Genomic DNA, 115343 nt, shown 5'->3' with positions numbered 1-115343 from the left:
GACAATATTCATACACAAGGCAATCGCCAAACGACGAACCGTCCACTCGATATGGCGATTGAAGGAGATGGAATGTTTGTTGTTGCGGAAGGAACGGAGGCAAACGGAATCGATCCTGACACACAAACTGTTGATATGGAGGCAAACCGCATCAGTTTCACCCGTGCCGGTAATTTTTATTTGGATAACGATGGATCGATTGTAAACGGTAATGGACAGTACCTAGTCGGTGAGTCGCCGGGTGTAAATGGACCATCTACCATTCAAATCCCGGAAGACGCTGAAAGTTTCAGCATCGAGAATAACGGAACCGTTAACTATGTTGATGCAGCAGGGGAAACGCAGGTAGCCGGAGAAATTAGATTAGCTAAATTTTCCAACCCTGGTGGTCTGCAAAAATCAGGGAGCAATATGTATCAAATGACTGATAATGCCGGCGCAGCCGTAGATGGAGCCGGAAACTTGAATCTTCTCGCTCCAGGTGAAGAAGGAACAGGGCAGACCGTGTCCGGGGCACTGGAAATGTCGAATGTGGATTTATCTGAAGCATTTACGGAAATGATCACGGCTCAACGCGGATTCCAGGCTAATACGCGTATCATTACGACGTCTGATGAAATCATGCAAGAGCTCGTCAATCTGAAACGATAAGGAGGTGGAGGGTTGAGGGCTCTGCCCTGAGCCCTCCCCATAAAATTTATGATTGAATTGACACGCTTAAATGGACAAAGATTCATCTTTAACGGGCTTTACATAGAACAAATAGAATCACTGCCCGATACGACCATAACGACGTGGAAAGGAAAGAAATTCGTCGTCAAAGAATCAAAAGAGACAGTGATAAGCCAACTTTACGCATTTTACAAGGAAATAGGGCTGGTTGGGTCGCTGCATAAAGCGGGTGATACAGATGAGCAGGAATAAATTCAAACCCATTTTGGTCATAACGGGGACCTTAGTTACCATCGGAGTCGTAGGGTTAGTCGTGTTATTCAATTTTACCGGTCAAGCAGAAGAGAGCGGGGAGCGTTCCATAGAAGAAATCAGGGAAACGTCAATTGAAACGCAAGAGCTCACGACTGATTTGCAGGACGATATGTATGTGAAAGTGCAATTTCGTATTGTTGCAAAAAGTGATAAAGGAAAAAAAGAATTGCAACAGCGAGACTTCCAACTGCAGAACCTGCTTTTGAAAGAACTTGCGGGAATGGAGTCGCAGGATTTCAAATCAGATTTAAGTGAACTGGAAAGCACCATCAAAATGAGGTTGAATGAATTGATGACCAAAGGTGAGATAACGGATGTTTACACGATTCAAAAAGTACTTCAATGAACAAAGTAACCGTGCTCGTGAGGAGGTGACGTTGATTGTCGGAAGATGTGCTGTCACAAAATGAAATAGACTCGTTACTGTCAGCGTTGTCGACTGGGGAAATGAACGCAGATGAGTTGAAGAGCGAGGAAAAAGAAAAAAAAGTGAAAGCTTATGACTTTAAACGGGCGTTACGTTTTTCAAAAGATCAAATTCGCAGTCTGTCCCGTATTCATGAAAATTTTTCCCGTTTATTAACAACGTACTTTTCTGCTCAGCTTAGGACATACGTGCAGATTTCGGTTGCTTCTGTGGATCAATTGCCCTACGAGGAATTCATCCGATCTATCCCGAGCATGACGATTTTGAATATATACAGTGTGGAGCCGTTAGATGGCCGGATGCTGTTGGAAGCGAACCCGAATATTGCTTATGCCATGCTGGACCGTGTACTGGGTGGCAAAGGTTCAAGCTATAACAAAGTAGAGAATCTGACGGAAATAGAAACGACGATTATGTCTCAGTTATTTGAAAATGCCTTGGATAACCTTCAGGAAGCCTGGGGTTCGATCGTTGACATTGATCCGATGCTGGAAGAATTCGAAGTTAACCCGCAATTCCTGCAAATGGTCTCACCTAACGAGACGGTGGTTGTGGTTTCATTGAATACAACCATAGGTGAAACGAGCGGCATGATCAATATATGTATTCCGCATGTCGTATTAGAGCCGATTATTCCGAAACTATCCGTTCATTACTGGATGCAGAACAAACAAAGTAATGAGAGCAACCCGGAGGACTATGAGGCGCTGACTAAGACGGTGAAGCGAACAGAGGTCGATGTTAAAGCGATTTTAGGTGAATCGAGTATTTCCATCGAAAATTTCCTTAGTTTACATGAGAATGATGTGTTGCAGCTCGATAAAATGATTGATGATCCGCTGGAAATGCGGGTGGACGATGAACCTAAATTTTACATCCAGCCAGGAAAATCAAGAAATAAGCTGGCTGTTCAAGTGTTAGATGAATTCCGAGGGGGGGACGAAGAAGATGAGCGATGATATGCTTTCGCAAGATGAAATAGATGCATTGCTAAAAGGAAACAACGATGAAGCCGAGAACGAAGCGCCGTCATCAGTGAGTGAATTAACCAACCAGGAAGAAGACGCCTTGGGGGAGATTGGCAATATCTCCTTTGGCAGCTCGGCTACAGCTCTCTCTTCATTACTTAATCAAAAGGTAGAGATTACAACACCGGAAATATCCGTCATCCAACGGTCGCGGTTACCAGAGGAATTCCCGAAACCACATGTGTCAGTTCAAGTAACATATACAGCCGGTTTTTCAGGGGAAAACCTGTTGGTCATCCGTACGGAAGATGCGGCTATCATTGCCGACTTAATGCTGGGAGGAGATGGCACAAGCCCTGCAGAGGAATTAAATGATATTCATCTAAGCGCTGTGCAGGAAGCGATGAACCAAATGATGGGGTCAGCTGCAACAAGTATGTCCACCATATTTGATAAAAAAGTGGATATATCACCTCCAACCATCAATATTCTGGATTTAGAGGAAGAAGAGAGCCCGGAGCAGGTGCCTGATGAAGCGCAACTTGTCAATATAGCGTTTCAATTAAAAGTAGGTGAACTCATTGATTCCAGAATCATGCAGTTAGTTCCCAAGGACTTTGCCAAAGATTTAGTCGAAAGCTTGATGAATCCTGCCCAGGATAAGTCCGAACAATCAACAATAGCCAATCAAACCGAAGAAGAAGTTAAGCAGCCAGTAACCGCGTCCTCGAGTGTTTCCCCGCAGGCTTCACGCCATTCCGCAAATGAACCTGCAAGTGAGGCTCACTCCAAAGACCCTGAACTGCTCGGTGCTCAGCAAGGTAAGCAGCTGAGTGGTTCGGCTGTGCAAAATGCGGAGTTTTCAGAGTTCGACCAGGTTCAGTTAACCGACTCAGAACAACGGAACCTGGACATGTTGATGGATATTCCATTAAAAGTCACCGTGGAACTGGGGAGAACGAAGCGGACGATTAAAGAAATTTTAGAGCTTACCTCAGGCTCCGTGGTGGAGTTGGATAAATTGGCAGGCGAACCTGTTGATATTCATGTTAATGATAAGGTCATGGCCAAAGGGGAAGTCGTGGTCATTGATGAAAACTTCGGTGTACGGGTGACCGACATTTTGAGTCAAAAAGACCGTTTGAAAAAATTACGTTAAATCTAGGAGGAATAAAGATGGCAGAACGAATTTTAATTGTGGATGATGCAGCATTCATGCGTATGATGATCAAAGATATTTTGACCAAAAATGGTTACGAAATTGCCGGGGAAGCAGAAGACGGTCAAAAAGCGGTCGAACTGTATAAGGAAGAAACGCCGGATCTCGTTACAATGGATATTACCATGCCGGAAATGGATGGCATTGCAGCGCTTAAAGAGATAAAAGAGTTGAACCCTAATGCGACCGTCATCATGTGTTCAGCCATGGGCCAGCAGGCAATGGTGGTGGATGCTATCCAGGCCGGTGCGAAAGATTTCATCGTCAAACCGTTTCAAGCTGATCGCGTAATCGAGGCGATTCAGAAAGCACTTTCATAAAAGGAAGTCTATCAATCATGAAAAACGTTTTTCTCACCTTAGGCATGCTTATCATCGTTTGTTCACCCTGGTTTTATCTTCCTCAACATGTTCAGGCTTCTCCGTCTGTAACCGAATGTGCAGAGAATCCTGAACAGGAAGGGTGTTCGGAGTTTCAACAAGGGCCAACGCAAGATGAAAACGAAGAGAGTAATCAAGCTGCTCCTGACGATAACGGATCTTTAGGATGGAACTTAATTAAATTGCTTATTGCGCTTGTGTTAATTTTAGGGCTCATTTATGGGTTGTTGAAGTTTTTTAATAATCGCCATAAATTATTCAGTAAAGTCAAGACGTTAGAGAACCTCGGGGGACTTTCCCTTGGACCCAACCGATCGTTACAAGTGGTGCGAATCGGCGAACAGGTTTTTGTAATCGGTGTGGGCGACTCGGTGGAGATGATGACTGAAATTACAGATGAAAAAACGAAGAACGATTTGTTATCCGAACAGCATGATGACAGAATGTCCACGAGTGCTTTGCAGCAGCTCATCAAGAAAAAAGCAGATTCTCGCAAGAAACAAAACCAGTCTTCTGCTGTGCAATTTCAACATCTGTTCAATAAAGAATTGTCTCAGCTTAAGAAAAATAGAAAACACTCGGTACATAACGATGACACAGCGGATAGGGGGGATCGCGAGTGAATGAGTTTGTCGATATTTTTTCGAGCTCAGATCCCGAGAATATTTCCACTTCTGTTCAGCTGTTAATACTTTTAACCGTACTATCGTTGGCTCCCGGTATCTTAATTTTAATGACGTGTTTCACAAGGATCATCATTGTACTTTCCTTTGTACGGACGTCTCTAGCTACGCAATCGATGCCGCCGAATCAAGTGTTGATCGGCATTGCTTTATTCCTCACTTTTTTCATTATGGCGCCTACCTTGCAAGAGGTGAACGACCAGGCGCTCACGCCTTTATTCAATGAAGAGATTTCATTGGATGAAGCTTATGAGGAAGCGAGTGCACCGTTCAAGGAATTCATGTCCAAGCATACACGGCAAAAAGATCTAGCTTTATTTATGAATTACTCGGAAATGGAACGTCCAGAAAATATTCAGGATATTCCGTTAACGACGTTGGTGCCGGCATTTGCCATCAGCGAATTGAAGACGGCCTTTCAAATGGGATTTATGATATTCGTTCCTTTTCTAGTTATTGATATGGCTGTGGCGAGTGTTCTAATGTCCATGGGGATGATGATGCTTCCGCCAGTGATGATTTCGCTGCCTTTTAAAATATTACTCTTTGTATTAGTCGATGGCTGGTACTTGATTACACAATCCTTGTTGGAAGGCTTTTAGTGTGGAAAGGGACGATCTAAGATGAATAGCGAGATGGTAATTGGTCTTGCCGAGAAAGGGATTTATACAACCCTCCTCGTCACCGGCCCTTTGTTGATTCTGGCCCTTGCAGTAGGACTGCTCGTCAGTATTTTTCAAGCAACAACACAAATACAGGAACAAACATTAGCGTTTATTCCAAAGATTGTTGCGGTTTTAATCGGTTTGGTGTTTTTTGGCCCCTGGATGCTGACCCAAATGATGCAGTTTGCTACTGAGGTATTTAATAACTTGAATATGCTGGTCGGTTAGTGATGATCGAATACATTAATTTTTCAATGGTACCGGCCTTTTTATTAGTGTTTGTCAGGGTGATTGCGTTCTTTGTGGCGCTGCCGATTTTTTCTTATCGTAATTTGCCGACTCAGCATAAATTGGGGCTAAGCTTTTTTTTAGCTCTGATCATGGTGACAACGCTGGATATTCCTGATCTCGCAATTGATGGTACGTATCTCTTACTGATTTTAAAAGAAGCGGCTGTCGGTCTTGCCGTCGGGTTGTTGGCCTACATTATTCTGGCTGCTGTTCAAATTGCAGGTGGATTTATCGATTTTCAGATGGGGTTTGCGATAGCGAATGTCATCGATCCTCAGACCGGCGCCCAGAGCCCACTCATCGGACAATATTTATATACGATTACACTTTTGTTCATCCTTGCTGTGAATGGGCATCACCTTATGATCGATGGGATCTTTTACAGCTATGAACTTATCCCGATTGAAAGATGGATCCCTCTCCAGGAACAAGGGTTGATCAATTTTGTCATTGAAACCTTCAACTACATGTTTGTCATTGCATTCTTAATGGCGATTCCGGTTGTAGGGTGCCTCTTCCTGGTGGATGTAGCATTGGGGATCATTGCCAGGACAGTTCCACAATTAAATGTGTTTGTCGTCGGGCTGCCGTTAAAGATTTTTGTTTCGTTTGTCATGCTGTTAATTGCGATGAGTTTCTATATCATGTTGATTCAAAACTTATTCGAGACCATGCTTAACACGATGAGAGAACTTATGCGTATCATTGGAGGCGCCTAGCGATGGAGCTGAAACTGAACCTGCAATTTTTTGCAGCTGAGGAAAAAACTGAAGAAGCGACCCCGAAAAAAAGGGAAGATAGCAAGAAAAAAGGCCAGGTTGCCAAAAGTCAGGATGTCAATACAGCTATTCTTATGCTGTTTGTGTTCGGGTTGTTATACATAATTGGTGGTTTTTTGAAAGATATTTTCACCGGCTTATATCAAAATGCCTTTCAAGAGTATATGCATTGGGATCTTACCGAGCAAAATGTGTATCAGGTATTTATAGAATCGATAATCGAAATAAGTAAAGCGCTGGCGCCGATCATGGGAGTGGCGATTGTTGCGGGCATCGCATCCAATTTGCTTCAGGTTGGGGTCATGTTTACAGGTGAACCGTTGAAATTCGACTTGAAAAAGATTGACCCCATTAAAGGATCCAAAAAGATTTTTTCTGCTCGGGCTCTAGTGGAGCTGGTGAAATCGTTGTTAAAAATCACATTGATCGGAACAATCACATTTTCGATCATTTGGATAAACAAAAATGAAATATTGATGATGTCACAAAAATCGGTCGACGTGGCGTTGGCGTTCTTTGGAGAAACGACGGTCATCATGGGGCTTGCTTCTGCTTTAGGATTACTGCTGTTGTCTGTACTGGATTACACGTATCAAAAATATGACCATGAGAAAAACATTCGGATGTCCAAGAAAGATATTAAGGATGAAACAAAGAACATGGAAGGCGATCCCCAAGTCAATTCGAAGATTAAAGAAAAGCAAAGGCAAATGTCTATGCAGCGCATGATGAGTGAAGTGCCGGAGGCGGATGTCGTCATCACCAACCCGACCCATTACGCCATAGCGATAAAATATGATGAAGATAAAGCGTCTGCTCCCATTGTGGTGGCCAAAGGCGTGGATTTCATCGCCCAGAAAATCAAGGAAGTGGCCAGAGCAAATGATGTCGTCACGATTGAAAACCGTGCTTTAGCCCGGTCTCTATATCAGGAATCAGACATTGATGAACCGATTGATGAGCAATTTTATAAGGCTGTAGCAGAAGTTCTCGCTTATGTCTATCAGCTGCAGCGAACCGTTTAGAGGGAAGGAGGAATCATTATGGCACCCAGGGATCTTTCTGTATTATTAGGCGTTATTTTAATTATTATCATGTTGGTCATCCCGTTACCGGGCTGGCTGCTCAGTTTTTTGATTCTCGTTAATATCACGCTTGCTCTTATTGTCATCTTAGTGTCTATGAATATGGAAGAACCACTCCAATTCGCCATTTTTCCTTCTTTACTGCTTTTGCTTACCTTGTTCCGACTCGGGTTGAACGTTTCAACGACCAGGTCGATTCTTTCTGAGGCGAATGCCGGGGGTGTTATCGATACTTTTGGTTCCTTCGTTATCGGCGGCAACCCCCTCGTCGGATTTGTTGTATTCGTTATTCTTGTCATTATTCAGTTTCTCGTCATCACGAAAGGTGCTGAACGGGTTTCTGAAGTGGCAGCCCGGTTTACGCTTGATGCGATGCCCGGGAAACAGATGAGCATAGATGCAGATTTGAATGCTGGCATGATCAACGAGCAGCAGGCTAAAGAACGAAGAGAAAAAATTGAACAGGAAGCTGATTTTTATGGCGCTATGGATGGTGGCAGTAAATTTGTGAAAGGTGACGCCATTGCCGGGATCATCATCGTGCTGATGAATATCATTTTCGGGTTGATCATCGGGATGGTGCAAATGGACATGAGCTTCACAGAAGCAATGGATACATACATGCGTCTCACGGTGGGAGATGGACTGGTCAGTCAAATCCCTGCTTTATTGATTTCCACTGCGACCGGCATTGTCGTTACGCGCGTCGCCTCTCAGGGGAATCTGGGAACCGATGTCTCCAACCAGCTCCTGCGCTATCCGAAACTCTTGTATATTGCAGGAGGGACCATCTTCTTCCTGGGATTGACCCCGATCAACTTCTTTTTGACAACGATGATTGCCGGCGTATTGATCTTTGGAGGTTACTGGTTATCACGCACGGATGATGAGCCAGAGTTCGCCGAGCCGGAAGAAACCGATGAACAGGAAAGCGATCAGATGAAATCACCAGATAATGTAGTGAACTTGATCAGCATGGATCCGATAGAATTTGAATTTGGTTACGCGCTTATCCCGCTTGCAGACACCAACCAGGGGGGTGACCTTCTTGATCGTATTGTCATGATCAGAAGGCAATTGGCCATCGAACTGGGGATTGTCATACCCGTGGTTCGCATTAGAGATAATATCCAGTTGAACCCGAATGAATATCGTCTGAAGGTGAAAGGGGACCAGGTTGCGAGTGGAGAACTGCTGTTGGACCATTTCTTAGCGATGAGTCCAGGGGGAGAAGATGATGAAATCGAAGGCATTCAAACAGAAGAGCCGGCCTTTGGTCTCCCAGCCAAGTGGATAACGGAAGACATGAAAGACGAAGCGGAATTGTCAGGCTATACGGTCGTGGATCCTCCGTCGGTCGTTTCGACCCACATAACAGAAGTCATTAAACAACACGCCCATCAATTACTGGGCAGACAAGAAACACAGAGCTTGATTGACCACTTGAAAGCGTCTTACCCGATTTTGGTAGATGAAGTCACACCGGACCCTTTATCGATTGGTGATGTACAAAAAGTATTAGCCAAGCTATTGCGTGAAAATCTTTCTGTGAAAAACTTACCGGTCATTTTTGAAACACTTGCCGATTTCGGCAAAATGACCAATGACACGGAATTATTAGCTGAATATGTTAGACAATCGTTATCGGCTCAAATTACGCAGCAATATGCTAAAGATGACAAATCCATGAAAGTCATAACAGTGGCAGGTGGTGTTGAAAAACTGCTTGCAGAACATATCCAACAAACCGAGCATGGCAGTTATTTGGCGTTGGACCCTGATTCGCAGCAAACGATTATTGAATCGGTGGCAAAGCAAGTTGAGCAATTGTCATTACAGGAGGAAACAGTCATTTTACTGTGCTCACCAGCGGTTCGCATGTACATGAAACAATTGCTGGACCGTTTCCTTCCTCAGGTGGTTGTTTTATCCTATAACGAACTCGAACCACAAGTAGAAGTCCAAAGTGTAGGGGTGGTGAATGTCGCATGAAGGTAAAGAAATTTGAAGCTGATACGATGCCGGAAGTGATGCAGAAGGTGAGAAAGGATTTAGGAACTGACGCTGTTATTTTAAACTCAAAAGAAGTGAAAAAAGGACATTTTCTTGGATTATTCAAGAAAAAAAGCATTGAAGTGATCGCTGCATTAGACCCTGATGAGCTTAAACAGGGATCAGCGTCATTCAATCAATCCAAACCTGTCCCTTCACCTACCCCTTCGTCTTCAACTCCTTTGAACCTGGGGGATAATGACGGGCACAATGAAGCGTATGAAACATCTCGAGATGCCGATTTGATGAAAGAAATCAAAGAATTGAAAAGTTTAATCGGAGAGCAAAGCGCCCCCTCCCGTTACGGAGAAGAGCTCGATACGTGGCGTAAATACCTGGTGGAACAAGGGATCGCTCAGGATATCGCTACTCGAATCATCGAGGCTGTAAATGATAACAGAGCACATTTTGATTATGAAGACATTCCTTCTTTGCTCAAGAGCGCAATGAAAAACGAAATGCCGGACGCCTCTTTTGGGCCGCTTGATTTTCAAAAAAAATATGTCCATTTAGTAGGACCGACAGGGGTTGGGAAAACAACGACTTTGGCGAAGATCGCCGGGGAAGCCGTTTTGAATCATAGAAAAAAGGTCGCTTTGATTACGACAGATACGTACCGGATTGCTGCGATAGACCAATTACAGACGTACGCCAAGATATTGGATATCCCTTTGAAAGTTGCCTATAACCTTGAGGACTATCGCAAAGCAAAAGAGGCTTTTAACAGTTATGACCTCGTTTTAGTAGATACAGCGGGGCGAAACTTTCGAGATGCTCACTACATTCAGGAACTTAAGGATGCAATTGAATTCTCACATGATACAGAAACGTACCTCGTTATGGCTTTAACGGCTAAATCACAAGATATGACGGCGATCTTTCAGCAGTTCAACGAGGTCCCGATTGAGCGCTTTATCTTTACTAAAGCTGATGAGACAGCCAGCTATGGAGCCGCTTTTAATCTTGTGGTAACCCACTCTAAAGGAATAGCTTATATGACAAGTGGTCAAAATGTCCCGGATGATATCGAACCAGGCAGTAAAGTCCAGCTCGTGAAGCAGATTGTTGGTGAAGATGATGGCCGCTGATCAAGCTGAGCAACTTCGGAATAAATTCAAGTTTTCACAGGCTGGCTTGAAACGGGCGAAAACGATTGCCATTACGAGCGGAAAGGGCGGCGTAGGAAAATCGAACTTTTCTCTTAATTTCGCTTTAAGCTTAATTGAAAAGGGGAAGCGTGTGCTGTTATTTGATTTGGATATCGGTATGGGAAACATTGATGTGCTTTTGGGTTTGGCAGCTAACCATCATTTTACCGATATGTTTTATGAAAATCTCGCCATTCATGATATTATAGAATCAGGACCAAATACCCTGTCTTACATATCGGGCGGTTCTGGTTTAAGTGGTATCTTCAACCTGGATTCTCAGCGTTATAAGCAGTTTATCGAGCAATTCGAGCTTTTGGTTTCACACTATGATTATATTTTATTTGATATGGGTGCCGGGGCGACAGATGATAGTCTCGCTTTTATTTCGGCTGCCGATGAAACGATTGTTGTGACTACACCTGAGCCGACTTCCATTACAGATGCTTACGCCATGATTAAACATATCAATCTAAGAAACAAACATGCTTTGATCCATCTGCTTATCAATCGTGTTGATAGTGAAAAAGAAGGAAGAAGGGCTTTTACGAGATTGCAGTCGGTGGTGAGCCGATTTTTAGAATGTGATGTCATATTGCTTGGTATTCTACCCGATGATAAGCATGTTAAACAAGCTGTATCAGAACAAACACCCTTCATCTTACGCTACCAGAAGTGTCAGGTAAGCAAAAGCTTGCACCGTCTCACTCGTACATTTGTAGATGACCGGAAGGCACCTCCTTCGCCAACATCATCATCTTTTTTAACGAAACTAAAACGGTTAGTGACAGAGGGGTAGTAGGATGACGATAATCAAAGTGTTGGTCGTTGATGACTCAGCATTCATGAGAAAGATGATTACAGAGATCCTTGATCGTGATCCCAGGCCGAGCATAGTCGGCATAGCGCGTAACGGACAAGACGGTTTGCTAAAAGCGAAGGAGTTGCAGCCAGATGTCATCACACTTGATATAGAAATGCCGATAATGGACGGGCTGACAGCATTAAAAGCGTTGATGGTTACACAATCTGCTGCTGTGGTGATGCTATCAAGTCTCACACAGCAAGGGGCGCACAGTACAATTCAGGCATTGGCGCTTGGAGCAGTAGACTTTGTAGGCAAACCTTCTGGTGCTATTTCTCTGGATATACAAGCGATCAGTCACGATTTGAAACGTAAAGTGACAGCTGCCGGCCAGGCAAATATTAGGCAGCCCGAGGGATTACCAGCTGGTAATGCGTCAGAAATTACATATGTGAAGGATTTCCCGGCTGGGTCAGGAAAAGCTCCGCGTCTACTGGTAATCGGTGCTTCGACCGGCGGGCCAAGGGCTCTTCTTCATTTGCTCCAAAGCTTACCTTCATCTTTTCCGATTCCGATCGTCATTGTGCAGCATATGCCGGCTGGCTTTACACAATCTCTTGCCCATCGATTAAACAACCATTCACATCTTCATGTTAAAGAAGCTGAAGAGGGAGAACAGCTTGAGAAAGGGGTTGTGTATGTCGCGCCTGGAAACAAGCACGTCGCGATTTCTAAGGTAAAAGAAGGATACGGTGTTGAGTTAAGTGATGATGAGCCGGTTATCGGACATCGTCCGTCCATGACATTTTTATTGCAATCACTAGTTAATCATCCAGAACTCCATATCATAACCGTCATTTTGACAGGCATGGGGGCAGATGGAACCGAAGGACTGCTACAGTTGCACAAACATGAAGCGAAGGTTTATGTTTTGGCAGAATCTCAGGAAACGGCTGTTATATATGGCATGCCGAAAGCGGTCGTAAAAGCAAAGCTTGCAAATGAAATCGTCCCACTATACGAAATGGGGCAGCGTATTGTAAGCATGGTCAATCGCGAGGGGAGAGTATAGAATGGATAATCAATATCTTGAAGTATTCATTGAAGAGAGTAAAGATCATCTGCAATCCATTAACGATCATTTACTGGAATTAGAGAAAAAGCCGGATGACTTAGTCATCGTTGGCGAAATCTTCAGGTCTGCCCATACACTAAAAGGTATGTCGGCCACGATGGGCTACGAGGATCTCGCTAACTTGACGCACAAAATGGAAAATGTGCTGGATGCTGTACGTCATGAACAGCTATCAGTCGGGTCGGATATGCTTGATATTGTCTTTGACTCTGTCGATGATTTAGAAGCAATGGTCGTTGATATTGCCAGTGGTGGGAAAGGGACGAGAAACGTTGAAACTGTCGTCTCTAAACTGCACGCCCTTGAGACAGGTGAAGCTGTTGCAGATACAGCCTCACCTATCGCCACGGCAGTTCCTGACGACCGTGAGGAGCTCCAGTTAGACGAATTCGAGTTGACAGTGTTACAGCAATCAGAAGAAAGCGATCAGAGCAATTTGCGCGTTACCGTCAAGCTTCGTGAGGATTGTCTGTTAAAAGCAGCCCGTGTCTACATGGTGTTTGAAGTGTTCGAACAAATAGGGGAAGTCATCAAATCGGTACCTAATGTGGAACAGTTGGAGAATGAAGAATTTGAACACCAATTTACAGTGCTGCTCGTGACGGGTGACAGTGCCAAGGACGTCCAAGCTAAAGTGATGAAGGTGTCGGAAATTGAGCACGTTGAGGTGTCAGAATTTTCGGTTCAATCTTATTTAACAGAGGGCTCGGAGCAAAAAGACATATCTCGCGATAAAGAAGATGACGTAAAGGATGCAGCCAATCAGCCGACACCATCGTCCTCCTCAGAACCATCTAAACAACAGGTGGGGAATAAAACGATCCGCGTGAACATTGACCGTTTGGATGTACTGATGAATTTATTCGAGGAACTTGTGATCGATCGCGGTCGTCTCGAGCAAATCTCGGATGAGTTACAACACGCTGAACTACAAGAAACTGTTGAGCGCATGAGCAGAGTGTCGGGCGACTTGCAAAGTATTATTTTGAATATGCGCATGGTCCCGGTCGAACACGTATTTAATCGGTTCCCGCGTATGGTCCGGCAGCTGTCTCGTGATTTGAACAAATCCATTAACCTCACTATTGAAGGGGCTGAGACCGAACTCGATCGCACGGTTATTGATGAAATTGGCGATCCGCTCGTTCATTTAATCCGCAATGCAATCGATCATGGCATAGAGGAACCTGACGTCAGGGTGCAACATGGTAAGCCAGAGGAAGGTTCATTGAATCTCAAAGCCTATCATAGTGGAAATCACGTCTTTATTGAAATCTCTGATGACGGTGCTGGTATCAACCGGACGAAAGTTGCAGAAAAAGCAGTAGCAAACGATGTTGTGACAAACAGTCAAGCTGCTAATATGTCAGATAAGCAAATCTATGAGTTGATTATGGCCAGTGGATTTTCAACAGCGGATCACATATCAGATGTCTCAGGCCGAGGCGTAGGACTTGATGTTGTGAAAAGTACGATTGAATCATTGGGCGGCCACATCGGCATTGATTCCGAATGGGGCCACGGCAGTGTGTTTTCCATTCAACTGCCGCTCACTTTATCAATTATCTCCGTCATGCTTGTTGAAGTACAAGCTGAAAAATATGCGATCCCCCTCTCTTCCATCATTGAGACAGCTATTATAAAAGAGGATGAGATCATGTATGCCCATAATAAAGAGGTTATTGATTTCCGAGGTAAAGTCGTGCCATTAGTATTTCTTGAAGAAGTATTTGAAGTTCCTCGAACACGTGAGAAGGACGCTTATTACTCGTTAGTCATGGTGCGTAAAGGAGATAAAATGGCCGGATTAGTCGTCGACTCCTTTATTGGACAGCAAGAAGTGGTATTGAAAACCCTGGGCCATTATCTCTCAGATGCTTTTGCTATCTCAGGTGCTACGATTTTGGGCGATGGTGAGGTTGCGTTGATTCTTGATAGCAATGCTTTAATAAAATGATAGACTTTGTTAACTTTCGGAAGACTTAATTTCGATATAAGAACATAGGCTTCCTTCTTAACAATAGTTAATATCCCATTATGCAATTTACATTTCTAAGCTATCTAGATACATGAACAGATTTATGCAGCACCTTTATGAATGAGGGGCCTTCCACCCATATGAAGATGGGTTGGCTGGGAAATGACGAGACTCCCGCGGGAGAAGGAGCTCGGCGAGACCCCACAGGGAGCCAAGCGACCGAGGAGGCTTGCCGGTTCCCCCGCAGGAAAGCGAGTTATTTCCCAGCCAACCCAAGCTCTTATCGTATAGGACCCATATTATCTAGTAAGTGGAGAGGTGGCACAGTCACATCATAAGGAGGAGATAAAATGGAAAATGAGACGAGCCAACATCTGAAGGTGATCGTTTTTCAACTGCAGGATGAAGAATACGCGGTTCCGGTCGAGCAAGTAGGGTCGATCGAACGTGTGCAAAACATCACGAGGGTGCCGCGTACAGAAGCGTTTGTAAAGGGAGTAATCAATTTAAGAGGAGTCGTTACGCCAATTATCGATTTGCGCTCACGGTTTGACCTGCCTGCTGCAGAATACACGAATGCGACCCGGATTATTATCGTGTCTATCGGAGAAACAAACGTCGGGCTCATTGTCGATTCGGCCAACGACGTTATTGACATACCGGAATCGAGCATAGAACCCCCTCCGGAAATTGTCGGTGATCTGGAAGTGGAGTATCTTCAAGGGGTTGCTAAGCTGGAAAAGCGTTTATTGATTCTCTTAAACTTACACAACGTGCTGACAAAAGAGGAAGTCGATGAATTGCAAGCGATAGAAGGATAGTTATGAACGCATTTAAGCCATTGACTGATAACCAATTAGACGTTGTGAAGGAAATTGGTAATATCGGGGCTGGCCATGCAGCCACAGCCATGTCCCAATTGTTAAATCGTAAAGTAGACATGTTTGTGCCTTCGGTTCGTCAGGTTTCATTGGAGGAGATGACGGAAATAGCAGGTGATAAAGAAACAGAAATAGCCTCGGTGTTTTTACGCATCACCGGCGAGCTTCCGGGAAGTATGTTCTACATTCTCCCTCCTCAACAAGCAAGTCACTATTTAACATTATTGACAGGAGCAGAGATGGGCACGCTCGAGGAATTGGCAGGTTCTGAGATGGCTGTTTCGACGTTATTGGAATTAGGTAATATCCTATCTGGCTCTTATCTGTCGGCATTAGCTGATTTCACTGGACTGACGATCCAGCCCACCGTCCCCTCCCTGGCCATTGATATGGCAGGAGCGATTATTGGAGACGGATTGCTGGAAATTTCACAATTTAGTGATTATGCCATTGTTATTGATACCTTGTTCAGTGAAGGAAGTACAGCGATGAACACTCCTGTCAAAGGTCATGTTCTGCTTTTACCGGATCCTGTATCCTACGATACACTGTTCAATGTTCTGGGAGTTTCTCACAATGACTGAATTAGCCACTATCATCAAGGTAGGCATAGCAGAATGGGATATTGTAAAGGCGCCTAATTTGATCAGAACATCTGGTCTGGGATCGTGTGTAGGGGTAGTTTTATATGACGATCGTCAAGGAATGGCAGGTTTGGCCCACATCATGCTGCCTGACTCAGCAATGGCAAAGCACGACCCTTTTCCAGTAGGCAAATATGCCGATACAGCAGTAATGGAACTTTACCGCCAAATGGTTCAGCAAGGAGCCGGTAAATATAATGTGAAAGCAAAACTTGCTGGAGGCGCTCAAATGTTCCAGTTTCAAGCAGCAAATGATATGATGAGAATCGGGTCCCGTAACATTAATGCTATAAGGGAACAGTTACAGACGCTTCGCATTCCTATCGTCGCCGAAGATATCGGCGGTACAAAAGGCCGTACAATTGAATTTGATCCTGGTACGATGAGGTTGAACATCAGAACTGTACATAAAGGAGTCATTGACATCTAATGGCGGGAACATGGAAATGGAATATGTCGTTCGGGTTGCTTGGAATGGGATTGACGTTTTGGCTTTCCATCTTGAATAATATGCTGCAAACAACTTTAATACGGGCGACGGTCATATTTGTCGTGTTTTTCTTGTTGGCTTATCTGTTCAGATTAGCCTTCGGATACGTGAACCCCCGTTCTGACAACGACAGCACACTAAGTTATCGCCGCGAGCCGACTTCGAATCAGGATGGTAAAGCGCAGTCGTCTACACCGAACGCTGTACCATCAGCAAAAGAGGCATCCAATGTGATTCGTGAAATGTTAAATGAAGATGAATCTTCCCAAAAGAGAGAACACAAGGAATAGTTTAGCTAACAGTTGCGGAGGAGGAATTACATGTCCAACTCTTTATCTCCTCAAGAACATAAATTATGGCATCAGTGGTTACACGAGAGAGATCAAGATGCTGCAAATGAGCTGGTGAAAACATACTTTCATCTCGTTAATTTTCACGTTCAGCGGATTTCAGCCCATCTTCCTAAAAATGTAAACAAAGATGATGTGAAAAGTTTAGGGCTGATGGGCTTGTATGATGCATTAAAAAAGTTCGATTTGGAACGTGACTTAAAATTCGATACGTATGCTTCATTTCGTATCCGGGGGGCCATCATGGACGGTCTGAGAAAAGAGGATTGGCTCCCTCGTTCTGTCAGAGATAAGGCGAAGAGAATAGAACAGGCATCTGAACGGTTAGAACAACGTTATAAGCGCCCGCCAACTTCGTATGAAATCAGTTCTGAGACAGGTATTTCTGCTGAAGATATCGAGGCGACCGTCAAAGATTCTTTATTTGCAAATGTCCTATCGATGGAAGAAAAGCCAAAAGATACAAATGAAGAACATAAAGAAGGAGTAGGGTATTCGTTGGCTGATCAGACAACCTTGACTCCCGTACAAAACGTCATTCAACAAGAAAATTTCAAAGAACTTGCTGAGCAAATTAAGCAATTGAATGAAAAGGAACAAATGGTGATCAGTTTATTTTACCATGAGGAACTGACCTTGACAGAAATTGGACACGTCTTGGAGTTGACGACTTCCCGCATCTCGCAAATTCACGCTAAGGCGATATTCAAACTGAAAGAGGCGCTATCGGAAGTTGTGGAATCCTAACCACTTATCACACAAGGTAACGGAAGAAAGTATTAATTAAATTTCTAGGCGGGAATGATCGAAATGACTGGGATGTTAATCGTGATCGGTTTTATTATGGATGGGTTGATTATATTTGCCCTCCTGACGCTGTCAACGCGCATTAAAAAAGCTGAAGAACTGGAATCAAGGCAGGAACAGGTCGCCAACGAAATAGAAGATTTGTTCACATCCTATCTAACTGAGATTAAAGAAGAGAATGAGAAGTTCAGGCAATTCCAAGCCTCTTCCTCAGGTGCGTCACCTCCGGTCCAGACTGAAGCCCCCCACTCTGGACTAGAGCCTGGTAATCCAACGGACTCATTTCGTAATGGAGAAGAGCAAGGAACTGCATACGAGCCACCCGATATATCATACCGTCCTCCGGCACCGGATGAAGACGAGGATGTTTACATACCATCGGAGCAATCAAAAGTTGCTGCTATGAACGCGCAAGGGTACAGTGTGGAGGCGATTGCCAAAGAATTGAATTTAGGGAAAACGGAGACGGAATTGATCCTCAAATTCCAAAAAGGAAAATAGTCGAATGAGACTTGATATAGCCTATGGCATATGATATATTTACTTTTGGTGTTACTACACACGGTTGTGGATTCATCCAGGAGGTGCTTTTAACATGAAGTCCCTGGAGGAAGATGAAGGAACCGGAGGAAACTACAAAAACCTATTAGGAGGAAACACACATGTCTGTTATTTCTATGAAACAGTTACTAGAAGCAGGTGTTCATTTTGGGCACCAAACTCGTCGTTGGAATCCGAAGATGAAGAAGTATATCTTCACAGAGCGTAATGGCATTTACATCATCGACTTGCAAAAAACCGTTAAAAAGGTTGATGAAGCTTACAATTACGTTAAAAGCATTGCCGAAGAAGGCGGCAGCATCCTGTTCGTTGGTACGAAGAAACAAGCTCAGGATACCGTACGGGATGAAGCGACACGTTGCGGTATGTTCTATATCAACCAGCGTTGGTTGGGTGGAACCTTGACCAATTTCCAAACGATCCGTAAACGTATCAACCGTCTGAAGGATATCGAGCGCATGGAAGTCGACGGCACTGCCGAAGTTCTTCCGAAAAAAGAAGTCGTTGATCTTCTTAAAGAAAAAGATCGTCTCGTTAAATTCCTAGGCGGCATCAAAGAAATGAAAGCTCTACCTGATGCAATGTTCGTGATCGACCCTCGTAAAGAACGTATCGCCATTGCAGAAGCTCATAAACTGAACATTCCGATTGTCGGAATTGTTGATACCAACTGCGATCCTGATGAAATTGATTACGTTATTCCGGCAAACGATGATGCGATTCGCGCAGTGAAATTGCTAACCTCTAAAATGGCTGATGCTATTCTTGAAGTCAATCAAGGTGAAGAAACTGAAGTTGCGACTGAAGAAGCAGAAGCTGATATAGAAGCTGGAACTGTACAAGAGTAAGAAAGGTTTCAATGGTGATAAGAGGGAAACCCTTTTATCACCTTTTTTAAAGAACGTAAGGTGACCAATTTTAAGGAGGACATTACAATGGCTGTAAACGCAAAAATGGTAAAAGAATTACGTGAAAAAACCGGTGCAGGGATGATGGACTGTAAAAAAGCGCTGACAGAAACTGAAGGCGACATGGAGAAAGCAGTAGAATGGTTGCGCGAAAAAGGCATTTCCAAGGCCCAAAAGAAAGCGGACCGTGTAGCAGCTGAAGGCTCCACTTATATCGAAGTGGATGGGAATTCGGCTGTGCTTCTCGAAGTCAACTGCGAAACGGACTTTGTCACAAAAAACGATCAATTCAAGCAGCTTCTCCAGGAACTCGGTAAACACTTAGTTGCAAACCAGCCGGCAACGGTTGAGGAAGCACTCGAGCAAAAGCTGCATGGTGAAGGCGCGAAACTGAATGACTATATCACAGACATCATTGCTAAAATTGGAGAAAAGATCTCTCTTCGTCGTTTTACTATTTTGACTAAAACAGATAACGATGCGTTTGGTGCTTACCTTCATGCGGGCGGCCGCATTGGTGTACTTAACGTTATTGAAGGTACGACAGACCAACAGGTTGCCAAAGACGTAGCGATGCACGTAGCTGCTGTGAGCCCGCGTTACATTTCTCGTGAAGACGTACCGGAAGAAGAGGTTAACAGCGAGCGTGAGATGCTTAAAACACAAGCAATGAGCGAAGGCAAGCCAGAGAACATTGTTGAAAAAATGGTAGAAGGCCGTCTCGGTAAATTCTTTGAAGAGATTTGTTTGCTAGAGCAAAATTTCGTAAAAGATCCAGATCAAAAAGTGAAGCAATATCTTGAGTCCAGCAATGGATCGATCCAAACGTATATCCGTTATGAAGTAGGCGAAGGAATGGAAAAGCGTGAGGATAACTTTGCTGAAGAAGTTATGAGTCAAATCAAGGAATAATAGCGAGGGAGAAATAGGGGACACATGGTGTTCCCTATTTTCAAACCCTTACATAGGCGAATGATGCTCTAACAAAATGTACGTCTATTTCAACAGTGAATATATGGAGGTAACTATGGCACATGCTCGATATCGTCGCATCGTATTAAAATTAAGTGGTGAAGCTTTATGTGGACAAGATGGGTTCGGTATAGAACCCGGTGTTATTCAATCCATTGCCCGCCAGGTAAAAGAAGTAGCAGAATTAGGTGTGGAAGTTGCTGTTGTAGTAGGCGGCGGTAATATATGGCGTGGAAAGGTCGGCAGCCAAATGGGAATGGACCGAGCTAATGCCGATTATATGGGAATGCTTGCAACAGTCATGAATTCCCTGGCGCTTCAGGACAGCTTGGAAAACATGGGCATACCTACGCGCGTGCAAACCTCAATTGAAATGAGACAAGTGGCTGAGCCTTATATAAGGCGTAAAGCGATTCGCCATTTGGAGAAAAAACGCGTCGTCATATTTGCTGCAGGCACTGGAAATCCCTATTTTTCAACGGATACAACAGCGGCCTTGCGCGCTGCGGAAGTGGAAGCCGATGTTATTTTAATGGCTAAAAATAACGTGGATGGGGTCTACACGGATGACCCGAAATTGAACGAGGATGCCCAAAAATATGACCAGCTTTCATATCTTGATGTTTTAAATGAAGGTTTAGGGGTTATGGATTCAACAGCTTCTTCTTTATGTATGGACAATGATATTGATTTATTGGTATTCTCTATAGGTGAAGAAGGTAATATTAAAAAAGCAGTCATGGGTGAAAATATTGGAACGATTGTTAGGGGGAAATGATAGTGTCTGACGCGATAATCAAAGAAACGAAACAGAAAATGAATGAAGCGCTCCAGGCTTTTTCAAAGCAGATAGCTACAGTAAGGGCAGGTCGTGCTAATCCGAACATTTTAGACAATATATATGTGGATTATTACGGTGCATCTACTCCGTTGAACCAACTGGCTCAAGTATCTGCTCCGGAACCGCGGATGCTCGTGGTCACACCGTACGATAAGTCAGCTATTTCTGAAATAGAAAAAGCGATCCAGAAAGCTGACATCGGCGTAGCGCCTTCTAGTGACGGCAACATCATCCGTATCAATATTCCGGCTCTGACTGAAGAGCGACGCAAGGATTTGACGAAGGTCGTCAATAAATATGCTGAAGAATATAAAGTCCAGATCCGAAACATCCGTCGTGATAGCAATGACCGTCTCAAGAAGTTGGAAAAAGACAGCGATCTCACGAAGGATGATCTCCGTTCTTACCAGGATGACGTCCAAAAAGAGACTGATAAGTTCGTAGATGAAGTTGATAAGCTCGCCAAAAATAAAGAGTCGGAAATTATGGAAGTATAAGTTAACGTTTAGCTGGAAGACTACATTCAGAAAAGCCGCGCGGCATCGTTCTGCCAGCGCGGCTTTTCTACGTGAACTGAGAACATATGCTTCCAAACGGATACTTTAAGTGAATAACAGCATGATGTACGATAATAGTATATAATAATATATGATTATCCCTATTGGAGGATTGAACCATGCCAATCAAGTTTCCATTTCGTAACGCTAAATTGAATAAAACAGAGCAACCAATCGGACTTGAGGGTGATCATTTACCTAAACATGTTGCGATCATCATGGATGGGAATGGCCGTTGGGCCAAAAATCGCGGCATGCCCAGAATTGCAGGGCACAAAGAAGGCATGAACGTGGTAAAAAAGGTGGTACGGCATGCCTCAGATTTAGGTGTGAACGTGTTGACCTTGTATGCTTTCTCTACTGAGAATTGGAAGCGGCCGAAAAAAGAGGTCGAATTCCTGATGAAGCTGCCTGTCGACTTTCTTAATACATATCTTCCCGAACTGTTGGAGAAAAATGTCCAAGTCCAAACAATCGGTGAGGTTGATGCTTTGCCTGAACATACGCGCCATGCTGTAAATGAAGCAATTGAACGTACGAAGCATAATGATGGGCTTATTCTGAATTTCGCCTTGAATTATGGGAGCAGGTACGAAATGGTCGAGGCAGTAAAGCAGATTTCAGTGAAAGTGAAGAGTGGTCAATTGACAGCCGATCAAATTGACGAAACGCTGTTTGAAAATCATATGTTCACGTCAGACTTGATCGAACCCGATTTATTGATTCGAACAAGCGGTGAACAGCGCTTAAGCAATTTTTTGCTATGGCAGCTCGCTTATGCGGAGTTTTGGTTCACAGACGTGTTTTGGCCTGACTTCGATGAGACGCTGTTTGAAAGAGCGCTGTACGATTACCAAAATCGCAAACGTCGGTACGGCGGGGTATAAGGTGTGAACGCTTATGAAACAAAGAACGATATCATCTGTATTTTATGTCCTCATCATCCTATCAATGGTGTTACTTGGAGGCACGCCATTTCAAGTATTTGTGTATACACTTGCAACGATAGGCTTATATGAATTAATGCGCATGAAAAAGATTGCGCGTTATTCCGTGTCCTCCATCATCGCAATGGTACTGATGTGGTGTTTAATGCTCCCTGAACAACAATTGATTACAGGGCTGGAAATAGCCATATCAAAAGCAGAGCTCACCCTGCTGGCCGTTTTATTACTGCTGAGTTATACCGTGTTAGTGAAAAATAAATTCACATTTGATGATGCAGGCTTTCTGCTTATATCCGTCATTTATGTCGGGATGGGTTTCAATTATTTGATCGAAACCGAAATGGCAGGGATTCATTATGTGTTTTATGCCCTCTTCGTCGTTTGGGCGACTGACACAGGCGCCTACTTGTTCGGCCGGGCGTTTGGTAAAACTAAATTATGGCCGAAAATCAGCCCAAAGAAAACAGTCGAAGGAGCCATAGGAGGAATCGTCCTGGCATGTGTGGTTGCCTTGATATTTCAATGGGTGGAACCTGTCCATGCTTCGACCTTCCTGACCCTTCTCGTCACTGTATTCGTCTCAATTTTTGGGCAGATTGGCGACTTAGTGGAGTCAGCGTTTAAGCGTCATTACGCAGTCAAAGATTCAGGAAATATTCTGCCGGGGCACGGGGGCGTTTTAGATCGTTTTGATAGTTTGATCTTTATCTTGCCCCTGTTGCATTTAATTAATTTTATAACATAGCTTGTCATAGGAGCGGATTTCATGAAGCATATCAGTTTACTCGGGGCTACCGGCTCAATCGGGATGCAAACCCTTGAAGTCATTAGGCTGCACCCTGATAAATTTTCGTTACATGCTCTTGCGTTTGGGCAAAATGTGGATAAAGCCCTTCCGATCATTCAAGAATTTCAACCTGACATTATCGTCGTGCAGAGCCCTCAAACGAAAAAAGAATTGGAACGGCTCATCTCCCACAAGCGGATATTGACCGGTTCCGAGGGGATGATCGAAGCAAGCACGGATCCAGATGTTGATATTTTAGTCAATGCTGTTATGGGAAGTATCGGGCTGCGGTCAACCTTGCAGGCCATTGAAGCAGGTAAAACAATTGCCATTGCAAATAAGGAAACGCTTGTGACAGCAGGCCATCTTGTTATGGAAGCTGCTCGAAAACATAATGTCTCTCTGCTTCCGGTAGACAGCGAGCATTCTGCTATTCATCAAGCATTGAATGGGGAAATGCATCATCATATTGATCAGCTGATGATCACCGCCTCTGGCGGAAGCTTTCGTGACAAGACAAGAGACCAACTTGCTGATGTGACGGTTGAAGATGCCTTGAATCATCCAAACTGGAGCATGGGGGCTAAAATTACGGTGGATTCGGCTTCGATGATGAACAAAGGATTAGAAGTCATTGAAGCACATTGGCTTTTTGGCGTGCCTTATGAGAAAATACATGTTATTCTTCATAGAGAAAGTGTCATCCATTCTATGGTCGAGTATGTTGACGGAAATGTAATTGCCCAACTGGGGACCCCGGATATGAAAGTGCCGATCCAGTATGCTTTGACATATCCTGGTCGTTTTGAACTTCCGACGACAAAAAGACTTCAATTAGAGGAAATTGCGACCTTGAACTTTGAAAAAATGGATTTTGCCCGTTTCCCTTGCTTACGTATGGCATTCGAGGCTGGCAGGGAAGGAGGCTCGATGCCGACTGTCCTTAATGCCGCGAATGAGGAAGCGGTGCAGCTGTTTTTGCAGGGTAAAATTACGTTTCTGCAAATCGAAGACTTTATCGAAGACGCATTATCGAATCACAATCGCATCGAACAACCAGATCTTGAGACCATCCTGCATATCGATCAAGTTACTAGGCAGCAGATAAAGTCCTATATAAATTAAAAGGAAGGTGCTTCATTTGACAACAGTGATCGCATTTATACTCATGTTTGGACTGCTCGTCTTTGTTCATGAGTGGGGGCATCTCATATTTGCTAAGCGAGCCGGCATGCTTGCGCGTGAATTTGCTATAGGTTTTGGTCCTAAAATCTTTTCATTTATGAAAAACGAAACGCTTTATACCATCAGGCTGCTCCCGATCGGGGGGTATGTCAGAGTCGCAGGGGAAGATCCGGAAATCATTGAGCTTAAGCCTGGCCATCATGTGGGGCTGGAATTCAATGAAAGCGGCAAAGTGAATCGTATTATCGTCAATAACAAATCAAAACATCCCCAGGCAAGAGTGATTGAAGTGGAACATGCTGATTTGGATCACCGCCTCGTCATTGAAGGATATGAAGTTGATGAGGATGAAAAGCTCGGTTTTGAAGTGGACCCTAAAGCATTGTTCGTCATGGACGAAAAAGAAACACAAATTGCGCCATTCAACCGACAGTTTGCTTCTAAATCAGTTCCGCAGCGGGCCATGCAGCTTTTTGCAGGGCCTCTCATGAACTTTGTTCTTGCCGTGGTGCTTTTCTTCATCTTAGGACTTATTCAAGGTGTTCCTGTGGAAGAAGCGAAGATGGGGGATATCGTGGAAAACTCTCCTGCTGAAGCGGCAGGTTTCCAAGCAGGCGATGAAGTCGTGTCCATAGAAGGTGAAAGTGTTGCCAGCTGGGAAGAGTTTACCACTATAATCAGAGACCATCCTGATGAACAATTAAGTGTGGTTGTATTGAGGGACGGTGCTGAGCAATCGCTGAGTGTTACGCCCGAATCGGTGGAGGCACAGGATGTGACGACGGTGAGGATCGGCGTCGAACGAGCTTTTGAAGAATCGTTCTTAAAGACGACGCAATACGGTTTTACCCAAACGTATGAATGGGGGCAGCTCATCTTAGTCAATCTGGGTAAACTTGTGACCGGGCAGTTCTCGCTAGATATGCTCTCGGGCCCTGTCGGGATTTATGATACGACGGATCGCATCGTGCAGACAGGCTTCACGAACTTTATGATGTGGACAGCCATATTGAGTGTGAATCTTGGTATCATCAATCTACTCCCACTACCGGCACTAGATGGCGGCCGACTGTTATTCGTCGGACTTGAAGGGATAAGAGGCAAACCCATTGATCCGCAAAAAGAAGGCATCGTACACTTTATCGGGTTTGCGCTATTGATGTTACTGATGCTCGTTGTAACCTGGAATGATATACAACGCTTGTTTTTATGAGCTTACATCTGGAAGTAAAGAATGGTGCATTACTTTACTTCCAGTTTTTAATTAAGGGGGCTTACAATATGTGTAATAGCTCTCCCTATAGTACATGAATTGAGGTGTAAGGAATGAAGCAAAGTGAAATGCTGTTACCGACTTTAAAAGAAAATCCGACTGATGCAGAAATTAAAAGTCATCAGCTGTTAGTCCGGGCGGGTTACATACGTCAGATCGCGTCCGGTATTTACAGTTTCTTGCCTTTGGGAAATCGTGTATTAAAAAAAGTGGAAGCGATTGTGAGAGAAGAAATGGATCGGGCCGGGGCGCAAGAAATGCTCATGGCTGCCATGCAGCCTTCCGAACTTTGGAAAGAGACAGGTCGGTGGGACACGTTCGGACCTGAACTGATGCGGCTGCACGATCGCCATGAAAGAGAATTTGCGTTAGGCGCTACGCATGAAGAAGTGGTGACGAGCATTGTCCGAGATGAGATCAAGAGCTATAAAAAACTCCCCTTGACCGTATTTCAGATCCAAAATAAATTCCGTGATGAAAAACGGCCCCGTTTTGGGCTATTGCGTGGTCGTGAATTTTTGATGAAGGATGCCTATTCCTTTCACGAGTCTTACGAAAGTCTGGACGAAAGTTACCAGCGGATGTATGACGCCTACTCGAACATATTCCGTCGGTGCGGGCTGAATTTCCGTGCTGTTATTGCAGACTCGGGCGCCATGGGAGGCAAGGATACCCACGAGTTTATGGTGTTGTCTGAGGTCGGAGAAGATGTCATCGCTTATTCGGACTCATCGTCTTATGCAGCAAACGTGGAAATGGCCCCGGTCATCACACAACACGAGGCGACTCAGGAAACATCCCGCCCGATGGAAAAGGTGGCGACCCCTGAGCAAAAAACCATGCAGGAGGTAGCGGATTACTTAGGCCATGATCTGCACAAAGGGTTAAAGTCTATCATGTTCAACATTGACGGTTCATTTGTCATGGTCATTACGCGAGGGGATCATGAAGTGAATGATGTGAAATTGAAGAATTATTATGATGCCAGTTTGATTGATCTAGCATCTGAAGAAGATACACGGCGCGTCATAGGTTCAGGATTTGGTTCGCTTGGCCCTGTCGATGTAAACGAGGACGTGGAAGTAATAGCCGATATGGCCGTAGAGTCCTTAGTTAATGTCTCGTGCGGTGCAAATGAAGAAGGGTATCATTATATCAATGTAACACCTGGACGCGATTTTAAAGTGTCGGCATACGCAGACTTGCGGTTCATAAAAGAAGGTGATCCGTCTCCTGATGGGGAAGGCATCATTCAGTTTGCAAGAGGGATAGAAGTCGGGCATGTATTTAAATTGGGGTCGTTCTATGCTGAACGGATGAATGCCTCTTATTTAGATGCTCAAGGTAAATCGAATACCATGCTCATGGGCTGCTATGGTATTGGTATCTCCCGCACCCTGGCATCCATTGTTGAGCAGTATCATGATGATAACGGCATAACGTGGCCGATGAATCTGGCGCCTTATCAGGTTCATCTCTTGTCGATGAACCCTAAAAAAGAGGAGCAGAAGTTGCTTGCAGATGATTTGTATCAATCGTTACAAGCATCAGGAATAGATGTATTGTATGATGACCGTAAAGAACGAGCAGGTGTCAAATTTGCCGACAGTGACTTAATCGGTATTCCGCTTCGTATCACAGTCGGTAAAAGAGCCGGTGATGGACTTGTGGAATTCAAAGTGCGGGCGACGGGGGATCAATCAGAACACGAGCAACACGACATCATCGACCATGTACAGACATTGCTTTCAACCTGATATAAGAAAAAGGTATCTTGCGGTAAACGAATACCCTTGCTAAAGTAAGAAGCAAGGGTATTCGTTTGTCGAAAAAAGACCAACTGAACGCGAGAGGAATTGGGGAGGAATCACAGTGGGTGTGACGAACCATGAAAAAATGGAATTATTATTGGAGCAAATTCAGCTCCCAGAAGAATTGAAGACAGCTCATTTTCAAGACAGTTCACTGCAGCAATTGGACATCTATAAATTAGAAAAGAAGTGGCATTTTCACTTTAACATTCAAAAAGCCTTGCCACCCTCTGTCTATCAACTCTTTACTGCGAACTTACAAGAAGCATTTAAAGATATAGCAACGGTGGATTGGACCTTTTATACGGACAGCAAAAAGCTGGCAGAAGATGACGTTTGCGATTACTGGGGGTTATTTATTCAAACACTGGAACAATTGTCCCCAGCGTATAAAGATCTATTGCATGAACAAAAACCGGAAATTGACGGTAATCGCATTATGTTAACCTGTCGGAATGAAGCAGAAAGCGTTGCGGTCAAAAAACGCCTATTGGATCCGTTTTCGCATTACTGTCACAAGCTCGGCCTGCCTGCTTATACCCTTGTGACCCGCGTCAAAGAAGAAAAAGAACAATTACAAAAATTCCAGGAGCAAAGGCAAAAAGAAGATCAGCAGTTTGTTCAGCAGGCTGTAAAAGAACAGGAAGAAAAAGCGAAGCAGAAAGAGGAGCAATCTCATCAGGGACCAATCGAAATAGGGTATCGTATCCAAGAAGACCCTGTTGCGATGGAGGCGATCGAAGAAGAAGAGCGCAGAATGATCATTCAAGGCTACATATTTGAAGTGGACGTAAAAGAGCTCCGTTCCGGAAGGCATTTGCTGTTGATTAAAGCAACGGATTATACGGACTCCTTTTCCATCAAAATGTTTTCCCGAGGTGATGATCACGCTCCGCAGTTCCAGGCCGTCTCTGAGGGGATGTGGATTAAAGCAAGAGGAAGCATCCAAACCGATAACTTCACGAGTGAACTGACGATGATGGCTAATGATATCAATGAAGTGAAGCCCAGAATGCGTATGGATGATGCCAAGGAAGGTGCTAAACGGATTGAGCTTCATGCTCATACGACGATGAGTCAGATGGATGCACCTGTATCTCCTGAGCGTTTAATTGAACGTGCCGGAAAATGGGGGCATGAAGCGATCGCTATTACCGATCATGCCGTCGTTCAGGCTTACCCAGACGCACATGCTGCAGGAGAGAAGCATGGTGTGAAAGTCATATACGGAGTGGAAGCTAATCTCGTCGATGACGGTGTTCCCATTGCGTACGAAGAGCAGGATCGCAACCTCGAGGATGCCGAGTATATTGTATATGACGTTGAAACGACGGGCCTTTCAGCCGTCTATGATAAAATCATCGAATTGGCCGCTGTCAAAATTAAACAGGGAGAAATCATCGACCGCTTCGAGTCGTTTGCCAATCCCCATCATCCGCTATCTCAAACGACGATTGAACTGACCGGGATTACGGATGACATGGTAAAAGATGCACCTGAGATTGGTGATGTCCTGGAGGATTTTAACACGTGGATGGAAGATGGCATTCTTGTTGCCCATAACGCCAGTTTCGATATGGGATTTTTGAATGCAGGTTTTAAACAGATTGGCATCGGAAAAGCGACAAATCCGGTTATTGATACGTTGGAATTAGCCCGTTTTCTCGTACCAGAGTTAAAAAACCATCGCCTCAATACGCTGTGTAAGCACTTTGATATTGAATTGACACAGCACCACCGCGCTATCTATGATGCTGAAGCGACAGGGTATTTACTATGGAAATTGGTTAAGCGTGCGATGGAGCGTGGAATTGATAACCACTTACGCCTCAATGACTACATGGGAGAAGGAAAAGCTTATCAGCGCTCACGTCCTTCTCACTGCACGTTGTTGGCCACAAGTGAACAAGGGTTAAAAAATATTTATAAACTTGTGTCCGAAGCACATGTCAATTATTTTTACCGCGTGCCGAGAATACCGCGATCGAAACTCTCCAAATTAAGAGAAGGCATTCTGATCGGTTCAGGATGTGACAAAGGGGAATTGTTTGAAACCATGATGCAAAAGTCGGCAGAAGAAGCTGAAAAAGTGGCTGGATTCTACGACTACATTGAAATTCAACCCCCGGGGAATTATGCTCATTTATTGGAAAAAGAACTGGTCCAGAGTGAAGCGCAAATCTATGACATTCTGAAAAAATTAGTTCAGCTTGCTGAGAAACTCAATAAGAAAGTCGTGGCTACAGGGAACACCCATTATCTGGATCCTCATGAAAAAAAATATCGGGAAATACTGATTGCTTCCCAGAGCGGCAATCCGTTGAACCGTCAAACCCTGCCTGAGGTCCACTTTAAAACGACCAACGACATGCTGAGCGCTTTCAGCTTTCTGGGTGAGGATACGGCCTACCAAGTGGTGGTGGCGAATCCACATGCTTTAAACGAGAGCATCGACAAAGTCGTTCCTGTCAGTGATGAGCTTTATACGCCAAATATTGAAGGCGCGGATGAAGAAATCCGTAATATGTCTTATCGGAAAGCAGAGTCGCTCTATGGCTCCCCGGTACCCGAACTTGTTTCAGACCGCCTCGAGAAGGAACTGGAGAGTATTATCGGGCATGGGTTTGCTGTCATCTATTTGATTTCTCAAAAGCTGGTAACCAAGTCGCTTGAAGATGGTTATCTGGTAGGATCGCGTGGTTCGGTCGGTTCATCATTTGTGGCCACAATGACCAACATTACAGAGGTTAACCCTCTTCCGCCGCATTATGTTTGTCCATCATGCAAGTATCATGAATTTTTCAATGATGGCTCTGTCGGCAGTGGGTTCGATCTTCCCGAAAAGGATTGTCCGAAATGTGGGGAAGCATTCAATAAAGATGGCCAGGATATTCCGTTTGAAACCTTCCTCGGGTTCAAAGGTGATAAAGTTCCCGATATCGATTTGAACTTTTCCGGCGAATATCAGCCAATCGCGCACAATTATACAAAAGAGTTATTTGGCGAAGAAAAAGTGTTCCGTGCAGGAACGATCGGCACAGTCGCTGAAAAAACGGCATACGGATTTGTGAAAGGATATGCTGGGGATCATCAACTTCAGTACAAAAACGCAGAGGTCGATCGGCTGGTTCAAGGCTGCACCGGAGTAAAACGCACCACTGGACAGCACCCCGGCGGGATTATCGTTGTACCTGATGATAAGGAAATATATGATTTTTCTCCGATTCAATTTCCGGCTGATGATACGAAATCGGATTGGAAAACGACGCACTTTGACTTTCATTCTATCCATGATAACTTATTAAAACTTGATATTCTCGGTCATGATGATCCAACGGTGATCAGAATGTTGCAAGATTTAAGTGGCATTGATCAAAAAGAAATTCCGGTGGATGACCCCGAAGTCATGAAAATATTCAGCGGTCCCGAGGCGCTCGGCGTCACACCTGAGCAAATCATGTGTAAAACCGGTACGCTCGGTGTCCCTGAATTCGGCACGCGTTTCGTTAGACAGATGCTCGAAGACACCAAACCTAAAACATTTGCAGAACTTGTGATCATCTCTGGATTGTCCCACGGCACAGATGTCTGGCTTGGTAACGCGGAACAGCTGATCAATGATGGTATATGCACATTACCGGAAGTGATTGGTTGCCGGGATGACATCATGGTGTACTTACTCCATCGAGGTTTGGAACCGGCTTTGGCGTTTAAAATCATGGAATTTGTCCGAAAAGGGCGCGGCCTTCAGGATGATTGGATTGCAGAGATGAAAAATCACGGCGTGCCGGATTGGTATATTGAATCGTGTAAAAAGATTAAGTACATGTTCCCTAAGGCCCACGCTGCTGCCTATGTCTTAATGGCTGTACGGATTGCCTATTTCAAAGTGCATTACCCGATTTATTTTTACGCGGCATACTTTACAGTAAGAGCCAGTGATTTTGAACTAGAGACCATGGTCGAGGGATCTGATGCCATTCGAAACCGCATCGTTGAGATTCAAGGGAAAGGTTTGGATGCACCTCCGAAAGAAAAAAGCCTGCTTACTGTACTCGAATTAAGTTTGGAAATGTGTGAACGTGGGTATGCTTTTCAACGAGTTGATTTGTACCGTTCGACGGCATCTGAATTTGTAGTGGATGGAAATTCCCTTATTCCGCCGTTTAACGCTGTGGATGGACTTGGCACTAACGCTGCTATTAACATTGAGAATGTGCGGCAAGACGGAGAATTTCTCTCCAAGCAGGATTTAAGAGAACGCAGTCGGATTTCCAAAACCGTGTTAGAGTATTTGGATCATCATGGCTGCCTCGAAGGGATGCCTGATGAGAACCAGCTTTCCTTGTTCTAGTGCCAGATTGAAGCTTTGTTGCAATAATAAGGCAACTATGGTATATTCTCTATGGTGAGATAATTGATACGTGACGTGCGAAAGAGTGGGGCAACCCACTCTTTCGTCTTATCTCTAGCATTAATTCTACATGTTTCAACCACGATTACGCGGGGAATTTTTGACCAGTCACGCACTACATTCATTGTAGTGCGGTATTTATGTCCGTTACTTATTTTCGTCTTGTGCGATGAATGATAGAATATGCCAATTTATGAAATACTATGGAAAAAGGAGGGATGGATATGAGCCAAGAAGTCATTAAAGTCACGGAAGATCTGGCACGGCCAATACTAGAAGATATGAATCTCGAACTTGTAGAGGTCGAGTACAAACATGAAGGGAAAAATTGGTATCTTCGTGTTTACGTTGACAAACCCGGCGGAGTAGATATCGAAGAATGCGGCCGTGTTTCTGAACAATTAAGTGAGAAGTTAGACGAACACGACCCGATCAACTTCCCTTACTTTCTTGAAGTATCCTCTCCTGGAGCTGAGAGACCATTGAAAAAACCAGAAGATTTCTTAAGCCATATTGGAGAACATGTGTATATCAAACTGTATGAGCACATTGATGGAGAAAAAGAATTTGAAGGTGACCTCGTATCATTTGAAAATAATACGGCTACCATTGAATTTAAAATCAAAACAAAAACGAAGCAAATCGAAGTGCCCTATGATAAAATTGCCAAAGCCCGATTGGCCGTTACGTTTAACTAAAGGGGGAAAAAACGGTGAGCAGTGAACTATTTGATGCCATGAATTATCTTGAAAAAGAAAAAGGCATTGACAAAGGCTTATTATTGGAAGCATTAGAAGCAGCCTTGATTTCAGCATACAAAAAGAATTTCAACTCTGCGACGAATGTGCGCGTAGATATCAACGAAGATTCAGGCAGTATGCATGTGTATGCTAGAAAAGTGATTGTTGAAGAAGTGATGGATGAAAACCAAGAGATTTCGTTGGAGGAAGCAAAGCAAATCAATCCGAATTACGAGCTTGAAGATGTAATTGAAGTTGAAGTGACGCCGATGGATTTTGGGCGTATCGCTGCACAAGCTGCTAAACAGGTCGTGACCCAGCGTGTTCGTGAAGCTGAACGAGGTGTGATTTACGGCGAATATGTGGATCGTGAAGAAGATGTCATGACGGGAATCATCCAACGTATGGATCCACGGTTCATCTATGTTAATCTCGGTAAAATTGAAGCTAGACTGCCAGAGGGCGAACAGATGCCGACAGAAACGTATAATGTCCATGATCGGTTGAAAGTATTTGTCACGAAGGTGGAAAATACGAATAAAGGTCCTCATATTTACGTCTCCAGAACCCATCCCGGCTTATTGAAACGCTTGTTTGAAATGGAAGTACCGGAAATCTTTGATGGAACAGTTGAAATCAGATCTGTCGCACGTGAAGCTGGTGACCGTTCTAAAATCTCTGTGCACGCACCTGATCCGGAAATCGATCCGGTCGGCTCTTGCGTTGGACAGCGCGGACAGAGGGTCCAGGCCATCGTGGATGAGTTGAAAGGTGAAAAGATTGATATCGTTCAATGGTCAGAAGACCCTGTGGTGTACGTATCGAATGCCCTTAGCCCGTCCAAAGTCGTTGAAGTACTCGTGGATGAAGAAGATAAGGCAACAACAGTGGTCGTACCTGACTATCAGTTGTCCCTTGCGATTGGCAAGCGTGGGCAAAATGCCAGATTAGCAGCAAAATTGACTGGCTGGAAAATTGATATTAAGAGTGAATCAGAGGCAAGAGAAGAAGGATTATTATCTGAAGATGACGATGAAGAAGTAGCTTATTCTGATCTCGAAGAAGATTGATTTGAATAAGGAGGGTTACAGATGGCACGCACCAAAAAGACACCGTTGCGTAAATGTGTCGCCACGAGGGAAATGAAGCCGAAGCAGCAATTGATTCGAATCGTAAAGAATCAAGACGGTGACGTATTTGTCGATGAAACCGGGAAAAAGAATGGCAGGGGGGCTTATCTCTCCAAGGATCGGAGTGTCATCGATATGGCAGAAGATCAAGACATTTTGAGTCGCCATTTGAATACGAAAGTTGGTTCTGAGATTTATGACCAGCTGAAACAGATAGTTGAAGAATAACCATGACATCTTCCTATTTGAGTTTAATAGGACTTGCTTTTCGTGCAGGCAAGTGTTCCCTGGGTGAAGACGCAATCCTAAATGATATCAAGAATAAACGCGCGAAACTGGTAGTCATTGCGAATGATACTGGTTTCCGCACTGCTAAAAAGCTGAAAGATAAATGCAGCTTTTATGCCATACCCTGTTACGAAGTGGCGGATCGCGAGACGCTATCAGCTTCTATCGGAAAAACAGGGAGAGTCGCGATCGCAATTCTGGATAAAGGATTTGCGACAAAATTGCAATCGTTGCTCGATGAATAAATTCGGGGGTGACAATATGAGTAAGATGCGCGTATATGAATATGCCAAACAAAATAGCTTGTCCAGTAAACAAGTTCTCAATAAACTGAATGAAATGAACGTGTCGGTCTCCAACCACATGGCGACCATCTCAGAGGACACGAAAGGGAAGCTTGACGGAGCGTTTAAACCGTCAGCTGAACAAAAAGGAAACAATACGCAGCAAAATGGGGCAGCTCAACAAAACTCAAACCAATCAGGCGCCCAATCCCAGCAGAAAAATAGCAAGAAACCACAAGGAAACGCCAATAAATCTAATCCGCAAAAGAAAAATCAAAACCGCAATCAAAATCAAAAGAATCAACCGAACAAAAAGGGTGGAAAAGGTGGCAAAAACCAGCAGAAATCCGCTCAAACTCCGGAGAAAATCACGTATACTGACAGCCTTACAGTGGCTCAACTTGCTGAAAAGCTGAATAAGGAGCCGGCTGAAATTATTAAAAAGCTGATGTTCCTAGGTGTTATGGCGACCAAAAATCAGGATTTGGATAAAGAATCCATCGAATTGATTGCTGAGGAATTCAACGTAAAAGTTGAAGAAGAAGAGATCGTCGATGAAACGGATCTTGCAAATATGGCGGCTGAAGATGATCCGGCTAAACTGAAAGAACGTCCGGCTGTTGTCACCATTATGGGGCACGTGGACCACGGTAAGACAACGTTGCTTGATTCCATCCGTGATACAAAGGTGACAGAGGGAGAAGCAGGTGGCATCACGCAGCATATTGGCGCTTATCAAGTGGAAGAAAACGGTAAAAAAGTGACTTTCCTTGACACACCGGGTCACGCAGCGTTCACAAGCATGAGATCCCGCGGGGCACAAGTAACCGATATTGCTATTTTAGTTGTTGCTGCTGATGACGGTGTCATGCCGCAAACACAGGAAGCAATCAGCCATGCTAAAGCCGCAGGCGTACCGATTATTGTTGCCGTCAATAAAATGGATAAAGAGGGTGCAAATCCTGATCGCGTCATGCAAGAGTTGATGGAGTATGAATTGGTACCGGAGGCATACGGGGGCGATACGATATTTGTCCATATGTCAGCCGTAAAGCACGAGGGTATCGATGAATTGATTGAGATGATTCTGCTTGTTTCTGAAATGGAAGAATTACAAGCTAACCCTGATCGAAAAGCCTACGGCACGGTAATTGAGGCTCAATTGGATAAAGGCCGCGGCCCAGTCGCAACGCTGCTGGTCCAAAATGGTACCCTGAATGTAGGGGATCCGATTGTCGTTGGGAGTGCGTTTGGGCGCGTGCGTGCTATGGTTAACGAATTAGGAAAGCGTGTTAAATCGGCTGCACCTTCAATGCCTGTTGAGATTACCGGCTTGAACAATGTGCCTCAGGCAGGGGATCGTTTCCTTGCGTTCGAAGATGAAAAGAAAGCCAGATCGATTGGTGAAGCACGTCAGCAGAAGCATATTGAAGCTAGACGCAGTGACAATTCAAAAGTTAGCCTGGATGATTTATTCGATCAAATTAAACAAGGCGATATCAAAGAAATCAATCTGATCGTGAAAGCTGATGTCCAAGGTTCAGTAGAAGCATTAGCCTCATCCTTGCAGAAAATTGAGGTAGAGGGCGCTAAAGTTAAGATTATTCATACCGGCGTCGGTGGCATCACTGAATCGGATGTTTCTCTAGCTTCAGCTTCGAATGCCATCATTATCGGGTTCAATGTACGTCCGGATGGGAATGCTAAAAAAGCAGCAGAATCTGAAAAAGTAGAAATTCGCCTTCATCGGATCATTTATAAAGTGATGGAAGAAATTGAAGCAGCGATGAAGGGTATGCTGGATCCGGAATACGAAGAAAAGACAATCGGGCAAGCTGAAGTACGCGAAATATTCAAGGTTTCCAAAATCGGTACAATTGCCGGATCATATGTCACAGATGGCAAAATTACACGTAATTCCAGTATCAGAGTGATCAGGGATGGTGTCGTCTTATTCGAAGGGGAACTGGATTCCTTGAAGCGTTATAAAGATGATACGAAAGAGGTTCAGCAAGGATATGAATGTGGTATTACCGTGAAGAATTTCAATGATATCAAGGAAGGCGACATCATTGAAGCATTTGTCATGGAGGAAATTGAACGGACATGATTTTTGCTGCGGAAGTTGAGGCCATCATTTATGAGGCTCAATCCTTAAAGGATAAACGGTCTGTTGTAAAACGAATCAAGGCCAGGATTCAAAATGACCATAACGTAGCCGTAAGCGAATTGGATTTTCAAAACTTATGGCAGCGGACCCTTTTGGGGATCGTGACCATTTCAAATGATAGCGTCCGTGCCGAGCAAGCGATCATGCAAACACTTGAATTGATTGATTCGTTTCCGGAAATCGAGCGGACACGGACCGATTTTGAATGGTATTAACGGTAGGGTTATATAAAGAGGTGAATCATAATGAATGATATGCGTGCCAATAGAGTTGGCGAACAAATGAAAAAAGAGCTCAGCGATATCATCAGCAAAAAAATTAAAGATCCCCGTATTGGATTTGTGACGGTCACGGATGTAAAGGTGACGGGCGACCTCCAACAAGCTAAAGTCTTTATATCGGTCTTAGGCGATGATAAGCAAAAGCAGGATACACTCGTAGGCCTTGCCAAGGCAAAAGGGTTTATCCGATCTGAAATAGGGCAGCGAATTCGCTTGCGTAAAACACCTGAGATTACGTTTGAATTTGATGAAGCCATTGAACATGGGAATCGTATTGAAACCATTATCAAGGATTTGAATGAGTCCGATAACGAATAATGTAAATCCGTGCAGCCTTCGTAACTGCACGGATTCCTCATGTTCATGTTTTTAAGTTGAGGAAACAGAGGTGAACAACGTGAATGGAATTTTGCCGTTATGGAAGCCAAGAGGAATGACGTCACATGATTGTGTGGCAAAAGCCCGGAGGCTGTTGCATACTAAAAAGATAGGGCATACCGGGACTTTGGATCCGGAAGTCGAAGGTGTTCTGCCTTTGTGCATTGGCCGGGCAACGAAAATTGTTCCTTATTTGACCGAAACAAAAAAGACGTATGAGGCAGAAGTGACCCTGGGCCAATCGACCGAAACTGAAGATAGCTATGGCCAAGTTGTTGAGGAAGTGACGATCGACAGCATCCCTTCACGTGATCAACTATTAGAAAGTTTAAGAACATTTACAGGTCATATCGAACAAGTACCGCCGATGTATTCTGCTGTGAAAGTAAAGGGCAGAAAACTTTATGAATACGCGCGGGCTGGTGAAACAGTAGAGCGGCCTGTTCGACAAGCAAGCATATATGCAATTGACTTGTTGAGTGATCCTGTCAGGAAATCAGACGGACAAATCACATTCTCCTTTCGAGTTATATGCTCAAAGGGTACATATATTCGAACACTATGTGTAGCAATTGGGCAAGATATTGGATTTCCGGCCCATATGTCTGATTTAGTTCGAACCCAAACAGGGAATATAGCGAAAGAAGACTGCTATCATTTTGATCAGTTAGCCGAGATGATTGATAATCAATCACCCAGTCAATTTCTTCTCCCTTTAATGAGGGGGATTGGACACCTTGACACATGGGAAGTCGATGCGGCTACCAAAGAGATGGTCGCACATGGACGGGTGCTTTCAGCTCCTGATCGGCCATTCAGAACGGAAGAATTCGTCATATGTTATCGCCAGGAAGCCGTAGCTATTTATATGCCCCATCCCGAAAAGGCAGGAAAAATTAAGCCCGTGCGTGTTTTTTGAGGTCTTCTCCTCTTGGTTTGATTAATGGTTATAAAAGTAGGTGAACAAGTTGAAAGTAATTGAATTATCCTATCCTCATAACTTTGATAAGCTACAGTTTGAAGAGAATGTCACGGCTGTCGGTTTTTTTGATGGTGTTCACAAAGGCCACCAGCATGTGATTCAATCCGCGATTTCTATAGCTAAGGAGAGGGGAATGAAGAGTGCTGTCATGACATTTTCGCCCCATCCTTCTGTTGTGCTAAGTAAAGATGAAGGCCACGTACACTACATCACCCCGATAGAAGAAAAGCGACAGATTCTTGCTGAGATGGGGGTTGATTATCTGTGGGTTGTCAAATTTGATGAAGCGTTGGCCCAACTTAGTCCTCAACACTTTGTTGATCATTTCTTTCTGGACTTAAATATGAAGCATGTGGTGGCGGGATTTGATTTTAGTTTTGGTCATAAAGGGAAAGGGCGCATGGACGATTTACCAGAGTATGCCAGTGGCGCTATTAGCCACACCGTGATATCGCAAGTGTCTGAGGATGATGAGAAGATCAGTTCAACGCGAATCAGGGCGTTGCTCGATAACGGTGACGTCCAGAAAGCCTCCGAACTTTTGGGACGCTTGTATACAGTAACCGGCCAAGTAATTGAGGGTGAGAAACGGGGGAGGACCATCGGTTTTCCTACCGCTAATATCAAAATTGCAGAGCATTACTATTTACCTAAAGTCGGCGTTTATGCGGTTGAGGTAAATGTAAATGGACGATGGTTGAAAGGCATGGCGAACTTCGGCTATAAGCCTACATTTCATGATGATATGGAAAAGCCGCTTTTAGAAGTCCATATCTTTGACTTTGACCAGACGGTATATGGAAAAACAATGGCGGTCAGATGGCACAGGTTTATTCGCGAAGAACGAAAATTTGCGGGAATCGATGACCTACTCAGCCATTTGTATCAAGATGAAAAAGACGTCAGAGAATTTTTTGTTCAGCAAGAAAGCTGACTCTTGCATTTTGCGTGCAAAAATTGTACCCTTAATTACGGAACCTTCGCTTGGCTGCTCGTAACTCCGACGTCAGCTAGGGGAATGGGAATTCAATAAGTTATAGGAGGTGTAGACGGATGGCTATCACACAAGATCGCAAGAACGAAATCATTAATGAGTATAAAACTCATGAAAATGATACAGGTTCTGCAGAAGTGCAAATTGCTGTCCTGACGGAACAGATTGTGAAATTGAATGAGCATTTACGTGTTCATAAACAAGATCACCATTCCCGTCGCGGATTGTTAAAAATGGTAGGTAAGCGCCGTAATTTACTGAGCTACCTGCGTAATAAAGACATTACGCGTTACCGTGAGCTTATTAAAAGTCTTGGCTTGCGTCGATAATGCATTGACAAAAAAGCGGGAGTATTCCCGCTTTTTCTGTATGCATAAATACATAAGAGTGTAAACTGACAATTACATTCTTGGTGTTTATTAACATGATTTTGAGAGGAGTCCTAGTCAGTATGACAGAGGAAAAACAAGTATTTTCAATAGAAATCGGGGGGCGTGAGCTTTCTGTCGAGGTAGGCGAATTTGCGAAGCAGGCGAATGGTGCTTGTATGATTCGTTATGGTGATACATCTGTATTGTCGACGGCAACCGGCTCAAAAGAACCGAAAGATTTGCCGTTCTTCCCGTTAACTGTCAATTACGAAGAACGCCTATACGCGGTTGGTAAAATCCCTGGCGGGTTCATTAAGCGTGAGGGGCGTCCTAGTGAAAAAGCCACGCTTGCTTCCCGTTTAATCGACCGGCCCATTCGTCCTATGTTTCCGGATGGCTATCGAAACGACGTGCAAGTAATTGGAACCGTGATGAGTGTGGATCAGGATTGTTCTTCAGAGATGGCGGCTATGCTCGGCTCATCGCTGGCTTTAAGTATCTCTGATATACCATTTGCAGGTCCGATTGCCGGGGTAGTTGTGGGCCGTGTTGATGGAGAATTCATCATTAACCCGACTATTGAGCAACAGGAAAAAAGCGATATTGAATTAACGGTGGCGGGAACTAAAGATGCAGTCAATATGGTCGAAGCTGGAGCAGAAGAGGTGCCAGAAGAGGACATGCTTGAAGGCATCATGTTTGGCCATGAAGAAATCAAACGACTCGTTTCGTTCCAGGAAGAGATCGCAGCAGCTGTCGGAAAAGAAAAAATGCATGTAGAGCTTTTCACGTTAGAGCAGGAATTGAAGGAAAAGGTAGAAGCTGAAGCAACAACCTCTTTAGTAGCGGCCATCCAAACCGAAGACAAAAAGTTGCGTGAGGAAGCCATCGACAATGCCAAAAATGTCATAGTCGAATCCTATGAAGAGATGGAAGCTGATGATGAAACCATCAAGCAAGTAAAATCTATATTGGATGACATCGTCAAAACAGAAGTAAGGCGGTTGATTACTAAAGAAAAAGTCCGTCCTGATGGCAGGAAACCAGATGAAATTCGTCACTTGTCCTCAAGAGTCGGAGTTTTGCCTCGCACGCATGGTTCTGGTCTATTCACCAGAGGTCAAACGCAAGCTTTAAGCATCTGTACCTTAGGTGCATTGGGCGACGTACAAATTCTGGATGGGCTTGACTTAGAAGAATCGAAACGCTTTATGCACCATTACAATTTCCCGCATTTCTCAGTGGGTGAAACAGGACCTATTCGGGGACCAGGACGCAGAGAAATCGGTCATGGAGCATTAGGGGAACGCGCTTTGGAACAAGTCATTCCTTCTGAAAATGATTTCCCTTACACGATTCGTCTTGTGTCTGAAGTATTAGAATCTAATGGCTCGACTTCCCAGGCAAGTATTTGTGCCAGTACCTTGGCGATGATGGATGCAGGGGTGCCGATTAAAGCACCGGTCGCTGGAATTGCCATGGGTCTTGTGAAATCTGGTGACGACTATACGGTTTTATCCGACATTCAAGGCATGGAAGATTTTCTAGGCGATATGGATTTCAAAGTAGCTGGTACAGCCCAGGGCGTAACGGCACTGCAAATGGATATCAAAATCGAAGGCTTATCCCGAAATATTCTGGAAGACGCTTTATCACAAGCGAAAAAAGGCCGCATGCATATTCTTGACCATATGCTTTCGACAATGCCGGAAACACGTTCTCGATTATCTCAGCATGCTCCAAAAATCATGAAGATGAAAATAAGTGCAGATAAAATCAGAGATGTGATCGGGCCGAGCGGAAAACAAATCAATCAAATCATCGAGGATACGGGTGTGAAAATTGATATTGAGCAGGACGGAACCGTGTTTATTTCTTCCACGAATGAAGAGATGAACTTATCCGCCAAGAAGATTATTGAGGATATTGTCCGTGAAGTAGAAGTCGGCGAAGTTTATGAAGGAAAAGTGAAACGGATAGAGAAATTCGGTGCCTTCGTAGAATTGTTTAAAGGTAAAGAAGGGCTTGTTCATATTTCTGAAATGGCCGAGGAACGCATCGGAAAAGTTGAGGATATCGTTTCAATCGGAGATGCCATTAAAGTTAAAGTGAAAGAAATCGATAATCAAGGTCGTGTCAACTTATCACGTAAAGCAATCTTGGTTGAAGAAAAGCAAGAAAAAGCAAAACAAGAACAAGAGCATCAATAATTGAGGAAGAAGCTGGTTTGCCAGTTTCTTTTTTTATGGCCTTATACAGGCTTAATGGATGTAGGGTTGTGTGAGCTTCATGCTCAGTGATAAGGGTTAATAAGCGGTTCCCGGTACTTTTTAGCCCCGGCTAAACCTGCTCTCCTGGACAGCGCGGTTCTGAAATACGTGTTGCAATCATATAATGGACAAGAGAGAGGGGGGCTTTAATGAACCTTAATCTATCGCGCGTCATGATTGGTGTGATCTGTCTTGTAGTGCTTGGGACAGGCTTGTGGGTGACATTTATCGCCCGAGAAGCCGTGACAGCCAGTGACACGGAGGATCCGCTCTATCTAACCATCAAATCAAAGAGCAAAACGTATAATCGAGCTCCTGAGAATGCATACATTGACCCTGTATGGAAAAAAACCCCCGGACGTTACGGTAGAAAAGTGGATATCAACAAGTCATTTCGCAATATGGAAGACAAAGGAAAGTTCCAAAAGAACCTACTCGTTTATGACTGGGTCAAACCAGATGTAACATTGAAAGATCTTGCAGCTGCTCCGATTTATCGCGGGCATCCGGAAAAAGAAATGGTCTCGTTGTTGATTAACGTAACGTGGGGCCAGGAATTTGTGCCAGATCTATTAAAAATTTTAAAAGCCAAAAATGTCTCGGCAACTTTTTTTGTCGATGGGAAGTTTGCTGAAGAACAAGCTGAACTTGTCCAAATTATGGCAGAAGAAGGACATGTGGTTGGCAGCCATGGCTATAACCATCAAGATATGTCTGATCTCTCCGCGTCTGAGGCGAAAAGACTGCTTTTGAAAACCAATGATATCCTGTACGCTTTAACAGATGAAAAAATCACCTGGTTCGCCCCACCGTCAGGCAGCTATGACCAACAAACAGTTGAAATTGCAGACGAGATACAGATGGAAACAATATTATGGACAGTGGACACGGTAGATTGGAAAAAACCGACACGCGATGTCCTGATCAAACGGGTAATGGATAACATCCATCCTGGCGCCACTATATTAATGCATCCCACACAGGTTATCGTTGATAGCCTTGAAGCATTAATTGACCAGCTGCAGGACGATTACCAAATTGGCAACATCGAAACGTTATTGCAAGAGAATCATTAAGAGAGGATGTTGTTTATGCGTTTTAAACAATTAGCTGAAAAGGAAGTCGTGGATGTAACAAGTGGCAGCAAACTTGGGATGTTAGGGCAAGCTGATTTAGAAATCAACCCTGAAACAGGCGAAGTGGAAACCTTGATCATCCCGGCCTACAAGTGGATGGGGATGAAAGCGACACAAGAAGGCTATCACATTAGGTGGCAAGACATTGTCACCATCGGATCGGATATGATTCTCATTCAACATACCAGCACAGAATCCAATGGTTAAAGCAGCCTAACCCCACACAAAGGGTTAGGCTGCTTTTTTTTTAATGCTTTTCAACTCACTAACTGTTGTGAGCGTCATATGATACATAGAGATTGTAAGTATATCGTGGCAAAGGAGTAATCAAGGATGCTGACTGGTTACCACATAGCAGTACTTGGAGGAGATGCTAGACAGATTGAAATCATACGCAAGCTGAATGAGTGGGATGCCACAGTTTATTTGGCAGGGTTTGATCAATTGAATTACAGCTTTACTGAAACCGTTCATTTTGAAATGGATGAGGAAATAGTGCAGAACCTTGACGCCGTCTTATTGCCAGTTTCTGGTACAGATGATCAAGGTTATATTGATGGCGTTTTCGCAAAAGAGAAGATCTTAATTGATGCAGATTGGCTAAAACGGACCCCTGAACATTGCAGAGTGTTCACAGGGATTTCGAACGACTATCTCAATGGCATATGTAAAGAGGCTGGTCGGGAACTGATCCCCTTAATGGATCGGGATGATATCGCCATTTATAATTCTGTACCAACGGTTGAAGGGGCCTTGATGATGGTCATTCAACATACGGACTTTACGATTCACGCATCAAACATCATTATTTTAGGGTTAGGCCGTGTCGGAATGACCGCGGCACGTACGTTTAGTGCTATGGGAGCGACTATTTTTGTCGGGGTTAGGAAATCAGCTGACTATGCAAGAATTTCAGAAATGGGACTGTCACCTTTTTACTTAACAGAATTAGCCGACCATACAGGAACATGTGATGTGTTAATCAATACAATTCCAGTCAGAGTGGTCACTGCAGAAGTGATTCAGCAGATGCCATCCCATGCTTTTATATTGGATTTAGCTTCCAAGCCGGGCGGTACGGATTTCCGTTACGCAGAAAAACGGGGGATCAAGGCGTTATTGGCACCAGGTTTACCGGGTATCGTTGCGCCAAAATCAGCAGGACGCATTTTGGCTTCAGTCGTATTGCAATTACTATTGGAAAGTAAAAGAAAGGATGATGAGCAATGAAGAGATTAGAGGGAAAAACAATTGGATTTGGATTTACCGGCTCTCATTGTACGTATCATGAGGTGTTTCCTGAACTTCAAAAACTGGTGGATATGGGAGCGGATGTCATTCCTGTCATTTCAAGCACCGTAAAATCGACGGATACACGATTCGGCGAAGCCATTGCCCATGTGAATAAAATTGAAGAAATTACAGGAAAGAAAGTAATTTCCACGATTCCTGACGCAGAACCATTAGGTCCAAAGACCCCAGTCGATTGTATGGTCATCGCTCCGATGACAGGGAATTCTACCAGCAAACTGGCTAACGCATTAACGGATTCGCCTGTATTAATGGCAGCCAAAGCAACACTGCGAAACCGCAAACCTGTCGTCTTAGCGATTTCCACCAATGATGCACTCGGTTTGAATGGTGTAAACATTATGAAGCTTATGACGGCTAAGCACATTTACTTTGTGCCATACGGTCAGGATAATCCTTATAAGAAGCCGACTTCACTCGTTTCCGATATGAGTCTGATTTCTGAGACCGTCCTTGCTGCCTTAAAGGGAGAACAGAAACAACCTGTATTAATTGAACGTTATTCGGAATAAATAGACATTTTCATACCAGATGTGTCAGCATATATGATAAACTAGTAAAATAGTGAAATTTGCAAAAAAAATAGAAAGGGGAATTTCCGTATGAGTGAAACAAACCAATTTAATGTAGCCATCGTTGGAGCAACAGGAGCGGTCGGTCAGAAAATGATCGAAACACTTGAAGACCGCAATTTTCCAATTAATGAATTAAAACTACTTTCTTCCAGTCGTTCAGCTGGGAAAAAGGTGACGTATAAAAATAAAACGTATACCCTTGAAGAAGCAAAACCTGAAAGTTTTGATGGAGTAGACATCACGCTCTTCTCTGCCGGGGGTTCCATTTCCAAACAATTAGCACCTGAAGCCGTTAAACGTGGAGCCGTTGTGATCGACAATACAAGTGCGTACCGTATGGATGAACAGGTGCCGCTTGTGGTGCCTGAAGTCAATGAAGCAGCCATTGAACATCATAATGGAATTATCGCAAATCCTAACTGTTCGACCATTCAAATGGTGGCCGCCCTTGAGCCGATCAAACAAGCTTTTGGCTTGAAGCGTGTGATTGTCTCTACGTATCAGGCTGTATCCGGTGCCGGTACGATTGCCAATGATGAACTACGTGAACAGTCACAAGCGTTCCTGGACGGAGAGGACATGAAAGCTGAAATTTTACCTGTTAAAGGCGATGAGCATCACTACCCCATCGCATTTAATGCGCTGCCACAAATTGACGTATTCCAGGAAAACGGGTATACATTCGAAGAAATGAAAATGATTAACGAAACGAAGAAAATAATGAGTGCTCCTGAATTACCGGTAGCGGCAACATGTGTACGCCTGCCGATTTTCACGTCCCATGCTGAAAGTGTGTACGTGGAAATTGAAAAAGATGGCACGTCAGTAGAAGAACTTAAACAAGCTCTATCATCAGCACCTGGGATTGTTTTGGAAGATGATCCATCAAACCAAGCCTATCCCACACCTCTTAATGCGGCTGGAAAACGGGATGTTTTTGTCGGTCGTATACGTAAAGACTTGGACGATAACCTTGGCTTTCATCTATGGGTGGTCTCTGATAACCTATTAAAGGGAGCTGCATGGAACTCTGTGCAGATTGCTGAACGATTGATTGCCAACAAATGGATATAATTTCAATTAAGAGGTGTCTTTATAATGAACGTATTGGTACAGAAATTCGGTGGAACATCAGTCAGAGATGCTGACAGCCGAAGCAAAGCAATTGAGCATATTAAATCAGCATTACAAGAAGGCTATAAAGTGGTGGTGACGGTATCAGCAATGGGACGTGAGGGGGATGCGTACGCAACGGATACCCTTCTCAGTCTCATCGATTTTCCATCATCCCATAACTCAAAACGCGAGCAGGATTTGTTGATGTCTTGCGGTGAAACGATATCCTCTGTTGTATTTTCAAATGAACTTAAACAATCAGGGGTCTCTGCCCTAAGTTTGACCGGGGCTCAAGCAGGATTTGTGACCACAGATGATTTTACAAAAGCGAAAATACTGCGCATGGACCCATCCCGCATACTCGAGGAATTTAAAACCCATGATGTTGTCGTGGTCGCAGGTTTTCAGGGCCGTTCTGAATCCGGGGAAATCACCACGATTGGCCGCGGGGGAAGTGACACCACGGCTGCTGCGCTTGGTGCCGCACTTCAAGCGGAGTATATTGATATATTTACGGATGTCGATGGCATTATGACAGCGGATCCGAGGTTAGTGGAATCAGCGAGAGCTTTAAAAGTTGTGACCTATAATGAAATTTGCAATCTTGCTTACCAGGGAGCGAAAGTGATTCATCCTCGTGCTGTTGAAATCGCCATGCATGCTAAAGTGCCCATTCGTGTGCGTTCAACTTATTCTCCTGAGTTGGGTACGTTGGTTGCAGCTTCGCGTGAAGGTGAAGCCGGAAAGGATATTTCTGATCGCAACGTAACGGGAATCGCTCACATGGCGGATATCACGCAAATCCGGGTGCAATCTAAAGAAGACCCATCGATTCTGCAGTCAGAAGTGTTCAAATCAATGGCAGAAGCCGGCATCTCAGTCGACTTCATTAACATTTCGCCGAGCGGTGTCATTTATACGATCGAAGAAGTGTATACAGAACAGGCTATCGAAATATTAAAGGAACGCGGGTACGAACCGGAAGTCACAACAAATTGTGCGAAAGTTTCGACAGTAGGTGCAGGAATAACTGGGGTTCCAGGTGTTACGTCCAAAATTGTGCAGACGTTAACAGAAGAAGGCGTTCAAATCCTGCAATCTGCCGACTCGCATACAACCATTTGGGTTTTGGTTCGTGAACAGGATCTTGTGACGGCTGTCAATGCCTTGCATAATATATTCCATCTGAATCTTGAATCGTGAAGAAGGAGTGAAGCATCGTGAATTTTGGGAAAGTCTTGACCGCCATGGCTACGCCGTTCGATTCCCATGGAGAGATTGATTACGACATGACTACACAACTGGTTAACTACTTAATTGATAATGGATCAGATGGACTCGTTGTCGCGGGAACGACCGGAGAGTCACCGACGTTGACAGCTGAAGAGAAAGTATCCTTACTTCAACATGTGGTGAAAGCAGCCAACAAGCGGGTACCTGTTGTCGCAGGTACCGGAAGTAATCATACAAAGTCCTCGATTGAATTATCACAGAAAGCAGAGTCGGTTGGTGTCGATGCGCTCATGTTAGTAACACCTTATTACAACAAGCCGAATCAAAAAGGCATGTACCACCATTTTAAGACGATTGCTGATACGACATCATTGCCTGTGATGCTCTACAATGTACCTGGGCGTTCAGCAGCTGGACTTGAACCTGAGACTGTTATCGAACTGTCGAAAGTGGATAATATCGTTTCTGTGAAAGAAGCCAGCGCTAGTCTGGATGGCATTGCTAAAATCATAGAAGGAACGGATGACACGTTCTCCCTTTACAGCGGGGATGACAATTTGACCCTTCCTATTTACGCCGTAGGAGGAGACGGAGTCGTGTCAGTCTCTTCACATATCATTGGAGCTGAGATGCAGCAAATGCTCGCTTATTTTGATGAAGGTAAAGTTAAGGAAGCGTCGGCTCTTCACCGGAAATTGCTTCCCTTTATGAAAGTCATGTTCAGCGCGCCGTCGCCTACGCCTGTGAAAGCTGCGTTGAATATGAAAGGGGTGAATGTCGGCGGTGTCAGAATGCCGTTGATGCCGTTGGATCAGGCAGAAGAGGAAGCGATCAAGCAGTTAATGCCTGTATGACGCTTCTTTAAGCCTTTATCCGTAAAACGTTGACTCGAAACAATTTAACCCTTTAACGTGCAAAATATTATGAGTAATCTTTTAAGCAGTTCAATTATCGAATTAATTGGACTGCTTATTTATGTTGTGAAGACATATATGGTCGGTTCAGTTATAAGCGAGGCGCAGAACTCGGTAAAATAGCCATCGGCAGCATTATTCCAGTCTATATAGGTGTTGAAGTATGGTTATGAGGTTCGTGGTTTATACTAAGCTCAGATAATGGAAAGGAGCATAGCCATGAATGATTCATTCCAGCAAAATAGTCAAGAAGACAAAGGCCAGGACAAATCTGCTTTAGTGGAAAAAATACAACAGCTCGGGACGTCCTCCGTTCCTCAGCCGGCTGATTCTAATATCCATGTATTGTCAATCATTGGTCAAGTAGAAGGCCATATGCAGCTGCCGCCTCAAAATAAAACGACCAAGTATGAACACCTTATCCCTCAATTAATTGCGATCGAACAAAATCCAAAAATTGAAGGGCTAGTCGTCCTGTTGAACACAGTTGGAGGGGATGTTGAGGCTGGTTTAGCCATTTCGGAAATGATTGCATCATTGTCTAAACCTACGGTGTCCATCGTATTGGGCGGAGGGCATTCAATCGGTGTCCCTATTGCTGTAGCTGCGGACCATTCTTATGTCGTTGAAACAGCTACGATGACGATCCACCCCATCAGATTGAATGGGCTGGTTATCGGCGTACCTCAAACCTTTGAGTATATGGATAAAATGCAGGATCGTGTCATCAACTTTGTCACAAGGCACTCTAATATTACCGAAGACAAATTCAAGGAACTTATGTTTGCGAAAGGTAACTTGACGAGGGACATCGGTACGAATGTAGTGGGGGATAAGGCGGTTGAATATGGCATCATTGATGCAGTAGGCGGCGTAAAAGAAGCGATGGAAAAATTAAACGAAATGATCGAACAAAATAAACCAGAAGAAGATCAGGTGGTCCAATGATTTTATATACGCCTTTAAGTGAACACGATATTTTTCCTGCTCGTGACGAAGACTATCAAAACGTATTATATGGATCATTGAGAAATTGTCCTGTCAAGGTGATGGACAGTGGGGATGGGCATGTGGAAGTCGTCCAGCTTTTATCCACTGATCCCCAGGATTTTCTCGATGATCAGCTCCAGCCGGGGCGCAAAATTAAACGTTAAGTCATAGCCAAACATACGCTTGCCTGTGATATAATGAAAGATGGTACAGGATGATTTTTCACGTTCTGTCGGGAACAGCCCCAGAATAGAAAGACATCCTGATTCATTTTTTCAGGAGGTGATGTCATGGCCAGGAAAAGAAAAAAACGGCAGAACAAGAAAACGAAGCTGAAACAACAGGTGAAATTTGAACTATTCGGGCTTCTGTTTGTGTTTGTGGCCGTTTTTGGGAGCGGTGCCTCAGCAATTAGTGATGGTGCGATCCCTGGGGGGCTTGAACATGTTCTGCAATTTTTCTTTGGTGTCTGGTATTTTATTGCGTCCTTGTTCTTTTTCGCATTAGGTCTGTTTATGATGATCACTCGAAGGTGGCCACGCTTTTTACATAAACGCATGATCGGCTTTTATATTTTATTTAGCGCTGTTCTTCTGTTCACCCATATCCAGTCTTTTGAAGCGTTGCTGACGAATGACCCGGAAGCGTCTGTATTAGGCTTGACGTGGAATCAATTTTTTGACTATGTCAGTGATGAAGTGAGTTACTCAACGATTGGGGCTGGCATGACAGGCGGATTCCTTTTTGCTGTGAATTATTTCTTATTTTCAGCTACAGGAGCCAAAATCGTTTCGTTCTTTATCTTTCTTGTCGGGCTTGTGTTTATGACGGAATGGTCTATCGGCGATATTTTGAAAGGACTTTCCCAAAAGGTGAAACCGGTGGGGATGCGTCTATGGGAAAATATCAGGCAGGTCAGCTTTAATCGTAAAGATGGCTCAGCGAAACAGACCTCTGATACTGCTACGGATCAAAAAGAGGTGGAGAGCCGTTCGGTTTCCGAGGAAAGTCTTGATGAGAGTGGATACGAAGAACCGATCATACAGGATTTTACCGAATCTGCTACTTATACAGAGCCCGGAACTCCGTTAGAAGAGTCTGCTGATGAAGATAGTAAAGAAGATACATCACTTGACCAATCATTACCTTTAACCGAAGTGGAAAACATGGATTATAATCTGCCAGGTCTTGATTTATTAGATGAGCCTACTCATAATCCCCAGGCTCAGGAACGATCTCATATTCAGGCTACAGTAAGGAAGCTTGAAAAAACGTTCCAAAGTTTCGGCGTGAAAGCTAAAGTTACAAAAGTCCATGTCGGCCCCTCAGTCACGAAATACGAAGTGTACCCTGACGTGGGGGTTAAGGTCAGTAAAATCGTGAATCTGAATGATGATTTAGCCCTGGCCCTAGCCGCTAAAGACATTAGAATTGAAGCACCGATTCCGGGAAAATCAGCTGTTGGAATCGAGGTGCCCAATCAGGAAATCGCGATGGTATCGTTACGGGAAGTCTTTGATGCCAATCCAAATCCGAAAGGCTCGAAACTAAGCTTTGCCTTAGGGCGTGACATCTCCGGTGAAGCGATCATGGCTGAATTAAATAAAATGCCTCATCTATTGGTAGCAGGCGCGACCGGAAGCGGGAAGAGCGTATGTATCAATGGGATTATTACGAGCATTTTAATGCGTGCTAAACCGCATGAAGTGAAAATGATGATGATCGATCCGAAAAAAGTGGAACTGAATGTCTATAACGGTATCCCGCACCTCCTTGCACCTGTCGTGACCGACCCTAAAAAGGCTTCACGGGCATTGAAAAAAGTAGTGGATGAAATGGAAAGACGATATGAATTGTTTTCAGAAACGGGAACGAGAAATATCGAAGGTTATAATGAATATATTAAGAAACACAATCAGGAAGAAGAGAATAGTCAGCCGCAGCTTCCGTATATTGTCGTGTTAGTCGATGAGCTGGCCGACCTCATGATGGTCGCTTCGAATGATGTTGAGGACGCCATTACACGCTTAGCACAGATGGCAAGGGCGGCTGGCATCCATTTGATCATCGCTACCCAACGGCCGTCAGTCGATGTCATCACAGGCGTTATCAAAGCAAACATTCCGTCACGGATCGCCTTTAGTGTCTCATCGCAAACGGATTCCAGAACCATTCTCGATTCTGGTGGAGCGGAAAAATTGCTCGGAAAAGGCGACATGTTGTTCACGCCCGTTGGCAACAATAAACCAACGCGTGTCCAGGGGGCTTTTCTCTCTGATAATGAAGTGGAGCGGATAGTCGATTATTGTGTTGAGCAGCAAAAGGCCCAATATCAAGATGAGATGATTCCGGAAGAAGAAAACGAAGTAAAACAAGAAGTCGACGATGATTTGTATCCTGAGGCTGTCCAAATGATCATCGACATGCAAAGCGCTAGCGTATCCATGCTTCAACGCAGATTCAGAATCGGGTATACTCGAGCAGCCCGTTTGATTGATGCGATGGAAGATAACGGAATCGTAGGTCCTTACGAGGGAAGTAAGCCTAGAACCGTTCTAGTCAGTGAGTCCCAGGAAGAACATACGTCATAATGAAAAATCCCTCCATCGCTGCAAAGCAGTGGAGGGATTTATTTGTGAGCGAGCAATTATGAATAAACTTGTACGCGATTCCATAAAAATGTCCTAATTCTATTTATTTATATGTAGAAAAGTGTTATATTATTCTCGAACATGATGTGTCGAACGTCAGAGGTCAGATCTCTAGCGTAACGGAATTTTGACTTGGGGTGAAGCATATGTCGATCAGGCAAGATACGCGTCACCTTTATTTGCAGGTAATCGATCAAATAAAGCGTGACATTGAAAACGGAATACACCGAGAAAAAGAGAAATTACCTTCCGAATTTGAATTATCCAAAACACTAGGCGTTTCCAGAGCGACGCTTCGTGAGGCATTGCGCATCCTAGAAGAGGAAAATGTGGTTACGAGGAGACACGGTGTAGGAACCTTTGTTAATCCTAAACCTGTATTTTCCTCGGGAATAGAAGAACTGAATAGTGTAACGAGTATGATCGAAAAGTCCGGTATGGAGCCTGGCGTTCAATACTTATCAGCTGAACTCATTGAGCCGACTGAAGATGATAGACTGCGATTTGAACCTACCCTTATACATAAACTGGCAAAGGTGGAGCGGGTTCGGACTGCTGATAACTTACCTGTGGTGTTCTGTATTGACAAAATTCCCGAGCATTTAATACCGCTTGAAAAAGTACGTGAAGCGGACTCCATTTTTAATACAATGGAGAATTACGCCTCACAAAGGATTAGTTATGCGGTCACGCACATTGAACCGATCGGCTATCATGATCGGATTTCATCCATTTTGAACTGTGATCCTGAACAATCTTTATTGTTGTTAAAACAAATGCATTATAATTTGGATGATGAACCTGTGCTTTTGTCCTCCAATTACTTCAGGGCAGATAAATTCAGTTTCCACGTTTTACGAAAACGTGTGTAAGGGTTTTCATAATTAAGGAGGTGATGCGGTCAGGAAGGTGATCGGGGTCCTTTTTTTTCACGTGCAATTTTGAATTTTTAAAAATTTCTAGGGGGTTATTTATTTGAAGATCAAAAAGTTTATGCTGATGTTAACACTGCTTTTAGCACTTGGAATGGTGCTGGGTGCTTGTGGATCAGGAGATGAAGGATCAGGCAGTGACAGCGGAGGAGAAGATACAGAGAATAGTGGATCAGATGGCAGCGATTCAGGCAGCGCTGAAGGCGGCGACTTTTCCGTTGCAATGGTGACAGACGTTGGCGGTGTGGATGATAAATCATTCAACCAATCAGCGTGGGAAGGTCTTCAAGCGTTCGGAGAGGAACATGGCCTTGAAGAAGACGAAGGGTATGACTACGCGCAATCTGAAAGTGACGCCGATTATAATACGAACCTGAACCGCCTTGTACGCCAAGGTTATAATCTTATCTATGGCATTGGCTATCTCCTTCAGCCCGCTATTGAAGAAGTAGCTAGTCAGTATCCTGACACGAACTTCTCAATCGTTGATTCTGTTGCTGAAGGTGATAATATTGCGAGTATTACATTTAAAGAGCATCAGGGTTCCTTTCTTGCAGGGGTAGCAGCTGCACATAAAACCGAATCAAACCATGTTGGATTTGTCGGTGGTGTTGACGGGGACTTGATTAACAAATTTGAAGCAGGATATATAGCTGGTGTGAAATCAGTGAATAAAGACATCGAAGTCGACGTGGAATATGCGGGGAGCTTCGCTGCTTCCGACAAAGGGAAACTGATTGCATCTAACATGTACTCCGGCGGGGCAGATGTCATTTACCATGCTTCTGGCGCGACAGGTAATGGCGTGTTCGCTCAGGCGAAAGATATTAAAAATAACAATCCGGACGAGAATGTTTGGGTGATCGGTGTTGACCGCGACCAGCATGAAGAAGGCGCGATTGGTGACGATAACGTGACGTTGACTTCTATGGTCAAGCGCGTTGATATTGCAGTTCAGGATGTTTCCCAGCAGGCAATGGACGGAGAATTCCCAGGCGGTGAAGTGTTGGAATACGGACTTGGTGATGAGGCTATCAGCATCGCACGTACGAACGAAGAAGCACTGACTGAGGAAATCACCACGGCCATCGAAGAATGGAAGCAGAAAATTACTAACGGCGATATAGAAGTACCAAGCACGCGTGACGAACTAAAAGAATTCGAAAGTTCTTTATAAAGATGAGGAAGTAAGGCTAGGCTGCCTAGCCTTCTTCTTTTCTTTACATATAAAAAATCATCAAATGAAAAGATTGAATCCGGCCCTTTTCATTTGATGATTTTTTCAAGACGCATCAGACCTTAATTGTAGAAAATAGAGAACTGTAACGAAAGGGTGAGGTCATGGATTATGTGATAGAAATGCTGGATATTCGCAAAGAATTCCCTGGCGTTGTGGCCAATAATAATGTCAATTTACAGGTGAAACAAGGCGAAATCCATGCGTTGCTTGGAGAAAACGGAGCAGGAAAGTCCACGCTGATGAATGTATTGTTTGGCCTTTATCAGCCGGAGAAAGGCCATATTCGCGTGAAAGGTAAGGAAGTTCATATATCGAACCCTAATGTAGCCAATGATCTTGGTATCGGGATGGTTCACCAACATTTCATGCTGATTGATACATTTACGGTTACGGAAAACATCGTCTTAGGCAGTGAACCCAAAAAGAATGCTACGGTTGATATTCGTCAGGCTGAAAAACAAGTGAAAGAACTCTCGGAGCAATACGGGCTGAATGTTGACCCGCGTGCCAAAATCAGAGATATATCCGTAGGGATGCAGCAGCGGGTAGAGATACTCAAAACCCTTTACAGAGGCGCGGAAATTCTTATTTTGGATGAGCCGACTGCGGTCCTCACACCTCCAGAAATTAAGGAATTGACTGAAATCATGCGCAGTCTGGTACGAGAGGGTAAATCAATCATTCTCATCACCCATAAATTGAAAGAGATTATGGAGGTGTGTGATCGCTGTACAGTCATTCGAAAAGGGGAAGGCATCGATACATTGAACGTTTCTGATACGAATGTCACGGAACTTGCTTCACTTATGGTTGGCCGAGAAGTCAGTTTCACTTCTGAAAAGACACCTGCAGAACCCAAGGATAAGTATCTATCTGTCGTCGATCTACACGTGAAAGACAGTCGTGGTGTGGAAATGGTCAAAGGTGTCAACTTGGATGTCCATGCTGGCGAAATAGTCGGCATAGCTGGGGTTGACGGTAATGGCCAGACAGAATTGATTGAAGCAATCACGGGATTGCGTAAAAGCGATTCAGGCAGCATCACGATTCATGGCCAAAACATCGCCAATCAAACACCTCGAAAAGTTACGGAGTCGGGCATTTCGCACATTCCGCAAGATCGTCACAAGTTCGGTCTGGTATTGGATTTCCCAATGAGAGAAAACATGGTGCTGCAAACGTATTATCAAAACCCGTTCGCAAAATCAGGGATCTTAAATTATAAATCCATATCCGAAAAAGCCAAATCGTTAATAGAAGAGTACGATGTGCGAACGCCCAGTATTTTCACCCATGCCCGTTCCTTATCAGGCGGAAATCAGCAAAAAGCGATCATAGGTAGAGAGATCGATCGTTCACCTGATTTGATTGTGGCAGCTCAGCCAACTAGGGGATTGGACGTTGGGGCGATTGAATTCATCCATAACAAGTTAATTGAAGAACGCGGTAAAGGGCGCGCTGTTTTGCTTTTGTCGTTCGAATTGGATGAAATCATGAATTTGAGCGATCGCATCGCCGTTATGTTTGACGGTGAAGTGGTGGCCGAAACATCGCCTGAAGACACAGATGAGCAGGAGCTAGGCTTATTGATGGCTGGCAGCAAACAGCAGCAGAAAGAGGGGGACGCGTAATGTTTTCGAATCGTTTAGTGAATATACTGATTCCGATAATCTCGGTCATCCTCGGTCTGCTTTCAGGCGCATTCATCATGCTTATTTTCGGCTATAATCCGATTCAAGGCTATGCAGCTTTATGGAATGGAGCGTTCGGTGACCTTTATTTCTTAGGAGAAACGATACGCCAGGTCACCCCTTACATATTGTCGGGACTGGCGGTAGCCTTCGCTTTCCGAACAGGGTTGTTTAATATCGGAGTAGAAGGTCAAGTATTTATGGGATGGCTGGCATCTGTCTGGGTTGGCGTTTCATTTGAAGCACCGATGATCATCCACCTGCCGCTTGCCATACTTGCTGCTGCTTTAGCAGGTGCGGCCTGGGGGTTTGTACCAGGTTTATTGAAAGCCAAACTCGGCGTTCACGAAGTAATCGTGACCATTATGATGAACTATATTGCTTTATACTCAGCGAACGCCATTGTGAGACATGTCATTACGGATAATGCGGACAAAACAGAACAAGTGGCACCGACAGCTTCACTCGGTTCTGAATGGTTGGAGCAGTTGACTTACTTTTCACGTCTGCACTACGGTTTCGTTGTAGCTTTATTTGGCGCTCTGATCATGTGGTTCCTTCTTAATAAAACGGTTCGGGGCTTTGAGCTTCGTTCTGTCGGTTTCAACAAAGATGCCTCTCATTATGCCGGCATGAACGTCAGTCGAAACATTATTCTGTCGATGGTGATTTCCGGAGCCTTCGCTGGGTTGGCGGGCGCGATGGAAGGAATCGGCACATTTGGTTATTACTCGGTCAAGTCTGGCTTCACAAATATCGGATTTGACGGAATTGCGGTTGCCCTACTAGGAGGAAATGCGGCCATCGGGGTTATTTTTGCCGCCTTTTTATTCGGAACCCTTAAAATCGGGGCTTTGAATATGCCGACACAAGCTGGTGTGCCAACAGAGCTCGTTGAAATTGTCATCGCCTTGATCATATTCTTTGTAGCCTCAAGTTATATGATTCGCTGGCTGATCCTGCGATTTAAAAAGGAGGGGAAATAAATGGCATTTTTTGAAATTTTGCAAACGATCATTCCCCAAGCGATTTTCTTTGCCGCCCCTCTTATTTTGACGGCTGTCGGTGGCGTCTTCAGTGAACGTTCCGGGGTAGTAAACATTGGGCTCGAAGGACTCATGGTAATGGGGGCTTTCGTCGGGATTGTATTCAGTCTAACGTTCGATAGTGTTTTGGGCGGCTGGACACCATGGGTCGCCATTATAGCTGCCATGTTTATTTCTTCTTTGTTTTCTATCATTCATGCGCTAGCTTCAGTCACATTCAGAGCCGATCAGGTCGTAAGCGGCGTAGCCATCAATTTCCTTGCTCTAGGATTAGGGTTATTCCTGACAGAGCAGTGGTACGGTAAAGGTCAAACGGATATTGTCGAACGCCCATTTTATTCCACTGATGTATTTTTATTGAGCGACATTCCGATTATCGGGCCCTTGTTCTTTTCAGGACTTGCATTGACTTCGTATTTGGCTATCATTTTAGCGTTTGTCGGGTGGTTCGTATTATTTAAAACCCCATTCGGATTAAGACTTCGTTCTGTCGGCGAACACCCGATGGCAGCGGATACCAACGGCATTAACGTAACGAAGATTCGTTATATTGCAGTTATGATTTCCGGTGCCATGGGGGGACTCGGCGGATCCGTTTACGCTCTGACAATTGCTTTGAACTTCTCTCACGCTACAATTGTAGGACAAGGGTTCATGTCCCTGGCAGCTGTCATATTTGGGAAATGGCATCCTCTAGGTGCTCTAGGCGCTGCCTTATTTTTCGGATTTGCCCAAAGTTTGAGTTATGTGGGCTCTGACGTCCCGTTATTAGCTGATATCCCGCAAGTTTACCTCATGATTGCACCTTATGTGCTCACCATATTGGCTCTTGCCGGATTCATCGGACGTGCCGAGGCCCCGAAAGCTATCGGGAAACCTTACATCAAAGGAAGCAGGTAATGAAAACAAAAAGCATTCCTTCTTCTAAGCGAAAAAGGAAAATAAATGGAATGTCCCAAACAAGAACGCTCGGATTATAATATCCAGCGTTCTTGTATTTTTATTACCTTATATAAATTCCCTCCCGTTTAAGAAGAAATAGTGCTTTTAGTCAATCAGAATCTAGATCTTTTTACTTATTAATGAATGGCGTATAATCAATGCTAAACTGAGAAGTTGTCTGGGATTTTAGGAAGGAGAATCTAATATTGCTATTGTATAACCCCTTTTGATTTCTACAGGCTTTATCAGAAGAGAAAAGAAGGTCTCAAAGTCCATAAGTAGTGTTTTCTCCCTCTGAATTATCGTATTTCATTTCAATAATAACTATCCGCTTATAGGATCTCTTTTCTGTTATGTTAACGAAAGGGGCTGGAAAGCGAGTTGTTTCCCAGCCACCCCTAGCTTTTGAAATGTAAAGGACCCAAATGTTCTCAAAACTGAGTCTTCCGTGTGGATCGAAGTTAACAATAGCATGAGCACGTTGGTCATTGGTGTTGAGTATGAGATAATACAAGGCATGCTTTTTTATCTGTTTTTCTAATGGAGGATTCATATACATAAAAACAACCGGAGTTTATTTTTTACTTTTTCTAAGAATTCCCTTACGATTGGGAGAGTACCTTTTCATAAGGTTCTGTTAAATCCAGTGGTGATGGTTTATTCACCACGCTTTCCTATACCACTCGAATTTATCAACAGCGTTTAAGAGAGTCTTTCATAAAAAAGGGATAAACAAACTTATATAGAAAATAATAGACATGAGAATTGAGTCTTGGGAGGTTTAATAATGGAATTAAGTAATGAAAAAGTTTATCAAAAACAAGGCTATCGCTTACATATATTACCCAGCAAGAAATATAAGACCATTAACGTTGTAGCGAAATTCAAAGCCCCGATTAAACGTCAATCTATCACAGAGCGAGCCCTATTGCCTCAAGTCTTGCAAAAAGCGACCAATCAGCATCCGAATATCCGCTCGCTGCAATCAGCTTTTGAGGATTTATATGGAATGGCTCTTTCAAGTGATGGAACAAAAAAAGGTGAAAGCCATGTCATCAGTTTCAGAATGGAAGTGGTGAACGAAGCTTTTTTAAAGGATAACGCGCCAATTTTAGATCAGGCGTTACAACTTTTTAATGAGGTACTGTTTTCCCCTAAAGCGGAAAATGGCGCATTTGATGAGAAAATCGTTGAACGTGAAAAGCAGACCCTCGAACAAAAAATCAGATCCATTAAAGATGATAAAATGAATTACGCGAATATGCGCCTCATTGACCATATGTGTGAAGGTGAGCCCTATTCTCTACATGTGCACGGTTATTTGGACGATTTAGCGACGATTACGCCCCAAACCTTGCACACGTACTATCAAAAATTCATTGAACAAGATTTATTAGATGTCTACGTCATTGGCGATTTTGACGAAGCTGAAATAGAACAGAGTGTAGATGAGTACTTCACTCGTCCTACTAGCGATAACGAGGATGTACCGGCTCAAAGCACGTCTTCACCTGTTGAGTCGGTCAATGAAGTGACAGAACGTGAAGAATTAAATCAAGGCAAGTTGCACATAGGCTTCAGGACATTCACACATTTCGGTGATGAAGATTATTACGCCCTACAGATCTTCAATGGATTGTTTGGAGGCTTCCCTAGTTCAAAATTATTTGAGAATGTAAGGGAAAAACACAGCCTTGCTTATTATGCAGCTTCTCGGTTTGAAAGTCATAAAGGGTTATTGCTCGTGTTCAGCGGAATCGACCCAAATGATTATGAGCAGGCCAAAACAATTATTTTAGAACAGTTACAAGCCATGAAAGAAGGACGTTTTACCGAGGAGGAAGTAGCTGAAACACGCGAACAGGTCATCAATCAGTTGCTGGAAACGATGGACAGCGCACAGGGTCTGATTGAAATTCTTTACCATAAAATCCTCTCTCATGGAGATATGACCCTGGACGATTTAATGAAAGGCATAAAAAATGTGACACATGATCAGGTCGTCAAAGTGGCCGATAAAATTGAACTGGATACGATTTATTTCTTAACCAGCAATGAGCAAGGGGGAGAGGAAGCATGAAGGAACTACGTTATGAACAAATCCAAGAAACGATTTATACGGAAACTTTAGATAACGGGTTGGAAGTATTTTTACTTTCCAAGCCGGAAATGGCGAAAACGTACGGCGTTTTCACGACCAATTATGGTTCAATTGATCAGACATTCACCCCGCTCGGTGGAGATGAGCATGTGAAGGTGCCTGAAGGCATTGCCCACTTCCTTGAGCATAAAATGTTTGAAAAAGAAGATCGCGATGTCTTTCAGGATTTCACCAAAAAAGGCGCTTCAGCTAATGCCTTCACCTCGTTTACGAAAACGGCGTACTTATTTACGGCAACCAGTCAGGTTGATGATAATGTAAAAACGTTACTTGACTTTGTGCAAGACCCGTACTTCTCGAAAGAATCCGTTGATAAAGAAAAAGGCATTATCGGGCAGGAAATTCGGATGTATGACGACCAGCCGGATTGGCAAGCGTTTTTTGGCACAATCCAAAGCATGTATCATGAGCACCCCGTTAAAGTGGATATTGCCGGTACCATTGATTCGATCAACCAAATTACGAAAGATGATCTCTATTCATGTTACGAAACGTTTTATCACCCTTCTAATATGATTTTGTTTGTTGCCGGAAATTTTGATGTGCAGGCGATGATGGATTTGATTCGCAGCAACCAGCAGGCTAAAGAATTTCCACCTATACCGGAAATCGATCGCTCTTACCCTGAAGAGCCAGCTCATGTAGCGGTCAGAGAAGATTCAATTGAGATGCCTGTAACCCGTGCCAAGTCACTCGTGGGTCTCAAGGAAAAGGTGACACATTTAAGCGGGAAAGAACTTTTACAGTCGGAACTTCTCTCAAGCATGATTTTAGACTACTATTTTTCCAAGAGCGGGGCATTTTACGAAGAATTGTATGAGCGCGATTTGATTGATGACAGTTTCCATTTCGAAACAGAGCTTGATCGTCAGTTCGGTTTCACTATTTTAGGCGGTGACACAAGACAGCCGGATGAGTTAGCCAGGCGCGTTAAAGAAATGCTTCATCAACTAAAAGAAGAAAAAATCGGAAAAGAAGATTTTGAACGAATGAAACGCAAAAAAATCGGACAATTCGTCCGTTCGCTTAATTCGATGGAGTTTATTGCCAACCAATTTTCCCATTACCATGTGCTCGGTGTTGATTTATTTGAAGTATTGCCGGAAATCGAAAAGCTTACCGTTGCAGATGCGGAACAGTTTCTTGAGCATTGGGTCAAAGATGACCAAATCAGCGTTTTTCAAGTTTTACCACAAAAAGAGCAGGTTTCTTAATGAGCAGAAATTGCTTGATCCTTGGTGCGAGCGGTGGAATTGGCAAGGCAACAGCTTTACAATTAGCTGAATCAGGTTATAACCTTTGTCTACAGTATTACCAAAACGCTCATCATCTCTCAGATTTGCAAGACGCAATACATGAGGACCAATGGCTCGGTGCGATTCAGGCAGATTTATCCTGTTCGGAAGGCATTCAATCATTTATTGCTGGCTTGCCCTATGTTTTTGATGCTGTCGTATTTACAGGCGGCACGTCACTCCGTTCTCTCCTTCAAGATAGTGCTGAAGCGGATATGGATAAGTTGTATCACCTCCATGTAAAATCAGTGTGGAGGATCACGCAGCACCTGTTACCTGATATGTTACGAAAGCAGGAAGGACATATCATCATCGTTTCTTCGATATGGGGGGAAGAAGGCGGAAGTATGGAGAGCCTTTATAGCTCTGTTAAAGGGGCACAAATAAGCTTTGTCAAAGCGTTAGCAAAAGAAGTCGCCCCCAATGGTGTTTACGTAAATGGCGTGACACCCGGGTTCATCGATACTGCCATGAATCAGTCATTTAACGAATCTGACTTCAGTGCGATTCAACAGGACATTCCGATGGGGCGGGTAGGAAGGCCCGGGGAAGTAGCGCGAGCGGTAGACTTTCTTTTAAGCGAAAGGGCAAGTTATATTAACGGCCACTTATTAAAAGTGAACGGAGCTTGGAATTAATCGGAAACAATGTGTATATTTCTCTAATTTCTTCTCATACTAACCATGTAATCCAAATAAAGGAGGAAATTGGGATGTCCGTTCTTGAAAATTTTGATTCCTGGAAGGATTTTCTAGGTGATCGTTTACACCAAGCTCAAGGTGAAGGCATGGATCAAGAGACCGTTTCAGATTTAGCTTATGAAATTGGTGGTTATTTGTCTAAACAAGTGGATGCACAAAATGACCAGGAAGCTGTATTGCGCGATCTTTGGAATGTTGCTGATGAAAAGGAAAAGCATGCTATTGCCAACATGATGGTTAAATACGTTCAAAATGAAGGTACCGAATAAATTTTTTCAATTCCCTGGCCGCACATCAATGTGCGGCTTTTTATGTCGAATTATTTCGACATTCTGTAGAAACTGTCATTATCTCCTTTTCTATTCGGTGAAAATCATTTATGATAAGGGAAGAGAATTTCCCGAGCACTTACAAAATATAACAGGATTTCCAGAGGAGTTTTTACCATGGAGAAAAAAGAATGGTATTTAGAATATGAAATCCAATACAATCGTCCTGGACTATTAGGAGATATATCCTCTCTGCTTGGTATGATGGAAATAAATATCGTGACCATCAATGGAGTAGAAAATTCCCATAGAGGCATGCTGTTGTTATGTAAAGACGATGAACAAATTACGCGATTACGTTCCATCTTAAAAACGATGGATACCATAAAAGTTACGAAGATACGGCGCCCTAAACTTCGGGACCGGTTAGCGGTAAGACATGGCCGTTATATACATAGTGACATTGATGATCGGAAAACATTCCGTTTTAATCGTGAAGATTTAGGCTTACTTGTTGATTTTATGGCTGAACTGTTTATGAAAAAAGGCCATAAACTGGTAGGTTTGCGAGGTATGCCGAGAGTGGGTAAGACAGAATCTGTTGTGGCGGCAAGTGTGTGTGCGAATAAACACTGGTTATTTGTATCGAGTACCTTGCTGAAACAAACGATTCGCAATCAGCTGATCGAAGACGAGTATAGTGAAGATACACTTTATATTATCGATGGGATTGTTTCGGCTCGTCGCGCTAATGAAAAACACTGGCAGCTGGTCAGAGAAATTATGAGGCTGCCTGCTACGAAGGTAGTTGAACATCCTGATATTTTTGTGCAAGAAACCGAATATTCAATGGATGACTTCGATTATATTATTGAATTAAGAAATAAAGAAGATGAAGAAATCACTTATGAAACAGTGCAAAAACCAGAATTGGAAATAAATGATGGTTTTTCAATGTTTGATTTTTAAAATGGATGGTGTTAGATATGGAGATCGGACCTCGACTCAAAGAAGCCCGAGAAGAACAGGGCATGTCCATTGGGCAAGTCCAAGAAGTGACCAAGATACAAAAGCGATATCTCCAAGCCATTGAAGAAAATAACTTCGGTGTGCTGCCTGGCAAGTTTTACACACGGGCATTTATCAGAGAATATGCTGCAGCCGTAGGGTTGGACCCGGAAGCATTCATGGAAGAGCATCAGAATGAACTGCCTTCAAATGAAGACGAGAATGTAGTTCATTACAGTCGAGCGCAAAAATCACGGCAAGATGTGTCATCATCAAAGGGTTCAGCTTTATCTAAAATCTTTCCGACCTTGATAACAATTGTTTTGATTGTTGGCATTATAGTGTTGGCATTGTATTTTTATCAACAATCAACGGGCCCAAATGACGGTTCCGGTGAGCCTGAAGATGACAATCAGGTGGAAGTTCAGCTCCCTGGTGGATCTTCTGAGGACGATTCTGAAGACGAAAATGACGCTGGAAGCGATGACGGCGAGAATGAAGGATCTTCAGACGAACAGGGAGACGAATCAGGAAATGGATCCGACAATCAAGATGACGGAAATAATGATAATAGCAGCACGAATGAGGATGCTGAAACGAAAACGACAGAATTCGAACTTCAAGAAACGGGAAGCGGGAATTTTCCTGAGCACACCTATGAAATGGTGAGTAATGAAGGTGCGGAAGTCGGCATTAAATTATCAGGCACGTCTTACCTTGAAGTTGAGGATGGCAATGGCGAATCCTTCGCTATGGGAGAGTATGATGGCTCAGATTCACCTTTATCTTATGATTTATCAGGTAAGGACCGGATTTACATCAAAATTGGCAACGCGTCGGTTACAGAAATTGAAATAAATGGTAAACAGCTTGAATACCCGGTCGATCCTCAAGAAACGGTCAGTCAAAAGATATGGGTGGATGTATCAGAACCTAATAACAATTAAGGCTAAACTGTCTCAAAAAGAACGTTTATAATCGGGAGGGAGCCGCGATCACTCTCATGCGATTGTTTTTTTGAGGCAGTTTTCTGTGGAAATTGCATAAGAGTAGGAGTTGTTTTTAATGAACATACCGAATCGGATAACACTATCCAGAATTTTACTCATCCCGTTTTTTATTCTGTTAATGAGTTACCCATTTGAATGGGGCGCACTTGAGATGGAGGACCGGGCACTCCCAATCGCTCATCTGCTTGGTGCGGTTTTATTCATTGTGGCTGCTACAACGGATTGGGTTGATGGGTATTATGCCAGGAGATTTAACCTTGTTACAAACCTTGGTAAGTTTCTCGATCCATTGGCTGATAAACTGCTGGTTAGTGCGGCGCTTATTTTATTAGTCAATATTGATTTGGCTCCGGCTTGGATTGTCATTGTGATCATAAGCCGTGAATTTGCTGTGACGGGGCTAAGGCTCGTAGCAGCAGGAGAAGGCAGTGTGCTTGCAGCGAGTCAAATGGGTAAATTGAAAACGTGGATACAAATTGTAGCTATTTCTATATTATTACTTCATAATTGGCCGTTTGCATTCATCAATCTCCCGTTAGGCGTCATTTCATTATATCTTGCTTTAATCATTACGGTGATTTCTGGATATGAGTATTTCTCAAAAAATTGGCATGTCATGAGGGATTCCAAATGAGTCAAGGTATCCATGCTGAAATCATTGCGGTTGGAACGGAATTGTTGTTAGGTCAAATTCCTAACACGAATGCGCAATGGATTTCGAAACGTTTAGTCGATGATGGATTCCACGTTTATTTTCATGGTGTTGTAGGTGATAATGAAGCGCGTGCATTTGAGACGTTCAGCACTGCACAGGAGCGATCAAAACTAGTAATCGTCACCGGTGGGCTCGGACCCACAGAAGATGATCTAACACGCGATGTAGCTCAACGGTTATTTGGCCAGTCGTTGGTAGAAGACGAGAAAAGTATGGCCAGGATTGAAACATATTATGAACGTAATCAGAAACCGATGAGCCCTAATAATCGTAAGCAGTCGCTGGTTTTTGAACATGCTGACGTACTCGATAACCAGGAGGGAATGGCCCCGGGCATGATTGTCGAACACGAAGGTACGCTGTGGGTATTTTTGCCCGGAGTTCCTTCTGAAATGAAAAAACTGATGCTAGAAGATGTTCGACCTTACCTCAAGGATTACTATGCAATCGATAGTGAAATAGTGTCTGAAATGCTTCATTTCATTGGTATCGGCGAATCTAAGTTGGAGCATGAACTGCATGATGTCATTGAGCAGCAAACCAATCCGACAGTGGCTACTCTTGCTCATGATGGTGAGGTCTCTCTGCGTCTTACTGCCAAGGGTGACACGCATCATAAAGCGGTCGATCTTATCGAGGATATAAAACACGAGATATTGGATCGGGTCGGTGATTTTTATTATGGCTCCGATGATCTGACCATTCAAGAAATAGTACTGGAGCTATTGACAGAACAGGAACGGCTGATTGGATCAGCAGAAAGTTTGACGGGCGGACTTTTCATGGAGGAATTGATTGCTACACCTGGTGCTTCTGCCGTTTGTCAGGGAAGTATAGTCGCCTATAACCAAGGAGCAAAGCACAATTTGCTTCAGGTCCCTGAAGCGTTAATGGACGAATTCGGTACCGTTAGCGAACAGTGTGCCGCCTCTATGGCGACTAACGGGCGAGACGTTTTATCAACAGATATTACGTTAAGTTTTACAGGTGTAGCAGGACCAGATCCGAGTGAAGGAAAAGAGCCAGGCGTGGTTTTCATCGGCTTGCAGATCGGCAACGAACAACCGCAAGTGTATCACTATCATTTTCCCGGTACTCGGCCAACCATTCGACGCCGCGCTGTCAAAAAAGCTTATGAACTTCTGTATCATACCTTAAAATCGAATTAAGCATTGAAATGCGTATGCAATTTTTAGTGTTTCAGGGAGGATAAAATGGAAATTTCGCATGTTCTTTTGAATGAAAAAATAGGGAACATTTATTCGCATTTTAGTTGGCAAATGAGATAAAACACGTTATCATAGGGATAGCAAAACTGAAAGGGGAATATTATGAGTGATCGTAAACAAGCGCTGGATATGGCGCTTAAACAGATTGAAAAACAGTTCGGTAAAGGCTCCATTATGAAGCTCGGTGAACAAGCAGAACAAAAGATCAATACGGTGCCAAGCGGGTCATTAGCGCTGGATGTCGCCCTGGGGGTCGGTGGTTATCCGCGCGGCCGAATCGTTGAGATATATGGACCGGAGTCTTCCGGTAAAACAACAGTTGCCCTCCATGCTATTGCTGAGGCTCAACGGCAGGGTGGACAGGCAGCATTTATTGATGCTGAGCATGCGCTCGATCCTGGTTACGCACGTAATCTTGGTGTGAATATCGAGGAATTGCTGTTGTCTCAACCTGATACAGGCGAACAAGCCCTTGAAATCGCTGAAGCACTTGTACGGAGTGGGGCAGTTGATATGGTCGTCATTGACTCTGTTGCTGCTTTGGTGCCTAAAGCAGAAATTGAAGGGGAGATGGGCGATGCGCATGTTGGGTTGCAAGCCCGCCTCATGTCCCAGGCTCTGCGGAAGCTGTCTGGTGCCATCAGCAAGTCGAAGACGACCGCAATCTTCATTAATCAAATCCGTGAAAAAGTCGGGGTAATGTTCGGAAGCCCGGAAACCACACCAGGCGGACGTGCGCTTAAGTTCTATTCATCGGTACGTTTGGAAGTTCGCCGTGCCGAAACCTTGAAGCAAGGAAATGAAATGGTCGGGAATAAAACCCGGTTGAAAGTCGTCAAAAATAAAGTGGCTCCCCCTTTCAAACAGGCTGAAGTTGACATTATGTATGGTGAAGGCATATCCAAAGAAGGTGAGTTACTCGATATCGGAACGGAGCTCGATATTATCCAAAAAAGTGGCTCATGGTATTCTTATAACGAAGAACGCTTGGGTCAAGGGCGTGAGAACGCTAAACAGTTCATAAAAGAAAACCGGCACGTTTACGATGAAGTGAAAGGCACCATTCGCCAGCATTATGGAATGAACGAAGATGAAGAAGAAGAGGAAGAGCAAAAGGGACAGGAATCATTGGATGTATAATTGAACCGTTAACCAGCTGTAATCGTGTGTATTACGGCTGGTTTTCTTTGTCTCCTGTCAGACTTATTCGCAGCTTGGGAAGCAGACCTACATACCCTTTCCGGATCGTTTATCGGCACTTCCGCAAAGGAGAAAAGGCACGCTTCCTTGACATAACGTATAAGCAAGCATAAAATGAATGTGTATCATTTTCATATTTTTTTACATTAATTTCATGCATTCGCACTGAAAATGAAACGTTTGTACATGCCGACAAACTGTACAAGTTTATAGCAAGAGGAGGTGAAAACATGGATAGTATGATATCCCTGCTCATCTTCATTTTGCTTGCCCTAATCGTCGGTATTGTTGTTGGTTATCTTATTCGGAAGTCCATTGCGGAAGCGAAGATTAAAAGCGCTGAAGATCGTGCGAACCAAATCGAAGAAGAAGGCAGACGAAATGCTGAATCTGCCAAGAAGGAAGCTCTTCTCGAAGCGAAAGAAGAAAATCAGAAATTCCGCCAGGAAGCTGAAAATGAATTTCGCGATCGCCGTATGGAGATTCAAAAGTCAGAAAACCGTTTAATGCAAAAAGAAGAGAATCTCGATCGTAAGAGTGAAACGCTTGATAAGCGGGAAATGACACTCGAACAGAAAGAGGGGACTCTTACCGAAAGACAACAACAAATTGAAGAAATGGAAAGCAAAGTGGAAGCTATGCTGAAAGAGCAACAAGCTGAGCTTGAGCGCATTTCCGGTTTGACGTCAGACCAGGCCAGACAAGTCATTTTAGAACGAGTAGAACAAGAGGTATCACATGAAACGGCACTCAAAGTAAAAGAAGCGGAGAATCGTGCCAAAGAAGAGGCTGATAAAAAGGCGAAAAGCATTCTTTCACTTGCCTTGCAACGTTGCGCGGCGGATCATGTTGCAGAAACGACCGTCTCAGTCGTTAATTTACCTAATGATGAGATGAAAGGCCGTATCATTGGTCGTGAAGGGCGGAATATCCGGACCTTGGAAACATTGACTGGCATCGATTTAATTATTGATGATACGCCTGAGGCCGTCATTTTATCAGGTTTTGATCCGATACGCCGTGAGACAGCACGAAATGCCCTTGAGAAACTCGTACAGGATGGCCGAATCCATCCGGCACGCATTGAGGAAATGGTCGATAAATCTCGTCGTGAAGTTGACGATCATATCCGCGAAGTTGGAGAGGAAACAACGTTTGAAGTTGGAATCCACGGGCTCCATCCTGATCTAGTCAAGATACTTGGTCGTCTTAAATATCGTACAAGCTATGGTCAAAATGTACTCAAGCACTCTACGGAAGTTGCATACCTTTCCGGATTGCTCGCAGCAGAGCTTGGTGAAGATGAAACCCTTGCTCGCCGGGCCGGATTACTTCATGACATCGGTAAAGCCATTGATCATGAAGTAGAGGGAAGCCACGTTGAAATCGGTAAAGAACTGGCAACCAAATACAAGGAAAATGAAACGGTGGTCAACGCAATCGCTTCTCACCATGGAGACGAGGAAGCCACATCGATCATATCTGTTCTTGTAGCAGCAGCAGACGCATTGTCCGCTGCCCGACCGGGCGCAAGAAGTGAAACATTAGAAAATTATATTAAACGACTTGAAAAGCTCGAAGAAATTTCAGAGTCTTATGAAGGTGTTGAGAAGTCGTTTGCTATTCAGGCAGGTCGTGAAATTCGTATCATGGTACGCCCTGATGAAATTGATGATCTTAAAGCGACAAGCTTAGCCCGAGATATCCGCAACCGGATTGAAAGCGAACTTGATTATCCAGGGCACATCAAAGTAACAGTCATTAGAGAAACACGCTCTGTCGAATACGCAAAATAAATGAAGCGGTCTTTTAGACCGCTTCATTTTTAATCTCTCATTGTTATTATGCCTAGCTTAAGAACATTTTGACATATGTCGGCACCTGTGTGAAACTGAGTTTGAATTTTTGATTATAGAAAGGATTTGGACACATGAAGCTTTTATTTATCGGGGATGTTGTTGGCTCTCCGGGACGCGAAATGGTAGAGGAATACTTACCGAAATTAAAGCAAAAGTATCAGCCAGCAGTAACGATTATCAACGGCGAAAATGCTGCCGGTGGTAAGGGGATTACTGAAAAAATTTACCGTCGCTTTTTAGAGTTGGGAGCGAATGCAGTTACCCTGGGGAACCATGCCTGGGATAACCGTGATATTTTTGAATTTATTCATGACGCTCCGCACATGGTACGTCCTGCGAATTTCCCCGAAGGGACGCCCGGTAAAGGTATGACATTCGTAAAATCCCATGTAGGTGAGATAGCTGTTATAAATTTACAGGGCCGCACGTTTCTCTCCCCTAACGATGACCCTTTCCGCAAAGCTGATGAACTCATAAATGAAGCCAAAAAACGAACGAACCTTATCTTTTTGGATTTCCATGCTGAAGCCACCAGTGAAAAACAAGCAATGGGTTGGTATGTTGATGGGCGTGTCAGTATCAATGTCGGCACTCACACCCATATTCAGACCGCTGATGAGCGTATCCTTCCGCAAGGAACGGGGTATATATCCGATGTTGGCATGACCGGTCCTTATGACGCGATACTAGGCATGGACAGAGAGGTTGTTTTAAAACGCTTTCTAACTAACTTACCTGTACGTTTTGAAGTTCCAAAATCGGGAAGAAAACAACTGAGTGGGTTTTTGGCAGATGTAGATGAACGCTCAGGCAATGCAACCAAGGTGAAGCGCATCCTTATTAATGAAGATCATCCATTTTTTAGCTGATTATTTGAAGTTTTCTAAATATTCATTCATACTTAAAAGTAATAATCTACATCTCCAAGAATATAGTAATTATGGAACAACCATAGTTTATGAAGGAGGAAGCTAGTAATGGAAGTATTAAAAGTTTCAGCCAAATCAGTCCCAAATTCAGTAGCAGGAGCCTTGGCCAATGTAGTTAGAGAACGTGGCACTGCCGAAATTCAAGCAATTGGAGCCGGCGCATTGAATCAGGCAGTAAAAGCGGTTGCGATAGCCCGCGGCTTCGTTGCTCCAAGTGGAATGGATCTCATCTGCATTCCCGCTTTTACGGATATCATGATTGATGAAGAAGAGCGAACAGCCATTAAATTGATTGTAGAACCCCGGTAGTGTATTGATGGTGATGGCAATGATCAGAAATTATAATTTACATGTAGAAGTCGTGCTAAAGTGAAGCACGGCTTTTTATTATGATCTTTTTGCAAACCTTCATGAATCTCTTACCCTCCCCATATAATAAAAGAAGTACAACTTCTCATTCTAGTTCGTTAACCATATATGTTATTTCGCGACACACACATTTTTCCTTTGGAGGGGCGATAGGCTATGAACGGACAAATATCCTGGAAGGTCGGGGGACAACAAGGGGAAGGCATTGAAAGCACAGGGGAGATATTCGCATTAACACTTAATCGGCAAGGTTATTATTTGTATGGGTACCGTCACTTTTCATCTCGGATCAAAGGGGGGCATACGCATAATAAAATTCGCATCGCTACTAAACCTGTTCGTGCTATTTCGGAAGAGTTAGATATCTTAGTAGCATTTGACCAAGAAACTATCGATTTAAATGCGCATGAATTACATAAGGACGGGATTGTGCTTGCAGATGCGAAATTCAAGCCATCACTACCATCTCAATCGAACGCCCGTCTCTTATCCGTCCCTTTCTCACAAATAGCAAAAGACCTCGGTAGTCCCGTTATGAAAAATATGGTGGCCATTGGGGCGTCGAGTGCATTAGTAGGGATGAATCCGGCTGTGTTTAATGATGTAGTCGCGGAAATTTTTGAAAGGAAAGGGAAACAAGTGATTCAACGGAATGTGTTGGCTATTGAGGAAGGAGCAGCCTTTGTCATAATGGAATTGAGTCAACATGCACCGTTTATTTTACCTCCATCAGACCGTAAGCAGCGGTTATTTATGATTGGAAACGATGCCCTTTCGCTCGGTTTTCTGGCTGGCGGCTGCAGGTTTATGGCAGCTTATCCCATTACCCCGGCTTCTGAAATAATGGAATACATGATCAATGAGCTGCCTGATTATGGGGGGGCTGTTATTCAGACAGAAGATGAAATGGCTGCAGCGACCATGGCAATTGGCGCAAACTATGCAGGTGTACGAGCTGTTACGGCATCAGCAGGGCCGGGTCTGTCATTGATGATGGAATCGATCGGCTTATCAGGCATGACGGAAACACCACTCGTCATCGTGGATACACAACGTGGGGGGCCGAGCACCGGTTTACCGACGAAACAAGAACAATCTGATCTTTTCGCCATGATTTATGGGACCCACGGGGAAATCCCTAAAATTGTCATGGCGCCTAGTACAGTACAAGAAGCATTCCATGATGCCATCGAAGCGTTGAATTTAGCGGAGGAGTACCAGGTACCGGTTATCATATTGTCCGACTTGCAGCTCTCCTTAGGCAAACAAACCATAGATGAGTTAGATTATAAGCACATTAATATCCGAAGAGGGAAGATTCTTCACGAGGCACCAGAAGTCACGGCCGGTGATAAGTCCTATTTTGATCGCTACCGGGTAACGGGAGACGGCATTTCTGAGCGGATCCTTCCCGGTCTGAAGGACGGCATTTACCACGTAACCGGTGTTGAACATGATGCTACAGGCAAACCATCTGAAAAAGCCGGCAATCGCAAGGAGCAGATGGATAAACGTTTGCGAAAATTAAACAATCTCCCCCAGACGTTTCATGAGCCTATACACGCTGTGACACCTTTTCCCGATCCCGATATCGTCTTGATTGGATTTAATTCTACCCGAGGGCCCATTCAAGAAGCGATGGACATGTTAAAAGCATCCGGTGTGAAAGTCAATTGTGCTCAAATCCGGTTATTGGAGCCATTTCCGGCCCAAGAAATGCAACGCTTGCTGCAACATGCCCGGGTCGTATTGACGGTTGAACATAACGCCACAGGTCAGTTAGCGAACTTAATCAAAATGAACGTGGGTTGCCACGATAAAATTAAAAGTCTGCTTCAGTATGACGGTACTCCCTTTTATCCGAAGCAAGTTTATCAATTTGCAAAGGAGTTGTTATAAGTGGCAACTTTCAAAGATTTCCGAAATGACGTGAAGCCGAATTGGTGTCCTGGTTGTGGCGACTTCTCTGTGCAAGCAGCTATTCAAAGGGCATCAGCAAATATAGGTTTGGACCCAGAGAACTTAGCATTAATTTCAGGCATCGGCTGCTCAGGTCGCATTTCCGGTTATATTCGTTCCTACGGCTTTCATGGTACACATGGAAGGGTTCTCCCAATTGCTCAAGGCGTCAAAATGGCCAACCGTGATTTGACTGTCATCGCCTCTGGAGGCGATGGAGATGGTTTTGCCATCGGCATGGGCCACACCATCCATGCCATGCGCCGGAATATTGATATCACCTACATCGTCATGGATAATCAAGTTTATGGCCTGACAAAGGGGCAAACATCACCAAGAAGCGGTGAAGGATTTAAAACCAAAAGTACCCCGGAAGGCGCTGTTGAACCAGCTGTGGATATTATGGAACTGGCTCTGTCTTCAGGGGCTACTTTTGTGGCACAAGGATTCTCGAGTGATTTAAAAGAATTGATCGCCTTGATAGAAGCAGGAATTCGTCATGACGGATTCTCGTTCATCAATGTGTTTAGTCCATGTGTAACCTATAACAAGGTCAATTCGTACGATTGGTTTAAACAGAACCTGTTTAAGCTTAGCGATGTTCCTGACTACCAACCGGACGACCGCCGTCAAGCGATGCAATTATTGATGGATCATGGGAGCCTTGTCTCAGGATTAATCTACCATGACACCGAACGGCCATCCTATCAAAACGTGGTGAAAGGGTATGCCAAAACGCCATTAGCTCATAGTGACTTAACAATGGATGCAGATCGTTTTGCAGAGCTCACGAAAGCATTTCAATAAATCGCGCTAAAGAGTATGAGGTAGATCCTCTTACTCTTTTTTTATTTGATTATGCGTACGTACCGGATAAGCGGAAAAATAGATGCGCTGATTTTTTTACATGAAATCAAGTGTGTTTTCAGAGAGGACAGATAGGTTTGCGTTTTTTTAATTACATGATAAAATAGTAGTGAAATCAGTCGTTTAAGTGATGTAAAGGTGAAGGGGAGTGTTCGTTGTGAATGGAACAATGAAAGCTATTGTTAAACATGAACGCGGGGAAGGTGCTGAATTAAGGCAAGTGCCGATTCCTGATATTGAAGCTGATGAAGTCTTGATAAGAGTTAAAGCGACCTCCATATGTGGAACGGATGTGCACATATACAGTTGGGATGAGTGGTCGCAAAGCCGAGTGAAACCGCCTTATATTTTTGGTCATGAATTTGCAGGGGAAATCGTAGAAGTGGGGGATTATGTAACGACCTTTGAAGTAGGCGATTACGTGAGTGCTGAAACCCACCTCGTATGCGGACATTGTCCTCAGTGTAATGTCGGTCAATTTCATATTTGTGAGAACACGAAGATCATCGGAGTCGACACAGAAGGGTGTTTTGCGGAATATGTAGCCCTGCCGGCCAAGAATCTTTGGCGTAATCCGGATACCATGCCGACAGATGTGGCATCGGTTCAAGAACCCATGGGGAACGCTGTCCATACGGTTCTAAACGGCGAGGTAGCCGGCAAATCCGTGGCGATCATCGGATGCGGACCGATTGGCTTAATGGCTGTAGGCGTTGCTAAAGCGGCCGGGGCATCTCAAGTGATGGCGTTTGATTTGAACCCGTATCGATTGGAACTTGCAGCCCAAATGGGGGCGACGACTATCGTGAATTCCGGAAAGGAAGATCCGGTTCAAGCTGCGAGACAAATGACGGATGGTCATGGAGTTGATGTCGTGTGTGAAATGAGCGGAAATGCTATCGCGATGGATCAGGGGTTCAAAATGATCACCAACGGGGGAAGAGTTTCGATATTAAGCTTGCCGGTTAAACCAGTCAGTTTGGATATTACAAATGATGTAGTATTCAAAGGGGTTGAAATTCAAGGGATCACCGGTCGGAAAATGTATGAAACATGGCAGCAGGTTTCTCGTTTGCTGCATGCCCATCAGGTTGACTTAACACCGATCTTGACGCATCATCTCCCGCTTGAGGAGTTTGAAACTGGCTTTGACCTCATGCTGAAGGGTGAATGTGGTAAAGTTGTGTTACACCCATAAAAAAATGACAATTCATTAGGAGGCGATGATATGAAAGGTTTTGAATACTTACAAACCCAATTGGATGACATGAAAAAGGAAGGCACGTTTCGTGAACTCATCCCGTTGGAATCAGCTCAAGGCTCTCGCGTCACGATTAAAGGTAAGAACGTCATTCAGCTCTCTTCCAATAACTATTTGGGATTGACGTCCCACCCGCGAATGAAGGAAGCTGCCAACAAGGCAACTGAGGAATTTGGAGTAGGGACAGGATCTGTGCGTACGATCGCTGGAACATTAACCATGCATGAACGTTTTGAGCGCAAATTAGCTGAATTCAAGCATACCGAAGCTGCTCTTGTTTTCCAGTCAGGGTTTACCACGAACCAAGGCATCCTGTCTTCTATTTTGACGGATGAGGATGTGGTGATTTCGGATGAACTGAACCATGCTTCAATTATCGACGGGATCCGTCTGACGAAAGCAGCTCGAAAAATTTATAAACATACGGATATGACCTCGTTGGAAGAAAAGTTAAAAGAGTCCGGCGATTATCGTACGCGTCTTGTTGTGACGGATGGTGTATTCTCAATGGATGGCAACATCGCCCCCTTGCAGGACATCGTGGAATTGGCGGAAAAGTACGACGCCCTGATCATGGTCGACGACGCTCATGCGAGCGGTGTGCTCGGGGACAACGGGCGTGGCACAGTCAATCATTTCGGTCTTGATGGACGGGTGCACATCCAAGTCGGTACGTTAAGCAAAGCGATTGGTGTCCTTGGAGGATACGTCGCCAGTACCCAGACGCTGAGAGAATACCTTATTCACAAAGGCCGCCCCTTCTTGTTCAGCACCTCTCATCCGCCAGCTGTAACAGCTGCCAATGATGCCGCTATTGATGTGTTATTGGAAGAAGAGCATTTGATCACGAAGCTCTGGGATAATACGACATTCTTTAAGCAAGGATTAGCTGATATGGGATTTGACACAGGTATCAGTGAAACACCGATCACCCCTGTGATGATTGGAGACGATGCAATGACGCATCAATTTTCCGATGAATTATTCCACGAAGGTGTGTTCGCTCAAGGGATCGTCTTTCCGACAGTTCCAAAAGGGAAAGGCCGGATTCGGACCATCGTAACTGCTGAACATTCCAAGGAAGAATTGCAGGAAGCGTTAAATGCCTTTGAAAAAGTCGGCAAAAAATTATCCGTCATTTAATAGGTAAGTTGCGATAAATAATGGTGTGGATAGCTCATAACAGCCTCATTCCATTAGGAGGTTGATGGTTGACTGGGGAGCCTCGATTTCTAGACTAAAAGAATGGTGCTTGCTACGCGAGAGTGCGGGGAGCCTTTTCAGACTGTCGGTTTACAAGCTCTCATTCCCCTAAATACAAGGTCTGCATTATGGAGCCCCAGTTACATGACGTATGGCAGGATTGAAAGCAATTAAGTTAGATACTCTTCTAAGGCGGTGGGGAACAGTGGGTTCTCAGATCGCCAAAGTTGCGAATACTTTCTCTATAGAAGGGTCCGTTCGCCAAAAATGAAAATGGGTTGGCTGGGAAATGACGAGACTCCCGCGGGAGAAGGGGCTCGGCAAGACCCCACAGGGAGCGAAGCGAGCGAGGAGGCTTGCCGGTCCCCCGCAGGAAAGCGAGTTATTTCCCAGCCAACCCAACCTCTTATATCGTATAGGACCCATAATATCCGGTTGAGTTTTCTAGATAAAAACGTCGAGATTTAACAGAGATCGTGCAGCGACCTCAGAGCTTGATTAGCCGTGCTGGAATGGAGGAAGACTGAGTGTAGTGTTCTTCATTTTAGCAGGTTGATGAGGCTCTATTTTTATTTCCATATACGTTGACTGATGATCCATACTTAAAAAATGGCTTCATTCTTGATATAATAGTAAAGTTAGATAGTTATTCTTGAAAGGAGTACTGTTGATGAACGAACAACAGCGGCAAGAAGCGTCACGCATTCGTCAAGGAGAGCCATCGGACATAAAATCCGAAACGGATAACCTTGAACGACTGAAACAGACAAGCAGTGATGATTTTGTGAAATATTTTGAAACAACCTATGAACCACCTTCTTTAAAATCAGCTAAAAAACGCGGTAAAGAAGATGTCGAGATTCATTATGACTATACCATTCCGGAAGAGATGCAGAATGTCGGAGACGGTCAGAAATACATGATTCGTACTTATGGCTGCCAAATGAACGAACATGACACGGAAGTCATGGCCGGTTTGTTTGAAGAAATGGGCTACACGTCGACTTCTGATACAAAAGAAGCGGATATCATCTTGTTGAACACGTGTGCCATTCGCGAGAACGCTGAAAATAAAGTGTTCGGGGAACTTGGTCATCTGAAATCATTGAAACGGGAGAACCCTGATTTGATCCTCGGGGTATGCGGGTGCATGTCTCAAGAGGAATCCGTGGTTAATCGTATTCTTAAAAAGCATCCTTTCGTAGATATGATTTTCGGTACACATAATATCCATCGGCTGCCTCATCTAGTCAAAGAGGCGATGTTCGGGAAAGAAATGGTCGTAGAAGTTTGGTCTAAGGAAGGGGATATCATAGAGAATCTTCCCCGCTCCCGAAAAGGTAATATTAAAGCCTGGGTCAACATTATGTACGGGTGTGACAAGTTCTGCACGTATTGCATCGTGCCTTATACCAGAGGGAAAGAACGCAGCCGTCTTCCTGAAGATGTTATACAGGAAGTGCGCCATTTGGCCGCCCAAGGGTATAAAGAAGTGACCTTGCTTGGCCAAAACGTCAACGCGTACGGCAAAGATTTTGATTTTGACTATGGCCTTGGGGATCTGATGGATGAATTGCGAAAAATCGATATTCCGCGTGTCCGCTTTACAACATCTCATCCTCGTGATTTTGATGATCGCTTGATTGAAGTGTTGGCAAAAGGCGGTAACATGCTTGACCATATCCATCTGCCTGTTCAATCCGGGAGCTCTGCTGTCCTTAAAATTATGGCGAGAAAGTACACCCGGGAACGCTATTTAGAGCTTGTGGATAAAATCCGCACGGCCATGCCGAATGCTACTTTAACCACGGATATCATTGTCGGCTTTCCTAATGAAACGGAAGAGCAGTTTGAAGAAACGTTGTCATTAGTTGAGGAAGTAGGTTTTGAAAGTGCCTATACCTTTATCTATTCTCCTCGGGAAGGAACGCCTGCGGCCAAAATGCAGGATAACATTCCGATGGACGTCAAAAAAGAACGTCTCCATCGCTTAAATGATTTAATCAACAAACAATCCGCCGAGACGATGGAAAAATATCAAGGTGAGGTTGTCAATGTTCTTGTTGAGGGAGAAAGCAAAAATAACAGCGAGGTACTGGCCGGCTATACAGAACGGAACAAACTGGTTAATTTCCGAGGTTCTAAATCAGCTATCGGCCAAATCGTTAAAGTAAAGATTACAAATACAAAAACCTGGACGCTTGATGGCGAAATGGTAGAAGAAGCGGCAGAGGTGAAGTGATATGGCAGAATATACACGTAAACAAGTAGTGGAAGAAGCTGAAAAATTGGCTAAAATGATGGCTAACATTGAAGAAATTGATCGCTTCAAGCAACTCGAAGCCAAAATCAATGACAATCAAAAAATTCAGGATAATATCCAACGCATCAAAGCGTTACAAAAACAAGCGGTCAATTTTCAAGCCTACGGCAAAACCGAAGCACTTGAAAAAGTGGAAAAAGAGATCGATCGCTTACAAGAAGAGCTTGATGGCATCCCTATCGTCAGTGAATTCAAAGATTCACAGATGGTTATCAATGATATTTTACAAATGGTATCTAATACCATTTCGCGTGAAGTTACGAATGAAGTCATTCGTTCCACCGGCGGCGATTTATTAAAAGGTGAAACAGGTTCAAAACAGGCCAACGGCGCCTGTGACCATTAAAAGTTTAAAGAATCACTGGACGTTTTTTTACGTTCAGTGATTTTTTTCGTACAATCAGCTGGGCTCTTGCATAGAATGAACTAAAGTCCTCATCAATCATTTTTATTTTGTAATGACCACTATGCACCAAACGCCTAATCTGGGCATAGGATGGTCAGTAGGATAAGGAGGTTTTAGATGATATGTCATTCTTTGACCAGGAGTATCGTGAAATCATCACCAAAGCCGTCTGCGGAAAAGGAAAAAAATTCACGGAAGCTTCGCACACGATCAGTCCAACACACCGTCCAACAAGTATTCTTGGCTGTTGGGTGATTAACCACATTTATCACGCCAAGAAAAAAGGAGATCACGTAGAAGTCTCAGGCAGTTATGATGTCAACGTCTGGTATTCCTATAACGATAATACAAAAACGGAAGTTGTGACTGAACGTGTCAATTACTGTGACCATGTTCCTTTGTCTATAAAAGACGAAAACTGCATTAATGACGAGCTGGAAGTCGTTGCCAAAGTCGTTCAACAGCCTAACTGTCTCGAGTGTAAAATCACAGCACAGGGGCAAAAAATTACGGTGGAAGTTGAACGCGAGTTTATTGTAGACGTTATAGGCGAAACAAAACTTTGTGTAAAAGTGAACCCTAAAGGGTGTAAACAAGATGAGGATTGGGATTTTGATTTATCAGATGACGACTTTTCTGAAATTGATCCAGATTTTTTGGATAATAAACATGATTAAATACATGCGTCCTTGCTGTTTCGCCTCAGCAAGGATTTTTTTTTGGGCATGTCAGTTAAAGGGGAAGCGGGGTCTGTGCTATAATGTAGGCATCTAATGTGAACGACAGTTCCTACTGCCTAACACGTAAATCGAAAGTTTTGGAGGATTATTTTATGGCTCAACACACACCTATGATGCAGCAGTACATATCAATTAAATCCGAGCATCAGGATGCTTTTTTATTTTTTCGTTTAGGCGACTTTTATGAAATGTTTTACGATGACGCTTTGCAAGCTGCCCAGGAACTTGAGATTACGCTCACTAGCCGGGACGGGGGAGACGTGCCGATGTGCGGCGTTCCTTATCATTCGGCTGAAAATTACATAAAACAATTGATCGAACGAGGTTATAAAGTAGCGATATGTGAACAAGTAGAGGACCCTAAAGAAGCTAAAGGAGTTGTCAAGCGCGAAGTCGTTCAGCTGATTACACCAGGCACGGTGATGGAAGGCAGTATGCTCGAAGAAAAGGAAAATAACTACCTAGCGAGTGTCACCTCCTTTAATGATGGAACGTTTACTGTGGCATATAACGATTTGACGACCGGGGAAAACACCATTGCGTTCATTCCTGATGGCTGGGACGCTGTCCTAGGGGAATTATACAACCGTCCGGTTAAGGAAGTGGTTGTGGCTCCTGATTTCGCTGAAGACTGGCAAGTGACCTTGAGAGATCGATTAGGATATACGGTGTCGTTTCAAGAGGAGGTGGAGATCGACCCAGCTTTTGAGCATTTATGTGTCCACCTTCACCAGGATAAATATAAAATAGGATTTGGCCGGCTGTTTAATTATATTCAAACAACGCAGAAACGAACGCTAGATCATTTACGTCCTGTCACCATCATTGAGTTGAATCATTTTATGACCTTGGACATGTACACGAAGCGTAATTTAGAAATCATGGAGACCATCCGGAAGCAAGGACGGGCGGGAAGTTTGCTTTGGGTCATTGATGCGACAGTGACCTCAATGGGAGCGCGGCAGTTGAAAAAATGGCTGGAGCGCCCGTTATTGAGTCAGACCGAAATTGAACGACGTCATCGTCAGGTCGAAGGGTTTCTCGGGCAATTTCTTGAGAGGGACGAGCTGCGTCAACAATTGAAATCTGTCTATGATCTGGAACGATTGGCAGGCCGGATCGCCTTTGGAAATGTCAATGCCCGGGATTTGCTGCAACTCAAGCAGTCATTACAGGAAATCCCGATGATACGCGAGACACTGATGAAATTTGAGCACCCGGACATCAAGGCGATCGCTCAATCCATTGAGTCGTTGGAATCACTGGCACGATATTTAGAAGACAGTATCCACGACCAGCCGCCGGTGACCATTAAAGAAGGTGGGCTGATCAAAGATCGATTCCATGCACAGCTCGATGAGTATCGCAGTGCCACGAAAAATGGGAAGCAATGGATTGCTGAACTCGAACAGAAAGAACGGCAGGCAACGAATATCAAATCGCTTAAAGTCGGCTTCAATCGTGTGTTTGGTTATTATATCGAAGTGACCAAAGCGAATTTGCGCTACTTACCAGAAGGGCGTTATGAACGAAAACAAACGCTGACGAATGCAGAACGTTTTATAACACCGGAGTTGAAAGAGAAAGAATCGCTTATTCTCGAAGCGGAAGACAAGATCGTCCAACTCGAATACGAACTTTTCCTGGAAATACGAGAATACGTAAAATCCTATATCAGCTCTTTGCAGCATTTAGCGGCTTCCATCAGTCAGCTTGACGTATTACAAGGGTTTGCGGAGGTGGCCGATCAGCATGACTATGTGCAGCCCACCTTCAATCAAGCTCGAACCATTAACATCGAACAAGGTCGTCACCCGGTTGTGGAACGCGTTATGAACGATGCCTCTTTTGTGCCTAATGACGTGTTAATGGACGAATCTTCTGATCTATTATTGATTACAGGGCCGAATATGTCAGGTAAAAGCACATATATGCGGCAATTAGCTTTGACAGCGATCATGGCCCAAATTGGGTGTTTCGTCCCGTGCACCAGCGCATCCATTCCAGTTTTCGATCAAGTCTTTACCCGAATAGGGGCAGCAGATGATCTCGTTTCAGGGCAAAGTACGTTTATGGTGGAGATGCTTGAAGCTAAACATGCCCTTTCCCATGCTACTGAAAATAGTATGATTCTACTGGATGAAATCGGCAGGGGGACGAGCACCTACGACGGCATGGCATTAGCACAGGCTATTGTTGAACATATCCATGAACACATTCGTGCTAAAACACTGTTCTCCACGCATTACCATGAATTGACCGGTTTGTCTGACCATCTCCAGCGGTTGAGGAATATTCACGTCAGAGCCGAGGAATATGAGGGAAAGGTCGTTTTTCTTCATCAAATCCAAGAAGGAGCAGCTGATGAAAGTTACGGCATCCATGTGGCTCAATTAGCGGATTTACCCGATACGTTGATCGCCCGGGCCACAGAACTCTTGCAGCAATTTGAGAAAGAGTCAGCCCGGCAACAAGTGCATACGCAAGATGATGAAGGGATAGCCGAGCAGATGACGATGTTCAAAGAGGACGTCCCCAAGCCGGCAAAGCAGCAAACGTCACAGATTGATAAGCATTTACAATCGCTCAATTTAATGGAAATGACGCCGATGGAAGCCATGAATGAATTATACCGGCTTCAAAAAGAAGCCAATTCAAAATGAGGAGGTGGTCGAAGTGGCGCGCATCCAGCTCATGCCTGATCATCTTTCTAACAAGATCGCCGCAGGGGAAGTGGTCGAACGACCTGCCTCGGTTGTGAAAGAACTCGTCGAGAACAGCATCGATGCGAACAGTACGTGGGTGAAGGTTGATTTATATGAAGCAGGGCTCCAACAGTTAAGTGTTACAGATAACGGTGAAGGCATGCGTGAAGACGATTGCGAGCGTTCTTTTTTCCGCCATGCCACCAGTAAAATCAGGGATGAGAACGATTTGTTTCATGTCGCCACCTTAGGCTTTCGTGGCGAAGCCTTAGCCAGTATCGCTGGTGTAAGCCGACTGTCTATCAAAACGTCTCCGGGAAATGAGGCCGGCACCCAATTAGAGCTTGAAGGCGGTAAGCTTATGCAAAAGGATAAAAGTGATGCTCGGCAGGGGACAGAAATCACCGTCAATGATTTGTTTTTCAATACCCCGGCGCGCTTGAAGTATATGAAAACCATTCATACTGAGCTTGGCCATATTACAGACGTACTGAATCGTATGGCTCTTGCTTATCCTGATGTAAAATTTTCGTGCACCCATAATGACAAACAATTATTTCAAACATCCGGAAGAGGTGATTTGCTTCAAGTGATCGCCCAAATTTATGGAGCGGGCGTCGCTCGAAAAATGATACCGGTGACGCGGGAGGACCATGATTTTAAATTAACAGGCTATATAGCAAAACCAGAGATCACCCGTGCGTCCAGAAGTTACATGACGACGATGATCAACCAACGGTATATCAAAAATGTAGCGTTGAACAAAGCCATTCTCAAAGGCTATCATACGCTGCTCCCTATCGGGCGTTATCCGCTGGTCGTATTGAATGTGGAAATGGCCCCCATTCTTGTAGATGTCAATGTTCATCCAGCTAAGCTTGAGGTAAGGTTCAGTAAAGAAAAAGAATTATTTGAGCTGACTGAAAACGCAATTAGGGATGCATTTCGGCAAGAAACGCTCATACCGGAATATGACAAGCCGCCGACTTCAAATCATGGTAAGTCTGACCGCCAGGTACAGTACAGCTTTGCCTTACAGCAGGAAAGTGAGAAGCCTGAGCAACAACACGTGAGAGAATCGCACGAACAAGTTGCTCCAGCATCTCACCCCAGTCTCCCTAACGCAGAATTCGTGCCGTCCACTCATGCATCAGACCATGAGTCAGAACCGGAGCGCCTTATATCTTCCTATCACGAAGCTTCAACTGATGACTCTATAACAGATCAGGATCGGGTGCCTGCTATGTATCCGATTGGCCAGCTTCATGGCACTTATATACTCGCTCAAAACGAAACAGGGTTTTATATTGTTGATCAACATGCGGCCCAGGAGCGGATTAAATACGAATTTTATAAAGAAAAAATCGGTGAGATTGAACCTGAAGTACAGGAACTGTTGGTCCCGATGACATTTGAATTTTCCAAACAGGAAGCTTTAAAGATCGAAGAATACAAAGATGAACTGCACCGTATCGGTGTGTTTTTAGAGCCCTTTGGCGACAAGAGTTATCGGGTGAGCTCGCATCCGCAATGGTTTCCAAAAGACTTTGAGCAAGAGGTCATTCAGGATATGATTGATCAATTGATGGCGGAGGACCGGATCGATGTTCATAAGCTCAGAGAAGAAGCTGCGATTTTAATGTCGTGCAAGCGCTCGATCAAAGCGAATCATTATTTGAATCATCAGGATATGCAGGTTTTACTTGAAGAGCTTCGGCGTTCAACAGATCCTTTCACCTGTCCGCATGGTCGTCCGATCATCGTTTCTTTTTCCACTTATGAAATGGAAAAGATGTTCAAGCGGGTTATGTAGAGAAAAGCGTGAGAATCGTTTTACCCTAGGCCAAGAGTGATAGGGTAGGGGAGCTTAATTGGCATTGGATGCTTCGAGATAGTGGGGGAAGGATGACTTGGAATCCTTTAAGTCTTTAAATATATGAACGATAGTCTAATAAAATGGCTTTGTTAAATTTTGTTATTGATATTGAAGTGGATATTTATCTCGAAACGGAGTCTTTTGCTAAAGGGCAGACTTCTGTAAGACTCGATTTCGAGATATTTGTGGAAGTGTAAGGCCGTTGGGGAAGGATTCGCTTTCCTGCGGGGGAACTGGCAAGCCTCCTCAGGCTTCGCCTTCCGGGGTCTTGCCTTGCTCCTTCTAAATTATAGGGTTTTGCCCTCTAGATCAAAGGGTTGCCTTATTTGACCTATCCAGCTACGGCGTCTAGCGGCTAGTGAGACTTCCCTCGCTTCTGTACGATAAGTCAACATCGAATCACGTCGTTCTTCGTGTTTCCTTTATCTCCTACAGCTCAGTCCAGTCCATACGCCGCTGACCAAGACACCTCCGCTTTCAAAGGGGAGTCTCACCCTTCCCCAACGGTCCTTGCCCTATAGGCTTCTCGAAATCACTTGGTTGCGCATCTGCCTATAGGGAACCGATAGCACATATAATCACGCGTAAGAAAACTTTTTCAGTAAAAGCTCCTGTTACGGAAGGTCGTTTCGAGCACCTTATGATTGTATGGTGGATGGGAAAACGGTGAGACTCCTGTGGGAATAACATGAGCGGTGAGATCCCGCAAGGCGTAGCCTGAGGAAGCTCACCCCATGCCCACGGAAAGCGATCCGTTTTCCCAGCCAGCATCCGCATACACAAAAGTCTCGAAACGGAGTCTCCACAAAGTTAAATTACCCCAATATATAAAGAATGAAAACTCCCATAAAATTGGAAGTTCTATTTTTGTTTGTTATCAACACTAAACTTTAACAGAGCTAATAAAATAAGAAAAAACACGCTTGGACGTCTAATCCAAGCGTGTTTTTTCTTTGAAAACTATTATTTAGAGCAAGATATAGTATGTCTTCCTCTATAATGAACTATTTTTTTGAGCAGTGGTGGCTAGGGTGTTAAGTGATCTTATAGCAAGGGCTTAAAAATTATATGATGTGAACCTGGTTTATTTTTCGGCTGTTTCTTGCTGATTCACGATAAATCGAAAATAAGCATCCAGTTGTTTGATTTCATCACGGGTCAGAACTTGCCAGGAGTCCCGATCAAATAGGGCGGTTGATTGGAACCCTTCCTGTTCGATTTGTTCCTTGATCGATTTGATTGCATCATCACGTTCATCGGTCAACTCAAGCAAATAATCGGAGGAGCATTTTAAAACGAGTGCTAACTTTTTTATATCATCGATATCAGGAGTTGTGTAATTTCGTTCCCAGTTAGAAATAACTTGAGAAGACACACCGACAGACTGAGCTAAATCGCCTTGAGTAAGTTGTAATTGCTTTCTGAGCGCTTTGATCCGGTCTTTAATCATACCTGATATCCCTCCTTAGATGTATTATACCACGGAGTAACGGATTGCGATATTAGTTTCTAACGAATTTCGTTACATATAAGTCGAAATACCTAACTGATTCCGTTAGCGATATAGAAGTAACGTAACTCGTTAGTTGTTTTGGTGGAAGTTGCGCGACGATTTGACTGAGCCCGCTAGGATGTAGCTGAAAACTTAGATATAATAGAAGAGATATGATTCGTGAAAGAGTTGTGGAGGCATAAGGATATGAAATCAAAAGTGATAGCGGTGGTAGGTCCAACGGCCGTTGGGAAATCCGCGCTCGGTGTTTTAATCGCTAAACAAATGAATGGGGAAATCATAAGCGGAGACTCGATGCAGATTTATCGAACTATGGATATCGGAACAGCTAAAATCGCTCAGGAGGAAGCGGAAGGGATTCCGCATCATTTGCTCGATATTAAAGACCCCGACGAACCGTTTTCGGTCGCTGAATTCAAAGAACGTGTACAGCTGTTGATTGACGATATTACGAATCGGGGGAAACTGCCTATCATCGTTGGGGGAACGGGGTTGTATATCCAGTCTGTTTTATATGATTTTCAATTTTCCGATCAAGGGCGAGATAAAGCGGTTTCGGAGAGGTTAGCAGCGTTACTTGAACGTGAAGGTCCTCAGTCCCTGCACGAACGGTTAAACAAAATCGATCCTGTACAGGCAGAAAAAATACATCCGAACAACACACGGCGTGTCATTCGAGCATTAGAAGTATTTGAAACGACAGGCATGACCATGACGGATTTCCATAATCGGCAAGTAGAAGAACAGCCCTATGATCATGTGTTAGTTGGATTGGAAATGGATCGAGACGTGTTATATCAACGGATCAATGAGCGGGTCGACTACATGGTTGAACAAGGGTTGTTACAAGAGGTCAGCCGTCTTTATTGGAACGGGTATCGCGATGCCCCAGCGATGAAAGCCATCGGGTACAAGGAGTTCATTCCATATTTAGAAGGGGTGTACGACTTTGATTATGCAGTAGCATTGTTGAAACGCAATTCCAGACGTTATGCTAAACGACAATATACGTATTTTAAAAATAAATTTGATATCCAGTGGTATACGATCGCCCCGTCCGATTACCAGGAGAAATTTGAAACAATTTTAAGTGATTTAGCAGGAATGAGGAATTGAACATAGAAGATAGATAATTACAGATAGATAAAGAGGAGGAACAACAATGGCTCAATCCGTTAATATTCAGGACAACTTTCTGAATCAGTTGAGGAAAGAACGCATCCAGCTTACCGTGTTTTTACTTAACGGTTTTCAATTGCGGGGCGTTATAAAGGCTTTCGATAATTTTACTGTTTTGTTGGAGACCGATGGGAAACAACAGTTAATCTTCAAGCACGCTATTTCGACTTTTGCTCCAACGAAGACAGTTGCCTTAGATAAAGAATAAGCGTGAGAACGGGCGTATAGGCGCTCGTTTTTTATTGGCTGCAGAACCAAGCAGATAAACGGTGTTGCACTGCTTTTTTATAGGCATTTGTCACAAGCAGGCTTGACCTTACGTAACATGAGATAGAACGTGAGGTGATCCAGGTTGACTGCCCATGTTAATCATTCTAAACAGGGAAAAATAAATATCATCTTAAATGACATGTCTTCGTTTTCGACGCCTGTTTCTGGAGGTGTGCAATCCACCCAGACTGATTGGCATCGTTTTAAACGAATAGAAGATTATTTCGCCAATTTTATCGGGATGGACTCAGTCAAAGAACATGTAAAAGAAATATATGCTCAATTGCTTGTGACGAAGCGACGGGAGCAGGCTGGCTTGAATGGAAGGAAACAAGTTTTGCATATGTTGTTCAAGGGGAACCCGGGGACAGGCAAAACCACCGTGGCCAGGATGTTAGCCACTTTATTTCATGATATGGAAATCTTAGAAAAAGGTCATTTTATTGAAGCAGACCGCAGTGAGCTTGTAGGAGAGTACATCGGGCACACGGCTCAAAAAACGAAGGATTTAATCACAAAAGCCCTCGGCGGAGTCTTATTCATTGATGAGGCTTATTCTCTTGCACGCGGCGGAGAGAAAGACTTTGGCAAAGAGGCGATTGATACAATCGTTAAGTGCATGGAAGATCATCACGACGAGTTTGTGCTGATTCTAGCAGGCTATCCGCATGAAATGACGCGTTTTATGGCATTGAACCCTGGTTTGGAATCGCGATTTCCCCTTCAATTATCTTTTCCGGATTATAACGCTAGTGAATTGATTGAAATAGCGGATTTCATGGTCAAGGAAAGAGAGTATAAACTGAGTCGTGATGCGATGCGTAAACTGCATCATTATTTCCAAAACAGACTTTCCTTCTCACCTCATAATTTTTCGAACGGCAGATTAGTCAGAAACGTGATCGAGCACGCGATTCGGAAACAAGCGATGCGGATTGTTGGAATCGAGACACCGAGTTTGGATCAGTTGATGACTCTAGAGGCAAAGGATTTCATGTTATCTGACTAGAACGGGGCATGGGGCAACCCATGCCCCGTTCATTCTACATACAGAAAATCGTTTGATTTCTTACGAGGTATGACGGATACTGGCAATGGAAGAACTATAATTCGTGTGACTTTAGGAAAACATATGAAATGAAAGCTAAACATGATTTTGTTGTGTTTATGTGTGAGGTGAATAAAGAATGGAAATGAGAGAACAAGTCATTCTTGTGGCCAGGGAAGACCCGCGCGGGAATGCTGAACGATTCCAATCATCATTAGATGAATTAGGCTCTTTAACTGAAACAGCTGATGGTGAGGTCATCAAAATCTTGACGCAAAAAAGAGAACGGATCCATCCTGCCCATTATGTTGGGGAAGGGAAGGTTGAAGAAATTAAAGAGGTGATGGCAGCAGCGGATGTTGATCTGGTTATTTGCAATGACGAGTTGTCCCCAGGGCAATTAAGAAACCTAACGGATAAACTGGACGTGCGGGTGATTGATCGCAGTCAGTTGATCCTGGACATATTTGCTAAAAGAGCCAACACAAAAGAAGGGAAACTTCAAGTTGAATTGGCTCAATTGCAGTATCTATTGCCTCGATTAGCCGGACAGGGGACAGAATTATCCCGTCTGGGAGGCGGGATTGGCACAAGAGGTCCTGGGGAGACAAAGCTTGAAACAGATCGCCGTCATATACAACGCCGGATCGATGATATAAAGAAACGACTTGATGCGGTAGTGAATCAACGGCAGCAATACCGGAGAAGACGGAAGGAAAATCAAGCTTTTCAAGTGGCGATTGTCGGCTACACGAACGCAGGTAAATCGACCTTATTCAATCGCGCTACGGAAAGTCAGTCGTTTGAAGAAAACTTATTGTTTGCTACACTTGACCCGTTAACGAGACAGGTGCAGTTTCCTTCCGGTTTCCAGGCTCTGCTTTCTGATACTGTCGGGTTTATTCAAGACTTGCCGACGACCTTGATCGCAGCTTTCCGATCGACTTTGGAGGAAGTAACGGAAGCTGATCTCATCCTTCATATCGTGGATGCCTCCCACCCCGATCATGAACAACATGAACAAACGGTGAATCGCTTGTTGGGGGAATTGGAAGCCGATCATCTCCCTATGCTGACGGTGTACAATAAAAAGGATTTGCTGAGCGGCGATTTTATTCCCCAGGCTTTCCCCTCATTGACTGTAAGTGTATATGATCCGATTGATATCAAACGTATATTTGACAAAATAGAAGATGTCCTCAAACAGGAATGGGTCGAGTACGATCTCTTATTATCAGCTGGGGAAGGTAAAAAGCTCCATCAATTAAAAAATCATAGTATCGTTACATCTTTACATTTCGTTGAAGAACAAGAAGGATATGCCGTTCACGGGTATATTCACCCGGAAAACCCACTCAAATATCAATTACTATAAAAGGAAGACGTAACCTATGACAGCAGTGAATCTATCTGAATATGCCGAACAAAGTGAGCGTGATGTTTCGGACATCCATCGCCACATCCAATCGGTAGTTGAAACCAATCAGCAACGGGTGCTCACCGCATTTCAATCGTTGCAGGTGAGTGATTCCCATTTTAACCCCACCACCGGGTATGGTTATGATGACTTTGGACGTGATACGTTAGAGGCTTTGTACGCCGATGTGCTTGGCGGTGAAGATGCTCTTGTCCGTATGCAATTGGTATCAGGCACACATGCCATTACCACGGCGTTATTTGGTGTGCTGCGTCCAGGTGAGGAGTTACTATATATTACGGGTAAGCCTTACGATACCTTGGAAGATGTGATCGGAACAAAAGAGGGGGAGGACAGAGGCTCATTGCGCGATTTCCAGATTGGTTATCATGCCATTCCCCTGACAGAAGCAGGTGAGGTGGATATGTCTGCTGTAAAAGAAGCGATGAATCGAGACACGAAGGTCGTCGCCATTCAGCGCTCGAAAGGGTATGCACACCGCCCGTCTTTTTCTATTGCCGCTATTGAAAGCATGATTGCGGAGATAAAAGCAATTAATTCTAACGTTATCGTATTTGTCGATAATTGTTATGGTGAATTTGTAGAAACACGAGAGCCTCTCCATGTCGGAGCTGATTTGATTGCCGGCTCCCTCATTAAGAACCCGGGAGGCGGCATCGTTAAAACAGGGGGTTACATAGCCGGGAAACAAAAGCTCATCGATATGTGCAGTCAGCGTCATACGGCTCCAGGGCTTGGCAAAGAAACAGGAGCTACGATTCATAGCTTGCCGGAAATGTTTCAAGGATTTTTCTTAGCCCCGCATGTTGTAGGAGAAGCTTTGAAAGGGGCCGTGTTTACAGCCAAATTTTTAGCTGCTCTCGGGTTTAACACGGAACCCGGTTATGAAGCGGAACGGACTGATTTAATCCAGTCTGTCACCTTTCAAAACGCGAAGCAGATGGTAAGGTTCTGTCAGGCCATCCAATACGCATCTCCGATCAATTCGCACGTCACCCCTTATCCCAGCCCGATGCCGGGTTATCAGCATGACGTCATCATGGCTGCCGGTACATTTATTCAAGGGGCGAGTCTTGAATTGACCGCAGACGGACCGCTCAGACCACCCTATACGGCATATGTACAGGGTGGATTGACATACGCTCACGTCAAATTGGCTGTTATGGAAGCGGCTAAACGCATGATGGAAGAATCCTGAGGTCTGCCCTTCACGGTCAATCTCATGTATAAGTGTTAGTAGGTTTTCTAACAAAAATGAACGGGAATAGGTGCTTTTGAAACCGCTTTTCCTCCCATCAGTGCAGGTGTCAAGAATCCTGACACACCTTGACATATGATGTGCGTCATATATAATTAAACCATGAATGTTTAATGGGAGGAGGCAAATCGATGAGTGATGAAATTCGTCGTTCCATGCCATTGTTCCCGATTGGGATAGTTAAATCTCTAACCGATCTTTCTGCCCGGCAAATCAGATATTACGAACAGCATAGTTTGATTAGACCGGCCAGATCAGAAGGGAACCGTAGACAATTTTCGTTTAATGATGTCGACCGGTTACTCGAAATCAAGGCTTTAATTGAAAAGGGTGTCAATCTAGCTGGCATCAAACAAGTGCTGGAACTTCAAGAACAGCCGGAAAACGAGCAGTACGATGAGGAGCAGATCGAAGAAATTCACAACGATTTAAGTGAAAAAGAACTTCGCAACATGCTCCAAAAAGAACTGTTTAATGCAGGGAGATATGGCAAACCGAACTTGAGACAAGGAGAATTGTCACGATTCTTCCACTAATGATGAGGAGGAGACCAGTTACATGGGTTTAACCAGAGAAGAAATCTTTAAAAAAATTGATGAAGAAAACGTTCGTTTTATTCGCTTGCAATTTACGGACATGCTCGGCACAATCAAAAACGTGGAAATACCTTTGAGCCAGTTAGACAAAGCCTTGGATAACATGATGATGTTTGACGGCTCGTCTATTGAAGGATTTGTGCGGATTGAAGAATCCGACATGTACTTAGTGCCCGACCTGGACACGTTCGTTGTATTCCCGTGGACGTCAGAGAAAGGGAAGGTTGCCCGGTTTATCTGCGATATATACAATCCGGACATGACGCCATTCGAAGGTGATCCGCGTAATAATTTGAAACGGAACCTTAAAAAGATGGAAGAACTCGGTTTCTCAGCATTTAACATCGGCACGGAACCGGAATTTTTCTTATTCAAACTTGATCACCAAGGCGAACCAACCATGGAATTGAATGACCTGGGTGGTTACTTTGACTTGGCTCCGACCGATTTAGGCGAAAATTGCCGCCGGGATATCGTGCTGGAACTTGAGGAAATGGGCTTTGAAATTGAAGCGTCTCACCACGAAGTAGCTCCAGGTCAGCATGAAATCGATTTTAAATACTCAGATGCAGTCAAACACTGTGACGATATTCAAACGTTCAAACTTGTCGTGAAAACAATCGCGCGTAAACATGGGTTACATGCCACGTTTATGCCGAAGCCGTTGTTTGGCGTAAATGGTTCTGGTATGCATGCGAATATGTCGTTGTTCAAAGATGGCAAAAATGCCTTTTATGATGAGAAAGGTGATATGGAGCTATCAGATGTTGCCTATCAATTTACGGCAGGGATCATCAAACACGCGACCAACTTTACGGCAGTGACCAATCCAACCGTCAATTCGTATAAGCGTCTTGTACCTGGCTATGAAGCACCATGTTATGTAGCCTGGTCAGGGCAGAACCGGAGTCCGCTAGTGCGTGTTCCAACCTCTCGCGGGTTGAGCACACGGATTGAGGTGCGCAGTGTCGACCCCGCTGCTAATCCTTATATGGCTATGTCCGTATTGTTGGCCGCTGGACTTGATGGTGTGGAAAACAAACTCGAAGCACCGAAACCGGTCGACCGCAATATTTATGTGATGAATAAGAAGGAACGTGAGAAAAACGGTGTTCAAGATTTGCCGGCTACCCTCTACAACGCACTTGAGCTCCTCCAGAGCGATCAGGTGATGGTGGATGCATTAGGCGAACACTTATTTGAACACTTTATCGAAGCGAAAGAAATAGAATGGGATATGTTCCGTACCCAAGTTCATCCGTGGGAGAGAGAACAGTATCTGACGTCCTATTAGATTGGGACAAAACTGAATAAATAGCCAAAAAAAGCCGAAACAATTCGTTGAAATTGTTTCGGCTTTATTGCGCTTTGGTATTATGAGCATTTAGAGGCTGCGGGAAAAGCGTTATGTCTCAACCAATCCTAGTCCTCTTACTATCTTCATCCATCTTAGTTGGTTTCAAGTTCTTTTAAAGTCGACCACGTGTAGGATTCACTAAAGCTCTTACCGTCCACTTCATAACTGAGTTTAATACGATTTAGGCTGTTTTTTGGAACATGACTTAACGTATACTCCATAATTAATGTTTGTCTATCTTCTAACTCCGCTCCGTTAACCTTAGTATATTCTCCTATTTCATCCCGTCGATATACGCCTGATTTTTTATGTTCGTCGCCTATGTAAAAGTTAGCTGTAATCCCTTTTTCACTGGAGATGGGTGTGCCATCTTCTTCAATTAACCCTATCGAATTTAATTGGGCTGCCGTGTCCCCTTGCCAATTCATATCTGCTACTACAAAATAGGTCTCGCCACTACTGAATGGCTCTAGCGAAAAGTTCTGAATATCAACTTTATTCATTCCGCTTTCCGCTGAGCTATTTGAAGGGGAGCCTTCCTGATTGTCCTCACTATTTGAACATGCTGATAGAAGCAACAGTAATAATGTTATAAACATAACCCTCTTCATTACATCCCCTACCTTTCTCTTTCATTCTATACTATCAAATCCGAAACCTCATGCGCATTACCTATTATAAATTAAGAGAATATACGCCTTATTTTCCAATAATAGACCCTAATACAACCACTATCCAGTCGATTACATATAGTAATCATGTACCAAATTTTAATAGAAAAGGGGGGTTATGAGTAATGAGCTGTGAAAGAAGAAAAGATGGTGAATCTTGTGTTTGTGAAACAGTACGAAAGATTGTGAGAGCTCAAAATGAAGTTGCTAGGAATAGGGATTGCTGTACAACAAGTTGTGAACAATCGATTAAACAGTTGCTTTCGCCTTCCACAAACGGAAATGGTTTCACCACCATCCCGTTTGCTCTGTATTGTAAAGAAGACTGCGAACCATTTATTGGAAGTGGTATCTCTCGTTCTTCCATTGGCGGTGGGGGAATGAACGCTATGAAGTGTATCCAGACGCCTATCTTCCGTGCGGTAAAATTCGTGGATAAAGATGAGTGCTGTGTTCAGTTAGAATTACTAGTTCCAGTTAACATGGGAGGAACGGTAATGGGTTCATGTGGAAAAGGTAAAACAATATGTGATTTTTTTCCGGGCAAACAAATCAGCAACCTTAAAGCTACCGGCGTCTGCATAACGATCGATTTAGATTGCTTCTGTGGTATCGTATGCCTTGATCCTGTAACGCCTTTGCCTGCTCCGCAATAACAGTACTGATTTAGAGTTTATGTTGTAACTTCTTTTTGCCAGGGTAAAACCAGAGTAATTTAACTCTGGTTTTTTTGTTACAACCATGGTCTATTAAGATTAATGATCTCCGGGAATGGGAACGTTACAAACAACCGTGTTACAAAAGGTGGTATCTATATGGCATTTAATCAGAAGTCGAATAAATTGATCACAGAACAATCTCCCTATTTACAACAGCATGCCTATAATCCCGTGCAATGGTTTCCGTGGGGAGAAGAAGCGTTTGAAAAAGCAGAGCGTGAAGATAAACCCATCTTCTTAAGCATCGGATATTCTACGTGTCATTGGTGTCATGTCATGGCACATGAATCCTTTGAAGATGAAGAGACAGCGGCAAAACTCAATGAACGTTTTGTCCCCATCAAAGTCGATCGTGAGGAGCGGCCGGATATTGATTCGATCTATATGACGGTCTGCCAAATGTTGACCCAGCATGGCGGGTGGCCGTTAAATGTGTTCTTGACACCTGATCAGAAACCCTTTTATGCCGGGACTTATTTTCCTAAAGATCGACGGTACGGGCTTCCGAGCTTCACGGATGTCATCACCCAACTTTACGATCAATATAAACAGGACCCTGAAAAAATAACAAAAGCTTCCAATCAAATTACAGAAGCGTTAAATAAGCAGGGGGAGATTGACAAAGAGAGTCAGCTTTCAGAGGAGAATCTCCATCAAACTTTTGCACAGTTAGCGAATAACTTTGACGAATCGTTCGGAGGATTTGGGGAAGCGCCTAAATTTCCGAGTCCGCATATGATGATGTTTCTTTTCCGATATAACCATTGGATGAATTCGAAACAAGCCCTTCACTACGCGACTCATACACTAGCGTCCATTGCCGATGGAGGTATTAATGATCATGTGGGGAATGGATTCGCTCGTTACTCAGTCGATGAAAAATGGCTGGTGCCACATTTTGAGAAAATGCTGTATGATAATGCGCTGCTGTTATTTGCCTATACAGAAGGTTACCAATTAACAGGTATTAGCCGCTTTCAAGAAGTGAGTGAGCAGATTGTTTCGTTCATTCAGAGGGAAATGACTGCTGAGGACGGTGGATTTTATTCGGCGATCGATGCTGACTCGGAAGGCGAAGAAGGGAAATACTACGTGTGGGGTTATGATGAGGTCATGGCTGCTTTAGGTCCGGAACGAGGCAAGCGCTTCACTGATGTTTATCATGTGACCCCTGAAGGTAATTTTGAGGGCAAAAACATTCCGCATTTAATCGGGACCGATCTTGAGGCGTGGGCTTCACACTATAAGATGCGTGTGCCGGAACTTGAAGCTGATTTGAAACAATCGAAAGAAGACTTGTTAAATTTACGCGAACAGCGCGTTTATCCCCATGTTGATGATAAGCGCCTTAATGCATGGAATACGTTGATGATAGCAAGCCTTGCTAAAGCAGGTCGAACGATGAATGAAAGGGCCTACACCCAATTAGCTGAGCGTGCTCTTGCTTTTGTCGAAGACAGGCTCATTAAAGATGGCAGGTTAATGGTTCGATTTCGTGAAGGAGATGTGAAGACAAAAGGGTTTCTTGATGATTACGCGTTTCTTACCTGGGCTTACGTGGAACTCTATGAAACAACTTATGCATTAAGTTATCTTGCAAAAGCAAAACGAACGATGAACGACATGATTGAGTTGTTTTGGGATGAGGAGCAGGGTGGTTTTTATTTTACCGGTCATGATACGGTGAATCTAATTGCCAGAGAAAAAATCATATTTGACGGTGCTATGCCATCAGGAAACAGCGTCGCGGCTGTTATGCTGCACAAACTGGCGAGTCTGACGGGTGATTTGGCTTTACGTGATCGTGCCAATGAAATGGCGTCGACATTTAAGCGAGAAGTAGAGCGATACCCAGCGGGCTTCACGATGTTTTTACAAAGTCTGATTTATGAGGAAGCGCCTAAGATGGAAGTCGTGATCATCGGAAGGCAACATGATGCACAGCGCCAACGTCTGCTCCAAGCCTTACAGTCGGAATTTTTACCGCATGTGGCTATTCTTGTAGCTAAAGATCCCCAGGAATTTGCAGGCATCGCGGAATTTGCAACAGCCTACACGCAGTTGAACAACGAAACGACGGTTTATATGTGTGAGAACTTTGCTTGTCAACAACCTACCACAGATATTGAAGCCGTCATCAAAAAACTGACCATACAACACGAATAAAGCAGCCTGGTTTGATTATAACCGGGCTCCCTTTTTTGATGAATGAAGCGGAATGATTCATTGGTTAAAAGTGTTATTCCCACGCGTATGGACGAAGGAAGGGGATACAGCATGTGGTTGAAACATCCATTTTTTAAATACATAACCGGTACTATTTTAATCCTAATCACAATTTTATTGTTAGAGGTGCTCCATTTTTTTGAGCCGGTCAAAGTCATAATTGGGACGATATTTTTCCCTCTTTTAATTGCCGGTTTCTTTTATTACATCATTAAACCTTTTGTGCGTTTTTTGTCCCGGTTTCGCTATATTTCGGTGACGGGAGCTATTTTGCTAGTCTATGCAGGCATTGCAGGCGTGTTATATGCGGGTTCGTCATTTTTGGTCGAAACGGTAAAAAAACAGATTACAAAGTTATCCAGTAATTTGCCGAAGGACTTGAAACAAACAGCCGATGAAACAAAGAAGACGCTTGAGAACAACAACCCCAGCCCGGTGTCGGTTGAGAATTTTAGGCAAAAAGCTACTCAATTTATGAGTGACGCTGCCCAAACTGTCGGGGAGAACGTGACTGAAATCGTATCCACCGTTACAGGGGCTGCGACGGTACTGGTCGTGGTGCCGTTTATATTGTTTTATTTATTGAAAGACGATGCACGGTTTACACCTTTTTTATTGAAATTCATTCCTACTGATCACGAAAAGGAAGGGGAGAAATTATTACGAAATATTGATCGCACCTTAGCCGCCTATATTATTGGTCAACTTACGGTGGCGCTTGTGGATGGGGTGCTGATGTATGCTGGCTATCTAATCATCGGTCTCGATTATGCCCTCATACTGGCGTTTTTCGTCGTCATTACAGCCGTCGTGCCTTTCTTTGGGCCTTTGTTAGGTGTGCTGCCGGCTTTGGTGGTCGCTTTGACTCAAGAACCGACGATGGCTCTATATGTCCTGATCACGCTCGTTGTCGTCCAACAGATTGAAGGAAACGTAGTAGCTCCAGTCGTGCTGGGCAGCCGATTGAATGTCCATCCGTTAACGATTATCCTGTTACTTATGGTGGCCGCAGCTTTATATGGATTTATTGGCATGATTATCGCCATTCCGTTATATTCTGTCATAAAAGTCATTGTTAAAAATCTTTATCACTTCTATCGGTTGAGGCATAGCTAGAGAAGCAATCTATTAGCCTGGTCACAGCTAAACTTGAACGTCTCACTTGAAACATAAAAATGCCGAACAACTTCAGCGAAGTTCGGCATTTTATTGTTATATTCAGTTTTGTCCCAGCCTCTTTCCTACGTTTTTTCTAAGCCGAACACGGAAAGAAAAAGATTCCAAGGTGGAAATTTTAAAATAGATATTCATTGGAATAATCCTATAAACCAGGTAAGAAATGAGCCAAGCGCAGGATTGTCCTGCTGCTCCTCTTTTTCTTCGTGCTTTACCGCCTGTGGTTGTTCAGCTGAGGTCGTTTGAGACGTATCGTTCAGTTTAGTTTGATTAATCAAGGACCCCTCGGACGATATACGAAGCCAGCCGCTCGCAGTCACTTCTTTCGTCAAAGGCGCGTCTTTTTGGTAGGTGAAGGAAAACGGTTCAGTAAGTGTGAAGTGCTTGTCTTCATAACGGTAATTTTTCCCTTTGGGGATTGTCTGACTTTGATAATGTTCAAATCCAAAGTCTAGCAAATTCATGGTGTCTTGATACGAGCTTTCTTTTCCTTTCGCTTTTAATACGACGGCCAGTAATTCTGTATCTCCTCGTTTAGCTGAGGTGACCAGCGTATGGCCGGATTGATCAATCCACCCGTTCTTAACCCCATTAGCCCCTTTGTATCTCCACAACAAGCGATTGTGGTTATATAACGTCGTTTCCCAACTCTTTCCCTTCCAGTTCAATTTCTTTGTGCTCACAATATCCCGGAACACTTGATTGTTCATAGCGTATTGGGTGATTTTGGCCATATCATAGGCAGTCGTATAGTGAGACTTATCAAACAAACCGTGGGGGTTAACAAAATGGGAGTCCGTCACTCCGATTTTTTCTTCGGCAAATGTATTCATTAGGTTAGCGAATTGGTCCGTACTGCCTGCTACATGTTCAGCAATCGCAATCGCTGCGTCGTTACCTGAGTTAATCATCGTGCCTTGTATTAATTTTTTTAATGGAACTTTTTCGCCTTCTTCAAGATAGACTCTCGTTCCAATGACATCGCGTGCTTTCTCACTAACCGTAACCGTTTCATTTAAATCGCCTTTTTCGATTGCGACGATCGCTGTCATGATTTTCGTGATACTTGCCGGATACATGCGTTTTTTACTGTTCGTTTCGTTTAAAACTTTTCCGGTGTTTGCGTCGATCACGATGCCTGATTCACTTTCGAGATTCACATCAGGCTCAGCAGCGCTACTCAACGGGGTGAGCATGATGAGCGTTGTGGCAATGGTAAACAATGAAGTAATTTTTCTTTTCATCCTTATTCCTCCAACACTCTCCCTATGAATTCAACTAGTTATATTGTAAACAAACTTCACCGTTTTTTAAAAAGGTATTTAAAGGAAATGGACAAAGGCATCCGCCCCATGGAAAGCGAACCGTTTCCCGCAGCCCCTACATGCTCATAACGCCAAGACACAAAAATTCCGAACAATTTCAACCAAATCGTTCGGAATTTTTGTGTGTTTTATTCAGTTTTCTTTAGTTAGTTGTTGATTTCAATTCTTGGTGCAGTTTAATCATTTTATTTTTAATGACCGAGGTGTCTGCGAACATGTCATGGATCCCTTGATGGCGTTTCGTGAAGATGACGACAAGATAGGGAATACCGAGAACGGCCATACTGATATAGCGCCCGATAAACTCACGAAATAGAATTTGCCCTTTAGATAGGGGGTTATCATCCAACGAATGGACAGATAACCCTAATATCATTTTGCCCAGGGTTGCGCTGAAAAACAGCGTCATGAGTATAAAATAGAGAAAGAACACGGCAGATTGGCAGATGTTAGCAGCGCTCAGCAATTCTATCCACAACTTCGCATCTGCTAAACCCGTCACATTTAATAATGGGCGGCTCACGATTGAATTTAAACTCCAAATGACAATTAAGTCGATCAGATAAGCAAAAAATCTCGGGGCGAAACCAGCATATACAACCCGTTCAATATCGTCCAAGCGACTGTTGACAAGTTGACTCATACCATCAGGTGTATGGCTCTGATCTGCTATATCCATAGAATCCCTCCTTTACTCCGTGTATTTGTACATTAATCTTGGACCTTGACGATCTTGGATCATTTCTTCAATCAACCTGACTTCACTATTCGGCATGAAGCTTTTTACGTCAAATGGGATGCCGAACAATGATTCGGTAGCCGGTTTCAATTCAATTACTTCCGGATTGCCTCCCACTTCTTTTTTCAGGGCATTCATCGCATCATCTTCGAACCCGATGGAATCAATCAGACCATTGTCGACGGCTTGCTGGCCGGAATAAATTCGACCATCAGCGAGTTCGCGCACTTTTTCTTTAGGCATGTCGCGTCCATTACTGATGACATCGACAAATCCCTGGTATGATTCATCGACAAGGGATTGGATGATCTCTCGGTCTTCTTCAGTCATATCTTTTGTCGGGCTCATAATGTCTTTGAATTCGCCACTTTTAAAGGTGTTGAACTTGATGCCATATTCGTTGGCGAGTTCTTTATAATTTGTATTTTGCATGATCACTCCGAGCGACCCTGTAAATGTTTCCTCTGATGCGAAAATGCGATCGGCAGGCGTCGAAATGTAGTAGCCTCCTGAGGCAGCCATTCCGCCCATGGACACGTAAAGTTTTTTTCCTTCGTCTTTGATTTCCTTCAATTTTTCATGAAGTTGGGCGCTCTCATGAACGCCGCCACCTGGGGAGTTCACGTACAACAGCACACCTTCAATGGTATCGTCTTTTTTGATTTCATCTAATTGTTCCATCATGCTGCTGTGGTTATACCCCTGTGAGCCAAACGGATTGGACCCTTGATTACTCATGATAGTGCCTTCTACGTTGACTTTTGCAATTCGGCTGGCTGAGGAGCCGTTTTCAATAACTTCTTCCTTTGGCCCTTGCTCATCTGAAAACATCCCGCTTGATGTCTCCTTAAACGTATCGGATGTTAAGAAACTTATACTTTGCATAAGTATGGATATCACGAGAAGTGTAGCTGCGATGGCTACCGCGATAAGGCGTTTTTTCATCAATGATCGTTCCTTTCTGATTGAATGTACTCTAAACATCTATAGTAGCAAAATTTTATCCAAGAATATATAGTTTTGTGAAAAGAAGGGAACACAAACCCCAAGAGCCAAAACATCATTATCAAGCCAAGCCTTCACTTATTTACTCCATATATAAAGGCTAAAAATAATGAGACAGGCCAAGGAGCAACGTAAATCAGAGGTGTTAAAAAAATTACATTGGAAACGTGTATAAGTTGATCGCTAGCATAGTCAAAACCCGGACATTTCGATGAGAACAGCGCGAGCCTTTATGAGAGCAAGTTGAGGTCGTTGAGAGTGGTGTGTTTTGCCGGAGCGGCCATTGAACTCTTTTCTTCGCATACAAAAATTCCGAACGATTTGAAATCTGTTCGGAATTTTTGTGTTTCATTCGGATTTGTCTGAGCACCAATTAGTCTACGCATATGCAGCGGAAGCGTAGGTTAATAGCTTAGGAGCTTCTAATGGATAGTGCGATAGAGACCGGTAACCTTTCCTAAAATATAGACGTCGTTCAGAAGGATAGGGTCCATGGTTGAGTTTTCAGGCTGCAGGCGAATATGGTTCTTTTCTTTGAAAAAACGTTTGACTGTAGCCTCTTCATTTTCCGTCATCGCAACGACGATGTCACCATTTTGAGCAGTGTTTTGCTGACGAACAATCACCATATCTCCATTTAAGATGCCAGCTTCTATCATACTATCACCTTGAATGACCAGTACAAACATATTCTCGTCTGTTCCGGCCATCGTATCAGGCAACGGAACATATTCTTCAATGTTTTCAACGGCGGTAATCGGGATACCTGCGGTTACTTTACCAATAACAGGTGCATAGGCGGCCTCAGTTTTAGGAATGGAGTCCGCTTCTTCAAGTTCAAGAACTTCTATGGCCCGAGGTTTAGTGGGATCACGTCGAATATAACCTTTCTTTTCAAGTCTTGCCAGATGTCCATGTACTGTTGAACTCGAGGCAAGGCCGACAAATTCGCCAATCTCTCTGACAGAAGGGGGATAACCCTTCAATAGGACTTGTTCTTTAATGAATTCTAGTATTTCTTGCTGGCGTTTGGAAAGTTTACTCATAGAATGACACCCCGTACATATAAATTTATTAATCACAGTGTACCATGGTTCTACCCCGAACACAAACACCCGTTCGAAAAAATATATTGACAAGAACTTATGTTCGTATATAATGGAATTATCAAAAACGCGAACAAAAGTTCTCTTTAGGAGGAATTGACATGTTTAACAAACTTTCTAAATTGGATGTTACGTATCTTTTATTATTTGTTCTAAGTATCGCTTTTCTGTATTATTCCATGGTAAGCAGTGTTTAGACTGTGCAATAAAAAGATAACGAGAAAGGTAGCATGAGCCATGAAAGTTATTATATACTGCCGCGTCAGTACCGAAAAAGAAGCGCAAGTCTCGTCTCTGCAGAGACAACAACAAGAACTGACGGACATGTGTCTCAGCCGTAATTGGGAGATAGTGGAGATCGTGTCTGAACAGGCAAGCGGCTATGATATAGATCGGGACGGCGTATTTCAATTACTGCAAACCATCGCCTCAGCCGAAGTGGATGTTCTATTGGTTCAGGATGAAACCAGATTGGGGCGAGGCAATACGAAAATCGCTTTGTTCCACCAGTTAAAAAAACACGATGTCGATGTTTATGCGCTTGCTGAAAATGGGGAAATGCAATTATCGGAATCTGATGCTATGGTTTTGCAGATAGTAGGGATCGTGGAGGAATACCAGCGCAAGATCCATAACATGAAAATCAAACGCGGCATGCATAAAGCCATGGAAGAAGGATATGCTCCCGGCAATAATTTATCAAACCAGGGAATGGCGCCAGGACGCTCCCGCAAAGACTTCCCGATCGAAGAAGTCGTACGTTTGCGTGATCAAAACAAATTGACCTTCCATGATATTGCAGTAACAATGAGAGGACTCGGGCATGATGTTTCGAAGGCGACCGTTCACCGGCGGTATCGGGAAAGCACGTCCCTTGAAAATCAAACTGAAAACAGGTAATATGGATAAAAACGAGGGTCCCGATGATACCTTGTTTTTTTATGAAATGACGCATATAAAAAGGGGTATTACGATGCTTTCTAAAGAAAAAATTAATCGTATAAATGAATTGGCGAATAAATCGAAGGCAGAAGGTCTTACGGATTCAGAGAAAGAGGAACAACAAGCGTTGCGGGAGCAGTATCTCGGCAATGTAAGGAAATCGTTCAAGAATCAGTTGAAAGGTATGAAGGTCATGGATCCGGAAGGGAAAGACGTGACCCCGTCCAAACTGAAACAAATGCAGGAAAACGAAAAGAAACATTAATAAAAACCCGCTTACTCCGAGTAAGCGGGTTTTCTGTTTCACTTTTTTTATCTCAGTGGTGATCATCCAGACATCGTTTAACAGCACCCTCTGTTTAATTGCCGAAAACCTGGGGAAGGTAAATGAGTATAAAAGAACGACGAATCAGTAGACAATGCTTGTCACGTTGATACTTTCATTATAGGATAATACATGGTACATATATCGTGTGAAAGGGGTATAAAACAATAATGGAAAACAATCTTGAACAATTATCAATCAATACGATTCGCACACTCACAATTGATGCTGTCGAAAATGCAAGCTCTGGTCACCCGGGGATGCCGATGGGTTCTGCTCCGATGGCCTACACGTTATGGACAGAGTTCATGGATCACAATCCTAAGAACCCTGACTGGTTCAATCGTGATAGGTTTGTGCTCTCTGCAGGGCATGGGTCAATGCTGCTATACAGCTTGCTGCATTTATCGGGTTACAATGTCACGTTAGATGACTTGAAAGGATTTCGTCAGTGGGGCTCTAAAACCCCGGGCCATCCTGAGTTCGGTCATACAGAAGGAGTCGAAGCGACTACCGGCCCTCTAGGACAAGGCATTGGGATGGCGACAGGTATGGCGATGGCGGAAAGTCATCTTGCAGCTAAATACAACCGTGACGATTATGCGATCATTGACCATTATACGTATGCGATCTGTGGTGATGGTGATTTGATGGAAGGCGTTTCCCAGGAATCCGGTTCACTCGCAGGTCATCTAGGCTTAGGTAAATTAATCGTGCTTTATGACTCGAATGATATTTCTTTGGATGGCGATTTGAATCGCTCCTTCAGTGAAAGCGTAGAGGATCGTTACAAAGCGTATGGTTGGCAGGTTATTCGCGTCGAGGATGGGACAGCCACTGATACAATTCGAAAAGCCATTGAAGAAGCAAAAGCGAACACCGAGCAGCCGACCATGATTGAAGTCAAAACAGTCATCGGTTACGGTGCCCCGACAAAATCCGGTAAGGCTGATGCTCATGGAGCTCCACTTGGCGATGAAGAAGTCGGAAGAACGAAAGAATTTTATAAATGGGAGCATGAACCATTTCATGTGCCGGAAGAAGTTTATGAGGACTTCAAACAAAAAGTTCAGCACCACGGACAGGATAAAGAAGAACAGTGGAACAGCCAGTTCAAACAGTACAAAGAAGACTATCCTGAGTTGGCAAAAGAACTGGAACAAGCGATTAATGGTGAACTTCCACAAGGATGGAAAGACGAATTGCCGAGCTATCAAGCTGGTGAAGATAAACTCGCTACACGCGCGGCTTCAGGTGAAGTAATCAACGCGTTATCGCAAAAAGTACCTTATTTCTTCGGAGGCAGCGCTGATTTGGCCGGCTCTAATAAAACAACGGTGAAGGGCGAAGACGATTTCTCCCGTCACAATTACGCGGGTCGTAATATCTGGTTTGGCGTGCGTGAATTCGCGATGGCATGTGCCTTAAACGGAATGGTGCTCCATGGCGGTCTGAAAGCTTACGCCGGAACATTCTTTGTCTTCAGTGACTATTTACGCCCGGCATTGAGGCTATCGGCTGTCATGAATCTTCCGGTCAATTATGTGTTTACGCATGATTCAATTGCCGTTGGGGAAGATGGACCGACTCATGAGCCTATCGAACAGCTGCCATCCTTGCGCGCGATGCCTAACTTATCTGTCATCCGCCCGGCTGATGGAAATGAGACGAGTGCAGCATGGCGATTGGCATTAGAATCAAACACAACACCGACGGCTCTCGTGTTGACCCGTCAAGGCTTGCCGACATTAGAAGGCACAGCCGAAAAATCGTATGAAGGCGTGAAAAAAGGCGGCTATGTCTTAAGTCCAGCAGATAAAGGCACGCCTGATGGTATCTTGATTGCTTCAGGTTCTGAAGTGCAGCTGGCTGTAGGCGCACAAGCCGAGTTGAAGAAGAAAGGCTATGATGTAAGCGTCGTAAGCTTGCCATCCTGGGATCGTTTCAATCAGCAGTCTTCAGACTATCAGGAGAGTGTGCTGCCTAAAGCCGTGACCAAACGTCTGGCTATCGAAATGGCTTCTCCGTTTGGTTGGGAACGTTATGTCGGAATAGAAGGTTCCGTACTTGGCATCGATACGTTCGGTGCATCCGCTGCAGGAGATCTGGTCGTTGAGAAGTATGGGTTTACCGTTGATAATGTGGTGAAACATGCCGAGAACCTCATGAATTAATCTCTTGTTTGGGGCAAAAGATAGGTATCATGCCACAGAGCCATTTAAGCGGGTTCGCTTAATGGCTCTGTCTTTTTGTTTTATGTTTCGACAAACAACGCAGGAAAATACCCGAAATTATGACATATTATTTGCTAGAAAACAGCTATACTCCTTTATAAAAGGAGGACGTTCGTGTGGCTCTTTTCTACATATTTGCAGTTAAACCCTTCGTTCTTGACCGTTACTATTATAAAACCGATTTGGTCCATCGTTTTTTTAAAGCGTATTTGGAAAATCCAGCTTCAAGCATTTATCGCAAGCAGTTTGATTACATAACTGATGATTTGCCTATTGGATGGTTGGATATGCTAGAAGACGCATGGCGTTGTTTAAGCTATGACCCTGTAGAAGAGGTCTATCGGCTTGAGAACAAACAGAGGCAAAACCATGCTATAATAGAACCCCAGTCAGGTTATTGGGTGGTACAATGTCCATCTTATTGGGATGCAGAAAAGATGGTTTTCGAACCATTGCGGTATCGGGCTGGAAATTTGTTTGTCATCGAAGAGGGAGGAAGCCACTTTGGCTGGATTTCGCCAAAGTCGATTGTTCGATTGCTCTCGTAAAGTTGCTATTGTATTATTAAGGTCATTTTACTATACTGTATGAGAGATAATTTGAAGGAGGAAGACTTGATGAGCATAGTATGGGTCATTGTAATAGCTGTGCTTGCCCTGATCGCAGGGGCAGCATTAGGCTTTTTTATTGCCCGAAAATATATGATGAGTTATTTGAAGAAGAACCCGCCGATTAACGAGCAAATGCTTCGGACACTCATGATGCAGATGGGGCAGAAACCTTCACAGAAGAAAATCAATCAAATGATGCGTTCGATGAACAATCAACAGCAATCAAAATGACGTTTACAAAACCTTCTTCCGTTTGGGAAGAAGGTTTTTAAGCGTTTCTGCATATAATTGAAACGCGTTCCACTTAAATCGTCACGATATAGTCATGTTATGGTTTCGTATTTTGCCTGGCTCTCTGATACAATAAGGGTCGGATTAATACGAGGTCGGCCATATAAAGTAGTATAAATGTAAGGTTTTGAAAGGGGAAGTGCCGATATGTCAGAAATTAATGTTTTCATTGCGTTTGGCGCGGGCTTTTTATCGTTTATCTCCCCATGTGTCTTACCTCTGTACCCTGCCTTTCTTTCTTATATAACGGGGATGAGTGTGAGTGAGATTAAAGAAGATAACGCGATGCTGAGGAGAAGGAGTCTCGTCCATACAACTCTCTTTCTGCTCGGTTTTTCAGCTATCTTTGTGATGCTGGGATTTTCGAGTATGTTTTTATCTGAAATTCTATTAGGTCATCAGGATATCATTCGGCAGCTGGGTGCTATTTTAATCATCTTTTTTGGATTGGTGATCATCGGTGTATTCAATTTCAAATTTTTGATGAAAGATCGAAAAATCAGCTTTAAGAACCGTCCCGCTGGTTATTTCGGCTCTTTCTTGATTGGGTTAACGTTTTCGTTGGGATGGACGCCCTGCACCGGACCTATTCTCGGAGCTGTTTTATTATTAGCGGCCGAAAGCCCTGAATTAGGTATGATTATGATGATCGCCTACGCGCTTGGTTTTTCCGTTCCGTTTTTCATCCTCTCCTTTTTTGTCGGTAAAATGGATTGGATAAAGCGTAATAGCACTTCTTTCATTAAAGTGGGCGGCTACATTATGATTGGCATGGGAATCGCTTTGTATTTTGACTGGATGACGAAATTGACCTCCTATCTAGCAGGTCTGTTTGGATTTTCTGGTTTCTGATGCATAGATTTTAATCCTGAAATATATTATGATGAAAATAACTTTCGAGAAGGTAAGGAGAAAGAAGATGACTCGAACGAATGACATAATTTTACGAACAACCACATCACTGATCGCTTTCATTCTAATTGGTTTCTCCGTCTACTTATTTTTCTCCGGTCATAATAACCCGGGAGGCGGTTTTATCGGCGGTTTGATGACCGCTGCAGCCATTATTCTCATGAATATGGCGTACGGTTCTGAAGCGATGGCTAAAGTCCTGCCTGTCAATTTTCGGTTTGTCGTTGCGTTAGGGCTTGCGATTGCTGTTTTGACAGGTGTGGGCTCGTTTGTATTCGGTCAGCCTTTTTTAAGTCAAACCTATGCATATTTCCAGCTCCCTATCCTCGGAAAAACGGAGCTTGCAACGGCTTTGTTATTTGACCTTGGTGTTTATTTAACTGTCATAGGTGTGACGATGACCATCATTCTTACGATAGCAGATGATAGAGGATAAACCGGAAGATCAGGTCTTACTCGAACGAATTCAATACGCATTGACGCAAGAAAAGAGTGAATTTTATGTTCTGGTTAATTGCAAGTACATGTGTTGCGGCAGTTATGGCCACAGGGATGATTTTCATCCGGCTTAGAGCAGCAAAACAACCCGCAAGCATTAAGAAAATTCTCCTCCCACCGTTATTTATGAGCACAGGGGCGTTTATGTTTATCGTTCCTTTTTTTCGTGTGAGCTGGAGTCAAGTTATTGAAGCGTTGGTCGTGGGGGTCATCTTTTCAGTCTTTTTAATAAAGACGTCTAATTTCGAAATCCGAGGTCGGGATATCTATTTGGTTCCTTCAAAAGCATTTATTTTTATTTTAGCCGGCTTATTGGTCTTTCGGATTATTTTAAAGTTGATGATCGGTCAAACGGTTTCCGTAGGGGAAACGAGTGGAATGTTTTTCCTGCTGGCTCTCGGGATGATCGGAACGTGGCGAATTGCCATGCTTTTGAAGTACCTGAAGCTAGAAAAACAAATTCAATAAAAATTCCTGCCGATAGGGCAGGAATTTTTATTGGTCTAACAGAGGCTGATAAGGCGTTAAATCGATATCTTTTTTTTCTAGGGTTCTGATCAAAAATTTATGATCACGCTTCGGCGTTGCGCGGATATAACCTTCAATCAGAATGTCGTCGGTTATACTTTTCTTTTGTTTCTGGAGCGCCAATTCACCTATTTTACCTGCGATTTTTTGGCGGGCTATATCGCGGAATAATTCAGGCACGGGCTCTACCAGTTCCTCTAATAAATTTCTTTGGCTAGCGCTCCAGAGATGGCGGGTTTGTTCTACATAATATTCTTCCCAATCAAGTATGGAGTTTCCATCTTCTTTAGGCAGACGTTTAAGAAATTTGCGAAACATGAAAAAACCGCCTGTGGCCATCAGTCCGATCATGATAACGATCCAGGCTACAAGGAACAAGGAAAATCCGACTGATAAGTCAGACATAATATCACCCATTTCAACATAGATATGAATATATCAATAAACACAGGATTTGATAATAACGTAATGATGTAATTGCGTAACGGCTTGTATTAATTATAAGATTTGAGACCGAGAAACACAAGACCGAGGTCTGCAATGGTAAGCATTTTGGGTTTAATAATGGACGTACAACTTTTATACTAGAAATAGCTTGCTCGTTTATTGTAAGTTGGATAGTATTAGAAAAGGATGCCAGTAGGAGGGCAGAAGTTATGAGTCAAAGCAATCAAGCGAATGAACGTCCCCATGATCAGAACGCCAGCCATAAAGGCTCAGACGGTATGGCTTTTATGCCCGATTATTTTTTGGACTGGGTGGTTGCAAATACGAATGACATTATGGCGTTGTTGGATGCGTCAGGTGAGATTCTCTATATATCACCTTCAGTCAAAGAAGCGCTAGGCTATGATCCAGATGAAATGATAGGTCAATCAGCTTCACTTTTTATATCAACTACTGGATTCACCGAACTTCAGCATCACATGATCAATACCCCCGAATTGTCTCATACTTCCGATTGTGCCCTTCTTTGTTCGAATAAGAGGTATAGGCGGGCTCGCGTTCAAATTAAATTGAATTATGACAAATCCAGGCATGATTATGCCATTATGGTGTTAGCAAAACCCATCTCAGATGAAGACAAGTTGTTGAAAGTTGAGCAAATGGTTAATACGGGGCAATTGGCGGCTGGAATTGTCCATGAAATCAGGAATCCGCTGACATCGATTAAAGGATTTTTGCAATTATTACAGACTAATATTTCCTCGAAAGAGCAGTATTACCGTATTATGGAAGAAGAGATTGAAAAAATGGAAAATGTGACGGGTGAATTACTGTCTTTTTCTAAACCTGTCTCTCAACAAATGAATCTAGAAACGCTCAGCGATATGATTGAGGAAGTCGTGCTGCTACTGCAAACAGAATCGTCTCGGAATGATGTCCAGTTACATGTTCATGTAGAAGAGATGATTGAAGTCCATGTTAACCGGTCGCAATTCAAGCAAGTTTTATTGAATTTAATTAAAAATGCGATTGAGGTCATGCCTGGCGGCGGACACGTGAACATTCTAGCCTATTACGGCCGCGATAAGGTGCACGTCGATGTAATGGATGAAGGGCCTGGGATTCCGCCAGAAATCAAAGACCGGGTGTTAGAGCCGTTTTTTACTACTAAACCGAACGGGACAGGATTGGGATTAATGATTTCTGAGCAAATCTTGCAAAAACAGGGAGGCTACCTTAAAATTTCTCAGAATTCACAGCAAGGGAGTACTTTTTCGATTCAACTTCCCATTATGAAAAACAATCAGGGCGCGTAATGAGCACCTGGTTGTTTTTTTGTAGGTGATACCTCTAATACCAGTGCGTCCCTGTAAAATGGACACATTTTGAGGTGACTTGCTTAGTTTCTTTTCCGGATAGAGGATTTTTTGATTATATAGCGGCTGGATAGCGAATAAAAAATTACTCGAAACGTTTTACTTATAATTCGATTTCAATTAAAATGAAAAGTGCAGATTTTTGTGCTTTTTTGTTATGTTTTGAACATATGCTGCAATGGGGAATGGGGAAGCCCGATACATAAGGCTCGCCATTAATGCAAATTTAATGAGGGGGTAAAGGAATATGGCAAACAATTTTGCTTTCAATGCACGTAGACAATTTGACCTTAACGGCAAATCCTACAATTACTACGATCTTGCTGCATTAGAAGAAGCAGGGCATGGGAAGATTTCGCGTCTTCCTTTTTCGATTCGTGTGCTGCTAGAATCTTTATTACGTCAGCATGATGGACATGTTATTAAAGATGAACATGTCGAAAGCCTAGCAAAATGGGGCACACCTGAATCAAAAGATGAAGATGTGCCGTTTAAACCGTCTCGCGTCATCCTTCAGGACTTTACAGGAGTGCCGGCCGTCGTTGACCTGGCGTCTTTACGGAAAGCGATGGTTGATTTAGGGGGCAGTCCAGAAAAGATCAACCCGGAGGTGCCGGTGGATCTCGTAATTGACCACTCTGTACAAGTTGATCAGTACGGGACACCTGATGCGTTGCGTGTCAATATGGAGCTTGAATTTGATCGAAACAAAGAACGCTATGAATTTCTCCATTGGGCGCAGAAAGCCTTTGATAACTATCGTGCTGTGCCGCCTGCAACCGGAATCGTCCACCAGGTGAACCTGGAATATATTGCGAATGTCGTTCATGCAAAAGATGATGAGCAAGGCGAGTTGGAAGCGTATCCTGATACGTTGGTGGGAACGGACTCTCATACAACGATGATCAATGGCCTTGGCATACTTGGCTGGGGTGTCGGCGGAATCGAAGCAGAGGCCGGCATGCTTGGTCAGCCATCATACTTCCCTGCTCCGGAAGTCATCGGGGTCAAGCTTAATGGAAGCTTCCCGCAAGGCACGACAGCGACTGACCTGGCTCTTAAAGTTACGCAAACCTTGCGTGAAAAGCAAGTCGTCGGTAAATTCGTCGAGTTCTTTGGGCCAGGGCTTCAGGAAATGCCACTTGCCGACCGAGCGACTATTTCCAATATGGCACCAGAGTATGGCGCAACGTGCGGCTTTTTCCCAGTTGATAACGAAACGCTTGAATACATGCGTCTAACTGGACGAAGCGAAGAACAAATTGACTTAGTAGAGACTTACAGCAAAGCGAACCAACTATGGTATACGCCTGATCAAGAAGATCCTGAATTTACGGACCTGGTTGAGATTGACTTATCAGAGCTTGAGCCGAACTTATCCGGACCAAAACGTCCGCAAGATTTGATTCCTCTATCCCAAATGAAGGATTCCTTTACGAAGGCGATCACAGCCCCGTCAGGTAATCAAGGGTTTGGACTACAGGAATCTGAGTTCGACAAGCAGGCCGAAATCAAACATTCGAACGGTAAAAAGTCTGTGATGGAGACCGGTGCAGTGGCGATAGCTGCTATCACATCCTGTACGAATACCTCCAATCCCCATGTAATGTTGGGAGCAGGCCTGGTTGCTAAGAAAGCGGTAGAGAAAGGCTTAGAAGTACCGGAATATGTAAAAACATCACTCGCACCCGGTTCTAAAGTCGTTACCCGCTACTTAGAAGACTCAGGATTAATGAATTATCTCGAGCAACTCGGTTTCAACCTTGTCGGCTACGGCTGTACGACCTGTATCGGGAACTCCGGGCCATTGGCACCTGAAATCGAAGAAGGCATTGCCAAAGAGGATTTAACCGTTTCGTCCGTTCTTTCCGGTAACCGGAACTTTGAAGGCCGCATCCATCCGTTAGTCAAAGCCAATTACCTGGCTTCACCACCACTCGTTGTCGCTTATGCTCTAGCGGGAACAGTGCAGAAGGACTTGACAAAAGAAGCATTGGGTACAGATGCTGACGGTGAACCTGTTTATTTCCAGGATATCTGGCCGACGATGGAAGAAATCAAAGCGGAAATTGCCAGAGTGGTAACACCGGAAATCTTCCGTAAAGAATATGAGTCCGTCTTTAATTCCAATGAGAAGTGGAATGAAATTGAGACGACCGATGAGCCATTGTATGACTGGGATGAAGAATCCACGTACATCCAGAATCCGCCATTCTTTGAAGGGCTGTCCAGCGAGCCGAAACAAGTGGAATCACTCGAAGGCATGCGGGTAATTGGTAAGTTTGGCGATTCTGTTACGACAGACCATATATCACCAGCAGGTGCGATCCCGAAAGATATGCCGGCGGGTGAATATCTCCAGGATAAAGGCGTAAGCCCGCGTAACTTCAACTCGTACGGTTCTCGTCGCGGAAATCATGAAGTCATGATGCGCGGCACGTTTGCGAACATCCGGATACGCAATGAGTTAGCACCGGATACAGAGGGCGGCTTTACAACCTATTGGCCGACAGAGGAAGTCATGCCGATTTATACTGCGGCCATGAAATATCAGCAAGATGAAACACCGCTAATGGTCATTGCCGGTAAGGATTACGGCATGGGAAGCTCCCGTGACTGGGCTGCTAAAGGTACGGATCTCTTAGGTATTAAAACGGTCATTGCCGAGAGCTTTGAGCGTATCCACCGTTCAAACCTCGTGATGATGGGTGTTCTTCCATTGCAATTTAAAAAAGAAGACACCATTGAATCGTTAGGTCTGACGGGCCGTGAAACATTTGATGTCAAAATTGATGAGAACGTCAAACCGCATGATCTTGTCAACGTAACAGCGACCGATGAAGAAGGTAATACAAAAGAGTTCGATGTCGTTGCCCGTTTTGATAGTGATGTGGAAATTGATTACTATCGTCATGGCGGCATTTTACAAATGGTTCTCCGCAACAAATTGAAATAAGTTCCAATGAATCCCGCATGCGTTCATGCGGGATTTTATTGGTAGAATACCCCTTTTTCTTTTGCTTCAGCCATTTACCTTTACAAGTCCAATCGGGCATCATAAGATAGTTATAGTCGAGCATACAGCATGTGTTCGAGGCATAGCTTGTAGTGAGAAGATATGTGTTGCGAAGGAAGTGTTCGGGGTGATGAAAAAAATTATAACAGGCTCCTTGTTTCTCATCTTACTCGTGATGCTGGCTTATACCTTAATGGACGGCTCGCGTGAGAAAGGAAAAGGGGGAGAGTCAGGCAATAACGGTAATCAGGAAGGCACGGCCATGGAATCGCCAAACGCGCCTGAACCACTAAAGGTTGGGTCAGAAGCGCCTGATTTTGAACTTAAAAATAAAGAAGGGGAACGCGTAAAGCTTTCGGATTTTCAAGGCAAGAAGATATTTTTGAATTTCTGGGCCAGCTGGTGCGCTCCATGCCGAGAAGAAATGCCGGAACTTGAGAAATTTGAACAGGACTATGGGGAAGAAGTCGTCGTGTTAACAGTGAATGCCACAGGCGATGAATTGCAGGAAGGCGATGCTAGAGATTATCTGGCGACCGAAGGATTTTCATTCAGAGTCTTATTTGACCCTCAACTTGAGGCGACCAATATGTATAACATTATTGCTTATCCCACTACGTATTTCATTGGGACAGACGGCACCATTCAATTGGAAAACCACCGTGGACCCATGACCTATGCATTCATGAAAGAAAAAATGAACCAACTGGAATAGTATAAAATTTGGCACAATTGGGAATTCTGTTCGATAAAAGGAGAGAATTCCCTATGAAAAAGAAAACCCCTTCGTTTGAACAGCTTGTTCAAGATAACATCAGACAGATTGAGCAGGATCAGAAATTGATGGAAGAAATCGATGACCGGATCGATAACCGCCATAATAAAGACATCAGTTAACAGAAAGCAAATCTTACCTTTGCCAGTAAGATTTGCTTTTTTTGTGGAAGGATATATGTGAGTCTTTCTACAAATAGTAGAGATGATCAGTCAAAAGGAGGCTTGATCAGTTTGGGTAATCCTAAACGCCATCCAGAAGGTTTCCAACCTAAATTCCCTGGCAGTCAATCACGGAATGTGCACACGAATAAAGGAAGGAAAATGGCCGTCCGTACAGATGAAAAGCCAATTATCATCCAAACAAAAGGAAAATAGGAGGTTTTTTTATAATGAGTGACCAACAGAGGCGAGCAAAACCTGATGATCGTTCTGACAATGTCGACCGGCTCCAGCAAGCTGTTCAGAATACGATTGAAAATATAGAAGCATCCCATGATCGTTATGGGCTTGCGAGTGAAAACGAGCAGGCGCAAATAGCCAAAAAGAATGAGAAACGAGAACAATCAATCAAGGGGATGCGCCAGGAAATCAAAGAAGAAGCTCATTATCAAGACAACCGATAACCTTCAAACTTAGCCGTCTCTCACCTCGAGAGGCGGTTTTATTATGATCATATTCGTCTACAAGAGAGGTGAGGCTATGATAAAATGAAGCGGGAAGACAGAGAAGGAGGGTATATATGGAGCATAGCATCAACACGTTAAAGCAATGGGATACACTAGCCCAAAAACCTCCAATGAACGAAGTTGATGCCCTTCGCTATTTAGATGAACACGAAGACCAGTTGCACGAAGAACAACGATTACGCCTATATGCGGTCTTAGCCTATTACCGTATGAAGCGCCGTGTGCTACATGATCCGATAGCTGAGGAATTAATGGAGACGAGCCGAAAGTTGGACGATCCTCCTCGTGTAATCAAGGAATTGCAATCGGCCAGAACCATGCTTCACGCTTTTTATACCTTGCAGGATGCAGCTATGGAGCAATGGACCATGCATGAAACTGATCATCAGACTCAGAAAGAAAAGAAAGCAAACACTATCCTCGAGCGCGTGAATGCGTTGCAAACAGATTGGTCGTATACGGAGCCATGGGATAGTGAACAAGACCATACAGATCATTATCGACAAGTAGAGACGAGCATCCATGAATTGCAACAGACGCTATTTGAAGCCCTGAATACCAATGAGCAAGGGTATATCAACGTACCCGTTAAACACGTGAACCACCTTTTGCGCCAGTTCAAAGAGGCTAAAGAACGTATCTATCACCAATTGCCTCATTTCTTGACTGATGAAAACGGAACCAGCCCTTTGGATGAACTCGATCGTATGATTGGGTTAGCGGACGTAAAAGCTTACATTAGACGGTATTATCATTTCTTGAAATATCAACAGCAACGTAAGGCTTATGGGTTTTCAATGGTCAATGAACCTGGCTTGCATATGATCATCTCGGGTAACCCTGGCACGGGGAAAACGACGATTGCTCGGCTTCTGGCTAACATTTATTATGAACTCGGAATATTGCAGACGAAAGAAGTCGTAGAAGTGAATCGTTCCCATCTTGTCGGTTCTTATGTAGGACAAAGTGAAGAAAATACGATGAACTATATCAAACAGGCAGTCGGCGGCGTTTTATTCATTGATGAAGCATATAGTTTAAAACGTGAAGGCCAATCGGGTAATGACTTCGGTCAGGCTGTAATCGACACGCTCGTTTCAGCTATGACAAGTCAAGAATTCGGAGGGAGATTCGCTGTGATATTAGCAGGGTACCCAGAGGAAATGCGACAATTTCTCTGGTCTAACCCGGGTCTAAGAAGCCGGATTCCCGAACAGAATCATATTACGCTGCCTGATTATGGCATGGACGAACTTATTGATATTGCGGAGAATATCGCGTTAGAAAATGATTA

General features: G+C 43.8%; 111 protein-coding genes (2 of these 111 running past the window's edge). 104 read left to right on the top strand and 7 right to left on the bottom strand.

All coding sequences use genetic code 11. The features are described from left to right. The 79 genes from flgG to mutL all read left to right on the top strand — a co-directional run. On the top strand, window positions 1–651 hold the 3' portion of the coding sequence (gene flgG, locus HOP45_RS08240; protein WP_181348747.1) for a flagellar basal body rod protein FlgG. 243 nt of this gene lie to the left of the window's left edge; the window shows 651 of its 894 coding nt (coding positions 244–894); the start codon falls outside the window, past its left edge; the stop codon is at window positions 649–651. A 48-nt stretch (window positions 652–699) separates the two neighbouring features. Then, window positions 700–924, top strand: coding sequence for a flagellar FlbD family protein (locus HOP45_RS08235; RefSeq protein WP_181348745.1), 225 nt, complete (start codon window positions 700–702; stop codon window positions 922–924). Then, complete coding sequence (locus tag HOP45_RS08230; protein WP_181348744.1) at window positions 911–1333, top strand: flagellar basal body-associated FliL family protein; 423 nt, start codon at window positions 911–913, stop codon at window positions 1331–1333. Before HOP45_RS08235 ends, HOP45_RS08230 begins: the two co-directional genes overlap by 14 nt. A gap of 35 nt (window positions 1334–1368) precedes the next feature. After that, on the top strand, window positions 1369–2373 hold the full coding sequence (gene fliM, locus HOP45_RS08225; protein ID WP_181348742.1) for a flagellar motor switch protein FliM: 1005 nt from the start codon (window positions 1369–1371) through the stop codon (window positions 2371–2373). Continuing rightward, the gene (gene fliY / locus HOP45_RS08220) at window positions 2363–3541 is read left to right on the top strand and encodes a flagellar motor switch phosphatase FliY (protein WP_181348739.1); all 1179 of its coding nucleotides are present in this window, start codon (window positions 2363–2365) and stop codon (window positions 3539–3541) included. Before fliM ends, fliY begins: the two co-directional genes overlap by 11 nt. 17 nt (window positions 3542–3558) lie before the next feature. Next, window positions 3559–3921, top strand: coding sequence for a response regulator (locus HOP45_RS08215; protein ID WP_181348737.1), 363 nt, complete (start codon window positions 3559–3561; stop codon window positions 3919–3921). Between the two features lie 17 nt (window positions 3922–3938). Beyond that, window positions 3939–4604, top strand: coding sequence for a flagellar biosynthetic protein FliO (locus HOP45_RS08210; protein ID WP_181348735.1), 666 nt, complete (start codon window positions 3939–3941; stop codon window positions 4602–4604). Further along, complete coding sequence (gene fliP, locus HOP45_RS08205) at window positions 4601–5266, top strand: flagellar type III secretion system pore protein FliP (protein ID WP_181348733.1); 666 nt, start codon at window positions 4601–4603, stop codon at window positions 5264–5266. The genes HOP45_RS08210 and fliP overlap by 4 nt, the downstream gene beginning before the upstream one ends. Window positions 5267–5287: 21 nt before the next feature. After that, window positions 5288–5557: a flagellar biosynthesis protein FliQ gene (gene fliQ / locus HOP45_RS08200; protein WP_181348731.1), complete on the top strand. Its 270-nt coding sequence runs from the start codon at window positions 5288–5290 to the stop codon at window positions 5555–5557. Window positions 5558–5559: 2 nt separating this feature from the next. Beyond that, on the top strand, window positions 5560–6339 hold the full coding sequence (fliR, locus tag HOP45_RS08195; protein ID WP_181348729.1) for a flagellar biosynthetic protein FliR: 780 nt from the start codon (window positions 5560–5562) through the stop codon (window positions 6337–6339). Window positions 6340–6341: 2 nt separating this feature from the next. Further along, entirely contained in the window at window positions 6342–7424 is a 1083-nt protein-coding gene (flhB, locus tag HOP45_RS08190; RefSeq protein WP_181348727.1) for a flagellar biosynthesis protein FlhB, read from the top strand. A gap of 18 nt (window positions 7425–7442) precedes the next feature. Beyond that, complete coding sequence (flhA, locus tag HOP45_RS08185) at window positions 7443–9476, top strand: flagellar biosynthesis protein FlhA (RefSeq protein ID WP_181348725.1); 2034 nt, start codon at window positions 7443–7445, stop codon at window positions 9474–9476. Next, window positions 9473–10624, top strand: coding sequence for a flagellar biosynthesis GTPase FlhF (gene flhF / locus HOP45_RS08180; protein ID WP_181348723.1), 1152 nt, complete (start codon window positions 9473–9475; stop codon window positions 10622–10624). The genes flhA and flhF overlap by 4 nt, the downstream gene beginning before the upstream one ends. Then, window positions 10611–11483 carry a MinD/ParA family protein gene (locus HOP45_RS08175; protein ID WP_255437561.1) on the top strand — a complete coding sequence of 291 codons (873 nt, stop codon included), beginning with the start codon at window positions 10611–10613 and terminating at the stop codon, window positions 11481–11483. The genes flhF and HOP45_RS08175 overlap by 14 nt, the downstream gene beginning before the upstream one ends. A 4-nt stretch (window positions 11484–11487) precedes the next feature. Continuing rightward, on the top strand, window positions 11488–12561 hold the full coding sequence (locus HOP45_RS08170; RefSeq protein WP_181348722.1) for a protein-glutamate methylesterase/protein-glutamine glutaminase: 1074 nt from the start codon (window positions 11488–11490) through the stop codon (window positions 12559–12561). A 1-nt stretch (window position 12562) separates the two neighbouring features. Beyond that, window positions 12563–14581 carry a chemotaxis protein CheA gene (locus tag HOP45_RS08165; protein WP_181348720.1) on the top strand — a complete coding sequence of 673 codons (2019 nt, stop codon included), beginning with the start codon at window positions 12563–12565 and terminating at the stop codon, window positions 14579–14581. Between the two features lie 371 nt (window positions 14582–14952). Then, the gene (locus HOP45_RS08160; RefSeq protein WP_181348718.1) at window positions 14953–15423 is read left to right on the top strand and encodes a chemotaxis protein CheW; all 471 of its coding nucleotides are present in this window, start codon (window positions 14953–14955) and stop codon (window positions 15421–15423) included. A gap of 2 nt (window positions 15424–15425) precedes the next feature. Further along, window positions 15426–16067: a chemotaxis protein CheC gene (locus HOP45_RS08155; RefSeq protein WP_181348716.1), complete on the top strand. Its 642-nt coding sequence runs from the start codon at window positions 15426–15428 to the stop codon at window positions 16065–16067. Then, window positions 16060–16557, top strand: a complete 498-nt coding sequence (locus HOP45_RS08150) for a chemotaxis protein CheD (protein ID WP_181348714.1) — start codon at window positions 16060–16062, stop codon at window positions 16555–16557. Before HOP45_RS08155 ends, HOP45_RS08150 begins: the two co-directional genes overlap by 8 nt. Further along, window positions 16557–16907 (top strand): hypothetical protein, encoded by a 351-nt coding sequence (locus HOP45_RS08145; RefSeq protein WP_181348712.1) that lies wholly within the window; start codon window positions 16557–16559, stop codon window positions 16905–16907. Before HOP45_RS08150 ends, HOP45_RS08145 begins: the two co-directional genes overlap by 1 nt. A 30-nt stretch (window positions 16908–16937) precedes the next feature. Further along, on the top strand, window positions 16938–17714 hold the full coding sequence (locus tag HOP45_RS08140; RefSeq protein WP_181348710.1) for a FliA/WhiG family RNA polymerase sigma factor: 777 nt from the start codon (window positions 16938–16940) through the stop codon (window positions 17712–17714). A 63-nt stretch (window positions 17715–17777) separates the two neighbouring features. Further along, window positions 17778–18275, top strand: a complete 498-nt coding sequence (locus tag HOP45_RS08135) for a hypothetical protein (protein WP_181348708.1) — start codon at window positions 17778–17780, stop codon at window positions 18273–18275. A gap of 161 nt (window positions 18276–18436) precedes the next feature. Further along, entirely contained in the window at window positions 18437–19183 is a 747-nt protein-coding gene (gene rpsB, locus HOP45_RS08130) for a 30S ribosomal protein S2 (RefSeq protein WP_181348706.1), read from the top strand. An 87-nt stretch (window positions 19184–19270) separates the two neighbouring features. Then, the gene (gene tsf / locus HOP45_RS08125) at window positions 19271–20155 is read left to right on the top strand and encodes a translation elongation factor Ts (RefSeq protein ID WP_181348704.1); all 885 of its coding nucleotides are present in this window, start codon (window positions 19271–19273) and stop codon (window positions 20153–20155) included. A gap of 115 nt (window positions 20156–20270) precedes the next feature. Continuing rightward, complete coding sequence (pyrH, locus tag HOP45_RS08120) at window positions 20271–20993, top strand: UMP kinase (RefSeq protein WP_181348702.1); 723 nt, start codon at window positions 20271–20273, stop codon at window positions 20991–20993. Between the two features lie 2 nt (window positions 20994–20995). Next, complete coding sequence (frr, locus tag HOP45_RS08115) at window positions 20996–21553, top strand: ribosome recycling factor (protein ID WP_181348700.1); 558 nt, start codon at window positions 20996–20998, stop codon at window positions 21551–21553. Window positions 21554–21732: 179 nt separating this feature from the next. Continuing rightward, window positions 21733–22500, top strand: a complete 768-nt coding sequence (locus HOP45_RS08110; protein WP_181348698.1) for an undecaprenyl pyrophosphate synthase — start codon at window positions 21733–21735, stop codon at window positions 22498–22500. 13 nt (window positions 22501–22513) lie between these two features. After that, the gene (locus HOP45_RS08105) at window positions 22514–23305 is read left to right on the top strand and encodes a phosphatidate cytidylyltransferase (protein WP_181348696.1); all 792 of its coding nucleotides are present in this window, start codon (window positions 22514–22516) and stop codon (window positions 23303–23305) included. A gap of 21 nt (window positions 23306–23326) precedes the next feature. Continuing rightward, window positions 23327–24472, top strand: coding sequence for a 1-deoxy-D-xylulose-5-phosphate reductoisomerase (gene dxr, locus HOP45_RS08100; protein ID WP_181348694.1), 1146 nt, complete (start codon window positions 23327–23329; stop codon window positions 24470–24472). A 16-nt stretch (window positions 24473–24488) separates the two neighbouring features. Then, complete coding sequence (gene rseP, locus HOP45_RS08095) at window positions 24489–25745, top strand: RIP metalloprotease RseP (protein WP_181348693.1); 1257 nt, start codon at window positions 24489–24491, stop codon at window positions 25743–25745. Window positions 25746–25858: 113 nt separating this feature from the next. Then, complete coding sequence (locus HOP45_RS08090; protein WP_181348691.1) at window positions 25859–27562, top strand: proline--tRNA ligase; 1704 nt, start codon at window positions 25859–25861, stop codon at window positions 27560–27562. 115 nt (window positions 27563–27677) lie between these two features. Then, the gene (locus tag HOP45_RS08085) at window positions 27678–31970 is read left to right on the top strand and encodes a PolC-type DNA polymerase III (protein WP_181348689.1); all 4293 of its coding nucleotides are present in this window, start codon (window positions 27678–27680) and stop codon (window positions 31968–31970) included. A 284-nt stretch (window positions 31971–32254) separates the two neighbouring features. Further along, window positions 32255–32728 carry a ribosome maturation factor RimP gene (rimP, locus tag HOP45_RS08080; RefSeq protein ID WP_181348686.1) on the top strand — a complete coding sequence of 158 codons (474 nt, stop codon included), beginning with the start codon at window positions 32255–32257 and terminating at the stop codon, window positions 32726–32728. Window positions 32729–32742: 14 nt separating this feature from the next. Further along, on the top strand, window positions 32743–33840 hold the full coding sequence (gene nusA / locus HOP45_RS08075) for a transcription termination factor NusA (protein WP_181348684.1): 1098 nt from the start codon (window positions 32743–32745) through the stop codon (window positions 33838–33840). Between the two features lie 21 nt (window positions 33841–33861). Further along, window positions 33862–34128 (top strand): RNase P modulator RnpM, encoded by a 267-nt coding sequence (gene rnpM, locus HOP45_RS08070; protein WP_181348683.1) that lies wholly within the window; start codon window positions 33862–33864, stop codon window positions 34126–34128. A gap of 2 nt (window positions 34129–34130) precedes the next feature. Next, window positions 34131–34433, top strand: coding sequence for a L7Ae/L30e/S12e/Gadd45 family ribosomal protein (locus HOP45_RS08065; RefSeq protein WP_181348681.1), 303 nt, complete (start codon window positions 34131–34133; stop codon window positions 34431–34433). 16 nt (window positions 34434–34449) lie between these two features. Further along, complete coding sequence (gene infB, locus HOP45_RS08060; protein ID WP_181348679.1) at window positions 34450–36582, top strand: translation initiation factor IF-2; 2133 nt, start codon at window positions 34450–34452, stop codon at window positions 36580–36582. Then, window positions 36579–36857: a DUF503 domain-containing protein gene (locus HOP45_RS08055; protein WP_181348678.1), complete on the top strand. Its 279-nt coding sequence runs from the start codon at window positions 36579–36581 to the stop codon at window positions 36855–36857. The genes infB and HOP45_RS08055 overlap by 4 nt, the downstream gene beginning before the upstream one ends. A 30-nt stretch (window positions 36858–36887) precedes the next feature. Continuing rightward, complete coding sequence (rbfA, locus tag HOP45_RS08050; protein WP_181348676.1) at window positions 36888–37241, top strand: 30S ribosome-binding factor RbfA; 354 nt, start codon at window positions 36888–36890, stop codon at window positions 37239–37241. A gap of 70 nt (window positions 37242–37311) precedes the next feature. Next, window positions 37312–38220: a tRNA pseudouridine(55) synthase TruB gene (truB, locus tag HOP45_RS08045; protein WP_370457981.1), complete on the top strand. Its 909-nt coding sequence runs from the start codon at window positions 37312–37314 to the stop codon at window positions 38218–38220. 49 nt (window positions 38221–38269) lie between these two features. Further along, window positions 38270–39217, top strand: coding sequence for a bifunctional riboflavin kinase/FAD synthetase (locus HOP45_RS08040; protein ID WP_181348674.1), 948 nt, complete (start codon window positions 38270–38272; stop codon window positions 39215–39217). A 119-nt stretch (window positions 39218–39336) separates the two neighbouring features. Continuing rightward, window positions 39337–39606 carry a 30S ribosomal protein S15 gene (rpsO, locus tag HOP45_RS08035; protein ID WP_181348673.1) on the top strand — a complete coding sequence of 90 codons (270 nt, stop codon included), beginning with the start codon at window positions 39337–39339 and terminating at the stop codon, window positions 39604–39606. Window positions 39607–39728: 122 nt separating this feature from the next. After that, window positions 39729–41858: a polyribonucleotide nucleotidyltransferase gene (gene pnp, locus HOP45_RS08030; RefSeq protein WP_181348671.1), complete on the top strand. Its 2130-nt coding sequence runs from the start codon at window positions 39729–39731 to the stop codon at window positions 41856–41858. A 209-nt stretch (window positions 41859–42067) separates the two neighbouring features. Beyond that, the gene (locus HOP45_RS08025; RefSeq protein ID WP_181348669.1) at window positions 42068–42994 is read left to right on the top strand and encodes a polysaccharide deacetylase family protein; all 927 of its coding nucleotides are present in this window, start codon (window positions 42068–42070) and stop codon (window positions 42992–42994) included. Between the two features lie 15 nt (window positions 42995–43009). Then, complete coding sequence (locus HOP45_RS08020) at window positions 43010–43261, top strand: YlmC/YmxH family sporulation protein (protein ID WP_181348667.1); 252 nt, start codon at window positions 43010–43012, stop codon at window positions 43259–43261. 126 nt (window positions 43262–43387) lie between these two features. Continuing rightward, window positions 43388–44284 (top strand): dipicolinic acid synthetase subunit A, encoded by an 897-nt coding sequence (gene dpaA, locus HOP45_RS08015; protein WP_181348665.1) that lies wholly within the window; start codon window positions 43388–43390, stop codon window positions 44282–44284. Next, the gene (locus HOP45_RS08010) at window positions 44281–44877 is read left to right on the top strand and encodes a dipicolinate synthase subunit B (protein WP_181348663.1); all 597 of its coding nucleotides are present in this window, start codon (window positions 44281–44283) and stop codon (window positions 44875–44877) included. The genes dpaA and HOP45_RS08010 overlap by 4 nt, the downstream gene beginning before the upstream one ends. Before the next feature lie 90 nt (window positions 44878–44967). After that, complete coding sequence (gene asd, locus HOP45_RS08005; protein ID WP_181348661.1) at window positions 44968–46014, top strand: aspartate-semialdehyde dehydrogenase; 1047 nt, start codon at window positions 44968–44970, stop codon at window positions 46012–46014. A 24-nt stretch (window positions 46015–46038) separates the two neighbouring features. Then, the gene (gene dapG / locus HOP45_RS08000; protein ID WP_181348659.1) at window positions 46039–47259 is read left to right on the top strand and encodes an aspartate kinase; all 1221 of its coding nucleotides are present in this window, start codon (window positions 46039–46041) and stop codon (window positions 47257–47259) included. Between the two features lie 14 nt (window positions 47260–47273). Continuing rightward, entirely contained in the window at window positions 47274–48143 is an 870-nt protein-coding gene (dapA, locus tag HOP45_RS07995; RefSeq protein WP_370457989.1) for a 4-hydroxy-tetrahydrodipicolinate synthase, read from the top strand. Window positions 48144–48422: 279 nt separating this feature from the next. Beyond that, a complete protein-coding gene (locus tag HOP45_RS07990; protein ID WP_181348656.1) occupies window positions 48423–49151 on the top strand; it encodes a ClpP family protease in 729 nt (242 codons plus the stop codon). Next, window positions 49148–49357 carry a YlzJ-like family protein gene (locus HOP45_RS07985; RefSeq protein WP_181348654.1) on the top strand — a complete coding sequence of 70 codons (210 nt, stop codon included), beginning with the start codon at window positions 49148–49150 and terminating at the stop codon, window positions 49355–49357. The genes HOP45_RS07990 and HOP45_RS07985 overlap by 4 nt, the downstream gene beginning before the upstream one ends. Window positions 49358–49483: 126 nt before the next feature. After that, window positions 49484–51784 carry an FtsK/SpoIIIE family DNA translocase gene (locus tag HOP45_RS07980; protein ID WP_181348652.1) on the top strand — a complete coding sequence of 767 codons (2301 nt, stop codon included), beginning with the start codon at window positions 49484–49486 and terminating at the stop codon, window positions 51782–51784. A gap of 206 nt (window positions 51785–51990) precedes the next feature. Further along, entirely contained in the window at window positions 51991–52716 is a 726-nt protein-coding gene (locus tag HOP45_RS07975) for a GntR family transcriptional regulator (protein WP_181348650.1), read from the top strand. Between the two features lie 121 nt (window positions 52717–52837). Continuing rightward, entirely contained in the window at window positions 52838–53953 is a 1116-nt protein-coding gene (locus HOP45_RS07970; protein WP_483316424.1) for a BMP family lipoprotein, read from the top strand. 164 nt (window positions 53954–54117) lie between these two features. Next, window positions 54118–55647 carry an ABC transporter ATP-binding protein gene (locus HOP45_RS07965; RefSeq protein ID WP_181348647.1) on the top strand — a complete coding sequence of 510 codons (1530 nt, stop codon included), beginning with the start codon at window positions 54118–54120 and terminating at the stop codon, window positions 55645–55647. Beyond that, window positions 55647–56693, top strand: a complete 1047-nt coding sequence (locus HOP45_RS07960) for an ABC transporter permease (protein WP_181348645.1) — start codon at window positions 55647–55649, stop codon at window positions 56691–56693. Before HOP45_RS07965 ends, HOP45_RS07960 begins: the two co-directional genes overlap by 1 nt. Further along, the gene (locus HOP45_RS07955) at window positions 56694–57653 is read left to right on the top strand and encodes an ABC transporter permease (protein WP_181348643.1); all 960 of its coding nucleotides are present in this window, start codon (window positions 56694–56696) and stop codon (window positions 57651–57653) included. 829 nt (window positions 57654–58482) lie between these two features. After that, window positions 58483–59775 carry an EF-P 5-aminopentanol modification-associated protein YfmF gene (gene yfmF, locus HOP45_RS07950; RefSeq protein WP_181348641.1) on the top strand — a complete coding sequence of 431 codons (1293 nt, stop codon included), beginning with the start codon at window positions 58483–58485 and terminating at the stop codon, window positions 59773–59775. Further along, a complete protein-coding gene (gene yfmH, locus HOP45_RS07945; protein ID WP_181348639.1) occupies window positions 59772–61070 on the top strand; it encodes an EF-P 5-aminopentanol modification-associated protein YfmH in 1299 nt (432 codons plus the stop codon). The genes yfmF and yfmH overlap by 4 nt, the downstream gene beginning before the upstream one ends. Next, window positions 61070–61789, top strand: coding sequence for an elongation factor P 5-aminopentanone reductase (gene ymfI / locus HOP45_RS07940; RefSeq protein WP_181348637.1), 720 nt, complete (start codon window positions 61070–61072; stop codon window positions 61787–61789). The genes yfmH and ymfI overlap by 1 nt, the downstream gene beginning before the upstream one ends. A 74-nt stretch (window positions 61790–61863) precedes the next feature. Continuing rightward, entirely contained in the window at window positions 61864–62121 is a 258-nt protein-coding gene (locus tag HOP45_RS07935) for a DUF3243 domain-containing protein (protein WP_181348635.1), read from the top strand. A 177-nt stretch (window positions 62122–62298) separates the two neighbouring features. Next, complete coding sequence (locus HOP45_RS07930) at window positions 62299–63090, top strand: DUF3388 domain-containing protein (protein WP_181348633.1); 792 nt, start codon at window positions 62299–62301, stop codon at window positions 63088–63090. A 17-nt stretch (window positions 63091–63107) separates the two neighbouring features. Then, a complete protein-coding gene (locus tag HOP45_RS07925) occupies window positions 63108–64076 on the top strand; it encodes a helix-turn-helix domain-containing protein (RefSeq protein ID WP_181348631.1) in 969 nt (322 codons plus the stop codon). 118 nt (window positions 64077–64194) lie between these two features. Next, window positions 64195–64773, top strand: a complete 579-nt coding sequence (pgsA, locus tag HOP45_RS07920) for a CDP-diacylglycerol--glycerol-3-phosphate 3-phosphatidyltransferase (protein WP_181348629.1) — start codon at window positions 64195–64197, stop codon at window positions 64771–64773. Then, window positions 64770–66023, top strand: a complete 1254-nt coding sequence (locus HOP45_RS07915) for a competence/damage-inducible protein A (RefSeq protein ID WP_181348627.1) — start codon at window positions 64770–64772, stop codon at window positions 66021–66023. The genes pgsA and HOP45_RS07915 overlap by 4 nt, the downstream gene beginning before the upstream one ends. Window positions 66024–66185: 162 nt before the next feature. Beyond that, window positions 66186–67223 carry a recombinase RecA gene (gene recA, locus HOP45_RS07910; RefSeq protein ID WP_181348625.1) on the top strand — a complete coding sequence of 346 codons (1038 nt, stop codon included), beginning with the start codon at window positions 66186–66188 and terminating at the stop codon, window positions 67221–67223. Window positions 67224–67513: 290 nt separating this feature from the next. Continuing rightward, entirely contained in the window at window positions 67514–69079 is a 1566-nt protein-coding gene (gene rny / locus HOP45_RS07905; RefSeq protein ID WP_181348623.1) for a ribonuclease Y, read from the top strand. Between the two features lie 134 nt (window positions 69080–69213). Next, a complete protein-coding gene (locus HOP45_RS07900; protein WP_181348621.1) occupies window positions 69214–70011 on the top strand; it encodes a TIGR00282 family metallophosphoesterase in 798 nt (265 codons plus the stop codon). A gap of 108 nt (window positions 70012–70119) precedes the next feature. Continuing rightward, window positions 70120–70380 carry a stage V sporulation protein S gene (locus HOP45_RS07895; RefSeq protein WP_008640081.1) on the top strand — a complete coding sequence of 87 codons (261 nt, stop codon included), beginning with the start codon at window positions 70120–70122 and terminating at the stop codon, window positions 70378–70380. Between the two features lie 216 nt (window positions 70381–70596). After that, entirely contained in the window at window positions 70597–72339 is a 1743-nt protein-coding gene (locus tag HOP45_RS07890) for a 2-oxoacid:acceptor oxidoreductase subunit alpha (RefSeq protein WP_181348619.1), read from the top strand. Next, the gene (locus HOP45_RS07885) at window positions 72340–73206 is read left to right on the top strand and encodes a 2-oxoacid:ferredoxin oxidoreductase subunit beta (RefSeq protein ID WP_181348618.1); all 867 of its coding nucleotides are present in this window, start codon (window positions 72340–72342) and stop codon (window positions 73204–73206) included. 217 nt (window positions 73207–73423) lie between these two features. Continuing rightward, window positions 73424–74464 carry an L-threonine 3-dehydrogenase gene (gene tdh, locus HOP45_RS07880; RefSeq protein ID WP_181348616.1) on the top strand — a complete coding sequence of 347 codons (1041 nt, stop codon included), beginning with the start codon at window positions 73424–73426 and terminating at the stop codon, window positions 74462–74464. Between the two features lie 30 nt (window positions 74465–74494). Continuing rightward, the gene (locus HOP45_RS07875) at window positions 74495–75670 is read left to right on the top strand and encodes a glycine C-acetyltransferase (protein WP_181348615.1); all 1176 of its coding nucleotides are present in this window, start codon (window positions 74495–74497) and stop codon (window positions 75668–75670) included. A gap of 727 nt (window positions 75671–76397) precedes the next feature. Further along, a complete protein-coding gene (gene miaB, locus HOP45_RS07870) occupies window positions 76398–77972 on the top strand; it encodes a tRNA (N6-isopentenyl adenosine(37)-C2)-methylthiotransferase MiaB (RefSeq protein ID WP_181348613.1) in 1575 nt (524 codons plus the stop codon). 1 nt (window position 77973) lies between these two features. Beyond that, window positions 77974–78399, top strand: a complete 426-nt coding sequence (locus HOP45_RS07865; protein ID WP_181348611.1) for a YlbF/YmcA family competence regulator — start codon at window positions 77974–77976, stop codon at window positions 78397–78399. A 182-nt stretch (window positions 78400–78581) separates the two neighbouring features. Further along, entirely contained in the window at window positions 78582–79136 is a 555-nt protein-coding gene (locus tag HOP45_RS07860) for an outer spore coat protein CotE (RefSeq protein WP_181348610.1), read from the top strand. Between the two features lie 155 nt (window positions 79137–79291). Beyond that, window positions 79292–81862, top strand: a complete 2571-nt coding sequence (gene mutS, locus HOP45_RS07855) for a DNA mismatch repair protein MutS (RefSeq protein ID WP_181348608.1) — start codon at window positions 79292–79294, stop codon at window positions 81860–81862. A gap of 31 nt (window positions 81863–81893) precedes the next feature. Continuing rightward, complete coding sequence (gene mutL / locus HOP45_RS07850; RefSeq protein ID WP_219914551.1) at window positions 81894–83717, top strand: DNA mismatch repair endonuclease MutL; 1824 nt, start codon at window positions 81894–81896, stop codon at window positions 83715–83717. Window positions 83718–84864: 1147 nt separating this feature from the next. Here the strand turns inward: mutL and HOP45_RS07845 are convergent. After that, window positions 84865–85230: a helix-turn-helix domain-containing protein gene (locus HOP45_RS07845; protein ID WP_181348605.1), complete on the bottom strand. Its 366-nt coding sequence runs from the start codon at window positions 85228–85230 to the stop codon at window positions 84865–84867. 249 nt (window positions 85231–85479) lie between these two features. On the opposite strand from HOP45_RS07845, the gene miaA reads away from it, so the two are divergent. From miaA to glnA, 7 genes are all read left to right on the top strand, one after another. Continuing rightward, window positions 85480–86409, top strand: coding sequence for a tRNA (adenosine(37)-N6)-dimethylallyltransferase MiaA (miaA, locus tag HOP45_RS07840; protein WP_181348603.1), 930 nt, complete (start codon window positions 85480–85482; stop codon window positions 86407–86409). A gap of 46 nt (window positions 86410–86455) precedes the next feature. After that, window positions 86456–86680 (top strand): RNA chaperone Hfq, encoded by a 225-nt coding sequence (gene hfq / locus HOP45_RS07835; protein ID WP_181348601.1) that lies wholly within the window; start codon window positions 86456–86458, stop codon window positions 86678–86680. Between the two features lie 144 nt (window positions 86681–86824). Continuing rightward, window positions 86825–87751 (top strand): AAA family ATPase, encoded by a 927-nt coding sequence (locus HOP45_RS07830; RefSeq protein WP_255437544.1) that lies wholly within the window; start codon window positions 86825–86827, stop codon window positions 87749–87751. 184 nt (window positions 87752–87935) lie between these two features. Continuing rightward, a complete protein-coding gene (gene hflX, locus HOP45_RS07825; RefSeq protein WP_181348891.1) occupies window positions 87936–89165 on the top strand; it encodes a GTPase HflX in 1230 nt (409 codons plus the stop codon). Between the two features lie 16 nt (window positions 89166–89181). Then, window positions 89182–90426 (top strand): methionine gamma-lyase family protein, encoded by a 1245-nt coding sequence (locus HOP45_RS07820; RefSeq protein ID WP_181348599.1) that lies wholly within the window; start codon window positions 89182–89184, stop codon window positions 90424–90426. A gap of 191 nt (window positions 90427–90617) precedes the next feature. Further along, a complete protein-coding gene (locus tag HOP45_RS07815) occupies window positions 90618–91022 on the top strand; it encodes a MerR family transcriptional regulator (RefSeq protein ID WP_181348598.1) in 405 nt (134 codons plus the stop codon). A 22-nt stretch (window positions 91023–91044) separates the two neighbouring features. Further along, the gene (gene glnA, locus HOP45_RS07810; protein ID WP_181348596.1) at window positions 91045–92376 is read left to right on the top strand and encodes a type I glutamate--ammonia ligase; all 1332 of its coding nucleotides are present in this window, start codon (window positions 91045–91047) and stop codon (window positions 92374–92376) included. 155 nt (window positions 92377–92531) lie between these two features. On the opposite strand, the gene HOP45_RS07805 is transcribed toward glnA, so the two are convergent. Then, entirely contained in the window at window positions 92532–93038 is a 507-nt protein-coding gene (locus HOP45_RS07805) for a hypothetical protein (protein ID WP_181348594.1), read from the bottom strand. A gap of 197 nt (window positions 93039–93235) precedes the next feature. Between HOP45_RS07805 and HOP45_RS07800 the strand changes: the two genes are divergently transcribed. The 3 genes from HOP45_RS07800 (at window position 93236) to HOP45_RS07790 (ending at window position 97171) form a co-directional block, all read left to right on the top strand. Beyond that, the gene (locus HOP45_RS07800) at window positions 93236–93766 is read left to right on the top strand and encodes a CotY/CotZ family spore coat protein (protein ID WP_181348593.1); all 531 of its coding nucleotides are present in this window, start codon (window positions 93236–93238) and stop codon (window positions 93764–93766) included. Between the two features lie 159 nt (window positions 93767–93925). Next, on the top strand, window positions 93926–95995 hold the full coding sequence (locus HOP45_RS07795; RefSeq protein ID WP_181348591.1) for a thioredoxin domain-containing protein: 2070 nt from the start codon (window positions 93926–93928) through the stop codon (window positions 95993–95995). A 111-nt stretch (window positions 95996–96106) separates the two neighbouring features. Then, complete coding sequence (locus HOP45_RS07790) at window positions 96107–97171, top strand: AI-2E family transporter (protein ID WP_181348589.1); 1065 nt, start codon at window positions 96107–96109, stop codon at window positions 97169–97171. 191 nt (window positions 97172–97362) lie between these two features. Here HOP45_RS07790 and HOP45_RS07785 read toward each other — a convergent pair whose 3' ends face one another. The 4 genes from HOP45_RS07785 to lexA all read right to left on the bottom strand — a co-directional run bounded on the left by HOP45_RS07785 (window position 97363) and on the right by lexA (window position 101346). Beyond that, window positions 97363–98475, bottom strand: coding sequence for a D-alanyl-D-alanine carboxypeptidase family protein (locus HOP45_RS07785; protein ID WP_181348587.1), 1113 nt, complete (start codon window positions 98473–98475; stop codon window positions 97363–97365). 223 nt (window positions 98476–98698) lie between these two features. Further along, complete coding sequence (locus HOP45_RS07780) at window positions 98699–99235, bottom strand: RDD family protein (protein WP_181348585.1); 537 nt, start codon at window positions 99233–99235, stop codon at window positions 98699–98701. Window positions 99236–99247: 12 nt separating this feature from the next. Further along, a complete protein-coding gene (gene sppA / locus HOP45_RS07775) occupies window positions 99248–100240 on the bottom strand; it encodes a signal peptide peptidase SppA (RefSeq protein ID WP_181348583.1) in 993 nt (330 codons plus the stop codon). Between the two features lie 482 nt (window positions 100241–100722). Then, a complete protein-coding gene (gene lexA, locus HOP45_RS07770; protein ID WP_181348582.1) occupies window positions 100723–101346 on the bottom strand; it encodes a transcriptional repressor LexA in 624 nt (207 codons plus the stop codon). Between the two features lie 297 nt (window positions 101347–101643). Here lexA and HOP45_RS07765 point away from each other — a divergent pair, with 297 nt between their 5' ends. From HOP45_RS07765 to HOP45_RS07730, 8 genes are all read left to right on the top strand, one after another. After that, the gene (locus HOP45_RS07765) at window positions 101644–102306 is read left to right on the top strand and encodes a YneB family resolvase-like protein (RefSeq protein ID WP_181348580.1); all 663 of its coding nucleotides are present in this window, start codon (window positions 101644–101646) and stop codon (window positions 102304–102306) included. A gap of 73 nt (window positions 102307–102379) precedes the next feature. Next, window positions 102380–102613: a DUF896 domain-containing protein gene (locus HOP45_RS07760; protein WP_181348578.1), complete on the top strand. Its 234-nt coding sequence runs from the start codon at window positions 102380–102382 to the stop codon at window positions 102611–102613. A gap of 230 nt (window positions 102614–102843) precedes the next feature. Continuing rightward, window positions 102844–104847, top strand: coding sequence for a transketolase (tkt, locus tag HOP45_RS07755; protein WP_181348576.1), 2004 nt, complete (start codon window positions 102844–102846; stop codon window positions 104845–104847). A gap of 176 nt (window positions 104848–105023) precedes the next feature. Beyond that, window positions 105024–105455: a sporulation inhibitor of replication protein SirA gene (sirA, locus tag HOP45_RS07750; protein WP_181348574.1), complete on the top strand. Its 432-nt coding sequence runs from the start codon at window positions 105024–105026 to the stop codon at window positions 105453–105455. Window positions 105456–105524: 69 nt separating this feature from the next. Beyond that, window positions 105525–105749 carry a YneF family protein gene (locus tag HOP45_RS07745; protein ID WP_181348573.1) on the top strand — a complete coding sequence of 75 codons (225 nt, stop codon included), beginning with the start codon at window positions 105525–105527 and terminating at the stop codon, window positions 105747–105749. A 207-nt stretch (window positions 105750–105956) separates the two neighbouring features. Then, the gene (locus tag HOP45_RS07740; RefSeq protein ID WP_181348571.1) at window positions 105957–106661 is read left to right on the top strand and encodes a cytochrome c biogenesis CcdA family protein; all 705 of its coding nucleotides are present in this window, start codon (window positions 105957–105959) and stop codon (window positions 106659–106661) included. Between the two features lie 67 nt (window positions 106662–106728). Continuing rightward, window positions 106729–107157 (top strand): Na(+)/H(+) antiporter subunit B, encoded by a 429-nt coding sequence (locus tag HOP45_RS07735; RefSeq protein WP_181348569.1) that lies wholly within the window; start codon window positions 106729–106731, stop codon window positions 107155–107157. A gap of 65 nt (window positions 107158–107222) precedes the next feature. Beyond that, a complete protein-coding gene (locus HOP45_RS07730) occupies window positions 107223–107687 on the top strand; it encodes a CcdC family protein (protein ID WP_181348568.1) in 465 nt (154 codons plus the stop codon). 27 nt (window positions 107688–107714) lie between these two features. Here the strand turns inward: HOP45_RS07730 and HOP45_RS07725 are convergent, their stop codons facing one another. Further along, window positions 107715–108152, bottom strand: a complete 438-nt coding sequence (locus tag HOP45_RS07725) for a DUF2621 domain-containing protein (RefSeq protein ID WP_181348566.1) — start codon at window positions 108150–108152, stop codon at window positions 107715–107717. 251 nt (window positions 108153–108403) lie between these two features. Here HOP45_RS07725 and HOP45_RS07720 point away from each other — a divergent pair, with 251 nt between their 5' ends. From HOP45_RS07720 to HOP45_RS07690, 7 genes are all read left to right on the top strand, one after another. Then, window positions 108404–109510: an ATP-binding protein gene (locus HOP45_RS07720; protein WP_181348564.1), complete on the top strand. Its 1107-nt coding sequence runs from the start codon at window positions 108404–108406 to the stop codon at window positions 109508–109510. A 307-nt stretch (window positions 109511–109817) separates the two neighbouring features. Next, window positions 109818–112526 carry an aconitate hydratase AcnA gene (acnA, locus tag HOP45_RS07715; protein ID WP_181348561.1) on the top strand — a complete coding sequence of 903 codons (2709 nt, stop codon included), beginning with the start codon at window positions 109818–109820 and terminating at the stop codon, window positions 112524–112526. A gap of 190 nt (window positions 112527–112716) precedes the next feature. Further along, on the top strand, window positions 112717–113301 hold the full coding sequence (locus HOP45_RS07710; protein WP_181348560.1) for a TlpA family protein disulfide reductase: 585 nt from the start codon (window positions 112717–112719) through the stop codon (window positions 113299–113301). A gap of 53 nt (window positions 113302–113354) precedes the next feature. Further along, entirely contained in the window at window positions 113355–113483 is a 129-nt protein-coding gene (locus tag HOP45_RS07705) for an FbpB family small basic protein (protein ID WP_181348558.1), read from the top strand. Between the two features lie 111 nt (window positions 113484–113594). Next, window positions 113595–113738, top strand: coding sequence for a small acid-soluble spore protein N (sspN, locus tag HOP45_RS07700; protein WP_181348556.1), 144 nt, complete (start codon window positions 113595–113597; stop codon window positions 113736–113738). A 14-nt stretch (window positions 113739–113752) separates the two neighbouring features. Further along, entirely contained in the window at window positions 113753–113986 is a 234-nt protein-coding gene (tlp, locus tag HOP45_RS07695) for a small acid-soluble spore protein Tlp (protein WP_181348554.1), read from the top strand. A 116-nt stretch (window positions 113987–114102) separates the two neighbouring features. Beyond that, window positions 114103–115343, top strand: partial view of an AAA family ATPase gene (locus HOP45_RS07690; protein WP_181348552.1) — the 5' portion only. Its footprint extends 1018 nt past the window's final position; 1241 of the gene's 2259 nt are visible here — the first part of the coding sequence; the start codon lies at window positions 114103–114105; its stop codon lies off the right edge, out of view.

Origin of the sequence: Thalassobacillus sp. CUG 92003 (genome assembly GCF_013618635.1) — a bacterium.
In the GTDB taxonomy this organism is placed as follows: domain Bacteria; phylum Bacillota; class Bacilli; order Bacillales; family Halobacillaceae; genus CUG-92003.
This window is presented reverse-complemented; position numbering and strand designations above follow the sequence as displayed.

Coding starts and splice junctions, on each gene's coding strand:
- flhF (WP_181348723.1), top strand. CDS start 9,473: ATGAAGGTAAAGAAATTTGAAGCTGATACGATGCCGGAAGTGATGCAG.
- HOP45_RS07805 (WP_181348594.1), bottom strand. CDS start 93,038: ATGTTTATAACATTATTACTGTTGCTTCTATCAGCATGTTCAAATAGT.
- fliR (WP_181348729.1), top strand. CDS start 5,560: ATGATCGAATACATTAATTTTTCAATGGTACCGGCCTTTTTATTAGTG.
- HOP45_RS08020 (WP_181348667.1), top strand. CDS start 43,010: ATGCGTTTTAAACAATTAGCTGAAAAGGAAGTCGTGGATGTAACAAGT.
- miaA (WP_181348603.1), top strand. CDS start 85,480: ATGAAATCAAAAGTGATAGCGGTGGTAGGTCCAACGGCCGTTGGGAAA.
- HOP45_RS07875 (WP_181348615.1), top strand. CDS start 74,495: ATGAAAGGTTTTGAATACTTACAAACCCAATTGGATGACATGAAAAAG.
- HOP45_RS07820 (WP_181348599.1), top strand. CDS start 89,182: ATGACAGCAGTGAATCTATCTGAATATGCCGAACAAAGTGAGCGTGAT.
- HOP45_RS08160 (WP_181348718.1), top strand. CDS start 14,953: ATGGAAAATGAGACGAGCCAACATCTGAAGGTGATCGTTTTTCAACTG.
- pgsA (WP_181348629.1), top strand. CDS start 64,195: ATGAACATACCGAATCGGATAACACTATCCAGAATTTTACTCATCCCG.
- HOP45_RS08235 (WP_181348745.1), top strand. CDS start 700: ATGATTGAATTGACACGCTTAAATGGACAAAGATTCATCTTTAACGGG.
- HOP45_RS07955 (WP_181348643.1), top strand. CDS start 56,694: ATGGCATTTTTTGAAATTTTGCAAACGATCATTCCCCAAGCGATTTTC.
- hflX (WP_181348891.1), top strand. CDS start 87,936: ATGAGAGAACAAGTCATTCTTGTGGCCAGGGAAGACCCGCGCGGGAAT.
- HOP45_RS07730 (WP_181348568.1), top strand. CDS start 107,223: ATGTTCTGGTTAATTGCAAGTACATGTGTTGCGGCAGTTATGGCCACA.
- HOP45_RS07745 (WP_181348573.1), top strand. CDS start 105,525: ATGAGCATAGTATGGGTCATTGTAATAGCTGTGCTTGCCCTGATCGCA.
- HOP45_RS07915 (WP_181348627.1), top strand. CDS start 64,770: ATGAGTCAAGGTATCCATGCTGAAATCATTGCGGTTGGAACGGAATTG.
- HOP45_RS08150 (WP_181348714.1), top strand. CDS start 16,060: ATGACTGAATTAGCCACTATCATCAAGGTAGGCATAGCAGAATGGGAT.
- lexA (WP_181348582.1), bottom strand. CDS start 101,346: ATGAGTAAACTTTCCAAACGCCAGCAAGAAATACTAGAATTCATTAAA.
- glnA (WP_181348596.1), top strand. CDS start 91,045: ATGGGTTTAACCAGAGAAGAAATCTTTAAAAAAATTGATGAAGAAAAC.
- HOP45_RS07780 (WP_181348585.1), bottom strand. CDS start 99,235: ATGGATATAGCAGATCAGAGCCATACACCTGATGGTATGAGTCAACTT.
- HOP45_RS08230 (WP_181348744.1), top strand. CDS start 911: ATGAGCAGGAATAAATTCAAACCCATTTTGGTCATAACGGGGACCTTA.
- acnA (WP_181348561.1), top strand. CDS start 109,818: ATGGCAAACAATTTTGCTTTCAATGCACGTAGACAATTTGACCTTAAC.
- HOP45_RS08145 (WP_181348712.1), top strand. CDS start 16,557: ATGGCGGGAACATGGAAATGGAATATGTCGTTCGGGTTGCTTGGAATG.
- pyrH (WP_181348702.1), top strand. CDS start 20,271: ATGGCACATGCTCGATATCGTCGCATCGTATTAAAATTAAGTGGTGAA.
- HOP45_RS08110 (WP_181348698.1), top strand. CDS start 21,733: ATGCCAATCAAGTTTCCATTTCGTAACGCTAAATTGAATAAAACAGAG.
- HOP45_RS07725 (WP_181348566.1), bottom strand. CDS start 108,152: ATGTCTGACTTATCAGTCGGATTTTCCTTGTTCCTTGTAGCCTGGATC.
- sppA (WP_181348583.1), bottom strand. CDS start 100,240: ATGAAAAAACGCCTTATCGCGGTAGCCATCGCAGCTACACTTCTCGTG.
- HOP45_RS07935 (WP_181348635.1), top strand. CDS start 61,864: ATGTCCGTTCTTGAAAATTTTGATTCCTGGAAGGATTTTCTAGGTGAT.
- rimP (WP_181348686.1), top strand. CDS start 32,255: ATGAGCCAAGAAGTCATTAAAGTCACGGAAGATCTGGCACGGCCAATA.
- HOP45_RS08105 (WP_181348696.1), top strand. CDS start 22,514: ATGAAACAAAGAACGATATCATCTGTATTTTATGTCCTCATCATCCTA.
- dapG (WP_181348659.1), top strand. CDS start 46,039: ATGAACGTATTGGTACAGAAATTCGGTGGAACATCAGTCAGAGATGCT.
- HOP45_RS07960 (WP_181348645.1), top strand. CDS start 55,647: ATGTTTTCGAATCGTTTAGTGAATATACTGATTCCGATAATCTCGGTC.
- dpaA (WP_181348665.1), top strand. CDS start 43,388: ATGCTGACTGGTTACCACATAGCAGTACTTGGAGGAGATGCTAGACAG.
- rny (WP_181348623.1), top strand. CDS start 67,514: ATGGATAGTATGATATCCCTGCTCATCTTCATTTTGCTTGCCCTAATC.
- mutS (WP_181348608.1), top strand. CDS start 79,292: ATGGCTCAACACACACCTATGATGCAGCAGTACATATCAATTAAATCC.
- rbfA (WP_181348676.1), top strand. CDS start 36,888: ATGAATGATATGCGTGCCAATAGAGTTGGCGAACAAATGAAAAAAGAG.
- tlp (WP_181348554.1), top strand. CDS start 113,753: ATGAGTGACCAACAGAGGCGAGCAAAACCTGATGATCGTTCTGACAAT.
- HOP45_RS07790 (WP_181348589.1), top strand. CDS start 96,107: ATGTGGTTGAAACATCCATTTTTTAAATACATAACCGGTACTATTTTA.
- HOP45_RS07800 (WP_181348593.1), top strand. CDS start 93,236: ATGAGCTGTGAAAGAAGAAAAGATGGTGAATCTTGTGTTTGTGAAACA.
- tkt (WP_181348576.1), top strand. CDS start 102,844: ATGGAAAACAATCTTGAACAATTATCAATCAATACGATTCGCACACTC.
- HOP45_RS08090 (WP_181348691.1), top strand. CDS start 25,859: ATGAAGCAAAGTGAAATGCTGTTACCGACTTTAAAAGAAAATCCGACT.
- HOP45_RS08055 (WP_181348678.1), top strand. CDS start 36,579: ATGATTTTTGCTGCGGAAGTTGAGGCCATCATTTATGAGGCTCAATCC.
- HOP45_RS07720 (WP_181348564.1), top strand. CDS start 108,404: ATGAGTCAAAGCAATCAAGCGAATGAACGTCCCCATGATCAGAACGCC.
- rpsO (WP_181348673.1), top strand. CDS start 39,337: ATGGCTATCACACAAGATCGCAAGAACGAAATCATTAATGAGTATAAA.
- HOP45_RS07980 (WP_181348652.1), top strand. CDS start 49,484: ATGGCCAGGAAAAGAAAAAAACGGCAGAACAAGAAAACGAAGCTGAAA.
- asd (WP_181348661.1), top strand. CDS start 44,968: ATGAGTGAAACAAACCAATTTAATGTAGCCATCGTTGGAGCAACAGGA.
- fliQ (WP_181348731.1), top strand. CDS start 5,288: ATGAATAGCGAGATGGTAATTGGTCTTGCCGAGAAAGGGATTTATACA.
- HOP45_RS07900 (WP_181348621.1), top strand. CDS start 69,214: ATGAAGCTTTTATTTATCGGGGATGTTGTTGGCTCTCCGGGACGCGAA.
- HOP45_RS07860 (WP_181348610.1), top strand. CDS start 78,582: ATGTCATTCTTTGACCAGGAGTATCGTGAAATCATCACCAAAGCCGTC.
- dxr (WP_181348694.1), top strand. CDS start 23,327: ATGAAGCATATCAGTTTACTCGGGGCTACCGGCTCAATCGGGATGCAA.
- flhB (WP_181348727.1), top strand. CDS start 6,342: ATGGAGCTGAAACTGAACCTGCAATTTTTTGCAGCTGAGGAAAAAACT.
- HOP45_RS08135 (WP_181348708.1), top strand. CDS start 17,778: ATGACTGGGATGTTAATCGTGATCGGTTTTATTATGGATGGGTTGATT.
- fliY (WP_181348739.1), top strand. CDS start 2,363: ATGAGCGATGATATGCTTTCGCAAGATGAAATAGATGCATTGCTAAAA.
- tsf (WP_181348704.1), top strand. CDS start 19,271: ATGGCTGTAAACGCAAAAATGGTAAAAGAATTACGTGAAAAAACCGGT.
- HOP45_RS08165 (WP_181348720.1), top strand. CDS start 12,563: ATGGATAATCAATATCTTGAAGTATTCATTGAAGAGAGTAAAGATCAT.
- rnpM (WP_181348683.1), top strand. CDS start 33,862: ATGGCACGCACCAAAAAGACACCGTTGCGTAAATGTGTCGCCACGAGG.
- recA (WP_181348625.1), top strand. CDS start 66,186: ATGAGTGATCGTAAACAAGCGCTGGATATGGCGCTTAAACAGATTGAA.
- pnp (WP_181348671.1), top strand. CDS start 39,729: ATGACAGAGGAAAAACAAGTATTTTCAATAGAAATCGGGGGGCGTGAG.
- HOP45_RS07735 (WP_181348569.1), top strand. CDS start 106,729: ATGACTCGAACGAATGACATAATTTTACGAACAACCACATCACTGATC.
- HOP45_RS07705 (WP_181348558.1), top strand. CDS start 113,355: ATGAAAAAGAAAACCCCTTCGTTTGAACAGCTTGTTCAAGATAACATC.
- HOP45_RS07890 (WP_181348619.1), top strand. CDS start 70,597: ATGAACGGACAAATATCCTGGAAGGTCGGGGGACAACAAGGGGAAGGC.
- HOP45_RS07785 (WP_181348587.1), bottom strand. CDS start 98,475: ATGAAAAGAAAAATTACTTCATTGTTTACCATTGCCACAACGCTCATC.
- HOP45_RS07925 (WP_181348631.1), top strand. CDS start 63,108: ATGGAGATCGGACCTCGACTCAAAGAAGCCCGAGAAGAACAGGGCATG.
- HOP45_RS07815 (WP_181348598.1), top strand. CDS start 90,618: ATGAGTGATGAAATTCGTCGTTCCATGCCATTGTTCCCGATTGGGATA.
- HOP45_RS07865 (WP_181348611.1), top strand. CDS start 77,974: ATGGCAGAATATACACGTAAACAAGTAGTGGAAGAAGCTGAAAAATTG.
- HOP45_RS07845 (WP_181348605.1), bottom strand. CDS start 85,230: ATGATTAAAGACCGGATCAAAGCGCTCAGAAAGCAATTACAACTTACT.
- HOP45_RS07760 (WP_181348578.1), top strand. CDS start 102,380: ATGCTTTCTAAAGAAAAAATTAATCGTATAAATGAATTGGCGAATAAA.
- HOP45_RS07765 (WP_181348580.1), top strand. CDS start 101,644: ATGAAAGTTATTATATACTGCCGCGTCAGTACCGAAAAAGAAGCGCAA.
- HOP45_RS08155 (WP_181348716.1), top strand. CDS start 15,426: ATGAACGCATTTAAGCCATTGACTGATAACCAATTAGACGTTGTGAAG.
- HOP45_RS08065 (WP_181348681.1), top strand. CDS start 34,131: ATGACATCTTCCTATTTGAGTTTAATAGGACTTGCTTTTCGTGCAGGC.
- yfmH (WP_181348639.1), top strand. CDS start 59,772: ATGAAGGAACTACGTTATGAACAAATCCAAGAAACGATTTATACGGAA.
- mutL (WP_219914551.1), top strand. CDS start 81,894: ATGCCTGATCATCTTTCTAACAAGATCGCCGCAGGGGAAGTGGTCGAA.
- HOP45_RS07930 (WP_181348633.1), top strand. CDS start 62,299: ATGGAGAAAAAAGAATGGTATTTAGAATATGAAATCCAATACAATCGT.
- HOP45_RS07965 (WP_181348647.1), top strand. CDS start 54,118: ATGGATTATGTGATAGAAATGCTGGATATTCGCAAAGAATTCCCTGGC.
- ymfI (WP_181348637.1), top strand. CDS start 61,070: ATGAGCAGAAATTGCTTGATCCTTGGTGCGAGCGGTGGAATTGGCAAG.
- HOP45_RS07710 (WP_181348560.1), top strand. CDS start 112,717: ATGAAAAAAATTATAACAGGCTCCTTGTTTCTCATCTTACTCGTGATG.
- hfq (WP_181348601.1), top strand. CDS start 86,456: ATGGCTCAATCCGTTAATATTCAGGACAACTTTCTGAATCAGTTGAGG.
- HOP45_RS07990 (WP_181348656.1), top strand. CDS start 48,423: ATGAATGATTCATTCCAGCAAAATAGTCAAGAAGACAAAGGCCAGGAC.
- HOP45_RS07970 (WP_483316424.1), top strand. CDS start 52,838: ATGCTGATGTTAACACTGCTTTTAGCACTTGGAATGGTGCTGGGTGCT.
- rpsB (WP_181348706.1), top strand. CDS start 18,437: ATGTCTGTTATTTCTATGAAACAGTTACTAGAAGCAGGTGTTCATTTT.
- HOP45_RS08170 (WP_181348722.1), top strand. CDS start 11,488: ATGACGATAATCAAAGTGTTGGTCGTTGATGACTCAGCATTCATGAGA.
- HOP45_RS08210 (WP_181348735.1), top strand. CDS start 3,939: ATGAAAAACGTTTTTCTCACCTTAGGCATGCTTATCATCGTTTGTTCA.
- HOP45_RS08215 (WP_181348737.1), top strand. CDS start 3,559: ATGGCAGAACGAATTTTAATTGTGGATGATGCAGCATTCATGCGTATG.
- infB (WP_181348679.1), top strand. CDS start 34,450: ATGAGTAAGATGCGCGTATATGAATATGCCAAACAAAATAGCTTGTCC.
- HOP45_RS07740 (WP_181348571.1), top strand. CDS start 105,957: ATGTCAGAAATTAATGTTTTCATTGCGTTTGGCGCGGGCTTTTTATCG.
- HOP45_RS08025 (WP_181348669.1), top strand. CDS start 42,068: ATGAACCTTAATCTATCGCGCGTCATGATTGGTGTGATCTGTCTTGTA.
- HOP45_RS08175 (WP_255437561.1), top strand. CDS start 10,611: ATGATGGCCGCTGATCAAGCTGAGCAACTTCGGAATAAATTCAAGTTT.
- HOP45_RS07795 (WP_181348591.1), top strand. CDS start 93,926: ATGGCATTTAATCAGAAGTCGAATAAATTGATCACAGAACAATCTCCC.
- HOP45_RS08140 (WP_181348710.1), top strand. CDS start 16,938: ATGTCCAACTCTTTATCTCCTCAAGAACATAAATTATGGCATCAGTGG.
- flhA (WP_181348725.1), top strand. CDS start 7,443: ATGGCACCCAGGGATCTTTCTGTATTATTAGGCGTTATTTTAATTATT.
- yfmF (WP_181348641.1), top strand. CDS start 58,483: ATGGAATTAAGTAATGAAAAAGTTTATCAAAAACAAGGCTATCGCTTA.
- HOP45_RS07975 (WP_181348650.1), top strand. CDS start 51,991: ATGTCGATCAGGCAAGATACGCGTCACCTTTATTTGCAGGTAATCGAT.
- HOP45_RS07895 (WP_008640081.1), top strand. CDS start 70,120: ATGGAAGTATTAAAAGTTTCAGCCAAATCAGTCCCAAATTCAGTAGCA.
- HOP45_RS07985 (WP_181348654.1), top strand. CDS start 49,148: ATGATTTTATATACGCCTTTAAGTGAACACGATATTTTTCCTGCTCGT.
- HOP45_RS08010 (WP_181348663.1), top strand. CDS start 44,281: ATGAAGAGATTAGAGGGAAAAACAATTGGATTTGGATTTACCGGCTCT.